The organism is Corynebacterium sp. HMSC070H05 (assembly GCF_001837615.1).
In the GTDB taxonomy this organism is placed as follows: Bacteria; Actinomycetota; Actinomycetes; order Mycobacteriales; family Mycobacteriaceae; genus Corynebacterium; species Corynebacterium coyleae.
Map to the genome: position 1 here is coordinate 1 of NZ_KV833273.1, position 114194 is coordinate 114194.

111 protein-coding genes and 2 tRNA genes (1 of these 113 running past the window's edge) are annotated in these 114194 nt (G+C 60.1%); 51 read left to right on the forward strand and 62 right to left on the reverse strand.

The window, feature by feature from the left end:
* Positions 1 to 535 precede the first annotated feature (535 nt).
* The 18 genes from HMPREF2617_RS00040 (at position 536) to HMPREF2617_RS00120 (ending at position 17253) form a co-directional block, all read left to right on the forward strand.
* Entirely contained in the window at positions 536 to 1516 is a 981-nt protein-coding gene (locus tag HMPREF2617_RS00040) for a hypothetical protein (protein WP_083292055.1), read from the forward strand.
* 3 nt (positions 1517 to 1519) lie between these two features.
* Positions 1520 to 2503: an HAD-IIA family hydrolase gene (locus tag HMPREF2617_RS00045; RefSeq protein ID WP_070423229.1), complete on the forward strand. Its 984-nt coding sequence runs from the start codon at positions 1520 to 1522 to the stop codon at positions 2501 to 2503.
* A 13-nt stretch (positions 2504 to 2516) separates the two neighbouring features.
* The gene (locus HMPREF2617_RS11970) at positions 2517 to 2678 is read left to right on the forward strand and encodes a hypothetical protein (protein WP_168168318.1); all 162 of its coding nucleotides are present in this window, start codon (positions 2517 to 2519) and stop codon (positions 2676 to 2678) included.
* A complete protein-coding gene (locus HMPREF2617_RS00050; protein ID WP_070423228.1) occupies positions 2678 to 3502 on the forward strand; it encodes a TlyA family RNA methyltransferase in 825 nt (274 codons plus the stop codon). Before HMPREF2617_RS11970 ends, HMPREF2617_RS00050 begins: the two co-directional genes overlap by 1 nt.
* Entirely contained in the window at positions 3499 to 4437 is a 939-nt protein-coding gene (locus tag HMPREF2617_RS00055) for an NAD kinase (protein WP_070451574.1), read from the forward strand. The genes HMPREF2617_RS00050 and HMPREF2617_RS00055 overlap by 4 nt, the downstream gene beginning before the upstream one ends.
* Positions 4438 to 4446: 9 nt before the next feature.
* Positions 4447 to 6177: a DNA repair protein RecN gene (gene recN, locus HMPREF2617_RS00060; protein ID WP_070838965.1), complete on the forward strand. Its 1731-nt coding sequence runs from the start codon at positions 4447 to 4449 to the stop codon at positions 6175 to 6177.
* A gap of 40 nt (positions 6178 to 6217) precedes the next feature.
* Positions 6218 to 7426 (forward strand): putative cytokinetic ring protein SteA, encoded by a 1209-nt coding sequence (gene steA, locus HMPREF2617_RS00065; protein WP_092102479.1) that lies wholly within the window; start codon positions 6218 to 6220, stop codon positions 7424 to 7426.
* Positions 7427 to 7429: 3 nt separating this feature from the next.
* Positions 7430 to 8284, forward strand: coding sequence for a copper transporter (locus HMPREF2617_RS00070; protein ID WP_083279531.1), 855 nt, complete (start codon positions 7430 to 7432; stop codon positions 8282 to 8284).
* Positions 8281 to 8928, forward strand: a complete 648-nt coding sequence (locus tag HMPREF2617_RS00075) for an NUDIX domain-containing protein (protein ID WP_070484760.1) — start codon at positions 8281 to 8283, stop codon at positions 8926 to 8928. The genes HMPREF2617_RS00070 and HMPREF2617_RS00075 overlap by 4 nt, the downstream gene beginning before the upstream one ends.
* The gene (xerD, locus tag HMPREF2617_RS00080) at positions 8929 to 9849 is read left to right on the forward strand and encodes a site-specific tyrosine recombinase XerD (protein WP_070423223.1); all 921 of its coding nucleotides are present in this window, start codon (positions 8929 to 8931) and stop codon (positions 9847 to 9849) included.
* A gap of 12 nt (positions 9850 to 9861) precedes the next feature.
* Positions 9862 to 10944 carry a hypothetical protein gene (locus HMPREF2617_RS00085; protein ID WP_246821664.1) on the forward strand — a complete coding sequence of 361 codons (1083 nt, stop codon included), beginning with the start codon at positions 9862 to 9864 and terminating at the stop codon, positions 10942 to 10944.
* Between the two features lie 61 nt (positions 10945 to 11005).
* Positions 11006 to 11875, forward strand: a complete 870-nt coding sequence (locus tag HMPREF2617_RS00090; RefSeq protein ID WP_070423222.1) for a ParA family protein — start codon at positions 11006 to 11008, stop codon at positions 11873 to 11875.
* Positions 11875 to 12693: a segregation and condensation protein A gene (locus tag HMPREF2617_RS00095; protein ID WP_070423221.1), complete on the forward strand. Its 819-nt coding sequence runs from the start codon at positions 11875 to 11877 to the stop codon at positions 12691 to 12693. The genes HMPREF2617_RS00090 and HMPREF2617_RS00095 overlap by 1 nt, the downstream gene beginning before the upstream one ends.
* A 36-nt stretch (positions 12694 to 12729) precedes the next feature.
* Positions 12730 to 13284: an SMC-Scp complex subunit ScpB gene (gene scpB / locus HMPREF2617_RS00100; RefSeq protein WP_070423220.1), complete on the forward strand. Its 555-nt coding sequence runs from the start codon at positions 12730 to 12732 to the stop codon at positions 13282 to 13284.
* Between the two features lie 45 nt (positions 13285 to 13329).
* Positions 13330 to 14259 (forward strand): pseudouridine synthase, encoded by a 930-nt coding sequence (locus tag HMPREF2617_RS00105; RefSeq protein WP_070423219.1) that lies wholly within the window; start codon positions 13330 to 13332, stop codon positions 14257 to 14259.
* Positions 14259 to 14963, forward strand: coding sequence for a (d)CMP kinase (gene cmk / locus HMPREF2617_RS00110; RefSeq protein WP_070484761.1), 705 nt, complete (start codon positions 14259 to 14261; stop codon positions 14961 to 14963). Before HMPREF2617_RS00105 ends, cmk begins: the two co-directional genes overlap by 1 nt.
* The gene (der, locus tag HMPREF2617_RS00115; RefSeq protein ID WP_070838967.1) at positions 14960 to 16558 is read left to right on the forward strand and encodes a ribosome biogenesis GTPase Der; all 1599 of its coding nucleotides are present in this window, start codon (positions 14960 to 14962) and stop codon (positions 16556 to 16558) included. Before cmk ends, der begins: the two co-directional genes overlap by 4 nt.
* Before the next feature lie 8 nt (positions 16559 to 16566).
* A complete protein-coding gene (locus HMPREF2617_RS00120) occupies positions 16567 to 17253 on the forward strand; it encodes a CE1 family esterase (RefSeq protein ID WP_070570258.1) in 687 nt (228 codons plus the stop codon).
* A gap of 9 nt (positions 17254 to 17262) precedes the next feature.
* Here the strand turns inward: HMPREF2617_RS00120 and HMPREF2617_RS00125 are convergent, their stop codons facing one another.
* Positions 17263 to 18045, reverse strand: a complete 783-nt coding sequence (locus HMPREF2617_RS00125; RefSeq protein ID WP_070838969.1) for a class I SAM-dependent methyltransferase — start codon at positions 18043 to 18045, stop codon at positions 17263 to 17265.
* Between the two features lie 46 nt (positions 18046 to 18091).
* Between HMPREF2617_RS00125 and HMPREF2617_RS00130 the strand changes: the two genes are divergently transcribed.
* The 3 genes from HMPREF2617_RS00130 to HMPREF2617_RS00140 all read left to right on the forward strand — a co-directional run bounded on the left by HMPREF2617_RS00130 (position 18092) and on the right by HMPREF2617_RS00140 (position 20597).
* A complete protein-coding gene (locus HMPREF2617_RS00130; RefSeq protein ID WP_083323141.1) occupies positions 18092 to 19036 on the forward strand; it encodes a CE1 family esterase in 945 nt (314 codons plus the stop codon).
* A gap of 87 nt (positions 19037 to 19123) precedes the next feature.
* Positions 19124 to 19660, forward strand: a complete 537-nt coding sequence (locus tag HMPREF2617_RS00135) for a gamma carbonic anhydrase family protein (protein ID WP_070451558.1) — start codon at positions 19124 to 19126, stop codon at positions 19658 to 19660.
* A gap of 55 nt (positions 19661 to 19715) precedes the next feature.
* Complete coding sequence (locus tag HMPREF2617_RS00140; protein ID WP_070828947.1) at positions 19716 to 20597, forward strand: 3-hydroxyacyl-CoA dehydrogenase; 882 nt, start codon at positions 19716 to 19718, stop codon at positions 20595 to 20597.
* Between the two features lie 61 nt (positions 20598 to 20658).
* On the opposite strand, the gene HMPREF2617_RS00145 is transcribed toward HMPREF2617_RS00140, so the two are convergent.
* The 3 genes from HMPREF2617_RS00145 to HMPREF2617_RS00155 all read right to left on the reverse strand — a co-directional run bounded on the left by HMPREF2617_RS00145 (position 20659) and on the right by HMPREF2617_RS00155 (position 22468).
* Positions 20659 to 20732, reverse strand: a tRNA-Pro gene (locus tag HMPREF2617_RS00145).
* Positions 20733 to 20813: 81 nt separating this feature from the next.
* The gene (locus HMPREF2617_RS00150; protein ID WP_070423212.1) at positions 20814 to 21155 is read right to left on the reverse strand and encodes a YchJ family protein; all 342 of its coding nucleotides are present in this window, start codon (positions 21153 to 21155) and stop codon (positions 20814 to 20816) included.
* Between the two features lie 86 nt (positions 21156 to 21241).
* Complete coding sequence (locus HMPREF2617_RS00155) at positions 21242 to 22468, reverse strand: bifunctional alpha/beta hydrolase/OsmC family protein (protein WP_083279529.1); 1227 nt, start codon at positions 22466 to 22468, stop codon at positions 21242 to 21244.
* A 116-nt stretch (positions 22469 to 22584) separates the two neighbouring features.
* Between HMPREF2617_RS00155 and secA2 the strand changes: the two genes are divergently transcribed.
* From secA2 to HMPREF2617_RS00180, 5 genes are all read left to right on the forward strand, one after another.
* Positions 22585 to 24876, forward strand: coding sequence for an accessory Sec system translocase SecA2 (gene secA2, locus HMPREF2617_RS00160; protein ID WP_070838971.1), 2292 nt, complete (start codon positions 22585 to 22587; stop codon positions 24874 to 24876).
* 83 nt (positions 24877 to 24959) lie between these two features.
* Positions 24960 to 25385 carry an oxoglutarate dehydrogenase inhibitor Odhl gene (gene odhI / locus HMPREF2617_RS00165; RefSeq protein WP_070423210.1) on the forward strand — a complete coding sequence of 142 codons (426 nt, stop codon included), beginning with the start codon at positions 24960 to 24962 and terminating at the stop codon, positions 25383 to 25385.
* Between the two features lie 52 nt (positions 25386 to 25437).
* A complete protein-coding gene (locus tag HMPREF2617_RS00170) occupies positions 25438 to 26190 on the forward strand; it encodes a transcriptional regulator FtsR (protein ID WP_070423209.1) in 753 nt (250 codons plus the stop codon).
* A gap of 5 nt (positions 26191 to 26195) precedes the next feature.
* Complete coding sequence (locus HMPREF2617_RS00175) at positions 26196 to 26777, forward strand: bifunctional nuclease domain-containing protein (RefSeq protein ID WP_070423208.1); 582 nt, start codon at positions 26196 to 26198, stop codon at positions 26775 to 26777.
* 128 nt (positions 26778 to 26905) lie between these two features.
* Positions 26906 to 27481, forward strand: coding sequence for a MerR family transcriptional regulator (locus HMPREF2617_RS00180; RefSeq protein WP_070423253.1), 576 nt, complete (start codon positions 26906 to 26908; stop codon positions 27479 to 27481).
* A 74-nt stretch (positions 27482 to 27555) separates the two neighbouring features.
* Here HMPREF2617_RS00180 and HMPREF2617_RS00185 read toward each other — a convergent pair whose 3' ends face one another.
* Genes HMPREF2617_RS00185 through gndA form a run of 6 tightly spaced genes read right to left on the reverse strand, consistent with a single transcriptional unit; the run spans position 27556 to position 35148 of the window.
* Entirely contained in the window at positions 27556 to 28938 is a 1383-nt protein-coding gene (locus HMPREF2617_RS00185) for a vWA domain-containing protein (RefSeq protein WP_070838973.1), read from the reverse strand.
* A gap of 51 nt (positions 28939 to 28989) precedes the next feature.
* On the reverse strand, positions 28990 to 29853 hold the full coding sequence (locus tag HMPREF2617_RS00190) for a 3-methyladenine DNA glycosylase (RefSeq protein ID WP_070838976.1): 864 nt from the start codon (positions 29851 to 29853) through the stop codon (positions 28990 to 28992).
* 11 nt (positions 29854 to 29864) lie between these two features.
* Positions 29865 to 30917: a hemolysin family protein gene (locus HMPREF2617_RS00195; protein ID WP_070838978.1), complete on the reverse strand. Its 1053-nt coding sequence runs from the start codon at positions 30915 to 30917 to the stop codon at positions 29865 to 29867.
* Positions 30914 to 32287 (reverse strand): hemolysin family protein, encoded by a 1374-nt coding sequence (locus HMPREF2617_RS00200; protein WP_070423204.1) that lies wholly within the window; start codon positions 32285 to 32287, stop codon positions 30914 to 30916. Before HMPREF2617_RS00200 ends, HMPREF2617_RS00195 begins: the two co-directional genes overlap by 4 nt.
* A 17-nt stretch (positions 32288 to 32304) precedes the next feature.
* Positions 32305 to 33654: a DEAD/DEAH box helicase gene (locus HMPREF2617_RS00205; protein ID WP_070771025.1), complete on the reverse strand. Its 1350-nt coding sequence runs from the start codon at positions 33652 to 33654 to the stop codon at positions 32305 to 32307.
* A 27-nt stretch (positions 33655 to 33681) separates the two neighbouring features.
* Positions 33682 to 35148, reverse strand: coding sequence for an NADP-dependent phosphogluconate dehydrogenase (gndA, locus tag HMPREF2617_RS00210; protein ID WP_070771024.1), 1467 nt, complete (start codon positions 35146 to 35148; stop codon positions 33682 to 33684).
* Positions 35149 to 35198: 50 nt separating this feature from the next.
* On the opposite strand from gndA, the gene HMPREF2617_RS00215 reads away from it, so the two are divergent.
* Complete coding sequence (locus HMPREF2617_RS00215) at positions 35199 to 35648, forward strand: PaaI family thioesterase (protein ID WP_070615113.1); 450 nt, start codon at positions 35199 to 35201, stop codon at positions 35646 to 35648.
* A gap of 7 nt (positions 35649 to 35655) precedes the next feature.
* Here HMPREF2617_RS00215 and HMPREF2617_RS00220 read toward each other — a convergent pair whose 3' ends face one another.
* The 5 genes from HMPREF2617_RS00220 to HMPREF2617_RS00240 form a co-directional block, all read right to left on the reverse strand.
* Positions 35656 to 36729 carry a magnesium and cobalt transport protein CorA gene (locus HMPREF2617_RS00220; protein WP_070423200.1) on the reverse strand — a complete coding sequence of 358 codons (1074 nt, stop codon included), beginning with the start codon at positions 36727 to 36729 and terminating at the stop codon, positions 35656 to 35658.
* A 143-nt stretch (positions 36730 to 36872) separates the two neighbouring features.
* Positions 36873 to 37748, reverse strand: a complete 876-nt coding sequence (pflA, locus tag HMPREF2617_RS00225) for a pyruvate formate-lyase-activating protein (protein WP_070771023.1) — start codon at positions 37746 to 37748, stop codon at positions 36873 to 36875.
* Between the two features lie 3 nt (positions 37749 to 37751).
* Positions 37752 to 38003, reverse strand: a complete 252-nt coding sequence (grcA2, locus tag HMPREF2617_RS12360; RefSeq protein WP_034999039.1) for an autonomous glycyl radical cofactor GrcA2 — start codon at positions 38001 to 38003, stop codon at positions 37752 to 37754.
* Positions 38004 to 38047: 44 nt separating this feature from the next.
* The gene (locus HMPREF2617_RS00235) at positions 38048 to 40165 is read right to left on the reverse strand and encodes a pyruvate formate lyase family protein (protein ID WP_070771022.1); all 2118 of its coding nucleotides are present in this window, start codon (positions 40163 to 40165) and stop codon (positions 38048 to 38050) included.
* Between the two features lie 244 nt (positions 40166 to 40409).
* The gene (locus HMPREF2617_RS00240) at positions 40410 to 41750 is read right to left on the reverse strand and encodes an NAD(P)/FAD-dependent oxidoreductase (RefSeq protein WP_070838980.1); all 1341 of its coding nucleotides are present in this window, start codon (positions 41748 to 41750) and stop codon (positions 40410 to 40412) included.
* Positions 41751 to 41866: 116 nt separating this feature from the next.
* On the opposite strand from HMPREF2617_RS00240, the gene HMPREF2617_RS00245 reads away from it, so the two are divergent.
* Positions 41867 to 43201, forward strand: a complete 1335-nt coding sequence (locus HMPREF2617_RS00245; protein ID WP_070838982.1) for a class I SAM-dependent methyltransferase — start codon at positions 41867 to 41869, stop codon at positions 43199 to 43201.
* Here HMPREF2617_RS00245 and HMPREF2617_RS00250 read toward each other — a convergent pair.
* The 3 genes from HMPREF2617_RS00250 to HMPREF2617_RS00260 all read right to left on the reverse strand — a co-directional run bounded on the left by HMPREF2617_RS00250 (position 43198) and on the right by HMPREF2617_RS00260 (position 47270).
* On the reverse strand, positions 43198 to 46119 hold the full coding sequence (locus HMPREF2617_RS00250; protein WP_070838984.1) for an FAD-binding and (Fe-S)-binding domain-containing protein: 2922 nt from the start codon (positions 46117 to 46119) through the stop codon (positions 43198 to 43200). The genes HMPREF2617_RS00245 and HMPREF2617_RS00250 overlap by 4 nt on opposite strands.
* Before the next feature lie 99 nt (positions 46120 to 46218).
* Positions 46219 to 46884: a YceI family protein gene (locus HMPREF2617_RS00255; protein ID WP_083308118.1), complete on the reverse strand. Its 666-nt coding sequence runs from the start codon at positions 46882 to 46884 to the stop codon at positions 46219 to 46221.
* Between the two features lie 38 nt (positions 46885 to 46922).
* Positions 46923 to 47270, reverse strand: coding sequence for a hypothetical protein (locus tag HMPREF2617_RS00260; RefSeq protein WP_224212718.1), 348 nt, complete (start codon positions 47268 to 47270; stop codon positions 46923 to 46925).
* A gap of 124 nt (positions 47271 to 47394) precedes the next feature.
* On the opposite strand from HMPREF2617_RS00260, the gene HMPREF2617_RS00265 reads away from it, so the two are divergent.
* Positions 47395 to 47772 carry an RNA polymerase-binding protein RbpA gene (locus HMPREF2617_RS00265; RefSeq protein ID WP_070615094.1) on the forward strand — a complete coding sequence of 126 codons (378 nt, stop codon included), beginning with the start codon at positions 47395 to 47397 and terminating at the stop codon, positions 47770 to 47772.
* Between the two features lie 4 nt (positions 47773 to 47776).
* On the opposite strand, the gene HMPREF2617_RS00270 is transcribed toward HMPREF2617_RS00265, so the two are convergent.
* From HMPREF2617_RS00270 to HMPREF2617_RS00295, 6 genes are all read right to left on the reverse strand, one after another.
* Positions 47777 to 48763 carry a polyprenol monophosphomannose synthase gene (locus HMPREF2617_RS00270; protein WP_070615090.1) on the reverse strand — a complete coding sequence of 329 codons (987 nt, stop codon included), beginning with the start codon at positions 48761 to 48763 and terminating at the stop codon, positions 47777 to 47779.
* A 26-nt stretch (positions 48764 to 48789) separates the two neighbouring features.
* Entirely contained in the window at positions 48790 to 50334 is a 1545-nt protein-coding gene (gene lnt / locus HMPREF2617_RS00275; protein ID WP_070838986.1) for an apolipoprotein N-acyltransferase, read from the reverse strand.
* The gene (locus HMPREF2617_RS00280) at positions 50335 to 50859 is read right to left on the reverse strand and encodes an FxsA family protein (protein ID WP_070451519.1); all 525 of its coding nucleotides are present in this window, start codon (positions 50857 to 50859) and stop codon (positions 50335 to 50337) included.
* 10 nt (positions 50860 to 50869) lie between these two features.
* On the reverse strand, positions 50870 to 51685 hold the full coding sequence (locus tag HMPREF2617_RS00285; RefSeq protein ID WP_224212716.1) for a lipase family protein: 816 nt from the start codon (positions 51683 to 51685) through the stop codon (positions 50870 to 50872).
* Between the two features lie 398 nt (positions 51686 to 52083).
* Entirely contained in the window at positions 52084 to 52809 is a 726-nt protein-coding gene (locus HMPREF2617_RS00290) for an SDR family oxidoreductase (RefSeq protein ID WP_371441275.1), read from the reverse strand.
* The gene (locus HMPREF2617_RS00295; protein ID WP_070838991.1) at positions 52802 to 53914 is read right to left on the reverse strand and encodes a M24 family metallopeptidase; all 1113 of its coding nucleotides are present in this window, start codon (positions 53912 to 53914) and stop codon (positions 52802 to 52804) included. The genes HMPREF2617_RS00290 and HMPREF2617_RS00295 overlap by 8 nt, the downstream gene beginning before the upstream one ends.
* A gap of 23 nt (positions 53915 to 53937) precedes the next feature.
* On the opposite strand from HMPREF2617_RS00295, the gene HMPREF2617_RS00300 reads away from it, so the two are divergent.
* Positions 53938 to 54489, forward strand: a complete 552-nt coding sequence (locus HMPREF2617_RS00300; protein ID WP_246815365.1) for a S1 family peptidase — start codon at positions 53938 to 53940, stop codon at positions 54487 to 54489.
* On the opposite strand, the gene HMPREF2617_RS00305 is transcribed toward HMPREF2617_RS00300, so the two are convergent.
* The 8 genes from HMPREF2617_RS00305 to dop are packed head-to-tail and all read right to left on the reverse strand — an operon-like array spanning position 54476 to position 63575.
* Positions 54476 to 57238, reverse strand: a complete 2763-nt coding sequence (locus HMPREF2617_RS00305; protein ID WP_070838993.1) for a DEAD/DEAH box helicase — start codon at positions 57236 to 57238, stop codon at positions 54476 to 54478. The two genes, HMPREF2617_RS00300 and HMPREF2617_RS00305, sit on opposite strands and share 14 nt — an antisense overlap.
* 5 nt (positions 57239 to 57243) lie before the next feature.
* Positions 57244 to 58230, reverse strand: coding sequence for a twin-arginine translocase subunit TatC (tatC, locus tag HMPREF2617_RS00310; protein WP_070838995.1), 987 nt, complete (start codon positions 58228 to 58230; stop codon positions 57244 to 57246).
* 51 nt (positions 58231 to 58281) lie between these two features.
* On the reverse strand, positions 58282 to 58548 hold the full coding sequence (gene tatA, locus HMPREF2617_RS00315; RefSeq protein WP_070838997.1) for a Sec-independent protein translocase subunit TatA: 267 nt from the start codon (positions 58546 to 58548) through the stop codon (positions 58282 to 58284).
* Between the two features lie 34 nt (positions 58549 to 58582).
* Entirely contained in the window at positions 58583 to 59515 is a 933-nt protein-coding gene (locus HMPREF2617_RS00320) for a helix-turn-helix transcriptional regulator (RefSeq protein ID WP_070838999.1), read from the reverse strand.
* Positions 59505 to 60440, reverse strand: coding sequence for a helix-turn-helix transcriptional regulator (locus HMPREF2617_RS00325; protein WP_070839001.1), 936 nt, complete (start codon positions 60438 to 60440; stop codon positions 59505 to 59507). Before HMPREF2617_RS00325 ends, HMPREF2617_RS00320 begins: the two co-directional genes overlap by 11 nt.
* A 3-nt stretch (positions 60441 to 60443) precedes the next feature.
* Positions 60444 to 61811: a Pup--protein ligase gene (gene pafA / locus HMPREF2617_RS00330; RefSeq protein WP_371441276.1), complete on the reverse strand. Its 1368-nt coding sequence runs from the start codon at positions 61809 to 61811 to the stop codon at positions 60444 to 60446.
* 32 nt (positions 61812 to 61843) lie between these two features.
* Positions 61844 to 62038 carry a ubiquitin-like protein Pup gene (locus HMPREF2617_RS00335; protein WP_070423179.1) on the reverse strand — a complete coding sequence of 65 codons (195 nt, stop codon included), beginning with the start codon at positions 62036 to 62038 and terminating at the stop codon, positions 61844 to 61846.
* A 16-nt stretch (positions 62039 to 62054) separates the two neighbouring features.
* Entirely contained in the window at positions 62055 to 63575 is a 1521-nt protein-coding gene (gene dop / locus HMPREF2617_RS00340; RefSeq protein ID WP_070839005.1) for a depupylase/deamidase Dop, read from the reverse strand.
* A 641-nt stretch (positions 63576 to 64216) separates the two neighbouring features.
* Here dop and HMPREF2617_RS11535 point away from each other — a divergent pair.
* The 3 genes from HMPREF2617_RS11535 (at position 64217) to HMPREF2617_RS11790 (ending at position 66985) form a co-directional block, all read left to right on the forward strand.
* Positions 64217 to 64966, forward strand: coding sequence for an ABC transporter ATP-binding protein (locus tag HMPREF2617_RS11535; protein WP_083279525.1), 750 nt, complete (start codon positions 64217 to 64219; stop codon positions 64964 to 64966).
* Between the two features lie 16 nt (positions 64967 to 64982).
* Positions 64983 to 66287: a hypothetical protein gene (locus HMPREF2617_RS00350; RefSeq protein ID WP_070839007.1), complete on the forward strand. Its 1305-nt coding sequence runs from the start codon at positions 64983 to 64985 to the stop codon at positions 66285 to 66287.
* A 113-nt stretch (positions 66288 to 66400) separates the two neighbouring features.
* Positions 66401 to 66985 carry a hypothetical protein gene (locus HMPREF2617_RS11790; RefSeq protein ID WP_141762967.1) on the forward strand — a complete coding sequence of 195 codons (585 nt, stop codon included), beginning with the start codon at positions 66401 to 66403 and terminating at the stop codon, positions 66983 to 66985.
* A gap of 162 nt (positions 66986 to 67147) precedes the next feature.
* Here HMPREF2617_RS11790 and pdxS read toward each other — a convergent pair whose 3' ends face one another.
* Positions 67148 to 68023, reverse strand: coding sequence for a pyridoxal 5'-phosphate synthase lyase subunit PdxS (gene pdxS / locus HMPREF2617_RS00355; protein ID WP_070839009.1), 876 nt, complete (start codon positions 68021 to 68023; stop codon positions 67148 to 67150).
* Between the two features lie 58 nt (positions 68024 to 68081).
* Between pdxS and HMPREF2617_RS00360 the strand changes: the two genes are divergently transcribed.
* Complete coding sequence (locus HMPREF2617_RS00360) at positions 68082 to 69449, forward strand: MocR-like pyridoxine biosynthesis transcription factor PdxR (protein ID WP_246821666.1); 1368 nt, start codon at positions 68082 to 68084, stop codon at positions 69447 to 69449.
* An 8-nt stretch (positions 69450 to 69457) separates the two neighbouring features.
* Positions 69458 to 69637, forward strand: a complete 180-nt coding sequence (locus tag HMPREF2617_RS00365; RefSeq protein ID WP_210384752.1) for a type II toxin-antitoxin system Phd/YefM family antitoxin — start codon at positions 69458 to 69460, stop codon at positions 69635 to 69637.
* 3 nt (positions 69638 to 69640) lie between these two features.
* On the opposite strand, the gene arc is transcribed toward HMPREF2617_RS00365, so the two are convergent.
* From arc to HMPREF2617_RS00380, 3 genes are read right to left on the reverse strand one after another with little or no spacing between them, the layout of a single operon-like run.
* Entirely contained in the window at positions 69641 to 71164 is a 1524-nt protein-coding gene (gene arc / locus HMPREF2617_RS00370; protein WP_070839013.1) for a proteasome ATPase, read from the reverse strand.
* Between the two features lie 38 nt (positions 71165 to 71202).
* Entirely contained in the window at positions 71203 to 72036 is an 834-nt protein-coding gene (locus HMPREF2617_RS00375) for a tRNA (adenine-N1)-methyltransferase (protein WP_070423170.1), read from the reverse strand.
* A 15-nt stretch (positions 72037 to 72051) separates the two neighbouring features.
* Positions 72052 to 73263, reverse strand: coding sequence for a M18 family aminopeptidase (locus tag HMPREF2617_RS00380; RefSeq protein ID WP_070828972.1), 1212 nt, complete (start codon positions 73261 to 73263; stop codon positions 72052 to 72054).
* A gap of 26 nt (positions 73264 to 73289) precedes the next feature.
* Between HMPREF2617_RS00380 and HMPREF2617_RS00385 the strand changes: the two genes are divergently transcribed.
* Positions 73290 to 74129, forward strand: coding sequence for a RecB family exonuclease (locus HMPREF2617_RS00385; protein ID WP_070839103.1), 840 nt, complete (start codon positions 73290 to 73292; stop codon positions 74127 to 74129).
* Here the strand turns inward: HMPREF2617_RS00385 and HMPREF2617_RS00390 are convergent.
* The 7 genes from HMPREF2617_RS00390 to HMPREF2617_RS00420 form a co-directional block, all read right to left on the reverse strand.
* Entirely contained in the window at positions 74126 to 75793 is a 1668-nt protein-coding gene (locus HMPREF2617_RS00390) for a formate--tetrahydrofolate ligase (RefSeq protein WP_070839015.1), read from the reverse strand. The two genes, HMPREF2617_RS00385 and HMPREF2617_RS00390, sit on opposite strands and share 4 nt — an antisense overlap.
* 5 nt (positions 75794 to 75798) lie before the next feature.
* The gene (locus HMPREF2617_RS00395; protein WP_070839017.1) at positions 75799 to 77109 is read right to left on the reverse strand and encodes an anaerobic C4-dicarboxylate transporter; all 1311 of its coding nucleotides are present in this window, start codon (positions 77107 to 77109) and stop codon (positions 75799 to 75801) included.
* A 146-nt stretch (positions 77110 to 77255) separates the two neighbouring features.
* The gene (aspA, locus tag HMPREF2617_RS00400) at positions 77256 to 78689 is read right to left on the reverse strand and encodes an aspartate ammonia-lyase (protein WP_070423166.1); all 1434 of its coding nucleotides are present in this window, start codon (positions 78687 to 78689) and stop codon (positions 77256 to 77258) included.
* Positions 78690 to 78744: 55 nt separating this feature from the next.
* The gene (locus tag HMPREF2617_RS00405; protein ID WP_256381225.1) at positions 78745 to 79419 is read right to left on the reverse strand and encodes an HAD family hydrolase; all 675 of its coding nucleotides are present in this window, start codon (positions 79417 to 79419) and stop codon (positions 78745 to 78747) included.
* Positions 79412 to 79807 (reverse strand): hypothetical protein, encoded by a 396-nt coding sequence (locus HMPREF2617_RS00410; RefSeq protein WP_070451478.1) that lies wholly within the window; start codon positions 79805 to 79807, stop codon positions 79412 to 79414. Before HMPREF2617_RS00410 ends, HMPREF2617_RS00405 begins: the two co-directional genes overlap by 8 nt.
* 24 nt (positions 79808 to 79831) lie before the next feature.
* Positions 79832 to 81046, reverse strand: a complete 1215-nt coding sequence (gene mshC, locus HMPREF2617_RS00415) for a cysteine--1-D-myo-inosityl 2-amino-2-deoxy-alpha-D-glucopyranoside ligase (RefSeq protein WP_070839021.1) — start codon at positions 81044 to 81046, stop codon at positions 79832 to 79834.
* Between the two features lie 10 nt (positions 81047 to 81056).
* Positions 81057 to 81884: an undecaprenyl-diphosphate phosphatase gene (locus HMPREF2617_RS00420; RefSeq protein ID WP_070423249.1), complete on the reverse strand. Its 828-nt coding sequence runs from the start codon at positions 81882 to 81884 to the stop codon at positions 81057 to 81059.
* A gap of 72 nt (positions 81885 to 81956) precedes the next feature.
* Here HMPREF2617_RS00420 and HMPREF2617_RS00425 point away from each other — a divergent pair, with 72 nt between their 5' ends.
* Together HMPREF2617_RS00425 and HMPREF2617_RS00430 are read left to right on the forward strand one after the other, a co-directional pair.
* Positions 81957 to 82994 carry a YncE family protein gene (locus HMPREF2617_RS00425; protein WP_246815433.1) on the forward strand — a complete coding sequence of 346 codons (1038 nt, stop codon included), beginning with the start codon at positions 81957 to 81959 and terminating at the stop codon, positions 82992 to 82994.
* A 9-nt stretch (positions 82995 to 83003) separates the two neighbouring features.
* Positions 83004 to 84083 (forward strand): quinone-dependent dihydroorotate dehydrogenase, encoded by a 1080-nt coding sequence (locus HMPREF2617_RS00430; protein ID WP_070423162.1) that lies wholly within the window; start codon positions 83004 to 83006, stop codon positions 84081 to 84083.
* On the opposite strand, the gene HMPREF2617_RS00435 is transcribed toward HMPREF2617_RS00430, so the two are convergent.
* Genes HMPREF2617_RS00435 through HMPREF2617_RS00450 form a run of 4 tightly spaced genes read right to left on the reverse strand, consistent with a single transcriptional unit; the run spans position 84080 to position 88247 of the window.
* Positions 84080 to 84436, reverse strand: coding sequence for a hypothetical protein (locus HMPREF2617_RS00435; RefSeq protein WP_070423161.1), 357 nt, complete (start codon positions 84434 to 84436; stop codon positions 84080 to 84082). The two genes, HMPREF2617_RS00430 and HMPREF2617_RS00435, sit on opposite strands and share 4 nt — an antisense overlap.
* Positions 84437 to 84446: 10 nt before the next feature.
* Positions 84447 to 84980: a YbhB/YbcL family Raf kinase inhibitor-like protein gene (locus tag HMPREF2617_RS00440; protein ID WP_070839023.1), complete on the reverse strand. Its 534-nt coding sequence runs from the start codon at positions 84978 to 84980 to the stop codon at positions 84447 to 84449.
* A gap of 21 nt (positions 84981 to 85001) precedes the next feature.
* A complete protein-coding gene (locus HMPREF2617_RS00445; RefSeq protein WP_070839025.1) occupies positions 85002 to 86807 on the reverse strand; it encodes an ABC transporter ATP-binding protein in 1806 nt (601 codons plus the stop codon).
* Positions 86808 to 88247 (reverse strand): ABC transporter transmembrane domain-containing protein, encoded by a 1440-nt coding sequence (locus HMPREF2617_RS00450; RefSeq protein WP_371441277.1) that lies wholly within the window; start codon positions 88245 to 88247, stop codon positions 86808 to 86810.
* Positions 88248 to 88478: 231 nt separating this feature from the next.
* Here HMPREF2617_RS00450 and HMPREF2617_RS00455 point away from each other — a divergent pair.
* The 3 genes from HMPREF2617_RS00455 to HMPREF2617_RS00465 all read left to right on the forward strand — a co-directional run bounded on the left by HMPREF2617_RS00455 (position 88479) and on the right by HMPREF2617_RS00465 (position 89885).
* Positions 88479 to 88564: transfer RNA gene (locus tag HMPREF2617_RS00455), tRNA-Leu, on the forward strand.
* Between the two features lie 77 nt (positions 88565 to 88641).
* On the forward strand, positions 88642 to 89289 hold the full coding sequence (locus HMPREF2617_RS00460; protein ID WP_070423157.1) for a TVP38/TMEM64 family protein: 648 nt from the start codon (positions 88642 to 88644) through the stop codon (positions 89287 to 89289).
* A 35-nt stretch (positions 89290 to 89324) separates the two neighbouring features.
* Positions 89325 to 89885, forward strand: coding sequence for a MarR family transcriptional regulator (locus HMPREF2617_RS00465; protein WP_070839029.1), 561 nt, complete (start codon positions 89325 to 89327; stop codon positions 89883 to 89885).
* Here HMPREF2617_RS00465 and HMPREF2617_RS00470 read toward each other — a convergent pair.
* The 3 genes from HMPREF2617_RS00470 to HMPREF2617_RS00480 are packed head-to-tail and all read right to left on the reverse strand — an operon-like array spanning position 89857 to position 92389.
* Positions 89857 to 91098, reverse strand: coding sequence for an SPFH domain-containing protein (locus HMPREF2617_RS00470; protein WP_083308122.1), 1242 nt, complete (start codon positions 91096 to 91098; stop codon positions 89857 to 89859). The two genes, HMPREF2617_RS00465 and HMPREF2617_RS00470, sit on opposite strands and share 29 nt — an antisense overlap.
* Entirely contained in the window at positions 91099 to 91527 is a 429-nt protein-coding gene (locus HMPREF2617_RS00475; protein ID WP_070423155.1) for an NfeD family protein, read from the reverse strand.
* A gap of 10 nt (positions 91528 to 91537) precedes the next feature.
* Positions 91538 to 92389, reverse strand: a complete 852-nt coding sequence (locus HMPREF2617_RS00480; RefSeq protein WP_070423154.1) for a DUF3097 domain-containing protein — start codon at positions 92387 to 92389, stop codon at positions 91538 to 91540.
* Between the two features lie 40 nt (positions 92390 to 92429).
* Between HMPREF2617_RS00480 and HMPREF2617_RS00485 the strand changes: the two genes are divergently transcribed.
* Entirely contained in the window at positions 92430 to 93185 is a 756-nt protein-coding gene (locus HMPREF2617_RS00485; protein WP_070820256.1) for a hypothetical protein, read from the forward strand.
* On the opposite strand, the gene HMPREF2617_RS00490 is transcribed toward HMPREF2617_RS00485, so the two are convergent.
* From HMPREF2617_RS00490 to HMPREF2617_RS00500, 3 genes are all read right to left on the reverse strand, one after another.
* A complete protein-coding gene (locus HMPREF2617_RS00490; protein WP_070839032.1) occupies positions 93182 to 94240 on the reverse strand; it encodes a ferrochelatase in 1059 nt (352 codons plus the stop codon). The two genes, HMPREF2617_RS00485 and HMPREF2617_RS00490, sit on opposite strands and share 4 nt — an antisense overlap.
* 31 nt (positions 94241 to 94271) lie before the next feature.
* Positions 94272 to 95930 (reverse strand): DIP1281 family NlpC/P60 protein, encoded by a 1659-nt coding sequence (locus tag HMPREF2617_RS00495; RefSeq protein ID WP_070839034.1) that lies wholly within the window; start codon positions 95928 to 95930, stop codon positions 94272 to 94274.
* A gap of 567 nt (positions 95931 to 96497) precedes the next feature.
* Entirely contained in the window at positions 96498 to 96971 is a 474-nt protein-coding gene (locus HMPREF2617_RS00500; protein WP_083323144.1) for an Rv1476 family membrane protein, read from the reverse strand.
* 193 nt (positions 96972 to 97164) lie between these two features.
* On the opposite strand from HMPREF2617_RS00500, the gene acnA reads away from it, so the two are divergent.
* From acnA to HMPREF2617_RS00515, 3 genes are all read left to right on the forward strand, one after another.
* Positions 97165 to 99942 carry an aconitate hydratase AcnA gene (acnA, locus tag HMPREF2617_RS00505; protein ID WP_210399442.1) on the forward strand — a complete coding sequence of 926 codons (2778 nt, stop codon included), beginning with the start codon at positions 97165 to 97167 and terminating at the stop codon, positions 99940 to 99942.
* A gap of 143 nt (positions 99943 to 100085) precedes the next feature.
* The gene (locus HMPREF2617_RS00510; protein ID WP_070423150.1) at positions 100086 to 100652 is read left to right on the forward strand and encodes a TetR/AcrR family transcriptional regulator; all 567 of its coding nucleotides are present in this window, start codon (positions 100086 to 100088) and stop codon (positions 100650 to 100652) included.
* 24 nt (positions 100653 to 100676) lie between these two features.
* Positions 100677 to 101417: a glutamine amidotransferase-related protein gene (locus HMPREF2617_RS00515; RefSeq protein WP_070423149.1), complete on the forward strand. Its 741-nt coding sequence runs from the start codon at positions 100677 to 100679 to the stop codon at positions 101415 to 101417.
* Here HMPREF2617_RS00515 and HMPREF2617_RS00520 read toward each other — a convergent pair.
* Complete coding sequence (locus HMPREF2617_RS00520) at positions 101414 to 102070, reverse strand: NAD(P)H-binding protein (RefSeq protein WP_070615040.1); 657 nt, start codon at positions 102068 to 102070, stop codon at positions 101414 to 101416. The two genes, HMPREF2617_RS00515 and HMPREF2617_RS00520, sit on opposite strands and share 4 nt — an antisense overlap.
* A gap of 41 nt (positions 102071 to 102111) precedes the next feature.
* Between HMPREF2617_RS00520 and HMPREF2617_RS00525 the strand changes: the two genes are divergently transcribed.
* Genes HMPREF2617_RS00525 through HMPREF2617_RS00540 form a run of 4 tightly spaced genes read left to right on the forward strand, consistent with a single transcriptional unit; the run spans position 102112 to position 105100 of the window.
* Positions 102112 to 102381 (forward strand): ACT domain-containing protein, encoded by a 270-nt coding sequence (locus HMPREF2617_RS00525; protein ID WP_070423148.1) that lies wholly within the window; start codon positions 102112 to 102114, stop codon positions 102379 to 102381.
* Positions 102382 to 102390: 9 nt separating this feature from the next.
* The gene (locus HMPREF2617_RS00530) at positions 102391 to 103755 is read left to right on the forward strand and encodes a PFL family protein (protein ID WP_083316637.1); all 1365 of its coding nucleotides are present in this window, start codon (positions 102391 to 102393) and stop codon (positions 103753 to 103755) included.
* Between the two features lie 54 nt (positions 103756 to 103809).
* A complete protein-coding gene (locus HMPREF2617_RS00535) occupies positions 103810 to 104499 on the forward strand; it encodes a MerR family transcriptional regulator (RefSeq protein WP_070839036.1) in 690 nt (229 codons plus the stop codon).
* The gene (locus tag HMPREF2617_RS00540; protein ID WP_070829172.1) at positions 104492 to 105100 is read left to right on the forward strand and encodes a hypothetical protein; all 609 of its coding nucleotides are present in this window, start codon (positions 104492 to 104494) and stop codon (positions 105098 to 105100) included. The genes HMPREF2617_RS00535 and HMPREF2617_RS00540 overlap by 8 nt, the downstream gene beginning before the upstream one ends.
* On the opposite strand, the gene HMPREF2617_RS00545 is transcribed toward HMPREF2617_RS00540, so the two are convergent.
* Entirely contained in the window at positions 105081 to 105326 is a 246-nt protein-coding gene (locus HMPREF2617_RS00545; protein WP_083308126.1) for a PLDc N-terminal domain-containing protein, read from the reverse strand. The two genes, HMPREF2617_RS00540 and HMPREF2617_RS00545, sit on opposite strands and share 20 nt — an antisense overlap.
* 181 nt (positions 105327 to 105507) lie before the next feature.
* Between HMPREF2617_RS00545 and HMPREF2617_RS00550 the strand changes: the two genes are divergently transcribed.
* Positions 105508 to 106374, forward strand: coding sequence for a hypothetical protein (locus HMPREF2617_RS00550; protein WP_070615036.1), 867 nt, complete (start codon positions 105508 to 105510; stop codon positions 106372 to 106374).
* A gap of 33 nt (positions 106375 to 106407) precedes the next feature.
* Positions 106408 to 107946: an HNH endonuclease signature motif containing protein gene (locus tag HMPREF2617_RS00555; RefSeq protein WP_070839038.1), complete on the forward strand. Its 1539-nt coding sequence runs from the start codon at positions 106408 to 106410 to the stop codon at positions 107944 to 107946.
* Between the two features lie 71 nt (positions 107947 to 108017).
* Here the strand turns inward: HMPREF2617_RS00555 and HMPREF2617_RS00560 are convergent, their stop codons facing one another.
* The 7 genes from HMPREF2617_RS00560 to sufB form a co-directional block, all read right to left on the reverse strand.
* Positions 108018 to 109646 carry an ABC-F family ATP-binding cassette domain-containing protein gene (locus HMPREF2617_RS00560; protein ID WP_070484812.1) on the reverse strand — a complete coding sequence of 543 codons (1629 nt, stop codon included), beginning with the start codon at positions 109644 to 109646 and terminating at the stop codon, positions 108018 to 108020.
* Between the two features lie 82 nt (positions 109647 to 109728).
* On the reverse strand, positions 109729 to 110103 hold the full coding sequence (locus tag HMPREF2617_RS00565) for a metal-sulfur cluster assembly factor (protein ID WP_083323145.1): 375 nt from the start codon (positions 110101 to 110103) through the stop codon (positions 109729 to 109731).
* A gap of 2 nt (positions 110104 to 110105) precedes the next feature.
* A complete protein-coding gene (sufU, locus tag HMPREF2617_RS00570) occupies positions 110106 to 110555 on the reverse strand; it encodes a Fe-S cluster assembly sulfur transfer protein SufU (RefSeq protein WP_070484813.1) in 450 nt (149 codons plus the stop codon).
* Positions 110552 to 111784: a cysteine desulfurase gene (locus HMPREF2617_RS00575; RefSeq protein ID WP_070839040.1), complete on the reverse strand. Its 1233-nt coding sequence runs from the start codon at positions 111782 to 111784 to the stop codon at positions 110552 to 110554. Before HMPREF2617_RS00575 ends, sufU begins: the two co-directional genes overlap by 4 nt.
* Complete coding sequence (gene sufC / locus HMPREF2617_RS00580; protein ID WP_070451435.1) at positions 111784 to 112539, reverse strand: Fe-S cluster assembly ATPase SufC; 756 nt, start codon at positions 112537 to 112539, stop codon at positions 111784 to 111786. Before sufC ends, HMPREF2617_RS00575 begins: the two co-directional genes overlap by 1 nt.
* Before the next feature lie 11 nt (positions 112540 to 112550).
* On the reverse strand, positions 112551 to 113714 hold the full coding sequence (sufD, locus tag HMPREF2617_RS00585; RefSeq protein WP_070451433.1) for a Fe-S cluster assembly protein SufD: 1164 nt from the start codon (positions 113712 to 113714) through the stop codon (positions 112551 to 112553).
* A protein-coding gene (gene sufB / locus HMPREF2617_RS00590; protein ID WP_070839042.1) for a Fe-S cluster assembly protein SufB crosses the window boundary here: on the reverse strand, positions 113715 to 114194 show its final stretch. Its footprint extends 966 nt past the window's final position; 480 of the gene's 1446 nt are visible here — the last part of the coding sequence; its start codon lies off the right edge, out of view; the stop codon is at positions 113715 to 113717.

Genomic DNA, 114194 nt, shown 5'->3' on the forward strand with positions numbered 1-114194 from the left:
TCCGGACACACATTTTGTCGCTTAACCCTCGCCGACAACAGCAACATTGGTGCACACCCACCAGACCGCAATACAGAGTCAGAAACATTGCGTGCCTGACTATGCCACTGCATAGTTGGCGTACACCCACTAGTCCGCAATGCGGAGCACGGAGTCGATGCCAGCGGCGGCGCTCTTGGAAAAGTAGCCCAGCCGATACAAGGAAATAGTTGGTGTCTACCCACTTGTCCGCAATGCGGAGCGAAGCGACTTCACGCCACCGAAGACTCGACTAAAGCCACCAGCACACAGTCGTAAATGCAAAATGAAGCTTCACGGCCGCAGCGTTTTACACTCTGCCCAAGTCAGCGAAAGATATGACGTCGGGTTTTGCATACAGCACAGCCAGGAGAGGGACGTAACCGCAATGCGGAGAACGAATCCTTGATAGCCCATTACGGAGTCGAATGCTCGCCAAGTCCGCTCGGCTGAGGGGGATCAGCATAACTGTGTTGAGCATCCCTATAATGGCTTGGATACGAATTGGAGGGATTCCATGGCAGAGGCCGGCAACGGAGATAACCAGGGACGTCAACGTTCTTATGGTGGTGGCGGAGACCGTCGCGGTAGGAATAACCGCGGGCAGTCTCGTGGTCGTCGTGAATTTGGCGACGGAGAGCGCGGACGTCGCGAGGATCGCTACGGTGGAGCACGCGGCGACAATAAACGCGGCGGTCACGGTGGTGGCCGCGGCCGTGGCAAGCCCCACGGTAAGGGCGGCCACCCGGGCCACGGCGGGCAGGACAACCGTGTCCGCCACGATCGCTCGAACCCATATCGTGAGGGATACCGCGAGGAACGGATGGCGCAGAAGGAGCGCGAACCTGACTTGCCGTCGGGCCTGGATATTAACGACCTTGACCCGTCTGTGCTGCAGGACCTCAAGGTGCTTTCCAAGGACAATGCGGAACGCGTTGCACAGCACATGCTGATGGCTACTGATCTCCTGGAAGACGATCCGAAGCTCGCACTTGAGCACGCCCGCGCCGCGAAGAACCGTGCTGGTCGTGTCGGCGTTGTCCGTGAGACTGCTGGCGTAGTTGCATATCGCGCTGGTGAGTGGAAGGAAGCGCTTTCAGAACTTCGTGCGGCGCGGCGGATGTCTGGTGGCCCGGGGCTGCTAGCTGTGATGGCTGATGCGGAGCGTGGCTTGGGCCGACCTCAGAAGGCGCTTGAACTTGGTCGTAGCCCTGAAGCTAATGAATTGGACGAAGCGGGGAAGATCGAATTGGCGATTGTGCTTGCCGGCGCACGCCATGATCTCGGTCAGCACGATTCTGCACTTGCGACGCTGCAGCGCATGAATCCTTCTTTGGATTCGCAGGGATTTGAGCAAGTGCGTCTTTCCTACGCATATGCTGATGCCCTTCTTGCGACTGGCCAGCGTGGTGAGGCCAAGACGTGGTTTGAACACGCTGCGAAGATTGATACGGATGGTTTCACGGATGCGGCGGAGCGCGCCGCAGAATTGGACTAGACAATGGCGCTGAAGGATAACTACGACGCTCTCCTGCTTGACCTCGACGGCACTGTGTGGAATGGCGGAGTGGCGATTCCAAACGCTGTAGAGGCCATTACGGCGTCGGGGATTCCGGCTATGTATGTGACGAACAATGCGTCGCGTAGCGCAGCGGATGTGGCTGCGATGCTGGGCAAGATTGGCCTCGATACGAAGACCGAAGACGTGATCACTTCAGCACAGGCTGCGTTGTCGATGGCTGAGGCGCACCTCGTCCCCGGAGATCCTGTTCTTGTGGTTGGCGCGCCGTCGTTTAAGCAGCTTGTCGACGATGCGGGTTACGTCGTCGTCGATAGTGCAGATGCGAATCCGAAGGCGGTGCTGCACGGCCACAACCCGGGGACCGGTTGGGTGCAGTTGTCGGAAGCTGCGTTGGCAATTCAGCGGGGCGCAATCTATCTTGCGTCAAACCTGGATACGTCTTTGCCAATGGAGCGTGGGTTGATGATCGGCAATGGTTCGATGGTTGCTGCGGTGACATCGGCGACAGGTGTGACTCCGGAAAGCGCGGGCAAGCCGGGGCCGGCGATGTTCATTCAGGCCGCTGAACGCATGAATGCGAAGCGTCCGCTTGCCGTGGGAGACAGGCTAGATACTGATATTGCAGGTGGCGTTGCGGCGGGGATTCCGTCGCTGCACGTGCTTACCGGTGTTTCTGGCCCGTTGGCGCTCATGGAGGCGCCCAAGGAGCAGCGACCGACGTTTATCGCGGAGGATATGCGCGGACTCAACGAGGACCCAGAGGTTTTGCGTCCGGGACCGCAGGGCGGTTTCGCTGCACGTATCGACGGCAACGACATCATTTTGAGCTACGGCAAGGATGGTGCGACACCGATTCAGGCCCTGCGCACGGTTTTGGAGGTCGCGTGGCATATGGAGACTCCACCGGAGTTTGTGCGGCCCAACTCAGAGGCTGCTGAAGCTGCTACAGCTCAGTGGTGGTGACATGAAGCCACCCATGCCCAGGGATCCGCGGGCGCCGCATACGACGCCTGAGGAGGTCACGTCACAGTTTGAAGCGATTCTCGCGGAAGATACTGAATCGCTTGCCGATGAGGTTGACGCACTGACGCGCGCGCATGCGGTACTGGGGCATGCGTTGCAAGAAAGGAACAGCTAATGCCACCCAAACGGAGGCGTTTGGATGCAGAGCTTGTGCGCCGCAAGATTGCACGTTCGCGCGAGCAGGCTCAAACGTGGATCAAGGAGGGCCGTGTCGAGGTCGGTGGGTTTGTGGCGTCGAAGCCGGCGACAGTGGTAGAGCCAGAGGCGTCGATACGCGTCAATGTCGAGGACATTGATGACTGGGCGTCTCGTGGCGCGCACAAGTTACTTGGAGCGTTGGAAGCCTTCGGGCCACGTGGCCTGAGCGTCGAAGGGCGTAGGGCGCTGGATGCTGGCGCGTCGACAGGTGGGTTTACAGACGTGTTGCTCAGAAACGGCGCACGTGAGGTTGTTGCCGTGGACGTTGGCTACGGTCAGCTCGTGTGGCGCTTGCAGAACGATCCGCGGGTGCGGGTGCTCGATCGGACGAATATCCGAAACCTGACGCCGGACATGATGGGTGGACTCGCGGACCTGATGGTCGGCGACCTGTCTTTCATCTCGTTGAAGCTGGTGTTGCCGGCACTGGTGGAATGTCTTGAGGATGGCGCTGACTTGTTGCCGATGGTCAAGCCTCAATTTGAGGTTGGCAAGGACCGTTTAGGCTCTGGTGGCGTTGTCCGTTCACAGGAGTTGCGCGAAGAAGTCACTGTGGATGTCGCCCAGTTCGCACAGGGGCTGGGGCTCAGCGTGCGTGGGGTGGCTGCGTCGCCTCTGCCAGGGCCGAGCGGTAACGTGGAGTACTTCCTGTGGCTTGTAAAGGATGGAGGCGAGGCAATGCTTGACGACGATTCCCTCGCCGCCGCAGTCCAAAAGGCCGTGAAGGAGGGGCCGCAATGACGGCTGAGCGTGAGATCTTGTTGGTTCCGCACTTGTTCCGCGAGTCGAATATCGCGTCCGCAGCGAGGGCTGCGGAGATGCTCCAGGAAGCCGGCATTACGGTGCGGTTGCTTGAACAGGAACAGATGGATGCGATTGAGACGCATCCGGTGCTCAGTGGGCTGACACGTGCCGCTGCTGACGACAATGCGGCGCTTGGCTGCGAGCTGGTGCTGGTGCTCGGCGGAGATGGAACATTTCTGCGCGCCGCAGAGCATGCCCGGGCGCAGGATATTCCGGTGTTGGGAGTCAACCTCGGACATGTCGGGTTCCTCGCAGAAGGTGACGCGGAGAGTCTTGAGGAGTCGGTGAGGCAGGTCGTCGATAAGACGTACCGCGTTGTCGACAGAATGACCATCGACGTGGCAGTCATCGACCAAGAGGGGCAGGTCGTCGGGACGGATTGGGCGCTGAATGAATGCAGCGTGGAGAATCTGGATCGTACACGGGTGCTTGATGCCACGTTGGAGGTTGATTTTCGGCCTGTGTCGTCGTTTGGCTGCGATGGCGTACTGGTGGCCACGCCGACCGGATCCACAGCCTATGCGTTTTCTGCTGGCGGTCCGGTGATGTGGCCAGAACTCGATGCGTTGCTGGTGGTGCCGAATAACGCACATGCGTTGTTTGCAAAGCCACTTGTTGTCTCGCCGCGCTCGACGGTTGCTGTGGAGTCAGAACACACGACGTCGAGTGCCATGGCGGTAATGGATGGGTTCCGTCGCATCCCGGTGCCTCCTGGTTCGAGGGTTGAAGTAAGTAGGGGGTCGCGTCCGGTGCGGTGGGTACGCTTGGACGACAAACCGTTCACCGACAGGCTGGTGGATAAGTTCCGGCTGCCGGTGTCCGGCTGGCGCGGCCCGCGGACGGGTCGTGGTGTACGCGGCGTTGATGCGTAAGGAGGCAGAGTGCTCGCAGAGATCGCGATTTCGAACTTGGGCGTGATCCGTCATGCCTCGGCGGAGCTTGCTCCTGGGTTGACGGTGCTCACCGGTGAAACCGGTGCAGGTAAGACCATGGTTGTAACTGGCTTGCGGCTGCTGACAGGAGGCCGCGCTGATGCCTCCCGAGTTCGAACCGGGGCGCAGGAAGCTGTGGTGGAAGGCGCGCTCAGCATCGCAGATCTGCCGGAATCGACATTGTCCGCCGTGCATGCGATTGCAGAGGGCGCTGGTGCAGGGCCTGATGAAAACGGCGAATACGTCGTCTCACGTGCTGTGAAAGCGACGGGGCGATCGAGCGCTCACCTAGGAGGCCGAAAGGTTCCGGCCGCGACACTGGGTGATCTTGCTGGGCATCTGCTCACGATTCATGGCCAGAACGACCAGTTGAGGCTTCTCGCGCCGGAACAGCAGCTGGCGGCGTTGGACCGGTTCGAACCGGCGATCGCTCAGAAGCTCTCCTCCTATCGCGATGTTTATGTCCAGTGGCGCGAGGCATCGAAAGATCTGAGGGACCGCACCGAGAAACGCCTTGAGTTGGCACAGGAGATGGACCGGCTGCGGTTTGCAATCGAGGAAATCGACGCAGTTGCACCCGTAGACGGCGAAGATGCCGATCTCGTTGCAACCATTAACCGTCTTCAGGATGTTGATGCGCTGCGTGAGGCCGCCCAGACCGCGCTGGTGGCAATTGATGGTGCTGAAGCCGTCGGCGGCTACAGCGCAGAGGCGGAAGAAGCTGCATCAGACCTTGTTGGCAGGGCGCAGGCGGCGTTGGTAGGAGCTAGTGACGAGGAGTTACGGGAGCTTGGTGTGCGCCTCGGGGAGGTCGCCGGTGTGCTTGCGGATGTGTCTGCGGAACTCGGTAGTTTCACCGCAGATCTTCCGACCGACCCGGATGAGCTAGAGCGCCTTCTGCAGCGCCAACAGGAACTCAAGGGGCTCACACGAAAATATGCTCCGGACATCGCGGGTGTGTTGGCGTGGCGAGAGAAGGCCGGGAAACGGCTGAGCAAGATTGATACGTCAGAAGAAGCTATCGACGAGCTGAAGCGCCGCGTTGCTGATCTTGAAGCCGAACTAAAAAAGCGAGCGGCAGCGTTGACCAAGGCACGCAACAAGGCTGCCAAAAACCTCGGGGAGGCGGTGACGGAAGAGCTTCACGGGCTTGCCATGCCGAAGGCGCAGCTGCGCGTCGAGCTGGCGGAGGCCAAGTTTGGCCGCGATGGTGCGGACGCTGTGGAGATCACGCTCGCACCGAACAGCGCGTTGGAGCCAAAGCCGTTGGCCACGAGCGCATCTGGTGGTGAGCTCTCACGAGTCATGCTGGCACTTGAGGTGATCCTTTCGGAGTCGTCGGCGGGCGGCACGCTGGTCTTTGATGAGGTGGACGCTGGTGTCGGTGGACGTGCTGCGGTGGAGATTGGGCGCCGTTTGGCGAGGTTGGCGTTGAGGCATCAGGTCATCGTCGTTACGCACCTGCCCCAGGTTGCGGCGTATGCGAACACGCACCTGCATGTGTCAAAGGACGTGGGCGACGAGGCGGTGACGTCGGGTGTGGGCAATCTGACTGACGAGCAGCGGATTGAGGAGCTCGCGCGCATGATGGCGGGCCTTGATGATTCGGATACAGGGCGTGCCCACGCGGCAGAATTGTTCAAGCGTGCGCAGCGCGAAGTGGAGGAAATGCGGGCGTAGCCCGCGCGCCTCCACAGTTCTGGCAGGTCAACGTTGCACAATGGTCGCTATGACTGTTGGAACTGGGGAAGCGCCCGCGCAGGAATTGCGCGGTACGCTGCGCGACTGCACACCGCGGGGCAAAGGCCTTGCTCGCCTGCATGAAGGCGATATTGCGATTGTGGATGCGCCGGACATGCAGCGTCGTTTAGCAGAGCAGCTCATTGCCCGCCGTCCTGCTGCGGTGATCAATCTTGCGCCGTACAGCACTGGATCCTTACCGACGTTCGGTCCGCATTTGCTTCTCGACGCCAACGTTCCGATCTTCGAAGTGGCCGACGCCGCTGTTCGCGAGAAGATCCGCGACGGCAAGAAGGTCACGGTCACGCCAGAGGGGACGATCACCGTCGGAAGGAAAGACGTCGGTGTTGCACAGCGTGTCACACGTGAGCAGGTGGACAACTCCTTCGCTGAGGCACAGCAAGGTCTCGTGGAGAACATGGAAGCCTATTTCGGCAACACCATCGAGTTCATCCACTCGGAAGCGCCGTTGCTTATCGACGGTGTCGGCGCACCCGAACTTGGCGACGCGATGGCGGACCGCAAGGTCGTTGTTGTCTCTCCAGGGGATGACACGCGGCGCCGTCTGACAGGCATCCGCAACTTTATGCGGGAGTACACCCCGGTCATCATTGGTGTGGGAAGCGCCGCGAACACGCTGGCAGAGATGGGTTATGCCGCTGATTTCATTGTCGGTGACCCCGCGGATGTCGCGTCGGAGAACTTGCGTTCTGAAGCACGGGTGATTCTGCCGGCTGACCCAGACGGTTATGCGCCTGGCTTGGAGCGTATCCAAGACTTGGGTGTGGGTGCGATGACGTTCCCAACAGCGACTGATTCGCCGACAGACCTCGCGATCTTGCTTGCTGCGTTCCATGATGCGGAGACGATTGTCACCGTAGGCGAGCCGGTGGAGTTGGACGGGATGCTCACGGACCCGGCGAATGCCGATCCGGCTGCGTTGCTTGCTCGCTTGAAGGCCGGCCGCAAGGTTGTTGATTCTACGGTTATTGAGAATCTTTACGCAGTCGAATCCACCAGCGGTGTCGCATGGGCCTGGGCGTTACTCGGCCTGCTGGTCGCTGCTGCCGCCGTCATTCTCGTCGTTGGGCTTGGCGGAAATGGGACGTTCGCCGACAACCTGGTCAATACCTGGGACACAGTTGCCAACACGGTGCGCGGCTGGATTCCGGCAGGGGAAGGGGAGTAAACCGTGGGAAAGCAAAAAGGGACGGGTGGGCTTGTCACTGCTGGTCTGTGTTGGGGGTTAGCTCTCGGCGTGGTGTTGGGGGCCTCGGTACTCGCGCCGGCTATTCCTGGCGGCCCGGATCTGTTCAATGGTGCGTTTCTCAGCGACATCGACCGGAACGCGAATGGTGATGGAGCCGAGGAGCCGACAAAGGAAAGCAGCGAAGCGCAGCAGCGGCTTGATGCTGCCGATGCTCTTCTGGGCAGTGAGTCGGTGTCCATCGTCTCTGGAGCGCTCAAAGAGGTGCCGGTCGCTATCGTGCGTACGCATACGGCCGCCGATATCGATGTTGATTCCGTGCGGTGGCTGCTCAACGCGGCGGGCGCTTCCGATGCTGGTGAGTTGAAACTGACAGAGAAGTTTACGTCGCAAAACTCTGCCGACGAGTTGTCCACGGTGATTGCGTCGACGTTGCCGTCCGGTGCGCAGTTGAGCGTGGAGAACCGTTCACCGGGCACCCATGCGGGTGAGTCGTTGGCGTCGATTATGTTGATCGACCCTGAGACGAAGGAAGCGCCAGCACAGGCTTCGGATCGCAAAATCGTAATTGACACGCTGCAACAATCCGGTTTCGTCGAGACGAAAGGTGAGATCGTGCCCGCGGAGGCTGTCGTGATTGTGGATGGCGCCTCCGGTGACGCCGGCGGAGACTTCGGTGCGAAGCTGGTGCAGGACCTTGCGGAAGCACTTGGCCATGCAGGCAAAACCGTGCTGACTAGTCAAGACATCGCGCCAAAGGAACTGCGCGGCGTGACAACGGTAGGCAACGTGAGCTACGAGTCCGGCAGGATTTCTTCAGTGCTGGCGGTGGCAGAGTGAGCCACGAATTTACCGTCGAGTCCTCCGAGGTACTGATCGACGCCCCAATCATCGCTGTGCGCCGCGACAGTGTGGTCATGCCGGGTGGCAAGCCAGTTAACCGTGAGATCGTCGAGCATTTCGGCGCAGTGGCAGTAGTTGCACTTGACGACGACGGGCGCATCGCGCTCGTCGAGCAGTACCGGCACAGCGTAGGCAAGCGGCTGCTTGAACTGCCTGCGGGGCTTCTGGACATGTACGAAGAAGACGAGTTGGTATGCGCGAAGCGCGAACTGGTTGAGGAAGCCGGTCTCGAGGCTGAGCAGTGGGGCGTGCTGGTGGATTTGGTGACGTCTCCGGGGTTTGCGGAAGAGGCGGTGCGGGTATTTGTCGCAAAGCAACTGCGCGAGGTGGAACGCCCGGACGCCGAGGACGAAGAAGCCGACATGGACTTTCGGTGGGTGCCACTGAGCGAGGCCGCACAAATGGTGCTTCGAGGCGAGATTGTGAACTCAATCGCCGTGGGCGGCATTTTGGCTGCTTGCCGTGTCGCAGAGGGTAAAGCGCAGTCACGTGATGTGTCGGAGCCATTCGAGTTGCGCCCGCAATCGCTGCCGAAGCGGCGAGCCGAGCGTGGCATCGTGCCGGATATGAAGCGCATCTAGATGGCGGTAAAAGCCGACGAACTAGCTGCGCGCTGGTTGCAGCATCTCGCTGTTGAGCGGGGAGTCTCCCCTCACACGTTGAGTAACTACACCCGCGACGTCAACCGGTACACACGATGGTTGGCAGCCGCCGGGAAAAGCGACTTGGCAACAGTCAGTGCCACCGATGTAGAGGCGTACGTTGCTGACTTGCGCCGCGGGGTGGACGGCGCACGCCCCCTCGCGGCATCTTCGGCTGCGCGTGCGCTGACTGTCGCCCGAGGCTTGCACCGTTTTGGCGTAGAAGAAGGCGTATTGCCGGCAGATACCGCTGCCGAAGTTTCCCCACCGTCAGCTGGCGAGAAGCTACCCGACACTTTGAGCATTGGGGAGGTGGCGACGCTTCTCGATGCCTGCCCGACCGAACAGCCCCTCGGCCTACGCGACAAGGCGCTGTTGGAAACGCTGTATGCCACAGGTGCGCGAGTTTCTGAGGTGCTTGATCTGAGCGTCGATGATGCGACAGCCGCAATAGATACTGAAGGCATTCTGACCGTGACTGGCAAGGGAAGTAAGCAGCGCCTCGTCCCGCTCGGCCGGCATGCACAAGATGCGATCGAGGCGTATCTCGTGCGAGGCAGACCCGTATTCGCCACCGGGAAGTCACACGCGTTGTTCTTGAATAGGCGCGGTGGAGCCTTAACTCGCCAGAGCGCCTGGACTGTAATCAAGCAGGCTGCGGAGCGTGCGGGGATAGACAAAGAGATCTCCCCGCACACGCTCCGGCACTCGTTTGCCACGCATCTGCTGGAAGGTGGCGCAGATGTGCGCTCCGTGCAGGAATTGTTGGGGCACGCTTCAGTGACGACTACGCAGATTTACACACATGTCACAGCAGATAGCCTGCGCGAGGTTTGGCGTAGTTCGCATCCACGTGCGTAAGCTTTTGCGCTTATGAGTGAGTACACATTTGCACGAGCACGTCGCGCAACACTTGCGGTGCCGGCAGCCCTGCTGCTTGCCGTGGGGCTTGGCGGAGGTGTGGGAGCACACCCTGCCTCGGCGCAGATCCCGGGCGGGCTAAGCCCGGATGCAATGGCGAACATGATTCCCTCGGAGATCACCGTGCCTGCGGGGCAGACGACGACGGTTGATGTGGGCGTGCCGGTGGATGTGAATTACTCCGCAGGCGGCTGGGTGGTCACATCCAATGGCACGTCGGTGTCGGTGACCGCTCCAGCGGAAGAGGGCGCGACCGCAGCAGTGCCTGCGAGCGCCGGCGGTTACACGGCGACAGTTAACCTCGTCGCTGTGGGCGGCGGACAGGCAACTGATGCAGACGAAATTGCGGGCGGTGGCGCTGGAGAAAACACCGAGCACCACGGTGGTGGAGGCCACGCCGAAGACAACGGTGGTGGCGCAAACGGCGGTGGCGACGCAAACGGTGAAGCCTCGAACGGCGGATCCGGTGCGGGTGCAGGCAGTGGCAGCGGCGCCGTCAATCGCCCTGAGCGTAAGCCAGCGGAAAAGGCGGACACCGCGGATGCGAAGCGGCTCGATTTCGAGGGAGAGATCCACGGCAACGAGATCGTGGTCAAGGTGCCGTTGAGTAAGGCGCGCGATTTGATGAAGTATGCCAACTACGACTCGTCGAATGCGAAGCTGCGTTACCTCGATGTCAACGGCAACATCATCGAAGGGGTCAAGCGTGACGTGAACGTCGCAGGGCGCACGTTGACGCTGACGTACCCGGAAGGCGAGACGCCTGACAACCCGTTCATTATGGAGGTCGTGGAGAACGGCGCGGCGACGTTTGTCGCGGTGATTACGTCGACGAATGCTCCGGTTGAGCAGGCTGCCGAAACGGATGAAGAAAACCCGTATGCGGGAGCAGACAACAAAGGTCAAGGCGATAGCGTTGACTCGGGTTCGTCGGTAGGTGATCTTGTCCCGCTCATCATTGGTGGTGGTGCGCTTATCGCGGCACTTGCGCTGCTGATTATCTTCCTTCGGAAGCGAAGCCGTGGGCAGGTCTAATCACAGCGTTGTAAGATGACTGCAGTCAAGGGTTTAGACGTGATCGAGGGAAGGATCGGCCATGGCGGACGAGGCGCTGTTTGACGCGGCTGACCAGAAGACGTTTTTGACGGGTCGGCCGTGGCGTGAGTTTGCCAAGCCGAAGGAGCTTGAGCGGCACGGTCCCGCAACCATCATCTCGATGGTGAACCAAAAGGGCGGCGTGGGTAAGACCACGTCCACTATCAATCTCGGTGCATGCTTGGCAGAGCAAGGGCGCAAGGTGCTACTGGTAGACCTCGACCCGCAGGGTGCACTCTCCGCTGGCCTTGGTGTGTCCTATGAGGAGGATCAGGTCACGGTCTACGACTTGCTGTTTGACAACACTGCCAGCATTCACGCGGCGATCAAGCGCTCAAACGTGTCCGGGCTTGATCTGGTACCCGCGAATATTGACCTGTCTGCGGCTGAAATCCAACTGGTCAACGAAGTCGGCCGCGAGCACACGCTAGCTCGTGCGCTGCGCCCGGTGCGCGGGGAGTACGACTTCATCATCCTGGACTGTGGCCCGTCGCTCGGTTTGCTCACTGTGAATGCGTTGGCGTGCTCGCAGGGCGTGATCATCCCCATGGAGTGTGAGTACTTCTCGCTCCGTGGTCTCGCGCTGCTCACCGATACCGTGGAAAAGGTGCGCGACCGCATCAACTTCGACCTGGACATCGTGGGCATCCTTGTCACTATGTTTGATCGTCGCACGACCCACGCCCGTGAGGTCATGGATCGTGTAGTTGAGGTGTTCGGCGACCGCGTCTTCGACACCGTGATTACCCGTACCGTGCGTTTCCCGGAGACATCGGTCGCGGGTGAGCCGATTATTACGTGGGCTCCCAACTCGCAAGGTGCGGAACAGTACCGCAATCTGGCCCTTGAGGTGTTGGAGCGCACTAGCTAGTGGCCCAGGCACCTGAGCAGTACCCCCAGCCGGAGATCACGGGCTTTACCCTCGCGCTGAATAACTTCGAGGGGCCGTTTGATCTGCTGCTCAGCTTGATTCAGGCGAAGAAACTCGACGTGACCGAGGTTGCGCTCGCCGAGGTGACCGACGAGTTCATTGCGTATACCCGTGCGTTGGGGCAGACGGAGTCGCTTGACGAGGTCACTGAGTTCCTCGTGGTCGCGGCCACCTTGTTGGACATGAAGACTGCGCGGCTGTTGCCACGTGGTGATCATGACCTGGAGGAAGACTACGACCTTCTGGAGGCCCGGGACCTCCTGTTCGCACGTCTTCTGCAGTACCGTGCATATCAGCAGGTTGCTGACCAGTTTGCTACGTGGCAAGCATCTGCTAATCGACGACACCCGCGTGCCGTATCCATGGAGCCCCGGTTCGTGGACCTTTTGCCTCCGGTGGAACTCGGCCATACAGCGGCGAGTTTCGCGGAACTGGCAGCCAGCGTATTTCGCCCGAAACCACCGGAGGAAGTACGCACCGACCACCTGCACGCCGTTGCTGTGTCCGTGCCTGAGCAGGCGGGCAAGATCCTGGACACACTCAAGCTCGCCGGCTCAGGTACCTGGATGACGTTCGCCGCACTGACACGCGATTGCACGAGGTCCATGGAGGTGGTCGGCCGGTTCCTCGCCCTGCTGGAGTTGTACAAGGCCCGAGCGGTGGAAACAGAGCAGCCCGAAGCGCTTGGCCAACTTGACGTGTCCTGGACCGGGCTTGAGGTCGATCCGGCGGTCGTTGCGGCGTCGAACTGGAACTAGGCGCCGATTCAGTACCGGCAGCTACACTTCGGCGGTATGGAAGACATGCCGATGGTTGCGCAGTTGCGTTCGCGGATTGAGTCGGTGCTGTTGGTCGTCGATACGCCGGTGTCCGTGGAGGACCTCGCGGGTGCGCTCGGAGCAACGACTGCGGAAGTGTCGGATCACCTTCGCGCGTGGTCGCGAGAACTCGACACCCGTGGCAGTGGCATTGATTTGCGTGAGACCGCAGAAGGCTGGCGGCTGTATACCCGGCCCGAAAATGCCGATGCGGTCGAGGCGTTCTTGCTCGACGGCACGCAGAAGAAACTCTCGCGCGCGGCAATGGAGACGCTCGCAGTGGTTGCTTACCGCCAGCCGGTGACGCGCTCGCAGGTTGCCGGAGTGCGCGGGGTCAATGTTGATGGCGTCATGCGCACCCTTGCGCTGCGCGGCTTGATTGCGGAGGTTGATCCTGAGCAAGAATCTGGCGCACACCGCTATGTGACGACGGAGCTGTTCCTCGAACTTCTGGGCATTGACTCGCTTGAGCGCCTTCCTGACCTTGCGCCACTGCTTCCGGACATCGATGCAATCGAAGATGCCTGGTAGGATCGGCCCAAAAACCGCATACGACTGAAAAGGAATTGAGGAAACATGACTCCTCCCGCTCGCCGAGACGGCACACCGGACAAGCCCGAGAAGGACGAAACGTTCTACATCTCGTACGCGAAGCCGGCAAAGAAGCAGAATGTCCGTTTGGACAAGCGACGCGCAAATGCCGCGAAGAATGAGCCCCACCCGCTGGATGACAACTGGTGGGACGACAACCCGCAGGATAAGACCCGCAAAACTGAGGGGATCCGCCTGCAGAAGGTGTTGGCGCAGGCAGGTGTGGCGTCTCGTCGTCACGCAGAGGCCATGATCGACCAGGGCCGCATTGAGGTCAACGGCAAGATCGTCAACGTGCAAGGCATGCGTGTTAACCCGAACGTGGACATCATTCGCGTGGACGGGGAGCGCATCAACGTCAACGAGGAGCACGAATACTTCGTGTTTAACAAGCCGCGTGGCGTGCACTCGACGATGAAGGATGAGCTTGACCGCACCTCGGTCGGCTCCTACCTTTCGGAGCGCACCGCCGCGGGTCAGCGTCTGTTCCACGTGGGACGCCTCGACGCCAACACGGAGGGCCTGTTGCTGTTGACCAACGACGGTGAACTGGCGAATCGTCTGATGCACCCGAAGTACGAGGTGTCGAAGACCTACATGGCCACTGTCCTGGGTGAGGCGAACAATGCGCTGGTCAAGCAGCTCAAGGAGGGCATTGAGCTTGACGACGGCCCCGCGAAGGCCGACTACGCCCAGATCGTGGATGTCCACAATGGGCAGTCGATCATCCGAGTGGAGCTCCACGAAGGCCGTAAGCACATTGTGCGCCGCATGCTGAAGGAAGCTGGCTTCCCGGTGCAACGACTGGTTCGCACCAAGTTCCACACGGTCCAGCTCGGCGAGATGAAGCCAGGCATGATGCGTGCGCTCAATTCCTCCGAGCTTGCGTCGCTGTACAAGGCGGTGGGGATGTAATGGCAGACCAGAAGATTTCCAACTTGGCTGACGGCGGGCTGATTCTCGCAGTGGACGGCCCGTCCGGCACCGGTAAATCTACGATGTGTCGCGCGTTAGCGAAGAAGCTCGACGCGAAGTATGTGGATACGGGTGCGATGTACCGCGTTGCCACCCTGGCCGTCTTGCGCGCTGGTGTCGACCCGGTTGATACGGATGCGGTGATCGAAGCGACCGCTGATCTGCCGCTTGAGGTATCCGACGATCCGGATTCCACCGCAGTGTTGTTTGCAGGTGAGGATGTTGCCCGCGAGATCCGAGGACCGGAAGTCACCCAGCACGTTTCTGCGGTCTCTGCGATCCCGCAGGTCCGCGTGAACCTTGTGGAACTGCAGCGCAAGTTGGCCCGCGAGGCCGGCCGCGCGATCGTGGAGGGCCGCGATATCGGCACTGTCGTGTTGCCGGATGCTCCGGCAAAGGTCTACATGACGGCAAGCGCTGAAGTACGTGCGAAGCGTCGCTTCGATCAGGATGTAGCCGCTGGCCGTGACGTGGACTTTGATGCAGTGTTGGCGGATGTGAAGCGGCGCGACGAGGCGGACTCGTCACGCAAGACCAGCCCGCTGCGTCCCGCTGACGACGCCGAGATCGTGGATACGTCTGAAATGACCCCGGATGAGGTGCTCGCTGCGCTGACTGCCGTGGTGGAAAGGAGCGCACGATGAGCGACAAGAAGAACATTGAAGACGGTCTCGAGCCGGAGACTCAATTCATCCAACCCGGCATCGATGCCTCTGGCTACGACGACCTTGAAGCCTATGAGGTCGATGCGGACGACGCTGAGTACTACGACGACCTCGAGGACTTCGATGAGTCGGAGTTCAGCGAGGCCGACTTCGGCGCCGATACCGATGCTGGCGACGAGACCGACGACTACACCGACGAAGAATGGGCCGAAATCGAAGCCGAATACGGCATCATCCGCCCGGACGTGGTCAAGGAAGCGTTGCCGACGGTGTCTATCGTGGGCCGCCCGAATGTGGGTAAGTCTTCGCTGGTAAACCGGTTCTTGGGTCGTCGTGAAGCAGTTGTGGAGGACCATCCCGGCGTGACCCGCGACCGTGTGAGCTACATGGCGGAGTGGAACGGACGTCGTTTCTGGGTGCAGGACACCGGTGGCTGGGACCCGGACGCAAAGGGCATCCACGCCTCGATCGCGCGCCAGTCCGAGGCAGCCATGGAGACCTCGGACGTCATCGTCATGGTTGTCGACGCAAAGACCACCGTGACCGAGACAGACATGGTGATGGCCCGCAACCTGCAGCGCGCTGAGGTGCCTGTCATCCTCGTTGCAAACAAGTTTGAGTCCGACAGTCAGTGGGGCGAGGTCGCCGAGTTCTATTCGCTGGGTCTTGGCGATCCGTGGCCGGTCTCTGCGCTGCACGGCCGCGGCGGTGCCGACGTGCTCGATGAGATCCTGCGCAACTTCCCCGAGGTTCCGCGTGCTGCCGCGTCGGTCACTCAGGGCCCGCGACGTGTTGCACTTGTGGGCCGCCCGAACGTGGGCAAGTCCAGCCTGCTGAACAAGCTGACCAAGTCCAATCGCTCTGTCGTGGACAACGTCGCCGGCACCACCGTCGACCCGGTCGACGAGTTGGTGCAGTTGGACGAGGACCTTTGGACGTTCATCGATACCGCCGGCCTGCGGAAGAAAGTTAAGAACGCCCAGGGCCACGAGTACTACGCATCACTGCGCACTCGCGGCACGATCGAGGCCGCTGAAGTGTGTGTGGTGCTCATCGACGCCTCCCAGGAGATCTCCGAGCAGGACCAGCGCGTGATCTCGATGGTGCTCGAAGCCGGTAAGGCCATGGTGATCTGCTTTAACAAGTGGGATCTGATGGACGAGGATCGTCGTTACGAGTTCGACCGCGAATTCGACCTGACCATGGGCCAGTTGAAGTGGGTAACCAAGCTCAACATTTCCGCGGACACCGGTCGTGGTCTGCACCGCCTGGAGCCAGCGATGAAGGAAGCGCTGGAGAACTGGGACAAGCGCATCTCTACCGGCCAGCTCAACAACTGGCTGCGTGAGGCGATTGCCGCGAACCCGCCTCCGATGAAGAACAACCGTCTGCCCAAGCTGCTCTTTGCCACCATGGCGACGACGCGCCCGCCGACAATCATTCTGTTCACCACGGGCTTCCTCGATGGCGGTTACCGCCGCTACCTTGAGCGCAAGTTCCGCGAGCAGTTCGGCTACCACGGCACTCCGGTGCGCATCGCGGTGCGTGTGCGTGAGCGTCGCGGAAAGAAGTAGGCAGGACTATGGACTCGACGGTCTATTCCGCGCCCTCAGATCCGAAGGGGCCGTTGCCCCTGATTGTTGCGCTGCACGGTCGTGGCGATAATGGGCGGAACTTCCTCGGCGGTACCGGCCTCGTGCAGGCCAACGCAGTGGTCGTTGCGCCGACGGGTGCCGGTCTGGCGTGGGCTCCTGCGCCGTATGCGCTGAACACGATTGAGCAGGACAAGGCGCGTATCGACGACATCATCGCCCAAACCAGCGAACACTTCGACATCGACCCCGAACGCATTTACGCCGTTGGTTTCTCCAATGGTGGCGGTCTCGCGGTCTACTTGTCGACGCTCAGCGATACCTTCGCGGGTGTTGCCTCTGTGTCTGCGGCTGTGCGCTGCACCGAGGCGCAGATCGAGGCAGCCGAGCCGGTGGACTACCTCAACATCCACGGCACCCACGACGACGTAGTGCCATATAACGGCGAGGTCCGGCCGGGATACGGCAGCCCCGCTGAGGACGGCATTCTCGGCGCTCCCGAAGTGGTTGCCGCGTTTGAGCGTCGCAATGGCGACAAGGCTCGTACCCTGCACCACCGAGTGGAGGGCATGGGCCACGAGTGGCCTACCGGACCGTGGGCTGCGCATCGTGGCATCGACGTGACCGAGGAGATCTTCCACTTCTTCGGGATTGAGAAGCGGACCGACTTGTTTTAGCAGCCCGCCCTATCGCCGGTACACAAACGCGTCCGTGCGGTAGGGCAGCGGGATGATTTGTCCCTCATCGAACCCGAGGCGCTCGTAGAGGTACCACGTCAGATTCGCCTCCATCTTTGCCCGGGTGCGCTCGGAGGCTTTCAGCCAGTACGAGCGTGTTGCCATGAGCTCGAAGCAGTGTTCCACCGGGATCTGGTCGACCCACTCGGTGCGAACCTCGCGCTCGAGTTGCCACGGGGCGTGCACGGTGGGGTAGAAGCCTTCGCGCTGCACATCACCCGAGTGCATGATGCGGCTGAGCCGCAGCACCCAAGGGTGATGTACCGCGAGCGTATTCCAACACAAAACGAGAGATCCGCCATCGCGAATGACGCGGTCTGCCTCAGCGCTGGCCTCTGCCGGGTCTACCCAGTGCCAGGTCTGTGCGCACGCGAACGCATCGACGGCATTGTCCGCGAGCCCCGTCGCTTCCGCCGTCGCCCGCCACACAGGCACCTCCGGCAACTGGTGATGGAGTACCCGCGTCATGTCGGGGGAGGGGTCGCATGCATAGACGGTGCGGTGGTCGTCGATAAGCAACTGCGTTAATTTCCCAGTGCCGGCGCCGACGTCGCACACGACATCGGCGCCGTCGAACAACTCGGCAACCTCACGAGGATACGACGGACGCGCATCGTGGTAGCGATCCGCATCGCGCACAAACGCACTCGCCGCGGTGTGTTGGTGAGCGCGGTCACGAAAGGTCGGCTGCGACTTCTTGCTCGGACCTGGCTGTGTTCCGCTTATTGGCATGATGCACTAATCTACCTGTCGTGTTTTATCCGGAGCAGCAGACGTAATGGGCAAAGTTTCAACCGTCACTGCGGCGGCGTTGTCCACAGTCCTGCTCGTACTCACCGGCTGCTCCGGAGGGGACGGAAGCGTCAAGGAACCCGGGGTAACAACCAAAGCACTGCCCGCTGCGGACGACGTGCGCGAGGTCGAACCATGGGGGCCACCAGGCAGCGAACATCGCAACATCACCGCAGGTGGGTTGAAGCGCGACTACATCGTCTCTACCCCTGCGGGAGCGCGTCAGCGTGACCGTCTGCCAGTGATCTTCGTGTTCCACGGCTATAAGGAAGACGCCGAAAAGATCCGGAAAAACTCCGGGCTCGATGCCGCAGACGCCATTGTGGCGTACCTCGACGGCAAAGATTCTGCCTGGGCGCCTGCACCGTACGCCTCGACTTCTGGGCAACAAGACCTTGCGTTTGTGGACGCCGTCCTCGCCGCGCTCGAAGGCGAATTTTCGGTCGACCACTCCCGTATTTTTGCGGCGGGGTTCTCAAACGGTGGGGGCTTCGCCGCGTTTGTGGGTTGCCAACGACCACAGGCATTCACAGGCATTGCCACGGTTGCAGGCGCCTATTATCAACGCGTTTCTGCAGGCTGTTCCCAGATACCGATGATGCACGTCGATTTCCACAGCACGGGCGACAATGTCATTGCCTACAACGGCGGGCAACGCCACGCCACGGCATACAACTCGGTGGAGGAAATGCTCAACGAGACCGCGTCGCGCAACCACTGCGACGCCCGCCACGAAGACATTGAGGTAGCCCCTGGCGTTATCCGCGAGGCGTGGACAGGTTGCGACGCCGAACTTGCCCACTACCGCATCGAAAATGGCCCTCACGTGTGGCCAGGCGGCGCCGGCGACTCATCTGGGACGGTGCCGAAAGGCTTCGCCACCGACGCCATGCTGAAGTTCTTCCGGCTCGGCCGGGCGACGCAGCAGTAGCGCACTGCTTGACGACGAGCACCCGAACAGGCGCGGTTACGCACTTTTCAGTGCCACGCGTTGGGCAATTCCGGCACACTGGAACGCATGATTTATAGCTTCGAGGGCAAAACCCCCAAGATTCATCCATCGGCGTACATCTCTGATGAGGCGACGATTATCGGCGATGTTGAGATAGGCGAGGATGCCAACATCTGGCCCGGCGTGGTCATCCGTGGCGATGTGGGCGCAATCCGTATCGGTGCACGTGTGAACGTGCAAGACGGCTCAGTCCTGCATGTGGATACGGATGGGGAGACAGTGCTCGAAGAGGACGTGACAATCGGCCACCTTGCGATGATCCACGGTTGCCACATCGAGCCAGGCTGCCTGATCGGGATGAATGCAACGGTGCTGTCACGCTCGCGCATCGGCAAGGGCAGCATCATCGCCGGCGGGGCAGTGGTACTGGAGGGGCAGCAGTTGCCGGAGTTCTCTCTTGCAGCAGGTGTGCCGGCAAAGGTCAAGCGCGCACTCGAGTCGGACACCTTTGAGGCGCGGTTGAGGCACGCGGCGTATTACGTGGAGCTGGGCCGGCGGGCAGCGACAGGTCTCATGGCGGTGGACCGGGCGTCGCTTGCGTAAAACTTCACACTAGAACTGCTGTGAAAGTCACATAAACAGGATTAACGTGACGGGCATGACATTCAATAACGTAACAGTACTTGGTGCAGGTGTCCTGGGCGCGCAGATCGCTTTTTGCTCTGCTTTCGCGGGCAAGAAGGTAGTGTCCTACGACATTAACGAGGAGGCCCTCGCGGCCGGCAAACAGCGTTTCGACGCCATCGGTGAGCAAATGAAGGCGGAGCTCGAGTCCGCTAACGACGAAACCATCGCGGCGGCGCACGAAAACCTCACCCAGACCTCGGACCTTAAGGAAGCGCTAGCGAACGCGGACCTGGTCATCGAGGCGATCCCGGAGAACCTCGAGCTCAAGCGCAAGGTGTGGGCCGAAGTGGGGCAGTACGCCCCGGCGACCACCGTCTTTGCCACCAACACGTCGACGCTCATGCCGAGCAAGTTCGCGGACGCGACGGGTGCGCCGGAGCGCTTCTTGGCACTGCACTTTGCCAACCACATCTGGATTCAGAACACCGCCGAGATCATGCCTCACGAGGGCACTGACCCGAAGTATGTGGACCAACTCGTGGAGTTTGCGGAGCAGATCAACATGGTACCGGTCCCGCTCAAGCGCGAGCAGCCCGGCTACGTGCTGAACACCCTGCTGGTGCCGCTGCTCAGTGCCGGCATGTACCTGCTGCACCACGACATCGCTGACCCCGTCGACATCGACCGCGACTGGTGCAACTCCACCGGCTCCCCGCGCGGGCCGATTGAGATCATGGACCTCGTCGGCGTGCGCACCTTGGTCGCCGTGATCGAGTCCAACGAGAATGCCCCGCAGTGGCAGAAGGATTTCGTTGAGACGACACTGAAGCCGATGGTCGCAGAAGGTAGGACCGGCCTGGAGGCTGGGCAGGGCTTCTACACCTACGACGCGAACGGCAAGATCGTGTCTTAACCTACAGTCGCAAATACCCCTGGGGCCTGGCGTTTATCGCAGCGGCCCCAGGGGTGTTTTGTCGGACTGACAGGATTTGAACCTGCGACCCCCACACCCCCAGTGTGGTGCGCTACCAAACTGCGCCACAGCCCGATCCGTTACTGCTCAGCGCGAGGCTGAAACCGTAACTCGCCCGATATTACAACACTGTCATACGCGCCCAAAACTGGCTGGTCACCGAACTACGCCGTCGACGTAAACCCAGGCGCCGTCGCGCCGTTCGAAGGTGGAGCGCTCGCGGAGGGAACCGCCGGGGTAGTGGGCTTCGAAGGTCACGACACCCTCGGCGTCGAAGGGGCCGCCGCCTTCAGTTTCCAGGACGATCAGGCGGGTAAACGGCTCGCCTTCAGGATTCACGTCGAGGCCGGCGGGCAACTTTTCCGGTGCCCAGGTGCGGGCGATGTAGTCACCGTCGCCGATGACAAAGGCGGTGTAGCGCGACCGCATGAGGGTCTCAGCGGTCGGGGCTTTCGCAGTACCGGAAATGTAGCGGCCGCAGCAGGCTTCATATGGCATGCCAAGCCCACATCGGCAAAGCCCGCGTACTTCGCTCCACAAGTCACCGGTGCCAGCAGTACCTTCAGCGTTTTCAGCGCCTGTCATTACTTGCCCAACCGTTCTGCGCGGTGCAGTTGGTTCTGGCGACGACGGCGCTCAAGCGAGGCGGTCTCCGCAGTTGTTTCGATCTCGCTCTTGGCCACGTAGCCGTCGACAGTGGACGCGGCACCGGCGGCGCGCAGGGTTTCCACCTGGTCGTCGGTCAGGTCGCCGTAGAGGGTGATCAGGCGGGTGAAGGTGCCGTCGCCGTTGTGGTTGACTTCCACGCGGACGTCGTCAAGCGACATGCCCTTGGCTGCCTCGCGCACTGCCTGGGAGCAGGACACGGCGAGCGCGGACATGTACAGGCCTGTGGAGGTGACACCCTGGCCCTTGCCTCCGGTGTTCTTCGAGCGGTCCGTGGTGATGGCGCGGTTAGAGGTGCGCACCACGTCGCCGTACTTCGTGCCGCGGGCAGAGTAGGACACCGCGTTGTCGTCGGTGGTCTTCGCTGGCACAAACAGTGGCTGGAGGTATTGCACGGCCCAGGACCCGATGATGTCTGCAGCGCGTTGTGCAGTGCCTTCGCGGGTGAGTAGGTGGTCTGCCTTGTCCAGCGTCATAAGCGACTTGGGGTAGCGGGCCTTGGTGAAAATATTCTGGGCGTTGTCGATACCGACGGTGACGTCGATAGGCGAGTGCACGATGAGCAACGGCTTGCGCAACTTCGGCAGATATTCCTCTGGGTTGGTCTCTGCGAGGTCTTCGAGGAATTCGCGCGAGATGATCAGTTCGCGCCCGCCGAGGGTGACAGGGACGGAGCCGTGCATGTCGGCGTCGCCGATGGAATGTGCGTAGTGCAGCACCGAGTGGGCGGGGTCGAACGGCGCGCCCACAGTGGCCACCGCCTTGAGCATCTTCTTCAGCTCAGGGCGGGTTGCTGCCTTCAGCGCAGCCGCGCCGCCGAGGGAGTGGCCCATCAGCAGCTGCGGGGCCTTGTAGTTCTCCTCCAGCCACTGCGCTGCAGCGACGATGTCGTCGACGTTCTGCGAAAACGACGTGTCTTTGAATTCGCCTTCAGACTGGCCGAGTCCCGGAAAGTCGAACCGAAGCGTGGCAATGCCGTGCTCGGTCAGGCGCTTAGAAATGCGCGATGCGCCCGGCGTGTGGCGGGACCCGGCGAAGCAGTGCGCGAAGATCGCGTATGCCTGGGCCGGCCCGTCCGGTCGGTCGATGGTGCCTGCCATCATTTTCCCCGTTGACGAGGGGACTTTCACGTTCATAGACAGCATGGTTTGGCTTCCCTCCTTAATTTTGACCATCAGCGTAATCGTGTCACCATCAATTTCGCACGTTGGCGCACCCCTTCAGCGGAACGTTGCGCCAAACCGCATTATCCTTAAGCCTTATGGGCAAATTCGACTGGTTCTGGAAAGCCATGGGCTCCACGGCGGAGCGCAACAATAAGAAGTCCAAGGCTGTCGTCGCCGACGCACATGGGCTCATTGAGGAGCTTTCGCTTCTCGACGACACCGCGCTCGCCGAAACCGTCCGCGCCGCCGTCACCGATGGGGAAGTCAAGGACAAGCCGCGTTTCCTCGCTGGGCTGTCCGTGGCTTCGCAGCGCACACTCGGCATGACGCCGTTTAACGTGCAGAACCAAGCGGTGCTTCGCCTGCTGGAAGGCGACGTGATCCAAATGGCCACCGGTGAGGGCAAGACCCTGGTTGGCGCGATGGCTGCCACGGGTTTTGCGCTGCAGGGCAAGCGCGTCCACCTGATCACTGTGAACAACTACCTTGCGGCCCGTGACGCGGAGTGGATGCGCCCGCTCGTGGAATTTTTTGGGTTGTCGGTTGCGGCGGTGACGGAGTCGTCGACACGCGAAGAGCGCATCGCGGCCTACCGCTGTGACGTCATTTATGCCCCGGTGACCGAGATCGGCTTCGATCACCTGCGTGACAACCAGATCACTTCCCGCGATCAGACGGTGCAAGCGCCGGCAGATGTTGCGCTCGTCGATGAGGCGGACAGTGTGCTTGTCGACGAAGCCCTGGTCCCACTCGTCCTCGCCGGCTCCGAAGGCGCCCAACAGGCCACCGGGCAGATCACTGAGGCCGTCTCGCACCTGGTGGAGGAGAAGGACTACACCATCGATTCCGACGGGCGCAACGCGTTTCTTACCGACGAAGGCGCACAGAAGATCGAGCAGTTGCTGGGCATCGACTCGCTGTACTCCGACGAAAACATCGGCACCACACTAGTTCGCGTGAACCTCGCGCTGCATGCGAAGGCCCTGCTGATCCGCGACGTCCACTACATCGTCGAAGACGGCAAGGTCGCGCTTGTGGACGCCTCACGTGGCCGCGTCGCTGAACTCCAACGCTGGCCGGACGGGCTGCAGGCTGCGGTCGAGGCAAAGGAAGGCCTTGACGTGTCCGAAGGTGGACGCATCCTCGATTCGATCACGCTGCAGGCACTCATGCGCCGTTACCCGCTCGTGTGCGGCATGACCGGCACCGCCGTGGAGGCGACCGACCAGCTGCGCAGCTTCTACGGTCTACACGTCTCTGTCATTGACCGTGCTAACGAACTGCAGCGTTTCGACGAAGCAGACCGCATCTACGCCACTATGGCGGATAAGAACGCGGCCATCGTCGAAGAGATTGCGCATATTCACAGCACAGGCCAGCCCGTGCTCGTCGGTACGCATGACGTCGCCGAATCGGAAGCGCTCGCGGAGGCGCTTGAAGCGCGTGGCATCGACGTCAACGTGCTCAACGCAAAAAATGATGCGGAGGAGGCCCGCATCATCGCCGAGGCAGGAGACATCGGCCGTGTCACCGTCTCAACCCAGATGGCAGGCCGCGGTACCGACATCCGTCTCGGTGGAGCTAACGAGAGTGACCAGGCTGAGGTTGCGGCACTCGGCGGGCTAGCGGTAATCGGTACCGCGCGTCACCGCACTGCACGCCTAGACAATCAGCTTCGTGGCCGTGCGGGTCGCCAGGGCGATCCAGGCTTGAGCTTGTTCTTCGTCTCCCTTGACGACGACATCATCACCACCGGAGGGGCCGACGAATCCTTCTCCGCGCAGCCTGAACCGGATGGGCGCCTCACCGGCAATCGAGCCCAGCAGTTCGTTGAGCACTGCCAGCGCGTCACCGAAGGCCAACTGTTGGAGATCCACTCCCAGACGTGGAAGTACAACAAGCTTCTCGCAGACCACCGCGACATTCTCGACGAGCGTCGCGCCACCATTTTGGATACTGACACAGCGTGGCGAGAACTCTCTAAGCGCTCCCCGCAGCGCGCCGCCGAACTGTCGCACCTACCGCAGCCGGCTCTCGACCAAGCAGCGCGCGAAATCATGCTGTTCCATCTCGACGCAGAGTGGTCCGAACACCTCGCGCTGATGGACGATGTCCGTGAATCTATTCACCTTCGCGCTATCGCACGCGAGACCCCGATCGATGAGTACCACCGTATTGCTGTGCGCGAGTTCAAAGACCTCGCCAACCGTGCGGTTGACCAAGCAGTAGAAACCTTTAACACCGTGGATATCGATGAATCCGGGGCGCATCTTGCTGATGCAGGATGGAAGCGTCCAAGCGCCACATGGACCTACATGGTTTCGGATAATCCGCTTGCCGGGTCAGGCAATTCGGTCATTAGTGGCATCGGCAATATTTTCCGTTAAGTCACTAAACACCACCCAATCCCGACTTGGGCGGTACTATTGCAGAAGTTCTCAATCTCGACTCGATAGTCAAGGAGTTAGTCATGAGCGACAACACGCCGCAGAACCAGGTCGAAACCACCTCGGTATTCCGAGCAGACCTGCTCAAGGAGATGGAATCTGGTGCCGCGGCATCTGTGGATTCCGCAGCAGGAACTGAAAACCTCCCCGAAGGTGCGGCGCTGCTCGTCGTCAAGCGTGGCCCGAACGCTGGTGCACGCTTCCTGCTCGACCAGGAGTCGACCACGGCAGGCCGCCACCCAGAGGCGGATATCTTCCTCGATGACGTGACCGTGTCTCGTCGTCACGCCGAGTTCCGCGCCAACGAGGATGGCTACGAGGTTGTCGACGTCGGATCGCTCAACGGCACCTACGTCAACCGCGAGCCGCGAAACACGCAGCAGCTGACCAATGGCGATGAAATCCAGATTGGCAAGTTCCGACTCGTATTCATCACCGCGGAAGCCTAAGCTTTCCGTTCATCCTTAGCCCGACGTCCCACGAGAAGAAGAGCACGATCACGTGAGCGCAATCCGCAAAACCGCACCGCAGCAGACGGCCGCGAAGCAAGCCAAGCCCAACAAACCGGCAAAGACCATGTCGATTGGTGTTGTGCTTGAGCGTTTGCGGACTGAGTTTCCGGACGTGACCGTCTCCAAGATCCGTTTCCTCGAATCCGAGGGACTGATCACACCGCAGCGCACGGCGTCGGGCTACCGCCGTTTTACTGATCAGGACGTGGAGCGCCTGCGCTACATTCTGGTCACCCAACGTGACAACTACCTCCCGCTGAAGGTGATCCGCGAACAGCTCGAGGCCATGGATTCCGGCCAGGTCACCGCGATCCTGACTGCAAACGATGCTGAGCCGATGATCTCTCCGGAGAACTTCCGGGCCCCGGCACCGACGCGCCTGACCGACGTGGATGTTGCGGAACAGGCTCAGGCTTCGCAGTCCACGGTTGAGGAATACATCAAGGTAGGCCTCATCACCCCAGACGCGGCAGGCCTGTTCAATGTCGACGATGTTCGAACTGTCACTACCGCAATGTCCCTGGCTGAGTTCGGCTTGGACTCGCGTCATCTGAAGACGCTGCGTACCGCTGCTGCTCGTCAGGCTGACATGATCGGTCAGGTCACCGAACCGGTTGCAAAGTCCGGCAAGGTCAATGCGCAGCAGCAAGCAGAAGAGATTGGCCAGCAGATGTCCGCTCTGGTGGTCTCGCTGCACGCTTCGCTGGTGAAGAACGAACTGCGCAAGCAGTCCGGCAACTAGTCGTCATGGAAGCAGTCGAGCTGGTCGGGGTGTACCCCGTCGGTCCCGAGCAATACCTTTGCGCATTGCTGCAGCGATCCTCTAACGGCCGCTGCATTCCTGTCTGGGTACCAACGCATGAGGGTGGGGAATTGGCTGCCCGGCTTTCAGGTTGGTCGCCAATCCGCCCCCGCACCATAGATGCCGTTGTGGATCTGATTCGCAACACCGGAAAAACAGTAGAAACCATTGAGCTGTCTTCGTACTTAGAGGGCATGTTTATGGCAACCGTGTCGTTTGCGGACGGCTCTGAACTGGACCTGCGGGCGAGTGACGCGCTTCTGCTTGCGCTTGAATTAGACCACGAACTCAGCGTTGATGACCTCGTAGCAAGCCAGGCATCGATCTACCTTTCGCCGGAAGACGCGCAGCGTTTTCTTGGTGCTGAACTCAAGGTCATTGATCCTCAGGAATCTGTTTCAGCAAGCGGCGACGCCCAGGCTGACGCTGATTTTGAAGAGCTCATGCGCAATCTTGGTGTGGATGACCTCGACACCGGTGATACTCCTGATACTGATGGGGACGATGGGGCAGACGAGGCGAAATAAAGTCTCAGTGTAAAGTTGAGGTTGAGAGTTCGGCGTGTTGCGCGTGAAACTCTTGACCCAGGTCCTATGCTTGGCATTTAATAGTCAGCAGGCCCTCATATAACTTTCATGGGAGTAATTACGTGAGTATCAACGATCTCAACCAGGTAGGCGAGCAGGAGACCACCTCGGCTGCGGTGCAGGAATCGCTTTTCGACGTCGGCCCGTCCGACGAAGTGGGCTACCGCGTACCGATCGCATGCCAGGTCGCAGGCATCACCTACCGTCAGCTGGATTACTGGGCACGCACTGGGCTCGTTCGCCCGTCGATCCGTGGCGCAAAGGGTTCTGGTTCCCAGCGTCTGTACTCCTTCAAGGACATCTTGGTACTCAAGATCGTCAAGGGTCTTTTGGACACCGGCATTTCCCTGCAGAACATTCGCCTCGCGGTGGACAAGCTGCGTGACCGCGGTGTCTCCGACATTGCGGAAATCACCCTGGTCTCCGACGGTGTAACCGTCTACGAGTGCCGCTCCAACGAAGAGATCATCGACCTCCTTGGCGGCGGCCAGGGCGTGTTCGGCATCGCGGTGCCGCAGATTATGAAGGAACTCACCGGCACCATCTCTGCGTTCCCGTCCGAGCGTGTCGAAGAAGAGATCGACGCTCCAAACGTCATTGGTTTCGACGAGCTGGCTGATCGCCGTCGTCGCAAGACTTCCTAAACAGGCCACACAACAACGGCCCGGGCTGGGTACTCCCTCCAGTCCGGGCCTTTGTTGCTTGCCGATGTTAGCCGTCAGAACCCTGCGGCCTGCTTCACCGCATCCGCGATGTTCTCTGCAGTCTTGGCATCGACCTGTTTTTTGGCGATCTGCTCGAGTGCCGCATCCGGATCGCCTTCTCCGACACGTACCACAGTCAGGTCCAGGTTGGTGCCCGCTGCCTGCCGGAAGCCGTCAATAAATGCTGCGTCATCTCCGGCATCAGCGGTGCCGGTGGTAACGAGCACAATTCGCATTGGCGCATTTGCGTTGCCGTATGCAGCAGCCGCAGCCTGGAGTGCTTCGCGGGTCTGGGGGACTCCGCCGACAAGGAAGCGACGCACCGCCACGTTGACCGACTCCGCATCAGGGGAGACGGAGATGTTTTGGCGGAAACCATTCACCACGCCAGGGGTCAGCGGTGAGGAGTAGTTCCACAGACCTACTTCCTTCCCTGCACCGGCAAGTTCAAGCGCGGTGTTGCCAATCGCGTCCTTGGCTGGCTCGATAAACGGCGCCATTGCCTCAGAAGTGTCAAGCAGGAACAACGTGTTGACCGGCTCGATCACCTTTGCAGCCTCAGCTTGATCGCCGAGCTTCTCTCCACCAGAAGGCAGGGCAGCAGCCCAGACCAGATCCGAAATCACCGGCTGATCTTTCTCGGAGCCATCGAACTTCTCGGCTGCGGCACGTGCGAAGTCCTGGCCAGCGCGCGCTTGATCCTCGTTTACTGTGTCGTTCTGGTTCAATGGGATCGCCGCGTAAACAATGTCTGCGCCGACTGAGGTAAATGAAAGACCTTCCGGAACACTGTCCTTCGCAGTCGCCACAAGCTTGCCGTCTGCTCCTGCGAAGTCCGCCAGCTTACCCAGACGCTGATCGGTGAGGGCCTTCACAGCATCATTGTCGTTGCCGGCGACCTTTGCCGCCACCAACGCGGAAGCCTCAGGCTCTTCCTCAACAGGGAACAGCACAGACTCGGTCTTCACGTCCTCCAACTTCACCTGTTCGGTGCCAGCGACTCCTACAGGTTCACTATGGACGGCTTGGGGGTCAGCAACCGCTGCAGTGCGCTCAGCCGACTTCAACGCAGTATGCGTAATCGAGGTATTCGGAGCGATATAGACTGCTGCTTCCTTGATCGAGTCAACATACTGCGGCTTGATGCAGTAGTCCCGGACAACGGGGTTGGCGGCTGCGTAGTCGTCGATAAGTGCACGGCCCACTTTCTCATCGGAAGCGGCGACCGGCAGAACCAGATCACCGGATACGCAATCAGGAGCTGCAGCGCTCGAGTCGGTGCCGTCGCGCTGCCACAAAACCACCGCAAGCACTGCAGCTACAGCGAGAGCGACAAGCAGGGCGATAAGCCAACCCGCTAGCCTGAAATTGTTTTTACCGCTTGCGTGCCTAGCCATTGTGGTCGTAGCCCCTTCAACGTCGAACGATTGAGAAAACCTGCTCCGAGCTTAGCTGTCCAACGCAGCTTCTACGGTCGCGACAAGCCTGGCGCGCAGTGGAGCAGCGGCTTGAGCCAATGCCCGTTGACGCGCAACGTATTCCGCTTTACCTTCAGCGGTTTCTACCGCGACAACATCAAAGCCCAACTCTCGGCAGTCGTATGGCGACGCTTCCATATCCAAGCGCCGAGCCCGTGCCGCAAGCTCAAAGCAATCCAGGAAAAGCTCGCCAGGTACCAGCGGTCCTAACTTCAACGCCCACTTGTACAGATCCATGCTGACATGTACACAGCCAGCCTGGTCGTGATCAGGCTGAGACTCGCGAGTAAGAACAGTCAGATTCAGCGGACGCGCTGCAGGGGTGAAGAAACGAAACGCGTCATAATGTGAGCACTTGATGTGGTGAGACTCAACCACGCCGTTGGTGCCCTCTGCTCCAAGGCGAAGTGGCAAATCGTGACGTGGGTGGCCGGTCTTATACACCATCGCCCACTCGTGCATGCCGAAGCAATCAAAGTGAGCAGGACGCGTATCGACGGCACGCAGCAGCCGGCCAACCATCTCCACATCATTGCGTCGATGCTGGAGGAAAAGGCCTAGATTCAAGGACACGGTTCCGTCAGGTGCTGTGACGTAGTCGCGCCAAGACGCTTGCGGTGTATCCGCAGCCTGCGCGAGAGCGATCCCAACCCCTGGATGCCAGCGCTTCAAATGCGATGGGCGAACGGGGTAGTACTCAAAGAGGAAGTCCCATACTGGGTGGTACTCGCCATGCGCACGCCGAGCCGCACGGGCGTCCGCCCAAGGAGCCGCACGCTGCTCGTGCTCGTGTATGCGTGCGAGATATTCCTCAGGTTGCAGGGTTGTGGTCATACGCACGCTAACTATTCGTTTTCGTGTGTCCAGTCCGACACCGTACCCACGTATTCCTCGATGAGGTCTTCGAGGGCGACGATCCCGACGAGGCGGCCGTTCTCATGCACTGCCGCCATGTGCGCTGAACGTCGGTGCAGCAAAGTAAGAGCGTCGTCCATTGACTCGTGGCCGTCGACTGTGATGAGCGGTCGAATGCGTGAAAGCGGCACGCGTGGATCCTTCTCATCTGTCTCCATCAAGTCCAGAATGTCCTTCACATGCAGGTAGCCCGCCAGGGATCCAGTGCTGATCAGTACCGGGAAGCGTGAAAAACCGGTGTCTTGCACTGCCTGCTCGATGATCGAAAGACGGATGCCGCGCGGGTCGTAGGGGATCGTCTTTACCTCTACAAGCGGGATGAGCACCTCGTTGAGGCTGCGGGAATCCTGACGCAACGCCTTTGCCAAACGGACAGTTTCCTCGGCATCCAGGAGCCCCTCTTTGCGAGACTCCTGAATCATTGTGGCTAACTGCTCCTGGTCGACAGTGGAATCCAACTCGTCGCGCTGTTGGATACCGAACGCAGCTAATGTCTTACGAGCCACCCAGTTAAGTGCTTCCAGCACGGGGCGGGTTAGCTTCATCCAAACCGTCATCGGTCTGGTCAGCCACATTGCGGATTGCTCAGGCCCCGCGATGGCAATACTCTTCGGCACCATCTCGCCGAACAAAATGTGCAGGAAAGAAATGAATGCAAGCGCAATAACGAACGAAATTGGATGCAGAATATCTGCCGGTACACCCAGCGCGAGGAACGGCTCCTCCAGATATTTTGCAATCGCCGGCTCGGCAACCTTGCCCAATATCAGCGAGGCCACAGTAATGCCGAACTGCGCACCAGCCAAGTAGATGGAAAGGTGCTCGGTTGCGTACATCACGTCCTGGGCTTTGGTTTTGCCTTGGGCCTGGAGTGACTCGAGACGGTCGCGGCGCGAGGATACGAGAGCGAACTCGGCTCCAACAAAGAATGCGTTAGCAGCGAGGAGGGCGACAATCAGGACAACAGCGAGCCAGATACTCATCGGTCGGCCTCCTCAGGGGTAATCGGGCGCAGCATCGCTTTATCCACACGGCGGCCGTCCATTGCGGTGACCTGGGCAAGCCATGATCCGGCGCCTGCCGATTGGAACTCCTCCTGCAGCGAACCGAACGTTTCGCGCAGGACGACCTCGTCGCCAACCTTCGGGATGCGACCGAGTGTTGCCATGATCAGACCGCCCAACGTCTCGTAGGGGCCGTCGGGTGCTGTGTAGGCGAGGCGCTCTTCGAGCTCGTCGAGACGCACGAGCCCGGAAACCTCCCATGAGGTGCCGTAACGGACAAAGTCCTTTTCGCTTTCGCGGTCATCGTATTCGTCGTACACCTCGCCAAGAATCTCCTCAACGAGGTCTTCGATGGTAACCAGGCCCATGGTGCCACCGTATTCATCGGCAACAAGCACGACCTGCGAACCAGCAGAGCGCACCCGGTTCAGCACGGAATCGCCGTCCAGCGTGCCCGGGACGATTGGGACACGCCGGGCAAGCGTGGCAAGTTGTGTGGTCGCACGCTCGTCGGGTGGCACGGAGAATGCGTCCTTGATGTGGACGACTCCGAGGGTGTCGTCGAGATCGCCACGCCGCACTGGGAAACGCGAACGCCCAGTTTCGCGAGCAAGTGCGATCAGGTCGACAACAGTATCCTCCGCGTCGAGGGAGTCGATGGTGGAACGGGGCGTCATCACCTCTTCAGCTGTGGTCTCGCCGAAGCGCAGTGATCGGTCGATCACTGCAGCGGTCTCAGCATCCAAACCACCAGCCTCTGCCGACGAACGCACCATGGCGCCAAGCTCCTGAGAAGAGCGGGCCGAGGCAAGCTCGTCGGCAGGCTCGATACCCATTTTGCGCACAATCCAGTTAGCGGAGGTATTGAGAAGGTTGATAAACGGCTTCATCGCCGTGTTAAACCAGTGCACTGGTGGCACGACCACGCGAGCTGTTGCCAGCGGGTCCGTAATAGCCATGTTTTTCGGTACAAGCTCGCCGAAAACCATCGACAAAAACGTTGCGATGACAAGGGCCAAAATAAGTGCGACAGTGGTTGAGGCCGACGCACTAAGTCCGACGGCCTCCAACGCAGGGGTGAAGAACTTACCGAGTACAGGCTCGGCAAGGAAACCTGCCGCCAGCGTCGTCACCGTAATGCCGAGCTGGGCGCCTGAGAGGACGAACGAAAGATTCGCGTGATCACGCGCGATAGCGCGGGCTGTAGCATCCCCGCGTTGTTTAACGTGGGCATCGATTGTGGAGCGCTCGAGCCCCGTCATGGCGAACTCGATTGCGACGAACAACCCGGTAGAGGCTGTCAGCAATACGAACGCCAGAAGAGAAAGTATGGATATGAATATGTCCATGTGTGTTGATCTGCGCCTTAGCGGCCGTTACTCCTTCGTTTGTTCTCTCCACGACGACCCTGCGAGTTGCCGCGTTGCCCACGTGTAGAACGGGAACGTCCAGCGCGGCTCGATCGTTGCGACGACCGACGCCCAGCGCGGGAACCTTGCCCGCCACCACCACGGGGAGCCTGCTTCGGAGCCCCCGGCGGAGGCAGTGGCTTTCCATCTGCGACACGTGCTCCTGTAATCGTAACCAACGACTCCGACATTGGAGCCACTCTGACCTCCGGAGCCTTCACGCCTGCCTTGCGCATCAGTTGCGCGACTTCCTTAGCTTGCTCGTCCATGACGAGCGTGACCACTGTGCCGGACGTGCCAGCACGGGCGGTGCGCCCTGCGCGGTGCAAATACGCCTTGTGCTCGGCTGGCGGATCGACGTGGACGACAAGCGAGACGTCGTCGACATCGATACCGCGTGCGGCAATATCAGTAGCGACGAGCACCGGGGTGGTGCCGTCGCTGAAGCCGTCTAAGGCACGCGTACGCGCCCCTTGGGTTTTATCGCCGTGCAACCCCTGGGCATTGATGCCGACACGTCGCAGCTTCTTCACCTGACGGTCAACACCGTGTTTCGTGCGCATAAACATGATGGTCTTGCCGTCACGTGCGGCGATCTGCATCGCGATCTCATTGCGTTGCTCACGGCCACCGACCAAAAGTCGGAAATGCTCCATGGTGTCCACAGCGGCCTCCACCGGCGCAGTGGAGTGCGTCACTGGGTTGTGCATGTAGCGGTCGATGAGCTTTTGCACGTCGCCATCCAGTGTGGCGGAAAACAGCAAACGCTGGCCGTTTTTGGGAGTGCGGTCGAGCAGCTTGCGAACTTGTGGCAAAAAACCCATGTCGGCCATCTGGTCGGCTTCGTCCAGAGCAGTGACCTCCACCTTATCCAGGAAGAGTTTCTTCTGGTTGATGAGATCCTCGGCGCGGCCTGGGGTAGCCACAAGGAGATCGACTGGGGAGGCCAACACACGAATGTGGTTATTGATGTTCACGCCACCGACAACATCGAGGACGCGTAGGCCGAGGGCGGCAGCGGAGTCGTCGAGACGCTCGCGAATCTGCGTTGCAAGTTCACGCGTCGGCGCAAGCACGAGCGCTCGCGGGTGACCCGGGCGTGATGGGGCTCCAACGAGACGGGCAAGCATAGGCAAACCGAACGTAAACGTTTTGCCCGAGCCTGTTGGACCCCGCCCGAGAACATCACGGCCCGCAAGGGCATCGGGGATAGCCGCCTCTTGGATAGGGAAGGGCTCCGTGATGCCCTGCTTTTTCAGCGTGGCGACGATTTCACGGGGTAGGCCGAGGTCGGCGAATGTAGTCATTCAGATCAGTGTACGCGCGTCGTTGTTTTAGTAGCTCAACTCTTCCCGCTCGCCGGACCAGGTGGTGTGGAACGTGCCTTCCATGTCCACGCGGCGGTAGGTGTGTGCACCAAAGAAGTCGCGCTGTCCCTGGATCAGTGCTGCTGGCAGCCGCTTGGCACGCAGCGAGTCGTAGTAGGACAACGAGGAAGCGAACACCGGCACTGGGAGTCCAAGCTGCGTAGCGACGACAACCACACGGCGCCATGCGTCTACCAGGCCCTTTTGCAGTTCTCCGGTGAAGTACGGATCGAGCAACAACGACGGGAGATTCGGATCGTTTTCGTAGGCCTCGGTAATGCGGTCGAGGAACTTCGCACGAATGATGCAGCCACCGCGCCAAATACGTGCGAGATCGCCCGGTTTGATATCCCAGTTGTGCTCGGCGGACCCAGCGTTAATCTCGTCGAAACCTTGCGCGTAGGCGACCAACTTGGAGGCGTACAGGGCTCGGCGGACATCGTCGATAAACGCAGTCTTCTCCACGCCAAGTGCTTCGAGGGTACTCAACTCGCCCGCCGGAAGTTCGGCTTCCGTCGCAGCCTCGCGCTGGGCAAGTGCCGACGACAGCGCGCGGGCAAACACTGCCTCACCGATAGCTGTGGTCGGTACACCAAGATCCAGTGCCTCCTTGACGGTCCACCGTCCGGTGCCTTTTTGGCCGGCAGCGTCCACGATGACGTCGATAAACGGTTTTCCGGTGCGGGCGTCGACCTGGCGAAGCACCTCCGCGGTGATTTCGATGAGGTAGGAATCCAGATCGCCCTTGTTCCATTCAGTGAAAATGTCGGCGATCTCCGCAGGCTCCAGGCCTGCTGCGTAACGCAGCAGGTGGTACGCCTCGCCGATGACCTGCATGTCGGCGTACTCGATGCCGTTGTGCACCATCTTGACAAAGTGGCCAGCGCCGTCCGGGCCAATGTGGGTCACGCACGGGGTGCCATCGACCTTTGCAGCAATGTCTTCGAGGAGTGGTCCAAGTGTCTCCCAGGATTCGACTGGGCCACCCGGCATAATCGACGGGCCACGCAATGCACCTTCTTCACCGCCGGAAATACCCGCGCCGACAAAATGGCGATTGCGCTTGGCCATCTCACGTTCACGGCGAATCGTGTCGGTGAACAGGGCATTGCCACCGTCGATGATGATGTCACCGTCTTCCATCGCATCAGCGAGCTGTTCGATGACCGCATCAGTTGCTGCACCGGCCTGCACCATGATCACTGCCTTGCGGGGGCGCTGCAGAGATGCGACAAAGTCCTCGATGGTCTCGGCGGCGATGAAGTTTCCCTCATGGCCATACTCGTTGATAACCGCCCGCGTCTTCTCTGGTGAGCGGTTGTAAATAGCGACGGTATGGCCCTTCGATGCAAAATTACGGGCAAGGTTTGAGCCCATTACTGCCATACCGACGACACCGATTTGAGCAAGAGGTTCTGAAGCATCTGCAGTCATAGTGCGAATTCTACGTGGCTGAGGACAGATCATCCGTATCATCGACGAGCATGAACCTAGAATTCGATTTTCGCCTGTACAACGAAGTGCTTGACACGCCGTTGAGCGAAGAAGAACTCGCTGTGATCAACAGCCTCAACGTTGATTTCGCCCAACGACTCGGGCTAGTGCTGGATTACTGCTCAAAAGACCGGATGGATGCACACCTCGTTGCAACTGAGGAGCATCTGCAGCCAACCGGCATCGTCAACGGCGGTGTCTACTGTGCAATCGGTGAAACCATGGGGTCAATTGCGGCGGTGGCAGCTAGCGCACAGCCTGCAGTGGGGATGAGCAACTCCACCGACCTTCTGGGCAGCGTGCGCGCGGGGCAGCGTATCGACGCCACCGCGGAGCCGGTCCACATCGGTGCCCGCACCCACCTGTGGCGCGTGAACATGTACTGCGAGGAGAAGTTGGTCGCTGTGACCAACCTCAAACTGATGATCCTGAGCAAATAGTGGCTGATTAAAGCCAGTGGTTCTTGCGGAACCACCACCACATCACCGAGATAGCAATGAACATTGCGAGAAGTGCAGCGGGGTAGCCGTAACGCCAGCCAAGCTCTGGCATGACTTCGAAGTTCATGCCGTAGATTCCGGCAACCAACGTCGGCACCGCCGCCATGCCCACAACGGCCGAAATCGTACGCATGTCAGAGTTCTGCTGCATCGTAATCTTCGCTACCGACGCGTCCAGCAGGGACGTGAGACGTTCGTCGAAGCCTGAAAGACGGTCGCTGACGATCGTGGAGTTATCTTGGACGTCGCGGAAGTAGGTACGCAGAGCCTTACGCATAAAGTCCTTGTTGTTCGTCAACCCGTTGCGAAGCGCTGGCGACAGTGGGTCGATCGCGTGACGCATCTCCAAAATCTCACGCTTGTAGGTGTAGATCTTGTCAATGTTGATCGTGCGACGTGGCGTAAACACTTCGTTTTCCAGCTCGTCGACGTCGCTTTCGAGGAAATCCGCGACCTTCAGGTAGTTGTCTACCAGATAGTCAGATACCGCCCACGCCACAGCAGAAGGCCCGAGCAGCGCTAGCTCTTCTTCGTCCTCGAGCTTGTTGGTGAGGTCAGGGAGACGGACATTATGGCGAATCGTGATGGCAAACTTCTCGCCGATAATCATCTGTACTTCGCCGGTGGAAATGATTTCACGGGCGTCCGACACCTCTTCGTCGTCACGATACGACACTGAACGCACAACCAGGAACAACTGCTCGTCGTGGCGTTCAACCTTCGGTCGCTGATGTGCTGCGACAACATCGTCCACAACCAGGTCCTCAATATCGAAGACCTCGGCGATGCGTTCCATTTGCTCCGTTGTGGGCTCTTTCAGAGACAGCCATACGAAAGCGTTGTCGTAGCGTTCTGCCACCTCAAGTGCGTGAGTCATGCGCACATTTCCCGGCTGGCGTTTGCCGTCGACAAAAACGCGGCAAAAGTCGATCTGACGCTCGACAGGCACCGGGATTTGGTTCACAGACGGGGGCTGCACCTTCTTAGGACGCTGTCCTGGAATTGAAATACGTGGCGGCATAGCTTTAGCCCCCTTTCACGCTTGTGGGGCTTGCCGTATGAGAGGTCGCCCTGTAATGAATAGGCACGCAAAAGGCGCGCACGAATACCGAAAGTGATATTACGCGTGCGCGCCTTAATGTCTAACGGGGGTGATACCCCGGGTTAAAACACCGTCAAACCACGCGAGCGGAAGATTGATCGCACATGCTCAACGGACTCTGCGGACGGGGGAGTGACGTCCTGCAACTCGTAGTCGAGGCCAATCTTGTCCCACTTGTCGGCACCCATGTTGTGGAAAGGAAGCACTTCCACACGCTCCACGGTGCCTTTCCAGCGTGCAACGATATCGGCAACCTTTTGCACATTTTCCTCGGCGTCAGTCAAGCCGGGGACAACGACAAAGCGAATCCAAACTGGTTTGCCTTTCTCATGCAGTCGGTCACCGAAATCGATTGTCGGCTGCAGCTGGCGCGCGGTGACATTTTCGTACGTGTCCGGATCGCCGGACTTAACGTCGAGGAGGAACAAATCAATATTGTCCAGGTCCTCGTCGGTCAAGCGTGCACCAAGGTAACCAGAAGTGTCGATTGTGGTGTGCACACCAGCGTCATGCACTGCCTTGAGCAGTCGTCGTGTAAACGCGATCTGAAACAGCGGTTCGCCGCCTGAAAGGGTCAGCCCGCCACCGGAAGCGTTAAAGACAGGCTTGTATCGCAGTACGCGGCGCACGACGTCGTCGATACGCTCGAGTGTGCCTTCCTTCATTTCCATCGTGTCCGGATTGTGGCAGTACTTGCACCGCAGTGGGCAGCCCGACAAGAAAATCGTCATACGGGTGCCCGGTCCGTCGACGGCAGTGACCAGTTCCCAAGAGTGGATGAGGCCGATCTCGCCAGTACGGCGAGCCTCAAACAACTCTGGGCGAGTGATCTCAAGGTCGTCGGTGGAAAGTCCGCCTAAACCGGCAGCGACGCCGCGCACGCGCTCGCCTGCTTCAGGCGATAGCGTGACGACGCCGCTCGTTCCGTCTTGGGCCATAAACTACGCGCCCTGGTGGAAGGTACGAGAGATGACGTCGCGCTGCTGCTCCTTGGTCAGCTTCACGAAGTTCACGGCGTAGCCAGAGACACGAACAGTGAGGTTCGGGTAGTTCTCTGGGTGCTCCATTGCATCCTCAAGCGTGGACTCGTCAAGCACGTTGATGTTGGCGTGGTACAGGCCAGAGTCCATGTTGTTTGCGGAACGGGAAGCCTTCATGGAAGCGAGGCGCTCGTCGAAAGTAGGGGTGGTCATGTTGTCGTCTCCTTCGGAGTGAATAGGTGAGTGGGAAAGTCTGATTAGGCGGGGTTAATGACCGCGTCGGCGTTGTCCATGATGAAGCCGGCGTCGAGAACACCAACCAGGTTGGTGATCTGCTCTTCCTTGTTACGGCCCAGACCCGACGGGGTGATCGTGTTGGTCAGCGAAATGCCGTCCAATGCGTCGTTGTAGTCGAGCTTGCCCACGGACAGCATCGAAGCGACCATGCCGTGATTGTCTGCACCGTTCTCCGGGTTAGCGCCTGGTGCGAACGGGGTGCCGGCCTTGTGACCGGACGGGAAGGAACCGGTTGCCTTGCCGTAGACGACATTCGAGGTAATCGTCAACACCGACTGGGTCGGAATAGCGTCGCGGTACATCGGGATCGCCTTGATCTTCTGCATCACGGTGTGAACAACGGTTGCAGCGATGTCGTCGGCGCGGTCGTCATCGTTGCCGTAGAACGGGAAATCGCCTTCCGTGATGTAGTCGACGATCAAACCGGTCTCATCACGAACCGGGGTGACCTTCGCGTACTTAATCGCGGACAGGGAGTCAGCGACGATGGACAGACCAGCAATGCCGCAGCCCATGGTGCGAACGATGTCAGAGTCGTGCAGCGCCATTTCGATGGACTCGTAGGCGTAGCGGTCGTGGCAGTAGTGGATGATGTTCAGAGCCTCGACGTAGGTACCGATAACCCAGTCGAGCATCTCCTCGTACTTCTGCCAGACCTCGTCGAAGTCGAGTGGGCCATCGCCCTCGATCGGCTTGTGGTCACCGTCAGTAATCTGCTTGCCGGTAACTTCGTCACGACCACCGTTCATGGCGTAGAGCAGTGCCTTCGCAGCGTTAACGCGTGCGCCGAAGAACTGCATCTGCTTGCCAACCTGCATCGGAGAGACACAGCACGCAATAGCGGCGTCGTCGCCCCACTGGTCACGGATCTGCTTGTCAGACTCGTATTGCAACGAAGAGGTCTCGATGGAGATCGCGGCGCAGAACTCCTTGTAGCCCTCCGGCAGCGCCGGATCCCAGAAGATGGTGATGTTCGGCTCCGGAGCAGGACCCAGGTTGCGCAGCGTCTGCAGCAGACGGAACGCGGTCTTGGTGACCTGGTGGCGGCCGTCCTCAGAGAAACCAGCGTCGGTCCAGGTTGCCCAGTACGGGTCACCAGAGAAGATCTGGTCGTAGTCCTCTGTACGGAGGAAGCGCACGATGCGCAGCTTGATGACGAGCGCGTCGATGATCTCCTGCGCCTCAACCTCGGTCAAGGTGCCGTTGGCTAGGTCACGCTCGAAGTATGCGTCCAAGAACGGGGAGAGGCGACCAATGGACATTGCGGCGCCGTCCTGGCTCTTTACGGAGGCAAGGTAGCCGAAGTAGGTCCACTGCACGGCTTCCTTGGCGTTGGTTGCCGGGCCGGAGATGTCGAAGCCGTAGTCTTCAGCCATCTTCTTGAGCTTCTTGAGCGCCTTGATCTGCTCGGCGTGTTCCTCGCGGTAGCGGGCCCAGTGCTCGGAGAAGCCCTTCTCCAAAGACGCATCCTTGGCCAGCTGCTTTTGCTCGATGAGGTAGTCAACGCCGTATAGCGCCACACGACGGTAATCACCGATGATGCGTCCACGGCCGTAGGCGTCCGGCAGGCCCGTGACGATGTGGGACGAGCGTGCTGCGCGGATACGAGGGGTGTAGATGTCGAAGACGGCATCGTTGTGGGTCTTGCGGTAGTGGGTGAAGATCTTCTTCACCTCCGGGTTGACCTCTTTGCCGGCCTCCTTGATGGCCTGCTCAACCATGCGCCAGCCACCGTTAGGCATCATGGCACGCTTGGTCGGGGTATCAGTCTGCAGACCGACGATCACGTCATCATCCTCGGAGATGTATCCGGGCTTGAAGGCGTCGATATCGGCCGGAGTGTCAGTGTCAACGTCATAGACGCGACGCTCGCGCTCAACGGCGAGGTAATTCTTATCCAGGTAGTCCCAGAGGCGCAGTGTCTTGTCGGTTGCGCCTTCGAGGAAGGATGCGTCCCCGTCGTACGGGGTGTAATTGCGCTGAACAAAGTCGCGGACATCGATGTGCTCGGTCCACGGTCCTGGCGTGAAACCTTCCCACGCCTTGTTCTGGATTTGCGGCTCTGTAGAAACAGTCACAGTTGCACGATCTTTCACATAGATAACTAGTGGTCTTCATGCGGCTGCGCTTACCCATTCCCAAACACAGTCTCTTTAAAGCGCTTGCCGCTTACCTATGAGTATAAAGAAGTTCTCCGACTATAGGTAATACGTTTGGCGTGGTGTTGGTCACACAAAGTCTTCGGGGGTGGAGAGTAGCAAAAACCCCGGTCCTGCGCTCGTTGAGAGCGAAGAACCGGGGAAGTTGGAGCGCTATGAACGCTTACTTTTCGCCGTTTTCCAGGTGGATGTTCTCCAGCTGGCCTTCGGTGACAGCCAGGTTGTGGCGGGTGCGGGAGAACGCGTTAATCGTCCACTCGTTGGCAGCCACAATGCGGTTACGGCGGCCGGTGAGGAAGGACATGTGGACGCCAAGCCACATCAGCCAGCCGATGAAGCCGGTGATCTCGACCTTGCCCATCTTCACCACAGCATTGAAGCGGTTGATGATCGCCATGGAGCCCTTGTCGAAGTACTCGAACGGAGCGCGATCCTCCGGAGCGATATCGTGCTCGACTTGGTTCTTGATGACCTTGCCGACATAAGCGCCGGACTGGATTGCAACCTGGGCCACACCTGGCAGACGGTCGCGATTCATCATGTCGCCAACGATGAAGACGTTGGGCTCGTCGCCGACGGAAAGGTCCGCGTTAACAGCAACCTTGCCGGCACGGTCCGCTTCAACACCGATCTGGTCTGCGATCTGCTTGCCCAGCGGGGAAGCCGCAACACCAGCGGACCAGATCTTGGTCGGAGTCTGGATCGTGGTTTCCTGTTCGGTCTTCATGTCCTTGTAGGTGACAGAGTCCGCATCAACGTTGGTCACCATGGCGTTGAGGATCACGGTGACGCCGGCCTTTTCAAGCTCACGCTGTGCCTTTTTGCCCAGGCGCTTGCCAAATGGAGGCAGCACCTGCGGTGCGCCATCAAGCAGGTAAATCTTCGACTGCTCGGTGCTGAAGGAGTATCGGCCCGAGGTGAAGGCACGGTGCGCCATCTCCGCAACCTGGCCAGCAAGCTCGACGCCGGTCGGGCCAGCACCAACGATGACGAAGGTCAGAGCGCGATCGCGCTCTTCTGCGGTTTCCGCAAGTTCTGCACGCTCGAATGCTGCAATGAGGCGTGCGCGGATCTCAAACGCGTGGTCCAGGGTCTTCAGGCCCGGCGCGAACTCGGCGAAGTGGTCGTTGCCAAAGTAGGACTGGCCAGCACCAGCGGCGACGATGAGGGAGTCGTAGCCGAAGGTGTACTCCTTGCCGCTTTCAACAGAGGTGACGGTCTTGCCCTTGACGTCGATGGTCTCAACAGTGCCACGAACGACGCGGACGTTCTGCTGGTTAGCAAACATCTGACGGATGTCACCGGTGATCTCGCCCGAGGACATCAGGCCGGTTGCCACCTGGTAGAGCAGTGGCGGGAAAAGGTGGTGGTTGGTGCTGTTGATCAGGGTCACATCGACATCAGCATCCGCAAGTTCCTTGGCTGCGTTGACGCCACCGAAGCCAGCGCCGATGATGACAACATGATGGCGGTTTCCGTCTGGGCGAATGACCGTAGAGGCCATAAATATCTCTCCTCGGTTGAATTTTTATATGTGCAACGCCTATATAGTACGCGCCGCATTTTATCTGAGCCGTGGCGTACCGCAGAAGCAGGTTCTTGGCCACTAGCATTTGTGAAATGGCCGATATCTCCCGCGCACGCAAAAGTTCCATCGACGCCGCGGCCTGGCCGGCTGTTGCTGCGGTACCCAGGGCCCGTGGAGGAGCGCTGCGCACGAAGATCGCTGAGGCGACATTTGCTCGTGCCTGTGCGAAAGCAGAACTTGCTCTAGAAGGAGACGATGCAGCGCTCACCGTGGAATCCGCGGACATGTTTGAGCGTATCGCTGCGCGTGGGTGGACTGGCCTTGCTGAAAGTTATATGGCAGGCGAGTGGGTGACCTCGACGTCCGAAGGGCTTGTAGATGCACTCCAGGCGCTGATCGGTGCGGGGTACAGGCCGTCACCAGCACGCGTGTCTGCTCCGAAGCACGGTCGCACACCCCTTGGGGTGATCGGGGAGCTACCTCCGGATCTGGTGCAGCATTTTGATGGTGGCACCGCAACGCATGCACAGGGACACTTTGGCACGGGTGTGCCGACGACTCAGCGCACGCGGATGAAGTCCCACACTCCGGGGGCAGGGCGAGGAAACGAGCCAGGGCACCACTTCGTCGACGTCACCGAAATCGGCGCTCCACTTGACGCTCATCGCGATGACCTAGCTGATGCGCAACGCAGGAGCATTTCGATGCTTCTCGACGCCGCCGCTGCCGGGCCCAGCACACATTTGCTTGAGATGCCGTGCAGTGGAGGAGCGGTGGCTGCGGAAGCACTTGATCGACGCTGCACCCTGGATGTGGTTACCTTTGACGCCCGCGTGAGAAAAAGTCATGAAGAACAGTTGATCCTCAGTGGCGCTGAAGGTGCTGCACGCATTGACGTGTTGGATTCCCCAGCCGAAATCGAAGCGTTGGCACGGCAGCGTCGCGGGGTGTACGACGCAGTAGTGAGCATGCAGGCGTTTGAGAACATGCCGCACCCGGAGCAGGTCGCGTATCTCGCATCTGCGGAACAGATGCTCGCACAGGGCGGCAAGGTAGTGCTGCAAACAATTGTCCGCACGAACAACTATTCCCGGAGTGCAGCGACAGCGTTGGCCTCAACCGCCGGTTATGCGTGGCCACGGATGAACGTTGTGAGTTGCGATGACGTTGCCCGGATCGTCGATAAGCACACTGCATTGCGCGTGACTGCGGTGACAACCGCACCTGAACACCTCGCAGCATCGCTGAGGCTGCAGCGAATGGCCTTCGACGCCCACTTACGCGACGCCGCAGCGGATGGCTACGACGTTGTATTCCGCAGAATGTGGACTTGGCAGCTAGCCCTGCGCGAAGCCCTTGCACGATTGGAAATGCTGGACCTCGCGCAGGTCACGATGGTGCAGCGCCACCGCGGAGGCCGTCGCTAGGCTAACGTGACCTCCGGTCGGGATGCACGCTCGACCAGTACTGCAATCGACTCAAATGGCTTTCCGGCCACCATCTGTAGGCCCATCTCGCAGGTGCGGTTTGCTGACACGAAGCGTGCATAATTGCCACGATTGAGCCCCTCGCGTTCCTCGCGAGTCGCCGACTCAACCAGCTCAGGGTGCAACATCACACGATCGCCAGCTGTGCCACAGCAGGCCGCCCCAGCGGGCACTTCCGCATCGCCACACGCAGCTGCGACACGCATGAGCGCTTCCGTGGTACCAAGGTGCTGACCGGAGCATGGCGGGTGGACAGCAATACGCCCCTGGTCCTGAGTGATGGGCAGGTGCTCCATGATCTCTTCGTCGAGCCACTGCACCAGGTCAAGAACGCGAATCGCCTCGAAACGTTCAAGATCAGCAGGGGAGAGTACCTCCGGCATGGAATCCACCACGGTATGGGTGCACGAGGCTGCATCGATGATCACAGGCAGTGCGCCTTGCTCTGACCACTGCCACATGCGCTCCAGCAGGTCGAGTGCCTTCGCACGGTATGCATCGTCGAATCCCTTCGAAGAAAACGGCATGCCACAGCAACCGCCGTCAACGTTTTCCGGGATCCACACAGGTGCTCCGCTTCGTCGGCCGAGTTCAACAACCGCCTGCGGCACAGCAATCTGATCAGCGGAACCAGCAGGTTGGCCGAAGATACGGTTTACACAGGCAGGGAAGTAGACAGCTGCGGCACCGCTGCGCGAGGTTTCCGGCATCTGTGGTGCCTTGTGCGGCATGGGCCCTGGCACAGAGGGGAGGCGCTCGGGCGAGATGAGTGCACGTCCAACCTGGGTGACAGCATTGGCTAGCGCAGGCCCGAGAATATTGACGCCAGATACCGCAGTACGGCCCAACGCCTCGACCGCGCCGTATCCCTTCGCGATCCCAGTTGCGACACGCTTCTCTGCAGGTGTTGCCTGAGCTGCGCGCAGTTGCTTCATTACCTTGCCGGTATCAATGCCAACAGGGCAGGGGATAGCGCAGGTTCCGTCGGCAGCGCACATGTCGATCGCGTCGTACTGGTATTGCTCGCGCAGCGCCCCCAAGACCTCTGAGCCTTCCGGCTGACGCGCCATCTCACGGCGCAGCACAATACGTTGACGTGGAGTCACAGTGACGTGGCGTGACGGGCATACCGGCTCGCAGAAGCCGCACTCGACGCACATATTGATCTCCTGCTCGACCTTGGGAAAGGACTTGAAGCGCTGCAGGTGGATGTCCGACTGGCGAGTCAACTTCACGTCCGGCGCGAGGATGATGTCCGGGTCAAGCATCTCCTTGACCTCCCAGAACAGGTTCCAGATTTCGTCGCCCCATTCATGGCGCACGAACGGCGCCATGTTGATACCGGTACCGTGCTCAGCCTTCATCGAGCCGTCGTACTTGTCGACGACCAACTCAACCAGCTCGTCAAGGAAGCGCGAGTACTTCCCGAGCTCCTCAGGGTTGGAGAAGTCCGGGGTGATAAAGAAGTGCAGGTTCCCGTAGGGTGCGTGTCCCATCACGCCTTCGGGGTAGCCGTAGCGCCGGAGCAACTCCATGAGTTCAGCAGCGCCTTCGCCGACCTGCGCAGGTGGGAAGCACACGTCCTCAGTAATCAGCGCGGCGCCTTGCGGGCGGTTTTGCCCGATCAGGCCAAACAGGCCGTTACGCAGCTGCCACATGGCGTTTTGCTTCTTTGGGTCGGTCTCAAAGTGCAGCGGTGCCAGCAGCTCCGCGCCCTCAAGCACGGCCTCGGCGGCGGCAATGGCCTGCTGAAGCTCGTCTTCGGTGGTGCCACCGACCTCGAGGAGTAGGGCAGCGGTGGACTGGTCAATATCTGCCCATTCAGCAGGAGCAGCACTAAATTGGCCAACTGAACCGCGCATGACATCGGAGACGAGCAGCTCGCAGGCTTCAGCCCCGGCGTCGACAAGCTGTGAAACACAGTTGGCAGCATCAGTGATGTCGGGGACAACCACCCAGGTCACAGCCTTTTTCTTTGGCAACTCGATGGTGCGAATTTCAGCCTCGGTAAACACGCCGAGGATGCCTTCGGAGCCGACGAGCAAGCGCATGAGGATACGGACCGGCTCGTCCTCGTCCAAGAATGCATCGATGCGCAAGCCGTTGGTGTTGCGGATGGAGAACTTTGCGCGCAGGCGAGCGACCAGCGTCTCGTTGGCACGCAATCGATCACGGAAATCAGAGAGTTGTTTGTGCAGTTCAGGGCACTGTTTGCGGAAGGCGTCGTCGCCTTTGCGCGTATCGACGATCTCGCCAGACGTTAATACAAACTCAGCCTGATCGATGGTGTGGAAGGAATCACGCTCAATCTTGCAGCGCATGCCGCCGGCATTGTCAGCGAGGACGCCACCGATACACGCAGATGCGGTCGAGCCGGGATCGGGTCCAAGCATGTAGCCGTGGCGTCGCAGGACCGCTTGAGCGTCGCCAAGCACAACGCCCGGCAACGTACGAAGGCGTTTGCCGCCGTCGAGGACCTCCATGCCGGCGAAGTGGGTCTTCACATCGACGAGGATGTCGTTCGTCATAGCCTGGCCGTTAAGCGACGTCCCGGCGGCGCGGAACGTCAGCGTCCGGCCTGCGCGGCGGGCATAGCGCATCAGAGCGGAAAGGTCTTGCGCGTTACGTGGCTGAACGACCACGGACGGGATGTCGCGGTACGGAGAGGCGTCTGACGCGTAACGCACGAGATCTGAGACGCGTGAGTGAACATTGTCCGAGCCGACGATTGCTGCGAGCGCCGCGACGAGTTCCGGGTCGGAGCCGCCAGTGAATTGCTCACTGACAGCGTCCGGGTAGGAATCGTCGTAAACCGGCTTGGGGATCCTGCGGGGATCGGGAGAGAGGAGCTTTGCCATGGGGACAGATTACGCCGTGGTGTCACCAAATGTTACTTGACATAATGTACATTATCGGACAAATATCCTTTACATAACGTCAGGTGACGTTATATAGGGCTACTTCCGCATATCCAGGCGGACGTTAATTTCGCCGTCCTCGGCGATCTTTGCGGCCACCAGCTCCGGAGTCTTCACTCCGTAGTCCTCGCGGTTGATCGGAATGTCTGCTGCGACGAGCAGCTGATCGCCCGAGCGCGCGACATTGAATGTCTGCGTGATCGTGTTCGTCTCGCCGTGGATCGTCATATCGCCCGTCAGGTCTACGGTGCCCATCGTCCCGTCCTCTGGCACGCTGCTGAGGTCCACTGGCTCGGCGACAACGAACTTTGCCTCCGGAAAATCGTCCGTATGGAAAATCTTGCGGCGGACGCTTTCATCGCGGACATCAGAGTCGGTACGAATGTTTGTCATGTCGACGACAATCTCGCCAGCCTTCAGCGTGCCCGCCTCGATAGTCACGCTACCGCGAACGCCTTGTGTCGAGCCTGACGTAGTCCGGCGATCACCTGGCAGCACCTCGGCGAATGTGAAGCCTGCAGACGTTTGGTTGGGTCCAGGCTTGTTTGTTACCTCCCAGACGCCGTCAATTTCCGTTGTGGCGGATTTCAGGCTGGACTCGTCGATACCCTCAGTTTTGACACCGTGACTAAAAAACAGCGTCCTTCCCAACGGGATGAACGCCACTGCAAGCGCCAGAATGGCAAAGGCTAAAACTGCGATCATAAGCAGCTTCGTATTACGGGAGCTGGTCTTCACGTACCTCACCTCAGTTTTTCGAGTTTCTGGACCAAGCCTACTAATTCGTCACACAACGAATGCAACTCGTCCGCCGTCGCGCCTTCGGCCGCTGCAGTTTGGATATCCTCAGCGGCACAGCGCAACTCGTAAAGTCGATCGCGGATCTCTGCGACGCGCTGACGGCTCAGAATCACAGCGTCAGGGTCCACGGTCGTACCTGCAAGGAGTGTGCGCTGCTCATACGCACGCTGCTTGCACGAAGAACTGCAATATTTCCGCTTGCGGCCACGCCCCTGGTTGATTTCAATCTCTTTACCGCACCACGCGCAAACGTTTGTAGTCTCGTTTATTCTCCGCTTCCTGATCTTCACGGCGGCAAGTCTATTACAGGTGTCAAGCCTGGGTGAGGTCAGGGAACAAAACGAATTAGTGGACCGTTATACTTGAGCGATTGCTGGGCAACCGGGCAATAACGACGACAAGGATGGAGACAACATGGCTGATCGAGTGCTACGCGGTAGCCGCATGGGTGCCGTGAGCTACGAAACTGACCGCGACCATGATCTCGCGCCGCGTCGCATGGCGAAGTACCAAACACCCAATGGTGAGGTGTTTGAGGTTCCGTTCGCCGATGAGGCTGAGATCCCCGAAGAGTGGATATGCAAGAACGGTCAGACCGGCACGCTCATGGAGGGCGAAGGTGTCGAGTCGAAGCCGACGAAGCCGCCGCGTACCCACTGGGACATGCTGCTGGAACGTCGCAGCATTGAGGAGCTTGACGTGCTGCTTGAGGAGCGCTTAGAGCAGCTCCGGAAGCGCCGTCGCACTGCGGCCCGGCTCGCTAAGGAGCAGGCCGCGCAGAAGGAAGGCTAATTCCCTACTTCGAACCGGAATTGAATACGTGAAGGACCTGACGCACGGTTTCCGTCGTCAGGTCTTTTGCCGTCTGGGCACCTTCAGCTACGCGACGGCCAACCCTATCCAGGTTCTTGCCGGAGAGCTCGTACTTGGTCAAGGAAGCAACCTCGTTAGCCAAGTCAGCTACCTGCGACGGAGCCTTGGCCGCACGATTTGGAAGATCTGCAAGCTTTGAGTTGGCGGCAGCGTACTCAATCTGTCGCCAGGTTTCGCTCGCCAGGTTGCCCACGAAGGAAGCCTTTTCCTTCGCTCCCCACTTGGTTACCTCCGCAAACGATGCGGCAGCGAAGCTTGCATCCAGCTTCGACTCGCCAAGCTTGCGGTCTTCAAAAGTGATGGGGACTTCAACAACCCCGAATCCAGCGTCTGCGACCTTGTGGGCAATCTCCACTTGGAAGATGTAGCCCTTGTTGGACAGCGCATCCAGGTCGAGATCTTCCAAGACTTCGCGGCGGAACGCGCGGTAGCCAGCGGTCATGTCCTTGACATCGTCGCCAAGCGCGATCGAGATGTACTCATTGCCCAGCTTGGACAGCAGGTAGCGGCTGCGCGGCCAGTTCTTTACTTCCCCACCGTCGACGTAGCGCGAACCGATTGCCAGATCTGCGCCGTTGGCTACTGCGTCGAGCAAACGCACGAGTTCCTCAGGGGCATGCGAGCCGTCTGCATCCATTTGAACGATGACCTCGTACTCGCGCTCAAGGGCCCATTCGAAGCCGGCACGGTACGCAGCCAGCAGGCCGTCTTTGCCGGTGCGGTGGAGCACGTGAACTTCATCATGAGTAGCTGCGAGCTCGTCAGCCTTTGCTCCGGTGCCGTCAGGCGAGTTGTCATCGACCACAAGGACGTCCACATCCTTGTTGGCATCCAGCACGCGTCCAACGATAAGCGGGATGTTTTCCACTTCGTTGTAGGTCGGGATAATCACCAGGGTTGTATTCGCCACGGTGCTACGTCTCCTCGTTGTCACACTTATTTATTCCTTGGTGCAGCATACCCGTGCGCCCGGGTACGTGCGGAAACGCCTGCCACAGCCATCAGCATGATCCCTGCCGCGACAAGCAACCACTCCAGAATCTTTCCAAATCGCACAGCCGGGGTGACAGAATCGCGCAGCGGCAGCTTTTCGACGAGATGATCTGCCGTGAAGATTTCCGTCTGCTGCGATACTGAGCCGTCGGGATGGACGATGGCGGAGACACCCGAGGTGGCTACAACAACCACTGCGCGATCGGTCTCCAGTGCACGCATGCGGCTCATCGCCAATTGTTGATACGTCATGCCGGTGAACCCAAACGTGGCGTTGTTCGTCGGTGTGCTGAGCAACTGGGCGCCGTTGCGAATCGCCATCCGGTAGGCCTCGTCCTCCGCCACCTCGTAGCAAGTCGCCACACCGACTGCGATGTTGCCGAGGTGCACCACGCCGTTGCCGTCACCAGGTTTGAAGTCGCCAGCCAGGTCAACCATGTCGGAGAACCTCCGGAAAAAGTCACGCATGGGCATGTACTCGCCGAACGGCTGGAGGAACCGCTTGTGGTGGAACTCCCCTGGCCCATCTTTTGGGTCGAAGACGACCATGGTGTTGCGGGAGCCAACGTCGTCTCGTGTGAGTGTGCCAACGAGCAACGGTGCGTCGATGCCGCGCACGGCGACGTCGATAAGCGCTCGTGCTTCCGAGTCGGTGAACGGATTGACGTCAGAGGAATTCTCTGGCCAGAAAACGGCGTCGACATCCATGTTTTGCGCGCGGAGGTCGTCGCGAAGCGCAAGAGTTTCGTTGACGTGGTTGGCCAGCACCGCGCGGCGCTGTGCGTTGAAATCAAGCCCCATGCGCGGGACGTTGCCCTGCACAGCAGCAACCGTCGCCTCCCCCACTGTCGAGGCAGGGGTATTGACCCCGATCTGCGCCACGGCGCCGAGACCGAGGGGCAGTACTGCGGCTACAAGGCCGGCCCAGCGTTGCGTCCCACGCTGCAGGATGGCCACGGTGAGACCTGCCCCTGCCAGCGCCACCGCAATTGAGATCAGCGCCGGACCACCCCAAGGTGCGAGAGCAGCTAGTGGACCATTGATTTGCCCCCACGCCAGGCGTACCCAGCTAAACCCGCCGAAAGGAAACGACGAGCGGCAAAACTCAACCGTAAGGTAGATCAGCGCAAACGCGAGGAAGCCAAAGCGCCAACGCGCGACGATCACACCAAACACACCTATAGCGATGCCGTAGAGCGCGAGGAAGATCGACAAAGCGACATACGGCATTGCGCCGACAAACTCCCCGATCCACGGCAGCAGGTAGAGGTAGCAAAACGCAGCCTGCGTAAAGCCCAGTAGGCCGCCGAAGGCTGCGGAAGGACGATCAGTACCCGGCCAGCGTTGCCATGGCATGAGCGCAAGATAAAACACGGATATGCCGACGATGGCGGAGAACCAGTGTCCGTGCGGTTCGTACGAGAAGAACACCAGCCAGCCAGAGCAGGCCGCGAGTACGAACCGGAGGAAGCGGGTAAGGGCCGTCACCTACTTCTCCCCCGGCTCATTGCCGCTGTTGCGGAACCATTCCTCCAACTCGTCGGCATCAATAACGACGTCGTCAGCATCCGCTCCTTTCTGCGGATAGGGCTGATTGGGATTGGTAAACGAACCGTAGGAGGTGGTGAACTGCGACATCGGGGTGGCCTCGTAGAGGCGCGCGCCGAGGTCTTCCATGCCGCGACGGGCGCGTTTGGTCATCGAACGACGCGCGATTGCTCGTGTCGGACCGAACACTAATAGCAGGCCGATGACCGAGCTCACGAAACCAGGGACGAGACTTAGCGCCCAACCCGCCATCAACAGCGCGGAGTCGCCAGCCAACTTGCCAAGGCTGGTTCGCCCACGAGCCATCTGCGTAAGTTCACTGCGAAGCGACATGCTGGCGGCAAAGCCGCCGAAGATCATCAGTGCGAAAATTGCCAACAGCGCCCATCCGACACCAATCCACTTGGCGACGAGAAAGAACGCGATCGCTTCAACAACGAAGTAGGACAACAGGAGCACAGGCATAGGCCAGAGACTACCCGTTGAGCCGATCGAGCAACCAACCCACGTCAGTTGCAGCGTAGAGAAAATATGGGCCGAAGTGGTTCGTGCCAGTCCTGCCACGGATACGCTTGGCCGTACGTGAGAGGAACTCCACTCCCCAACTCTCTGCCAAGGCTGAGACATCTGAGTGCGGGACAAGGTCGTCGTATGGCGAACTCCACAGACGAATCGGAATACCTAGCGGGCGTTTGGTGCCTAGGCGTGTTGCATCAAGGTGGCTGCTGGTCAACGGGAGGTCGTCGAGAAGCGATGCCATGCTCACTCCGGTCCTCGTCCAAGAGCGAGTATGCGACCACGGGCGATGCAGCACCGCCCCTAAAGCACACGTGCGCGCCCCGTTCGCAATGGCCGCAACACCTCTTGGGCTCAAGTGCGGAGCAATCTCGGCAGCAATTGCGTCGTCGCTGGCCATGAGGCCCGCGACCGCGTAGAGGATCACTACGGAGGCAAGCGCGCCATCGACGTGATGGAGCATGCTGACCATGTCCACTGGCGGAGCTGCGACCACAGCTGCCAGCAGTTGGAGATCGGGTGCGTACTCAGGTTCCTCGAGCCACGCTGCGGCGGCTCCCCCGCCCTGGGAGAAACCCCACAGACCGAGTTTGGCTGTTCCTACGCCGAGGTTGGTGCTGGCGCGCACGGCATCGGCGAGGGAGCGTGCTGCCGCAACGTGGTCGCAATAGAGCTCCACATCGTCCCCGGGGTCGCGTGGGTAGTCGGTGATGACTACGTCGGCGCCGGCTGCAAGGAACAAGTTGATTACGGGTTGTTCATACGCGGCGATCAAGTCTATGGGCTTGATACGTGGTCCGATGCCCACGGTGCAGGAATATGACGGGTCGCAACGCCGTGCAACGCCCTGCGTCGATGGCGCAAACGCGATCGTGGGCCGTTCACCTTTCCCCATCCACGGCGTACGAGAGCGAAACACTGCGCCTGTCGCGGACAAGATCCGGCCTTGAGTATCGCTCGTGGCGTATTCGATTCGCCAGGAGTCTGAGGGGTTCAACAGCCCGCTTGCCCCTACTGGTCGGATCTGTACGGCCTCGAGAAGGGACCCCGGCGTCACGCCCATAAGCCAGGTAGCTCGGCCGAAGTCTGGCCCGGTTCGTTGAGCAGGACGAACTAAGTCAAGGCCGAGCCCGACAAGTGAGCGCACACGAGGAAGGAGCAACGACGCCATGGCTACCTCGGCATGTGACGCCAGATTGGACGTGGAACCAAGCGCATAATCGTGGCCAAAACGGTAAGGCGACGCGGAATCCACACTGTCGTGCTCCGTCCCTTGACTGCGGCCTCAACGACAGCATCTGCAACGACATCCGGGGTCACAGACATGATCGCTGGTTTCATGCCCTCAGTCATTGCACCGATGACAAAGCCCGGGCGCGCCAGTATCAGGTTCAGGCCTGTCCCATGGAGTTTGTCGGAGAGTCCTTGGCAAAACGCGTCGAGGCCTGCCTTGGTCGAGCCATAGACATAATTCGCACGCCGTGCCCGCCAGCCCGCGATGGAAGAAAAGGCGAAGATCTCGCCGCGTGCCATTTCGTCGGCAAGGACGGTGAGCATGTTGACCTGTGCCACGTAGTCCACCGTGGCAATGCGAGCGGCCTCGCGTTCATCGCGCTCTGCTAGTTCCTGATCGCCCAAAATGCCGAAGGCCACGATGGCGGACGTGACCTCCCCCGCCTCGCGGACGATGCGGCGATGCGAGTCGAGGTTGGTAGCGTCAAAATTAACGGCTCGGACAACAGTCGCGCCCGCTGCAAGCAAACGACGTTTCACGTCATCGAGGCCGTCGCTACCACGCGCTGCGAGTATAACTTCACGACCACTGCAGATGCGCACAGCGATCTCGCCGCCGATGTCGCTGCGAGCACCGAGCAGGAGCACTGTTCCGGGGTTATCCACGCGCTGCATCCAGGTCGCGACGAGTGGTGTTGAAGGTCTTCATGCCGGTAGCCGTCAGCGTCACGATGTCTTCGATGCGCATGCCCCACTCACCTGGCTTATAGATGCCCGGCTCGATGGAAAAGGCCATTCCCTCGCGCAAGATGACGTCGCTACCTGCGATGATGAACGGCTGCTCATGGCCCGACAATCCGATACCGTGTCCAAGACGGTGGGTAAACCACTCGCCGTAGCCGGCCTCCTCCAGTACGCCTCGTGCGACGGCGTCGAGCTCCCCTGCGGTAATGCCGGGGCGGGCTGCGTCGCAGGCCGCCTGGAATGCGCGCTGAAGCTCGTCGTACGCCTCCAGGAAGTCTGGCTTCGCCTTGTTCCTACCACCCACGATGTGAGTACGGGTGCAGTCCGATTGGTAGCCAGATGGCAGCACACCGCCCAGGTCTACGACCACGGGGTCGCCCTCCTCGAGCACACGGTCTGAGAAGTCGTGATGCGGGTTCGAGCCGTTGGGACCAGAACCGACGATGACGAACGCCACCGTTTCGTGCTCTTCCAAAATGAGTGCGTTGAGTTCTTCGGCAATTTCTCGTTCGGTGCGACCCGGCTGTAGTAATTCCGCAGCACGCTCGTGAACGCGGTCGATCGCTCTACCTGCGGCCTCAAGCTGTTCGAGCTCAGCGTCATCTTTGATCATGAACAACTCTGCAACCGCGGTAGCAGCCAGATCTGTACGTGGCAGCAGGGCCTGCAGTACGAACACGTGGTCGGCGGTCAAAGAGGAGCCGAGACCGACCGGGCCATCCGGAAGCGAGTCAGCAACGAGGCGGTACGGGTTCTCACCATCGCGCCAGCCGATCACCTCGACGTCGTCCGCGCCGTCGAGCCCCAACGAAAGCAGGTCTGTCATCGGTGCGACGACACGCGCGCCATCGGCCGAGATGACGAGGGCGGTGAGGCGTTCGTGGGAGGACGCCCAGGAGCCGGTGAGGTAGGCAAACTCTGCACCAGTCCCGATCACCAATCCGCTCAAGCCACGTTGCTTTACCAAGTCGGCAGCCATTTGTCGGCGCTTCGCGTACACACTTGCATCAAACGTCATGCTGGCCATGGTAGATCGATACCATCGCTGCTGTGTCTGAATCCCTCGCACGATCAATCGCCCGCATCAGTATGCCTGGACGTAGTTACTGTTCAGGCGCGCTGATCACGCCCGATACGGTGCTCACGTGTGCGCATTTCTTTCGCGGTGTGGATGAATCGAAGGTGCGTGTGCGTATCGACGACACCACGTACCGCCTCAAATCCGCCGCACCGATTCCCGGTACTGATATTGCATTGGCAAGGCTCACCGAACGCTCATCGGCTCCGCTGCTTGAGATTGGGGCTCCTCCGAAGATCGGCGCATCGACGCTGACGGTTGGCTTCGGCGGACGTGCGAAAACTCCTCAGGGAAAGCCAGGCCTCTACCTGGGCAAGCTGCCGTTTTCCGCGTCACGGTCCTTTGCCACGCGTATCCGCCCCGCGGGCTTAGTCTACGCCTCTCCCCCGGCGATCAAAGGAGACTCTGGCGGGCCGGTCTTTGCACACGGCAAGCTGTTCGCAGTGCAGTCGCTCATCATGGATCCGATGAACCGTAACCTGCGAATCGCCACCGTGTCCCTGTTGCCTGCTAGTTACCGATAGCCACCACACCGCGTCGGATCGCATCGACTGCACGGTTGGCGTTGTCGCGGATCTGGTCCGAGTACCCAGTCTTCTTAATCTGCTCAAGCAGGTCAATGACTTGGCGGCACCAGCGCACAAAGTCGCCAGGTGTGAGTTCCGCACCGGATTCTGCCGCAGCTGCAAGGCAATAGCCTAAGGGTGCGCCTGCGGTCCACTGATGCATCGACAGGCTGAAGCCAGCGTCCGGCAGGCGGGTCACGGGGAGCTGGTGGCGTTGCTCATCAGCCACGAGTTCTCCGTATATGCGCATGGTGTCGTTCATAGCGTCAGCCATCGCGTCGGTTGCCGCCTCCGGCGAACCCTGGGTCGCACGGCGGTTCTCAAACACCACCATGGAAGCGACACCGGCGAGTTCCGCTGGATCTAACTCGTCCCAGATACCTCGCTTGAGGCACTGCGCGACCAGAAGGTCTGAGACGTTGTGGATGCGCGACAGACGCTCGCCCTCGTCGGTGACGTGGGGTTCGCCGTCGACAAGTTCGACGTAGTCCATCTCCGTGAGCAGCCCGATGATGCGCTCAAAGGTTCGGCCGAGGGAATCAGTCGACGAGTCGACCCGGCGTTCAAGTGAGGCAAGTTTGCGTTCGTCGCGCACGATGTCTTCGGCCGTTCTGGCAAGAAGCTCGCGGTCGTGGGTTGGCCAGTGATGAACCGGGTGGTTGCGTAGCGCCGCTTGCAGCGCCAGCACCTGCTTGTTCGGACGGGTTCTTGCCTTCTCACGCAGTCGCTTCGGCGCGTTGAAGTGGCCACGGTGCAGCATGTCAGCCACCTTGCGTGCGTGTTTTCGTGGCTGTTGCTGCATATGACGTGGCACCTTGATGCGGCCGACGACCATGGGTGGGTTGCGGAACGAGGCGGCGTCGATACGCGCCGACCAGCCGCGCTCCGTGGTCACCCAGGGACGCGGGTCGTGCTGCTTCGCCGCGGGTTGCACCACAGCGGCCAATTCCGGCTTCCGCTTGCCTGGCAGCGCGATCACCTCGCCGACTTGAAGGCGGGCAAGGATTTTCACCGTCTCCGCGTGACGGTTCTCGATGGCTTCGCGGCGCGCCTTCTTCTCTGCATCGTTGAGGTCTCGACGCAACCTCGAGTACTCCACAAGCTCTGCAGCCGGGTCTTCGGACGGCGGCGCGAACGCGGAGATGTCGCGCTCCAACTTCTCGCGCAACGTCCGCACTTTAGACTGCAGGCGCTCAATGTCACGGACCTCGCCCACCACGGAGCGGTCCGTTTGGAACTGGGCGAAGGACTGCTCGATAAGCCGAATCGAATCGTCGAACCCATTCATGGCCAGCATGTTGATGGCCATGTTGTAGCCAGGCTGAAATTGCGAAATCAGCGGGTATGTGCGGGTCGAGGCCAACCCGGCAACCGCATGGGGGTCCAGCGCCGGTGCCCATTGCACTACGGCGTTGCCAATGTGGTCGATGCCGCGTCGACCTGCACGCCCGGTCAGTTGTGTGTACTGACCGGGCGTGAGATCGACGTGTGCCTCGCCGTTGAACTTAACCATCTTCTCCAGCACCACGGTTCGCGCTGGCATGTTGATGCCCAACGCAAGCGTTTCGGTGGCAAAAACGACCTTGACCAGGCCGCGAACGAAAAGCTGCTCGACGATGTGCTTAAACGCTGGCAGCAGACCCGCGTGGTGGGAGGCAAAGCCTCGCATCCAGGCGGTGCGCAACTGTTTGAAGTTGAGCACTTCAAGGTCCTCGTCGGGGATGCCGTCCACGCCGTCGTCGATAATCTGCTCGATTACGGAGCGTTCCTCCGGAGTTGTCAGTTCCTTGCGGGAGCGCAGGCACTGGAACAGTGCGCCGTCGCAGCCGGCGCGGGAGAAGATGAACACGATAGCGGGCAGCATGTCCTGGCCCTGCAGTACGGAGACGACCTCCGGGCGCCCAACCGGACGCACTTTGTCCTGGCCGCGAGTACGGCCACTGCGGGAACGCGAACGGAACCCACGGCCCTCCTCGAAATCTCGGCGCCCCTCATTCGAGTGGCCGGCCTCGATACGCTCGATAGCGTGCTCGAGGGAGCGGTTCACCCGACCGTCCATGCCAGGTTCAAACAGCGGGAACATCTTGCGCCCCACCATCATGTACTGGCTCAGCGGAATCGGGCGGTGCTCCGAGACGATCACCTCGGTGTCACCGCGGACGGTAGACAGCCATTCGCCGAACTCCTCGGAGTTTGACACCGTAGCTGAAAGACCAATGAGGCTGACCGAGTCGCTCAAGTTGAGGATGATCTCCTCCCACACGGCACCACGGTCCCGATCTGCCAGAAAGTGGATCTCATCCATCACCACATGGGTCAGGCGATCCAACTGTGGTGACTCGGCGTAGAGCATGTTACGAAGCACCTCAGTGGTCATGACGACGATCTCAGCCGAGCCGTTGATGCTGGTGTCCCCGGTGAGCAGACCGACAGCCTCTTCGCCATGCTCGGCAACGAGGTCGTTGTACTTCTGGTTGCTCAGCGCCTTGATCGGCGTGGTGTAGAAACACTTCGTCCCACGGTGCAGGGCGAGGGACACGGCGAACTCGCCAACAATGGTTTTGCCCGAGCCGGTTGGCGCGCAAACCAGCACGCCACGATCTTCCTCGACGGCTTTGCAGGCCTCAATCTGGAAGTCGTCGAGATCGAAAGGCTTCGCTGCGGCGAATTCCTGCAGAAACGGCGTGGAGTTCTCGGGGGAAAGCATGCCCCCTACAGTACGTCCCCAAAGTCGATGTCGTTTTCGAAGCCCCGCTTCTGCGCGGTTTGCGGCGAACTGTTCTGCCGCGTCTCTGGCGCGCGGCGCACAGGTTGTGGTCGTTCGATCGGTGCAGCCTTGATGCTTGTCGACGACCCAATCCGGCTCGCAGCCCCAACCGGCGTCGGTGCTTCGATGGGACCGGATGCTTGTTCGTCGTCGAGGTCCATCCAGTCTGGGCGCTCACGCTTGCGCTTGCGGTCGTTGAAACGGCAGAACTGGAACGCGATCTCCACAAGCAGGTTGATCGAAATCGCCAGTGCCACCATCGAGAACGGATCCTGACCTGGCGTCATCACAGCCGCGAAGATGAAGATCAACACGATGATGAAGCGGCGCTTGTCCTTCACTTGCTCATAGCGCAGCACGCCGACGATGTTGAGCATGATGATGATCAGCGGCACCTCGAAACTCACGCCGAAGATCACGATGAGAGAAAGCAGGAAGTTGTAGTACCGCTCGCCTGTCAGAGCTGCGATCTGAAACTCGGACCCCATCGACATCAGGACGTACAGGCCCTCGTCGAGTACGAAGTACGCCAACAGGGCACCAAGCACGAACAAAAACACAGCCAGGGTGACAAACGTCATCGTGTATCGACGTTCATTCTTGTGCAGACCTGGTGTGATGAAGTTCCAGATCTGTGTCAGCCAGACCGGGGACGCCAGCACCAGGCCGGCAAGCGCGCCAACTTTCAGGCGCAACATAAACATCTCAAACGGGCTCGTAGCCAGCAGGCGACATTCGCCATCACCCGTGAAGGTGGCACGCAACTCCTGCGGAAGGTTGCAGTAAGGACCACGGATGATCTCACCCAACGGCATCAACCGCCAAGGTGCAACCTGGTACCAAATAAAGCCGACAACCGTACCGATAGTGATCGCGATGAGCGACACGATAACGCGGCGCCGAAGCTCCTGAAGGTGCTCAACCAGCGACATCTCGCCGGTCGGGTTTTTCCTTCTTTTTTCCAACTTCGCCATCAGACGCACCTAGGAGCGCGGCTGGTTCTCCGGGCGCTCCCAGAAATCGGCGTCCTGCGCGGCGCTGCGGGTCTCTTGGGCAGTCGCAGATTCAATCTCGTGCAGCTGCTTCGGTTGCTCTTCACCGTTCTCGTTCTTCATCTCCTTGACCTCGGATTTGAAGATGCGGGCGGAGCGGCCCATGGAGCGTGCGAGATCTGGCAGCTTGTTCGCGCCGAACAGCAGGAGCACGACAAAAAGACAGATGAGAATTTCTGCCCAACCGATGCTTGCCATTGCATTCCTTTCAACAACAGACGTGTAAGGGCTCTTAGTCTAACGCCTCGAGCGCAGAATTCACGCGCGCCTCGAGTTCAGCAGCCAGTTTCGCTGGCTCTTGGATGCGTACGCGGTCGGCTTGACCTAGGCAGAACCGGATCAGCCAGTCGCCGCTGCCGTAGTGCATGGTGGCCGGAATCCACCCCGTTTCGGAGTCAATTACGTCACTTTCGATATCGATGTCCCAGTAGTCCGCCAGCCACGTCGCGTCCGGATGAATTAACAGCCGAGCCTTCGCCTGCAGGGCCATCCCGAAGGGATCGGCGCTGTCGAAGTCGGTGTCCGTGGCGGTGGACGGCTCGTCGAGAAGCACTGCTTCCCGGATTCGGTCAAGCCTGAACGTCTTCATCTCGCCGGCATCTGCGGCGCGGAGGTACGTGTTGCCGTCTTCATGGAAGAGGCTCGCCGGCTCGATTGTTCGCTTACTCGTTGTGTCGGAGGTTGCCGAGTAATACGTCACCTCAAGTTGCTTCTTGGCAGAGAGTGCGTCGGCGACAGTGGACGCAACACTCGACGTCGTGGGGTGCTCCGCATCGCCGATGCCACTCGAGGTTGTCGCTGCGCGAATCTTGTCGGCTGCGGAGCGGACCGCGCGTGCGTCGACAAGCCCAGGCATCGTCTCTAACGAATCGAGCAGCACCAGCAGCGCGCTTGCCTCGACTGGGGTGAGGCGGAGCGGCTTGGTCAAACCTTGGTCGTCGATGATCCGCACGCCCTTCCAAGAGTGCTCAAGCTCGATCATCTCCCCCGGCCCGGTGCCAACTCCCGACATGTACAGCAAGTCGAGATCATCGCGCACCTGCTGTGGATCTGCGCCGAGGTCTCGCGCGATTTCCATCACCGTCAGATCCGCGTGGTTGGATGCGTAAGCAACGAGGTTGAGCAAACGCACCACGCGCTCTTGACGCTGCAGATCAGTGCTCATGAGGCTCCTTTCCCGTCACAGAGCGCAGAAGCTTGACGACGTCCTCCCGTACCCCAGCTGGCTCCACCGCAATAACGCTGCCCGCAATGCTGGCAATCGCGCGAACGACCCAATCGCGGTCGACGGAGGTGAGCGTGATGGTGTCGTCGATACGCTCGCCCCGCATCGCGAGTTCTTCACCGGCGCCATTGGTAACGGTGACGGTGGCATCGACCAGGTCACCTCGCAGCGATGCCTCCACAATGTTTTGGAGCTCGCCTTCTTGCTCGTGGAACGGCTCTGAAGCGTTGACACGTTTCACCTGGGAAATTTTCTTCACACGGAAAACGCGCTCGGCGCCGCGGTCGATGTCGTAGCCGACGAAGTAGGCGCGGTTGTTCAGCGACACCACGCCCCACGGGTCCACCACGCGACGCTCAGGATCCTTGCCTGGTGCGCGGACAAAGTCGAAGGACATGCGCTGTTTGTTGCGCACACACGCGACGATGGCGCGCAACGTCTCTGGGCGGAGTTGGAAAATATCGTTGGACACCGACACCAACGTCGGAGCGTCCAGGTTCCGCGTCGCACCGGACGCGGCGAGCTTCGTCCATCCCGAACGCGCGAAACTACCCAGCGAGCCTGGCTGGGAAAGATCAACTGCTAGCCCGACGACGGATGCTTCCTCGGCGGTGAGATCCACCGGGGGCAGCTCGTAGAGGTCTTTATCGACCCACACTTCCCCGTCCACAAAGTGGGCGGGAACCCAGAGTCGGCGCAGTTCTGCGACGTCACGCCGGATGAGATGACCTGCAGCGTCACGGCTGCGACCCCCGTAACCGTCGACGTGGCGCTGCACCCACGCGACGTCCCGCTTTTCGGGTGAGTTGAGCAGTGCAAAGGTGAGGCCGACCTGGCGGATGATCATGTCGGAATCGTCGGCCATGCGCTACTCCCCTTCCCCCGCGTGAGCGTTGACGTAGTCGATGAGGTCATCAGCTTCGGCGCTGGTGTTAGCAAACGGGTCGAGCAACTCAATCGTGCGCGGCTCCGGACGGTTGACCTTCAGGTGCACCCAATCGACGTTGTGTGGCGTCTCTGCCTCACGTACTGCCGCGAGGAACCTCCCGCGGATGGCGGCACGTGTGGTCTCAGGCGGGTTCGCCACAGCCTGTGCGATCGCGTCGTCGGTAATCCAGCGCTTGGCAAGACCTTTGCGCTCCAGCAGGTAGAACAGTCCGCGCTTGCGGTTGATGTCGTGATACGTCAAGTCGATCTGGGCGAGTTTTGGGTGGTCCCAGCCACAACCGAGCTTGGCGCGGAACTGCTCAAGCAGTTTGCGCTTAATCACCCAGTCGATCTCTGTATCTACCTGGGAGAAATCCTGTGTCGCAATCGCATTGAGGGTGCGCTCCCACAGGTCCACGACGCGGGCCATCTCCTCGTTCGGCGTACCCTCGTCTGGGCGTTGCGCCAACCAGCGCTTTGCAGCCTCAAGCGTTGTGCGCTGCACCTCCAGGGCGGACACGGTGCCACCCGCAGCTAGGTCGAGTGGCGTCGATCCGGTCGGGTCGGCTGCGATGTCTCGGATATGCGCAATCGGGTCTGTGAGCTCCATGTCGGGCAGGTCAAAGCCTGCCTCGAGCATCTCGATGACCAGCAGCATCGAGCCAACCTTCAGTGCAAAGGTGGGCTCGGCCATGTTGGAATCGCCGACGATGACGTGCATGCGACGGAAACGGTGCGAATCCCCATGCGGTTCGTCGCGGGTGTTGATGATCGGGCGGGTGCGCGTCGTCGCAGAGGACACACCCTCCCATACCTGGTCGGCGCGCTGCGAGATGACGAATGTGTCGCCTGCGATCTTGCCGGCGCCGCAGATGAGCTGGCGTGTGATTAGAAACGGCAGCAGTTGCTGACCGAAGGACTTCAGCGCGAGTTCGCGGCTGACCAGGTAGTTCTCGTGTGCACCATAGGAGTTGCCACGGGAGTCCACGTTGTTCTTAAACAAATAGGTCGACCCGCCGAGGCCGTCTGCCGCAAGGGCCTTGTCAGCCGTTTCTGCAAGATCCGCATAGATCCACTCGCCCGCCTTATCGTGCGCGAGGAGCTGGGACAGCGAGTCACACTCCGCCGTCGCGTATTCCGGGTGCGATCCGACATCCAGGTAGAGACGCGCAGCGTTGTCCACATACACGTTGGAACTGCGGTGCTGCGCTACTACCGGGCGGAAGAGGTACCTGGCGATCTCTTCCGGGGTGAGCACTTGGCGGGCACCGTCATAGGCAGCCACGCCGAATTCTGTTTCGACGCCCATGATGCGCCGCGGGTACCCAGCCACCATTGCGTTTACTGACCGCCCTTTTGCACGAAGGACTTCACAAACTCCTCCGCGTTGGTGTCCAGCAGCGCGTCGATCTCGTCCAGCAGATCATCCGTACCGGTTGTGTTGATCTGGGCTTGACCGGCGCCTTGCGATGCGTCGAAGTTGTCACCGTTATCTTCACCGCCGCCACCTGCGGCGTGCATCTGTTGCGTAGCCATGGCTATCAGCCTACCTTTACCTATTCGTTTTCAAGCCCAGTCCGGCCAGCAAGTCGGACACCGTGTTGGATTGGGCGATGAGTTCTTCGGTGTCGGCTGCGGTGTGCTCCCCAAGCAGGTCGAGCGGGACCCGGTAGAGCTGCTCGTCGACAGAAAACAGCATGGACTGCCAGCTAGAGGCGACCAGGTTTTCGCCGAACTTTTGGCCGGCAGTGCCGCGGAAGTACGCTCGCGTGTCGCGTGGCGGTTCTGCGGCGGCGCGTTTGATCGTTTCCGCATCAACCATCGTGTGCATCGCACCCTTGCGGACAAGCGCGTGATACAGCGAATGCGACGGGTCAATGTCCGAGTACTGCAGGTCAATCGCCTGCAGCTTCGCCATCGTCGCGCCGCGCTGCTCGAAACGCTGGATCAGCGACCACTTTGCGGTCCAGTCCAGCCGGTCAGCCGTCGAGAGTGGATCGCGCTCCAAGTCGTCGAGAATCTCGCCCCACATTTCGAGCACTTGCTTATCGACGACCCCAAGTCCCTCAAGGCCTGCACACCGCTCACGGATGGTCCGCAGGATGGAGATTGCGGTGCGCGTGGTGTCGTCGACAAGCGAAAGCTCGTGCGTCAGTGCCGGATCGTGGCTAACCGCATGGATCTCCGCGACGGGGTCCTTCAGTCGCAGGTCTGAGAAGTCCACGTCCTGCTCAATGGCGTCGAGCACCAACTTCGTCATACCGAGTTTGAGGAAGTTCGAGTACTGACTCATATTCGCATCGCCCACGATGACGTGGAGGCGACGGAAGTCCTCCTCCGGTGCATGTGGCTCGTCGCGGGTATTCACAATGCCGCGGTTAAGCGTCGTCTCGAGCGAGATCTCCTGCTCGAAGTAGTCTGCGCGCTGCGAGATCTGGAAACCAGGCTTCTCCGATGCCTGGCCGATTCCGACGCGTCCCGCGCCGATGATCACCTGGCGAGTGACGAAGAACGGAATCAACGCCTGCGTGAGCCGCTCAAAATTGGTGTGGCGCGAGTACAGGTAATTCTCGTGACTGCCGTACGAGCGACCCTTGCCATCGACATTGTTCTTGTAGAACTTCAGCGGCGGGCACGGATCGTGATTAGCCAGGACGGAGACTTGCTCTTCCCACAGGTGGCGGATGTCAGCTGCGGCGTCATTAAGAATGTGATCGCCGGCTGCGTCGTAAATCATGGCGTCCATGGCGTTCGAGCACTCCGGGCTGGAGTACTCCGGGTGGCCGTGGTCAACGTAATAACGCGCGCCATTAGCAACAACAACGTTTGCCACCCCGATCGCATTCGCATCCACTACCGGCACACTGCGGTAGCGCTGCAGATCGAACCCACGGGCGTCTTTCAGCGGGGCTTCTTCGGCATAGTCCCATCGCGTACGCGCTTTTGTGCGCAACGCCGCGTACGCCACCACCGCGTGAGTGGAGGTAACTAGCGGGCTGATCAGCGGATTATCGGGGCAAGTGATGCCGTATTCGGTCTCGGTACCCATGTAGCGCAATTGGTTATTACTCATCACTTCAACAGACTACAGGCTGGGGGAAAGTGTGATGATTGTCGCTATTGTCGCACAGTAGTGATCCATGCTATATTCCGTACACCTGTAAGTTTCTGATGGAGGTGCTTCACCTCCGAACTTTTTAGGAGTAACGAACATGCAAGCTTCAAGGCGCCACATCTTCGCCATACTGACAGCAACCGCAATTGGTATGTCATTCCTCTCGCCCATATCAGACGCATCGCCAAGCAGTGGCGTCTCCTTGGAACCTTCTCAGTGGTCCGATTCGCCCACCACATCGATGACTGACGATGTTTCAGAGATTGTTCCGTACGATTTCCGCGAAAGTGGAGCGCCGGGAACCTGCCGTTTGGTTGTCTGGGATGTCGGTTGGGACAAGTCCACAAATTGGCTGGGCATCCAAGGCGGTCGGGAAAACTGCGCGAACAATGCTGAATTTTTCTTAGAGCTGCGCAAGGATATTCCTCGGGCACCGGACCCACTCATTGGTTCTGTCAGGGGCGTAAACAATCAAATAGTTCGAGCTTTTGGGGCATGCAAGGGACCTGGAAGCTACTACGGCCGGGTGGCCAGCAGCACAGGAAACTCGTTGCGTGGAGATAACTCCGGGGCCTGCCGATAAATAGGAAGGAAGCTCCTTGATCCGCACCAATTCCTTAAGCAAGACTTTCAAGTCACGCACTGGCACTACGGAAGCAGTCAAAGACGTGTCTGTAACGTTCCCGCCGGGTCTCTCGGTCCTGATAGGCGGCAACGGCAGTGGAAAGTCTACGTTGATACGTCTCCTGTGCACCATAGAAAAGCCGACACGAGGTGGATTTTCGGTCGATGGAACGGAGATCGCAGGAAGAGCGTTAGTTAACTATCGGCGTCGTATTGGCTATGTACCCCAAGATGTACGTTTCGCCTCGACTATGACATGCCGTGACGCCCTTGCATACGCAGGCTGGGTTGCAGGGCTTGATAGACGCGCCTATTTGCGACGAATCCCGGAAGTATTGGAGATGATCGAGCTCCCAGAGATTGAGAATTCCCGAGTCAGCAACCTGTCTGGAGGACAAACTCGGCGCGTTGGAATTGCAGCTTCCCTGATCCATTCGCCCGATATTCTATTTTTGGATGAACCTACCGCAGGTCTTGACCCGCAGGCGAGGATTGAGGTGCGACATCTCCTAAATCGTCTCAAAGATAGCGCAACAATCATTCTCTCCACGCATCTGCAGGATGATCTCGAGCATGTGGCTGACAACGTGGTTGCGCTCCACAACGGTCGCATCGCGTACGAGGGAGAATGGAATCGGTTAAAAGCTGTTTCGGCAGACAATTTTTCCTCGGTGTCAACCGATCCCCTAGAACGCGCCCTCGCTTACGTGGCATCGAAACATTAATTCAGGACTTCAGCTTATGATCACTAGAAAATTTGGCTCACCAGTGCTCATGGTGCTCGGTGTCCTTCAGGTGGTATTCGGTGTTGGGGTTTCCTTTTGGGTGACCTCTAAACAAATGCAATTTGCGTATCCGCGAACTGCGGATATCGCTGAGGCATTTCGAGATGCAACTGCTTTATCCTGCTTTGGACTAGCAGTCATCGTCTCCTACAACGTGGCAGCGTTAGCTTCTCCTCGCGTGGGAACTGCCAACTCACTTGGCCGATACCCGCTAAAACTGCAGGTTCTATTCTTGACCCTCGCCCCAGCATTAATTACAGCCGCGTCAATATCACTTGGGGCTATTCCTGCTTTTACCGATGCTATCGCTAAAAGTGCAGATGGATCCGTCTGGATTCTGCTGGTAGTCGCTGTCAGCACTGTTTTTCTCTCCACGGTTGCTGCGCTGTCCGCTTTCGTTGCGCTTGCCTTTCGCAAGTTTCATCCCGCTGTCTCGCCATTGATTGCAGTTATTGTCACCTACTTTGTTGTCGCGTTCGGTGCTAACAGTGCCAAAACTTGGGCAGTCGCTCCAATTGTTTTGCAGGCGGTTGATCCGACTGATCTCACTGAGCCTCGAAACCTGGTAGTTGCCTTGGGTGTAAGCGTTTGCCTCGCACTGGTAGCTGGTGGACTTCTTTTGTTGGCTGCTGGTGCTTCGAAAAACATTAGTCTTAGCGGAGTAATTGCTATTACGGCGATTGTCGGTGTTGCAGGTCTGTTGCAGGCAGCTGCAGGTCCCGTCGCGATCGTCGATCGAGACTCTTGCGCATTCTCGTCGGGCGGGTCAGAGATATGTGTGGATTCGGCCGATGAGCCCGGGCTTGAGCAAATGACTCGTGATATCTCCGCCCTCGAAGAATATTTACCGGACGGCGTAAGACCGAGGAAACTCGCCAGCAATTCGGCTTACCGGATCAAGTCCGGGGACCACGGTTACCAAAACTTTACGACCGCCGGCGAGGATCGGCGCCTAGACATCAGTGGGCTTCTTCTCGATGAGCTAGGAATCGGGTCATGTACAGATCCGACGTCCGAAGGAGCCTTTGTGATCGACCGAGTTGGGGTCTATATCACTAAGCGCACTGGTGTTTATTCCAAGAGCGTTGAGAAAAATGGTGCTTTCTACCAAAGCATTTCCGACAGCGGTGAGACGGATCCAGCACCGGAGGACGTGCTATCTTCCCTTGACCACAGCGTGGTTGACAAAAACATAGCGAAGAACTGGAGAGCAATTGTGTCTTGTCAAGCTACATGGGAAATGTTGACGGAGGAGTCCTAGGTCAACCATTGACCATCGTTTAGTTACTCAGAGGTAGCCCGATGCCGATCCGTAGTATTCTCTTGTCCACCCCGTGGCACATCATTTGCCTTTTGGGGGCATTTTGCGGAGTAATGATTCGTTTAGTTCGTGGGATAACGTTTGAGGTCGGAGGTAGTCCCACTGAGACCTTTGGTATTACAGCTGTTGAGCTAGTTTCGCTTCTTTTCGCTTTGACCACGGTTGTGCTTGTAACACCTTCGATGCCTCACATTGATCTGCGGAGACGACGGGCTCAGTGGTTATCAGTATTTAGACAAACCTTTGGTGCGATGGTCGTCGTGATTGTCGCCTATTTCGCCTCGATCCAGAGCAATGTTGCTTATCATCTTGAGCCGGGGACCGATCCCGCCGTCAGCCCGGAGAGCGAACTGATTATCAACAACAGTGTGTTGATATTCGCTGTAGGTGGAATAATGATCACACAATGGGGAAAATCACTGGGGGTGGCTGCCACATTTGTGCTGTGGGCTACATGTAATGCACCGTTGGTATTCTTCACCAACTTCACCCCATGGCCTTTTGCGGTACTTCTAGATGCTGGACCGTGGTTCTCTCCGGAGCACCTATGCACTACAGGGCTAGTACTGATTGCGAGCTTTCTGGTGCAGTTCCGCACTGCCGGTGCTAGTGCTTTCGCAATTCGAAGAGACACATAGATTCGACCGCCCAATTCGAGTGGTTATGAGGAAATAGTCTTCGCCCCCAAGTATCACGCATGACCTGGGGGCGATGTGTTTGACAGGTTCGAGTCGCAGAGAACTTAGGGTCGTACAACTATGGCCATTCTCAACCGGTTAGTCGATGCACGAATAAATGCGTTACCAGCCGCGCTCAGCCAGGCGGTGCGGTGCTGGCAGGTCAGAGACGTTGATGCCCACCATCGCTTCGCCCAGGCCCCGGGACACCTCGGTGACTACTGCGATGTCGTTCCAGTCCTGCGTCGCTTTGACCACAGCCTTTGCGCGGGCCTCAGGGTTGCCGGACTTGAAGATGCCGGAGCCGACAAACACGCCGTCCGCGCCGAGCTCCATCATGAAGGCCGCATCAGCCGGAGTGGACACGCCACCGGCGACAAGCAACGGCACTGGTAACTTGCCGTTCTCGGCAACCCACGCTACAAGGTCGTACGGAGCCTGCAGCTCCTTGGCGGCCACGTAGAGCTCGTCGCGGTTGTTCTCCCAGATCGCCTGCAGGCCAGCGATCTCGCTGGTGATCTTGCGGATGTGCTTGGTGGCCTCCGAGACGTCACCCGTGCCAGCCTCGCCCTTGGACCGGATCATGGAAGCACCTTCGTTGATGCGACGCAGTGCTTCGCCGAGGTTGGTCGCGCCACAGACGAACGGCGTCTTGAAACCGCGCTTGTCAATGTGGTTGACGTAGTCCGCCGGGCTGAGCACCTCGGACTCGTCGATGTAGTCCACGCCCAGGTGCTCGAGGATCTTCGCCTCAACTGCGTGGCCGATGCGGGCCTTGGCCATGACCGGGATATCGACGGTGTTGATAATGCCTTCGATCAGGTCCGGATCCGACATGCGAGCCACACCACCCTGGGCGCGAATATCCGCAGGCACGCGCTCGAGGGCCATCACAGCGACCGCGCCGGCGTCTTCGGCGATCTTCGCCTGCTCTGGGGTGACGACGTCCATAATCACGCCGCCAAGAAACTTCTGGTTCAACTGTTCTACATCAGACATACCGCTCAGTCTGCACGGCTAACTGGTAGATTCCAAGAGCCAGTTATATTTAGATTCTTTGGACCAGTTGATGCTTCTCGACGTCTCACGCGACCACCCCACACCCATTCCCGCTCAAATCGCGGCGGGAATCCGCGACGCCGTCGCCACCGGTGCGCTTGCGCCTAACGACGCAATCCCGTCTACCCGCGCCCTAGCCGAGCAACTCGGGGTATCGCGCGGCAGCGTCGTCACTGCATATGACCAGCTCGAGGGCGAGGGGTACCTCCTCTCCCGGCAAGGCGCGCCGACCCGGGTCCACCCCGAACTAGCGGTTGCGCCGGTGCACGAAAATGACCTGACAACCGGCATCTCGCCCAAGATCCCCCGCACCCGGATCTCGCTGAAGCCCTCCCCCGGCAGCGCCGGGACGATCAAACCCACGGCGTGGCGTAAGGCCTGGCGGGAGGCCGCAGCGGAACCCGGTGGCGGGGTGGATAAATCCGGCGAGCCGGAACTACGCCACGCGGTGGCTGAACACCTCCGTCTTGCACGCAGCATGCACGTTTCTCCGGATCAGATCGTGGTCACCGGCGGCTCACGCGAAGGGCTGATGTGCATCCTCTACGCGCTAGGTGCCGCACTGCGCGTCGGCGTGGAGGACCCCGGACACCCAGGCCTGAGGCGAGTGATCCCGCTCGGCGGCCACGAGGTCGTGGAATGCTCAACCGACCACGAGGGCATTGTGGTCAGCGAACTCCCTGACACTCTGGACGCTCTGCTGGTAACCCCCTCCCACCTCTACCCGTTCGGCGGCGCCATGCCCGCCGCCCGCCGCGTAGAGCTCCTGAAATGGGCGGCTCGCACCGAAACCGTGGTGATCGAAGACGACTTCAATACCGAACTGCGCTACCGCATCTCCCCACAGCCTGCGCTGTCCTCGCTGGCCACACGCGCGGACGTGCTCACCCTCGGCACGTTTTCCACGCTGCTCTCCCGGGAACTCGCGGCCGGCTACGTCGTCGCCTCACCAGCAACCGCAGAAGTGCTGCGCGAGGTACGCAGCGTCCTCGGCATGCCAGTTTCTTCGGTCACCCAGCGTGCCATCGCATACTTGCTTAACGACGGCGTCGCTCGCCGCTCATCTCGCGCCGTGCATCGTGGGCTGGCACAGCGACGCAAAGTACTCAACGAGCGACTGGTTCCGTTAATCAACGGTGCCGAACTCGCGCCCGGCGATGGCGCAGACCTCACGGTGCGTTTTGACACACGAAACGAACGGGATGCGTTTGAACAACGCCTGCTCGAGGCAGGCGTCGAGTCCGGCCATGAATCTGCATTGTGGACAAATGGTGGCGACGGGCTGTTGCTGAGCTTTGCTCACTTGAGCGCGTCTGACTTCGACCATGCCGTTGAGATCGTCGTCCAAACTGTCGGACGCATATGATGAAAGTCATGACTTACTCAGAGTCTCGCAAGGGGGCCGACTTTGTCTCGAGCACGGAATACGAGTCAATGAACGAGACCTCTTTTCTACTTCAATCACCCGCGAATGCCCGCGTACTCAAAGAGCGAATCGACCGATTAGAAAAAGGGTTATCGGTGCAGAATGCACTCATCGAGGAAAATGAATAACTACTACCCGATGACTTCTGCGGCGACGACGCGCTTGCCGTGGCGGCCGGTAATGCGCGCCCACTCGTCCGGGTTCGCAGTGTTTGGCATGTCTTCGCTTTCGTCCTGCTCGTCGCGTACTGCTTCGCGCAGGTGATCAGCGGTGACACCCGCGGTAGACACACCTGAGAGGTGGTCCTTGATCGCAAGCTTCTTCGCGCGATCCACCACGTTGGCAATCAAAGCGCCAGAGACGAAGTCGGAGTAGTGCAAAACCTCGGCGGTGCCGTCGACAAGTTCGAGGCGCACGAAGGGGCGCGGGGCGAACATAGCGGCAGCGGCTGCGTCGATAAGTTCTTTGCGAGGAGCCGCGAGTGGGATCTTCTTAGTGAGGTAGCGCGCGAGGATGTCCTTCGACTCCTCCTTGTTCGGCCGCGACACGCGGACCTTGATGTCGAGGCGACCCGGGCGCAGGATTGCGGGGTCGATGAGTTCCTCGCGGTTCGTCGCGCCGATGACGATAACGTTCGCGGTGTCCTCTACGCCATCGATCTCAGTCAGCAATTGCGGCACCACGGTGGTTTCCATGTCGGAAGAAACACCGGAACCGCGGGTGCGGAAGATCGATTCCATCTCGTCGAAGAAGACGATGACGGGGTTGCCCTCAGAAGCGAGCTCGCGAGCGCGCTCGAAGATAAGGCGAATGCGACGCTCGGTCTCGCCGACGAACTTGTTCAGCAGCTCGGGGCCTTTGACGTTGATGAAGTGCGCCTGTCCCCCGTCGCCAATACGCTGCGACAACGAGTTCGCCACAGCCTTTGCAATCAGCGTCTTGCCGCAACCCGGAGGGCCGTACAGCAACAAGCCCTTCGGCGGGGTGAGGTCGTACGCGGCGTAAAGCTCGGGGTGGGAAAACGGCAGCTCGACGGAGTCCTGGATCGTCTCAATCTGGGAAGACAGCCCGCCGATATCTTCGTAGGTCACATCCGGGACCTCTTCGAGCGAGAGTTGGTTGACCTCGGTTTTCTGGATGCGCTCAAACGCGTAACCAGCGGATGAGTTCACCAGCACCGTATCGCCTGCACGCGTGGTTTTGAGTAGCGGTTCGGCGAGCATGACCAGCGACTCCGCGCCCTGCTGATCGGCGACCACGGCGCGATCTGTGCCGATGCGTTCCACCATTGTGGCAATCTGGCCAGTTGGGGTAAACCCGCAGGCTTCCACTACAACGGTCCCCTCGCCGAGGCGCACAAGCGTGCCCGGTACAAGGGCTTGTGGCTCGACCAGCGGCGAGATTTTCAGACGCATCCGCCGACCGGACGTGTGTACCTCCGCTTCCCCATCGCGAGTACCCGGGGCGAGGTAGATGCCGTAGGTGGACGCGGGCTCGCCGAGCTCCTCGACCTTGACGTAGAGGTCATTGAGCTTGTCGCGGCTGGACTTCAGAAGCTCCGCAAGCCGCTTGTTGCGCGCCCCCAAATCTTGATTCTCGCGCTTGAGGTTGCGCAATTCCGGCCCGAAAGCATCGTCTTCAATGTGTCCAACCATGGATCCGAGCCTACCTATCGTCGATAGGACGCAAGTGCTTATCGACGAGCCTTACGCTGCGGGCGCGGCGGCGTCACACCATCAGCGAGCCTGCGGGTCCAGACAAGAAACGCGGTGTGTGCGTTCATGCGGTGCTCAGGGCGCGTGGCCAGGCCGTCGACCTTCCACTCACGCAGCAGGGTCTCCCAGGCGCGTGGCTCAGTGAAGCACTTCGCCTCGCGGATAGCCTCCATAATGTTCATCAGCTGTGGCACGGTGGCCACGTACGTCATGAACACACCACCTGGGATGAGCACGTTCTTCACGGTGTCGATGAAGTGCCACGGCTCGACCATGTCCAAGATGACGCGGTCTACCTGGCCGTCGAGGTCTTCCGGGGTGACCTCGCCGAAGTCGCCGAGGCGAGGCGTCCACCATTCTGGTTCGCCGCCGAAGTATTCAGCGACGTTGTCTTTGGCGAACGCCAGGTGGTCGTCGCGAATCTCGTAGGAGTACACGTGCCCCTCGGGTCCGACCGCGCGCAGCAGCGACATGGTCAACGCGCCGGAGCCGGCACCCGCCTCCAGCACGCGTGCGCCCATGAAGATGTCACCCTCAACGAGGATCTGGGCCGCATCCTTCGGGTAGATCACCGCGGCGCCGCGGGGCATGGACAGCACGTGATCCACCAGCAGGTGGCGGAAGCAGAGGTAGTCCGAACCCAGCGTGGACTTGACCACCGTGCCCTCGTCGGCACCGATGATGTCGTCGTGACTGACGATGCCCTTGTGGGAGTGGAACTGACCACCCTCCTTGAGCTCGATGGTGAAGTGGCGGCGCTTCGCGTCAGTGAGCTGCACCTTGTCGCCTGGCTGGAACGGTCCCGAATACATGCCGGTAAGTATGCCCTACTGTGCGCCGGTGTAAAAAGCCGACAGTGCGCGCACGAAGTAATCCATGTCGTCCACTCCGCACAGCTCGCGCGCGGAGTGCATGGACAAAAGCGGCACACCCACATCGACCGTCGGAAGGCCCAGACGCGTCGAGGAAATCGGGCCAATCGTCGACCCGCACGGCACAGCGTTATTGCCCACAAAGGTTTGGTGCGGCACGCCGGCAGCGCGGCACGCCAGGATCCACTCGGCCTCCGTGGCGGCATTGGACGCGTAGCGCTGGTTGGCGTTGATCTTCAGCACGGGGCCCTTGTTGATCAGCGGGTGGTGCGTCGGATCGTGCTTGCCCGGATAGTTCGGGTGCACCGCGTGTGCCGCGTCGGCGGAAACCTGGATGGAGTTCGCGATGATTTCAGACGGATCGCCGAATGCCGCCGCAACCTTGGTCAGGACGCGCTCCAGCATTGGGCCGCCGGCTCCGGCGGTGGATGCAGAGCCCACCTCCTCATGGTTAAACGCCGCAAGCACCAGGATGTCCTGGGCGTCGTCCTTGGCTGCGAGCATCGCTTCGAGCGACGCCCACACACTGGTCAGGTTGTCTAGGCGGCCAGCGGCCAGAAGATCACCGATGACCTCGCCGCGCTGTGCGTCTGCGGTGATGAGTTCGTGCGCGACGATCTCGTCTGCAGCAATGCCCGCCGACTCCGCCGCCAACTCGAGCAACGGTCGGTCCACACCCAGAATCGGCTGAGTATGCACCTGGCGGTCGATCTCTGGCATGTCACCCCGGTAGAGGTGGATAGCCAAGTTGGGAACGCGCGCAACCGCACCCGTGTTCACCAGGTGTTCCTTGCGGTCGGTGGTCACTACTCGCCCCGCAAAGGTGAGGTCACGATCAAACCAGCTCGCCAGAATCGGCCCGCCGTAGACCTCGACGGCAACCTGGCGGAAGCCTTCGCGCACCACATCCGGGTCCGGCTTGGCCATCAAGCCAGGTGAGTCCGTGTGCGAGCCGACAACACGGAACCGCGGGTTGGGGTTGTCCGGGACCCACCACGCAATCACGGCGCCATCGCTGATGATGAGGTGGCCGCCGGGGCGTGTGGCGTCGTCGTCAAGCACTGCCCGGCGAGTAAACCCTGCTGCCTCGAGGCTTGTGGCGACGTTTTCCGCCGCGTGATAAGCGGATGGACTCTGGCTGATGAAATCGATGAACGGCTGTGTCATACCCCCACTCTAAGATGTTGGGCACCATGACTCCTAGCAATACGCCACGACCACTCGCCCTGTCCCCCTCCCGCGCGTCCGATTACAAGCGCTGCCCGCTGCAATACAGGTTCCGCGCGATCGACCGCCTGCCGGAACCATCCACGGAAGCGCAGGTGAAAGGCACGCTCGTACACGCCGTGCTGGAAGAGATGTTTTCCTGGCCCCGCGAGGAGCGCACCTACCCCGCCGCCGTGAAGCGGCTCAAGCCGACGTGGGAGCAAATGCGTATCGACGACCCCACCTGCGCCGAACCCGTCGAAGACGACTACCAGCTGCTCGTGGATGCCCGCACGCTCCTGCGTGGCTACTTCACCATGGAAAACCCGCTCGGTTTCGACGCGCACGCACAAGAAATGCCGGTCGATTTCACACTGCCCAACGGGGTTCCTGTGCGCGGCTTCATCGACCGAGTGGACATTGCGCAGACCGGCGAGGTACGTGTTGTCGACTATAAGACCGGCAAGAAGCCACTACCCCGCTACTCCCAGGACGCGCAGTTTCAGATGCGCTTCTACGCGCTGGTCTATTGGCGCCTGTTCGGCGTCGTTCCGACCCAGCTGAAACTGATGTACCTCAAGGTGATGGACTCAATGATCCTCACCCCTTCACGCGAGGAGCTGGAGTACTTCGAGCGCGACCTCGCGGAGTTGTGGTGGAAGATCGAGGCCGACGGCAAAGCTGGCTCGTTCCGCCCGCAGCAGTCGAAGCTTTGCGGGTGGTGCGCCTTCCAGTCGCTGTGTCCAGCGTTTGGTGGCACACCACCCGAGTATCCCGGTTGGCCCGGCTCCCGCGCAGAGGAAGAGCCGGCCCCAGAGAAGGACTAGAACAGTCCGCTGACTACGCCGTTCTCGTCGACGTCGATGTTGTTGGCAGCCGGCTTCTTCGGCAGGCCTGGCATGGTCATCACATCGCCAGTCAGTGCGAGGACAAAACCTGCGCCGGTACGCGGGATGAGGTTACGCACGTGCAGGGTGTGGCCCTCAGGTGCGCCAAGCTCCGTCGGGTCGTCGGAGAAGGAGTACTGCGTCTTGGACACGCAGACCGGCAGGGTGTCAAAGCCGTTGTCCTTCAGCATCTTTAGATCCTTCAGCGCTGCTGCGGAGTACTGCACCTCGCCGGCCCGGTAGATCTCCTTGGCGATGGTCTCGATGGACTTCTCCACGCCCTCAGCCGGGTCATACAGCGGGTGCGATGCGCCCTCGGTGAGGTTTGCCAACAGGGTCTCGGCGAGCTTGGTGGCGCCGGCGCCGCCTTCGGCCCACACGTTGGCGTCGGCAAGCGCGATGCCCTTGGACTCTGCCCAGTTACGCAAGAAGTCGAGCTCGGCTTCGGTGTCGGTGACAAAACGGTTGAGCGCAACCACCGGGGTGACACCGAACTTGCGCACGTTTTCCACGTGGCGCTCCAGGTTCACGATGCCCTCTGCAAGCGCATCGACGTTTTCGGCCTTGAGGTCTTCCTTGGCAATGCCGGCGTGGTGCTTGATCGAGCGGATCGTAGAGACGATCACCGCACCTGCGACATCCAGATCACCGTAGCGTGCCTTGATGTCGAAGAACTTCTCCGCACCGAGGTCAGAACCGAAGCCGGCTTCCGTGAGCACGATGTCGGCGTAATCGAGTGCCGTGCGGGTTGCGATGAGCGTGTTGCAGCCGTGTGCGATGTTGGCAAACGGTCCGCCGTGGATAAACGCCGGAGTGCCGCCGAGCGTCTGCACCAGGTTCGGGTTCACAGCGTCCTTCAGCAGAGCGGCCATCGCGCCCTGTGCTCCGATCTCACCGGCAGTGACCGGCTTGCCGTCGTAGGTCAGACCGATAGTGATCGCTGCGAGGCGACGCTTCAGGTCCTCCAGGTCAGTGGCCAGGCCAAGGATCGCCATGATCTCGGACGCAGCCGTGATGGTGAAGCCGGTTTCTGCCGGAACACCCGAGGTCGGGCCGCCGAGACCGGTGATCACGTTGCGCAGCACGCGGTCATTCACGTCCACACAGCGCTGCCAGGTCACACGACGCGGGTCGATGTTGAGCTCATTGCCCTGATGGATGTGGTTGTCAATCAGCGCAGCCAAGGTGTTGTTGGCGCTGGTGATCGCGTGGAAGTCGCCGGTGAAGTGCAGGTTGATCTGCTCCATCGGGACGACCTGGGAGTAACCACCACCGGCTGCACCACCCTTGACACCCATGACCGGGCCAAGCGAAGGCTCACGAAGCGCCACCATCGCCTTGTGCCCAAGCTTGGCAAGGGCATCGGTCAAACCGATCAGCATGGTGGACTTGCCCTCGCCAGCCGGGGTTGGGGAAACACCGGTCACCAGGACGAGCTTGCCCGGCTTGCCCTTCGGGGTTTTGTTGATGTCCACCTTGGCCATGTACTTGCCGTACGGGATGAGCGCATCCTCATCCACGCCGGCGCGAGCGGCAATGTCGGTGATGGGTTCGAGTTCGTGTGCTTGAGCGATTTCGACGTCAGTCAACGGTTGTGCAGTCATGCATCTCACACTACCGCTGCACCGATGAGGTATCCCAGGATTACGCTGACTAAAATGCAGACCACTCCGGGGACGAGGAATGGGTGGTCAAACACGTACTTGCCAATGCGGGTCGAACCGGTGTCGTCCATCTCCACCGCCGCAAGCAGCGTTGGGTACGTGGGCAGGACGAATAGTGCGGAGACCGCCGGGAAAGCGGCAAGTGCCGTGAGTGGACTCACCCCGATTGCCAACGCGGCGGGGATGAGCGCTTTCGCTGTTGCGGCTTGTGAATACAACAGTGATGCGGCGATAAAGAGCACGACCGCGAGCAGCCAAGGTTTTGAGGTCAGCACGTTACCGGCGATGTTTTGGATGTCGTCGATGTAGTAGTTGATATACGTCGTACCCAGCCACGCCACGCCGAGCACGCAGACACATGCGGACATGCCGGATCGAAAGACTTGGGTGTTCAGAATCTCCGCGGCAGCAGCGCGGGTGCTCATAATGATGACGACAGCGGCACTGAGCATGATGGCCATGATTGCCTCGTTACGTGGCACTGTTGGCTCCGCAATCAGGCCAATCTGATCCGAAATCAGCGTTGCATAGACCATCACAATGACGATCGCAGCCAGAAAGATAGCGACCGAACGCTTCGCACCTGGTGCGGGAACGTAATCATCGTGACCTTGATGCGTTGCGACGAGCCCAGCGGCCTTGCGTTTGCGGTACACGGGGTCGTCGTCAAGCTCACTGCCCATATGATTGGCAACCCACGCCGTCGGGAAAATTGCCAGGAACGTCGCGGGAAGCATCACCGCAAGAATCTGGAGATACCCCACCCCAAGTGGTTCCAGCGCTGACGCCATGAACACAACTGCTGCAGAGATTGGTGAAGCGACGATCGCCATCTGCGAAGCGATCACGGCCGCTGACAGCGGACGCGAAGGACGAACGTTTCCTTCCTTCGCCACCTCTGTGATGACCGGCATCGTGGAAAATGCCGTATGTCCAGTTCCAGCGAAGACTGTCATCAACCACGTCACCATCGGGGCGTAAACCGTAATGCGCTTCGGGTTTCTGCGTAAGAGTCGCTCCGCAAGATCCACAAGGTATTGCATGCCACCGGCGAGCTGCATTGCAGAGATGGCTGCGATAACGCACATGATGATGCCGATGACATCAAACGGAATTGCATCTGCGGTGACCGGCATACCGGTTGCGCCGAGAAGCAGCACCCCCAATCCCCCGGCGAAACCGATCGCGATCGAGCCAATGCGTGCACCCAACACGATTGCCCCAAAAAGAATGAGGGTGTGCAAGGGAACCAACATGGTGTGCGCTCCTTCATTACGGGCTAGTAAGAACTTCCGCCATTATCCCGTATTGATCACACCAAAAGGAAACGGGGCAGGTGTGAGATTGGCTACCACCCTGCCCCGGTTCACCGCTGACACGGAAGGAAATGCGGTTTTAAAACCTAATTAGCGTCGTCCTCATCAACGTAGAGCTTGCCGCGGAATTCCGGGTGCATGAGGTTTTCCTTGCTCAGCAACCGCTTCAAATCCTCTTCCTCAATAAGGCCCTTCTCCAGCACCAGGTCATAGACGCTCTTACCGGTGGAAGCAGCCTCACGGCCAATGATGTCGCCGTTATGGTGACCAATCACCGGGTTGAGATAGGTGACGATGCCGATCGAGTTAGTCACGTAAGCCTCGCACACGTCCTTGTTCGCAGTGATGCCCACAACGCACTTCTCGCGCAGCGTACGTGCCGCATTGGCCAGCAGACGGATCGACTCAAACAAGGACTGAGCAATGACCGGCTCCATGACGTTGAGCTGGAGCTGACCTGCCTCAGCAGCCATGGAGACCGTCACGTCGTTGCCGAAGACCTTGAAGCACACCTGGTTAACAACCTCCGGGATAACCGGGTTGACCTTGGCCGGCATGATCGAGGAACCAGCCTGGCGCTCCGGAAGGTTGATCTCGTTCAGACCAGCGCGAGGACCGGACGACAGCAGACGCAGGTCGTTACACATCTTGGAGAGCTTCATTGCCGCACGCTTGATAGCCCCGTGCATCATGACGTAGTCGCCGGTATCCGAAGTAGCCTCAATCAGATCCGGAGAGGCCTGGATGTCCAGGCCGGTGACCTCGCGAAGTGCCGTGACAACCTGATCTTTGTAGCCGTTCGGAGTGTTAATTCCCGTACCGATTGCGGTTGCGCCAAGGTTGACTTCCAGCAGGGACGTCGCAGCGTTGCTGATGGTGCGCTGCTCTTCATTGAGGTTTGCGCCAAACGCAGTGAATTCCTGACCCAGCGTCATCGGAACCGCGTCCTGCAACTGAGTACGACCCATTTTGATGATGTCGGAAAACTCGTCGCCTTTCGCGCGCAGTGCCTTCTGCAGCTCGTCGAGCTCCTCAAGCAAGCCCTGCACCGCGTAGTACACACCGAGACGCAGACCAGTCGGGTACGCATCGTTGGTGGACTGGGACATATTCACATCATCGTTCGGATTGATGATGTCGTAGGAGCCCTTCTCAGCACCAACGTATTCCAGTGCGAGGTTAGCCACCACCTCGTTCGTGTTCATGTTTGCCGAGGTACCCGCGCCACCCTGGAACAGGTCGATCGGGAACTGATCCATGCAGCGTCCCTCTTCCAGAATCTGGTCGCAGGCCCACGCAATTGCTTCGGCTTTCTCGCGCGGCAACACATGCAGGCGACGGTTCGCAATAGCGGTAGCCTTCTTCACTTGGGCCATGCCACGGATGAACTCCGGCAAATCGTTCAGGGTGCTGGCCGACAACTTGAAGTTGTCTACTGCTCGCTGCGTATGCACTCCGTAGTACACATCAGCGGGGACTTCAGCCTTGCCAAGCAGGTCTTCTTCAATACGAGTGCTCATGGCACACCACTATACGTAGTGAAGCGAAGCCTCTCGACGATTGTGCGTGTGACACCTACGCCCCGCAGGCTGCAGCAAACCAGCGGTACACGTCGTCGGCACTGGCCCCCATAAACAGGTGGGGATCAAACCGATACACACCGGCAGGTACATGATCCGCGAGCCCCAACACTGCACATCCCGCTGCAGCCGCAGCTGACATGCCACTGAACGAGTCCTCGACCACGAGACAGTCTTGCGGAGCGGCGCCGACGCGCTGGGCTGCTTCGAGGTACATGTCGGGGGCAGGTTTCGGGTGGATTACTTCGTCGCCAGTAATGGTGCCGGTGAAGAACGCACGCCCAATCGCATCAATGCACGGATCTGCCAGGACGCGTTCAGTATTCGTCGTCACGAACATGGGCATGTGGTCTTCCTTCAGCGACTGCAGCACTTCAAGAATCCCTGGGTTGCATTCGATACCTGCAGAAAACAGCTCAGCCATCCGACCGAACATCCAATCCTTATATCGCTGTTCGTCGCCGTCAGTCAGTGTGTGCTCCGCCCACTGCGCCACAATGCGAAGCGTGTTCGGGAAACTCCCGCCAATGGTGCGCTCGCGAACCTCTGGGGTCAGCGGCCGACCAAGCAACTCCCCTAACTCGTAGGTCGCCTGTCCCCAGAGCGGCTCTGTGTCTATCAGCGTGCCGTCCATATCCCAGAAGACAGCCGCCGGACGCTGCCTACTCAAATTCCGGCAGCGCTTCTAGCGCCTCATCGGTCGCGCCCGCCGCGGTGCACACCCGAATCACGAGCGTCTCAATATCTGCTTTTTCTTCTGGCTCAAGCACCGCGTCCGCATGACGGACATTGAACGCCTCCAAGCGCTCGTAGAACGGGCCAACTAGCCCCACCAGTTGCTGGTCCTCTGGCTGGGAACCGAGTGCGTCGACCTCGTCGAGGTACTGCTCGAGCATTTTCCGCAACTCAGGCAACACGGACGGGTCGAATGGCTCGTCCCACAACTCCTTGTCTTCCTCAGAAAGGTAGGAGCCTGAGGCGAACATCGTCAGGTCATCGATAAACTCGTCGACCTCAGGCTGGAACTGGGCACGAATCGTGTGTGCTGCTGCGCTCATGACCACCATTGTGCTGGATGAGGCCTAGAGATGCACACCAAGCAGTCCATCAAGTGCTGTTGCAATCACACCGTCGTAGTCGCCCCGTGCTTCATCGACCACACGAAGAGCTGTGGGCGTGTCAAGGTCGTCTGCCAGCGCAGCGCGCAATTTATCGACGACACCGAGCGCCTCGTCTTCAGACACCTCGTTCGCCAGAGCCTCACGCCACCGGTCGAGTCGCTCCTCAGCAGTGTGAAGAATCGCGTCGGAGAAATCACGGTCTTCCCGGTAGTGCTGGGAAAACACCGCCAGCCGGATCGCGGAAGCCTCGTGGCCTTGCTCGGTGAGCTTGTGAACAAAGACGAGGTTACCTAGTGACTTCGACATCTTCACACCATCAAGTGCGATCATGCCCGCGTGCACATAGTGGCCGGCCATCCGGTCCACGTGCAGCGCGGCCTCTGCGTGCGCGGCTGAGAACTCGTGGTGCGGAAACGCCAGGTCCGAACCGCCACCTTGGATCGCGAAACTTGCCCCTAAGCGGTTCGTCGCAATCGCGGAGCACTCCACGTGCCATCCCGGACGACCTGGGCCGAACGGCGAGTCCCAGGCTGGCTCGCCCTCACGGTGACCACGCCAGATCAGCGCGTCAAGCTTGTCGCGCTTGCCTTCACGCTCCGGGTCGCCACCGCGTTCAGCGAAGTACTCCTCCATCGTTGCTCGGTCGAGGTTCGACTCGTAGCCAAACTGCTCGGTTGCATCGATCGAGGCATACACATCGCCCTGGTCAAGTGTGTAAGCCACGCCTTCGTCGAGAAGCTTCTGCACCATCTCGATGACCTCATCGACAGACTCCATCGCGCCGATGTAATCGCGCGGCGGGATGACGGAGAGAATCTCCATGTCACTGCGGAACAGATCGATCTGGCTTGAGCCGAGTTCGCGCCAATCCACACCGTCACGCTCGGCTCGCTCGAACAGAGGGTCATCAACATCGGTGATGTTCTGTACATAGTGCACCTTGTGACCGTTAGCGATCAGCTGACGCTGCACAAGGTCGAATGTGAGATAGGTGGCAGCGTGTCCCAGGTGGGTCGAGTCGTATGGAGTGATACCGCAGACATACAACCCCACTTCGCCCTTCGCATCCGGCGTGGTATCCACAGGTTTCACCTGCTGATCAGCGGTGTCGTAGAGCTTCAGCGGCACCGAAGTGCCGGCAACGTGAGGAACAATTGGGTTCGGCCAAGCTTGCATGCGCCCAACCCTACACAGGCTGCATGACACCAGTGCCAAGCAGAATCATCACAATGACACCGAGTGGGATGCGGTAGGCAGCGAACCAGGCAAACGAGTGGTTAGAAACGAACTTCAGCAACCACGCAATGGAGATGTAACCGACGATAAAGCCAATTCCGGAGCCGACAAGCAGCTGCATTCCGGAGGCAGCCTGTCCCGCTTGCGGGTCAAACGCATCGGGCAAGGAGAACAGACCAGACGCGAGTACCGCGGGGATAGCCAGAAGGAAGCTAAACCGGGTAGCAACCTCGCGGTCGAGGTTGAGGAACAAACCACCCGAGATCGTTCCGCCGGAACGCGACACACCAGGAATCAGCGCTAGGCACTGCCACAGGCCCATGAGAACGGCGTCCTTCATGGTCAGCTCCTCAAACCCACGAGACTTCTTGCCGCGGCGTTCCGCAAGAATGAACACCAGAGAGAACAAAATGAGCACGGTCGCGGTGATCCACAAGTTGCGGAAGTTTTCGCGAATCAGGTCCTTCAGCAACACACCTGCCAACCCGACTGGGATCGTGCCGGCGATGACCATCCAGCCCATGCGGTAATCAAACCCTCGCTTGGCCTTGTCGAACAGTCCAGCGAACCACGCGGTGAGAATCCGCCAAATGTCCTTGGCAAAGTACACAAGTACGGCAAGCTCGGTACCGAGCTGGATCACAGCGGTAAAGCTTGCGCCAGCGTCCTCCCCCCAAAACAACTCTGAGACGATACGGAGGTGACCCGACGAGGACACCGGGAGAAACTCCGTCAAGCCCTGCACGATGGAGAGGACGATCACCTGTAGCCACGACATCATGGCTGCACACCCTACTCCGCACCGCGCTTGATCACTGAACGCAGCAGGCTGATTGCTAGGCTTACGTGCGTGATTGTTCGACGTACTGCTTCCCGTTTTACTGCCGCACTCTGCCTTAGCGCGGTGTTACCGCTCGCGCTGGCAGCATGCAGCGCCACCCCGAACGCAAAAATCGAGGAGGCGGGTGGCGACGCCGCAGCCAACATGGGCAGCGCCGAACCCGCCCAGTCCCCTGCGAGCAACAACCCGGCTGGGCGTGTAGTGCAGTTTGAGGCTGTGCGCGACCTCGACACGACAAACGGTGTTGTCGGGGTGCGCACAGAAAACGCTCTACTGATTGGGTCGATCGACGACATTGCCAACGGCAAGGCTGAAGAGCATCCACTCGACGCGTCGTGCGGGGATGTATCTGCCAGCGATGGGTCGTTCGCAGTGGCGTGTGATGGGGCTGTCAACGTCTTCGGCCAAGTCGCGCAAACTATTAGCACCGACCTTCCGGTGACTTCGGCGACTGTTGTTTCCAGCGGTGAAGTGCTCGCTGCAAGCGATACGGAGCGCAAAGTGTGGGTGTTTAAGGACGGGGAACTGTCGGACACGATCGATGTTGCCCGCGAGACCGACCAGCTGCAGGCGGTTGCTCTTGACGGCCAAGATGACGCGGTAGTTCGCATCAGCAGCTTCGACACCACCATCCAGGACATCGACTGGCAGGGCTCCCGCCAGGGCGGCACGCTGCGTGTTGGCCTCGGCGTGGGCAAGGTTGCCGCAGGCGAGCACGGGCTTGTGCTCGCTGCCGACTCCACCGGCAACCAGATCCACGTCTACACCACCGACGACATCATTCGTCTCCAGCAGAGCGCACCTGTGCCGGAAGGCCCGTGGGACGTCGCGTGGGATTCGTCGCAACGCCTTGCTTGGGTAAGTTCCTTGGCTGAAAACACCGCAACCGGATACGACATCTCCCAGGGTGTGCCGGTTGAGAAGAAGAGTTTCGCCACTGTCGCGAACGCTCAGAGCATCATTTCGCTTGACGACGGCACCGTCGTCCTCGCATCCGCCACCGGCGATGGCATCCAAATCGTCGCACCCGACGAGCAGATTAACTAGGAGACCAACATGAGTCTTTACGACCGCGCCCTGCAACTGATGTTCCGCATCCCGCCGGAGCGCATCCACGGCATCATCAGCGGTGGCCTGCGTGTGCTGGATGCCGCGAGTCCCATCAACCGCGCACTCGAGAAGGTTGTACGCGTCCACGACCCCGTGCTGCGCCAGACAGTGTTCGGCGTTGACTTCCCTGCCCCGCTCGGACTTGCGGCTGGGTTTGATAAAAACGCTGAAGCTATCGACGCCTGGGGCGCCGTTGGCTTCGGCTACGCAGAGATGGGCACGGTGACCCCGAAGCCGCAGCCGGGTAATCCCGCCCCACGCCTGTTCCGCCTTCCCGCGGACAAGGCAATTTTGAACCGTATGGGGTTCAACAACAAGGGTGCACTCGTTGTCGCAGATAACCTGCGCAGCAGGAAGTCCGACGACATCGTCGGGATTAACATCGGCAAGAACAAGACCGCCGAAGACGCTGTCGCCGACTACCGCGCAACCGCTACCGCCCTTGGCCCGCTGGCCGACTATCTCGTGGTCAACGTGTCCTCCCCGAACACGCCGGGTCTTCGCGACCTGCAGGCGGTGGAGGAGCTTCGCCCCATCCTTTCCGTGGTGAAAGAGTCGACCACCACCCCGGTGCTGGTCAAGATCGCGCCAGATCTTTCGGACGAGGACATCGACGCTGTTGCAGACCTCGCTGTCGAACTTGGACTCGACGGCATCGTGGCGACCAACACCACGATCTCCCGCGACGGGCTGCACACCAATGCAGACGAGGTTGCAGCCATGGGTGCGGGTGGCATCTCTGGTGCACCTGTTGCGGCACGCTCACTCGAGGTGCTCAAGCGCCTCTACGACCGCATCGGCGGCCAATTGGCGATCATCAGTGTTGGCGGTATCTCCACACCCCAACAGGCGTGGGAACGCATCACTTCAGGTGCCAATCTGTTGCAGGGCTACACGCCATTCATCTACGGCGGCCCGGGTTGGATCCGGGATATCCACCGGGGCATTGCTGCACAGATTAAGGCCCACGGTCTGAACTCTATTGAGCAGGCCGTGGGCAGTGGGCTTGAGTGGAAAGCGCTCTAGGCCTTCGGTTGCACGCTGCGCCGTAGAATCACGGCGCAGAAGCCCGCGGCGATAGCCCAAGCGACAAGCCACACCGGCGTCGTCGTGAATAATGCGGTGTTCGGCAAAATTACCCCAAGGCCGATCAAGACGATCGCGATGAAAAGGGCGATAACCTGCGTGCGCGAGCCTTGCTGCTCTTTGTTCGTGGTCGCAAACGCACCGACGAGAGCGACAGCCACAAGCACCGTGAGCACCTGAGGGGTGATCACAAACCCCTCATCACCACGGGTAAATCCGACGACTGCATAGAGGACGAGTGCGGCGGCAAGACCTAAAAAGGCGCCGCCGACGCGAAGCTGCACAGGTACCATTCGCCGAATACTACTGGTTCTCGTACCAACCCCAGATGATTGCCCGGCCCAACGAGTGAAAGTTCAGGTTGAACCCGAGCTGCGTTGGGTTCGCGATCTGATCTGCCGGAAATTCCGTGTCCACCGCGTGGACTACGAACAGGTAGCGGTGCGGCCCGTGGCCTGCCGGCGGGTTTGCACCGTAGAACCCTTTAACTCCGGAATCACCGGTGAGCACAACCGCGCCGACGCCCAGGTCCTCCTTGGCGCCTGCGCCAGCAGGCAGCTCGGTAATATCTGCCGGGATGTTGAACGCGGACCAGTGCCAAAAACCCGACGCGGTTGGTGCGTCCGGGTCGAAGCACGTCACTGCGTAGGTCTTCGTCCCCTCAGGCGCACCTTCCCACGCAAGCTGCGGGCTGGTGGCGTTATCGCCGGCAAGTGTGTCGTTGAGACGCTCGCCGTCAACAATGTCATCCGAGGTCACCGTGAACGAAGGCACGTCCGCCAGGGGCGCATACGGGTCGGGGCCGGGGAAACGGTCTGAAACATAGGAAGCAGTCATAGACCCATTCCTACCCGAAAATCAGTGACCCTCGCCACTCCACGCCTCAAAGAGTTGTGCGTATCTCCCGCCGGCAGCAAGAAGCTCGGCATGGGTGCCGTCTTCGATAATGCGTCCTGCTTCCATCACCAGGATGCGATCAGCGGTTGCAGCTTGATCGAGGCGATGCGCGACAACCAACGCCGTCGTTCCTTCAGTAATCCTTGCAGCAGCATCTTCGAGCGTGTTTGTGGCATCACTGCCCGCCTCTGCTGTCGCTTCGTCCAGGATGAGGATCTTCGGACCTGCCAACGCCACACGCGCGAGCGCGACCTGTTGCTTCACCTCGGGTGGGAGGTCATCTGCGCCTGCCCCCACAGCGGTGTCGAGCCCATTGGGGAAGAGTCGGGCAAACTGCGTGCTGTTCGGATCCAACCCGACACTGGCGAGCGCATTGAGCAAAACAGTGTCGTCACTTTCCGGAGCAGCCATAGACAGGTCTTCGCGCAGCGTGCCCGCGAAGATATGCACGTCCTGGGTGAGCAGGGTGACGTTCTTCGCAGTCCAGACGTCGCTGACTTGGGAGGTATCTACCCTACCAACTCGGATGCTCCCCGAAGTCGGCTCCACCAAGCCTGCGATAAGCGCTGCCAGCGTGGATTTGCCCGCGCCAGAAGTGCCGACGAGCGCCGTCGTCGTGCCCGCTGCGAGCGTCACCGAAAGGTCCTCAAGAACGTTAGCTCCGCCGGGGTAGGCAAAGGACACGTGGTTGATCTCAACGTCTTCAGGCGCATCGAGGTCATCGGGTACCACGGTGGCCGCTCGGCCGTCCGCCAGTTTGGCCAAACTCACCGCGCGCCCAACAGACGTGGCGGCGCTTTGGAGCTCTCCGATGAAAAACAGCGCATTAAACACGACGACCTCAGCACGGATCACCATGAACACAGCAGCGCTGGCCTCCCCAGGTGTCACAGCGCCTGTAGACACCAACCAGGCACCCACACCAAGAGTGAGCAGCACCCATGCTGCGAAGGCGAACTGTCCGATGCCCATGAGACGAATGAACCAGGGCACACGATCCATCGTCGCCTCCACCGCACCCCAGGAGGTGCGACGCATGCGCCCAAGCGCCCAACGTTCTAGTCCGAACGCGCGAAGCGTCGGCAGGCCACGCACCGTATCAAGCAGCACTGCGTTTCTACGAGCCTCCGCCACACTCACTGCGTTCGACGCAGCAGGGATTGCACGCACAACGGCTCGCGCGAACGGGTACGTGCAGATACCGACTATGACGAGGATGAGGGCAAAGCGGACGTCGATAAGCAAAAGCCCGAGAAAGGTAATCGGAAACACGAAGGCTGTGGTGAGGACCCTGGATCCGATCGCGGTGATCGTTTGCACCACATCATCGATGTCCTTCGTCATGCGCGTAATCACGTTGCCGGTGCCCAACTCCATCACCCGCGGCACAGGCGCGCGCAAGATAGCGTCGAGGCAACGACGGCGCAGATCGATCGACGCACGGGCGACCTTCTGGCCCACCACATAGTTGCCCAGACCACGGAGGGACAGCTCGATCAGCATGCACAACATTGCCAATGCGATGGCCCAAATAAAAGCACTGCTGCCAGAGCCGAGCCCGGGTATCGAGCCACCGATCAACGGGTCAACGCTGCGCCCAAACAGGTTCGACTGTGTAGTGTTCACAGCAACGATCACAGCCTGGATACTCAACAGCATTACCCACCACCGACGATCCAGTGCGTTCGGCAGTTCCGCAAGGTACGCGAAGGTCTCCTTCACCCCAGCGGGGGCAACGGCATCGACGCGCTCGTATTCACGCTTCATTTACTGCACCTCCAATGCGTTACCTGCAGAGCGCCACGCGGCATTTCCAGTGATCACTATGGTTGTTTTGTCCGCGCGTAGCGTCTTAACCGCCGCAACGACGTCAGCTTGGGTGACAGAGTCCAGCCCTGTTGTTGGGTCGTCCAAAATGAGCACGTCCGGATCCGCTGCGAGTGCGCGTGCAAGTGCCACACGTTGCCGCTGCCCGCCCGACAAATTCAGCCCCGCCTCCCCCAGCGGCGCATCAGGCAATTCACCGTTCTCTCGGACACCTCCGAGGCGACGCAGAATGTCCTGACAATGCGCCGCAGCGAGCGCCTGCTTGACGACGACTGCCGGCAAATCACCGCGCGGATTCACGTTATCCGCGATCGTGCCCTCAAATACGTTGACGGTGTGCGGTGGGAACAGCACCCCCTCACGCTCCGCCCATGCCTCAACGACCGCAAACGATCGCTCATCCGGAGCGAGGATCCACAGCCCTGGACCGGGGATCGCGTTGGCGGTTGGCTGCGGCTCAGACGCCTGTTCGACTGCATGGTGTAACTCCACGATGCGCTTGCCACTGGCAACCGCCCTTCCCCACCCACTAGCTAGGTCACCGAAGGCAAATCCCGCCATATTCAGCGCAGGCGGCACTAGCAGCGCAACCGATGTCATCTGCCCAGGCGTGATCTCTCCGCGAAGCGTCAACCAGGCAGCAAGTGCCACGATCGCCAGATTGCACAGCCAAGCCACCACAAGACGAACAAAGCCCAGCCCGACTTCAACCTTCAGGTGCTTCAAGATCAATGTCCTGGCGTTGGCCGTCTCAACTGCAAAACGTTGTGCAACAGATGCACCCGCGCCAAGGCCCTTCACAGCACGAATGCCTTGAGAGACATCCGTGGCCAAGCCCGCGACATCCGCTTCCGCAGCGCGACGCTTCAACGAGATCCGTGTCACTGGTCCTGCGGTCCACGCCGCAAAAAGCCCAATGATCATCGCGCTAACCGGAATGGCAAGTGCCACCCACGGGGACACAGACCACATCGCCACCACTGCACCCGCGGCATAACCGATCGCCATAAGCGGAAACGACAGCAGTTCGCGGTACCGTCCGACCGTGCTTGCGTCTGCATCGATCGTGTTGAGCACCGTACCCGGGCTCATCGCGCCTGCACCATCGCGCAGCACTCCGGAGGATAAGTGTAACCGGGCGTTGTGGGTAACCCGGCCAACCGACGCTGCCGCAAGGCCGTCGCCGGTTGCCTCACCAATGAACGACAAAACAAAAATGCCCACCAGTACCGCAAACAGCCACCACGCGTTAAACGTTTCTTCGCCAAGGAGACCGTCCACGATCATGCCGACCACCACCGGCACGAACGCCGCGATACCGGAGCCAAAAAGGTAGCTCAGAATATGCAGCGCGAGCACACCCGGATACGCGGAAACCATGTCCCGAACGACCCGGTTACCTTCCTCCCATCGCGCCGGGTGGAGCCGGGCGGGGTCATGAGCAGGCGGAACTTGTGGGACGAACCAGCGGTACGTCAGCATTCTGCGCGGTGGAGCTATCACCCCGCAAAATTTAGCAGAATCTGCGCGTTATGCTGGCGATTTGGTACCTGCAAGAACCGACCCTATAGTAGTGCAGGTGCCCAGCCGAGAGGCTGAACAAACACCCTAGCCCGGGTGGCGGAATGGCAGACGCGCTAGCTTGAGGTGCTAGTGTCCTATTAACGGACGTGGGGGTTCAAGTCCCCCTCCGGGCACAGATAAGTCCCGCTCAGCAGTCAATAGAACTGCGGAGCGGGACATTTATATTTACAGACATGGTCGAGGAGTGCGTATGCCCAAGATATCGGGTTCCGCCCGCAACAAGCTCGTACTCGCAGCGCTTATCGTCGTGTTCATAGCGGGCTGGGTGTTTCTCGACGTCCCACCGCTCTCCACACTTCGCACCTGGGCTGACACACTCGGCCCCTGGTTCCCAGTAGCGTTCTGGCTGCTCTATATCTTGATTACCCAATTCCCTATCCCGCGCACCGTGATGACCGTCTCTGCCGGCATTCTTTTCGGTTCGGTACAAGGGATCTTGATCGCGATTACCGCGACGACAGTCAGCGCAGTTATCTCACTGTTGATCGTGCGCACTCTGCTGCGGGATTGGGTAGAACCGCGGCTGACACATCCTGCTGTTGAGCAGATCAACCGGCGCCTCGAAGAACGCGGCTGGCTCGCGATTTTCAGCCTGCGCCTCATTGCAGCCGTTCCATTTTCCGTCCTCAACTACGCAGCAGCGCTCACGCGCGTTCCGGTGTTGCCGTTTGCCATCGCAACGTTTGCGGGTTCACTTCCAGGAACCGTGTTGGTCACTATCTTTGGCGACACCCTCACGGGTGAGGCAAACCCTGTGGTCATCGCAGTGATGGCTGTATTGGCAGTGATTGGCCTTAGCGGGTTGATTCTCGACGCACGACTTCCGGCGCGTAAGTAAAGGCTCACGGATAGACCCGCGTAGTATTGGCAGGCATGATTGCCGTGCATGCGAAGTACAGAGGCCGTGAAAAAGGTCGCGCTGCCGTCGTCGAGCGTTCCGCGGAGGCGCTTGGCACTCTCCCAGGCATCAGCCCGTTTGAAGTGCTCGGTGTTGAAGATATTCGCACCCTGGTGGATGACGCTGAGGCTTCGCTAAACCTGATCATGGCGCTGCTCTCCGACGGCAATTGGGCCATCGGCCTAGGGGTCGCTGTAAGCAACAGCGATGCATTGAAAGCTGCCTCAAAGGCGGTTGGGGTGAAAGCAGGCCAGGTGCGTGTGGTCGTCGACAAGCAAGGCGCAACTACTGAGGCTGCGGATATCGCTGCCGCATTCGCCCTGCTAGCCCACGTGCTGCACAAGCGGACATTCGAGGGACGAGAAGCGACCTCGCTCGTGCGCCGCGGGCTGAATCAGAATGAAGCAGCAGCCGAGCTCGGCATATCCAAGCAGGCAATCAGCCAGAGGCTCCAGGCAGCGGGATGGCCAGCCGAACAAGCCGGCTGGCAACTGGCCCTCAACCTGATTACTCGGGCTGCTGATCTGGCTGATTAAGCGGGTTCGACACCTGGTCATTGAACCCGAAATCGGTCGGCTCGTTCGCAGGGGCACTGATCTCTCGCAACCCCGAGTCGCTGGAAGCCGTGTCAGCGGTAGGTTGGGTCGGATCTGGATCGTCTACGTGTTTGTTCGCCACCGCGCGGGCCTCTGCAAGCGCCTTGGCTAGCTCCGGGTCGGTCGAGGTGTCGAACCAACGCTCCGGATTGCCCTCATCGGCCATCTCAAGATCGCGCTCGTCAACCTGCGCCGCCTCGTAGCGGAACACTCCGTCGTCGTCCTTGTTGGCAAACGCCTTGGCAAACTGCTGCAACGAATCGCCGAACTGGGACGGAATCATCCACATCGTGGCCGCCTCGTTGTTGGCAATCTTCGGCAACTGGTCCAGGTACTGGTATGCCAGGAGTTCCGGCGTCACTCCAGAGGACTTAATCGCGGCGTTCACCTTTTGGATCGCACGCGCCTCACCCTGCGCAGCGAGGTACTTCGCGGCACGCTCACCTTCGGCGCGCAGCATCATTGCTTGACGCTCAGCCTCAGCGGCGAGAATCGCTGCGTGCTTCTCACCCTCGGCAGAAAGAATGCGAGCCTGCTTTTCACCCTCAGCGGTTTTGATGTCGGACTCGCGCTTACCTTCAGCGGTGAGGATCATCGCGCGCTTTTCGCGGTCCGCCTTCATCTGCATCTCCATGGACTGCTGAATCGACGGTGGCGGATCAATCGCCTTGAGCTCCACGCGGCTAATGCGCAGGCCCCACTTTGCGGTCGCAGCATCTAGCTCACCGCGCAGGCGGCGGTTAATGGTTTCGCGAGAGGTCAGCGTCTCCTCAAGCGTCATGCCACCAACGACGTCACGCAGCGTTGCCGTCGAAATCTGCTCCACACCGACGAGGTAGTTGTCCACGCCGTAGATGGCCTTCGCAGGCTCGTTGATCTGGAACGTCACCACCGTGTCAATCGCCACGGTCAGGTTGTCCTGGGTAATTACTGCCTGGGGCGGGAACGACACCACGCGCTCACGCGTGTCTACGCGCGCACGGATGCGGTCGATATACGGCACCAGGAACGTCAACCCACCGGACGCAGTGCGCGTGTAGCGTCCCAGACGCTCAATAACCGCAGCTTCTCCCTGCGGAATCAGTTTGATCGACGCTGTAAGCAGCGCGATAAACAGAATAAGTATGACGGCGAAGGTAACTAACCCACCCATTTAGGACTCCTTCCAAACGACGGCTACGGGTCCGTCGATATCGTAAACGGTCACGTGGGAACCTGCAGGAATAGTTTTTGCCGGATCCAGGGCGCGTGCCGACCACAGGCTGCCGTCGAAACGCACTTGCCCACCCCCGGGGCCGATGTCCTCGACAACCTCTGCACGACTTCCGACGAGCGCGCGTGGCGTCTCATCGAGCACCAGCGGCTTATCCATCCGCTTGCGCAGACGTGGCCTTAGGAAGAACCAGAACAGCAACGAGGAAGCGATAAACACCGCGACTTCAGCTGCAAGTGGAACGTCGAATAAGGCGACCCCCGATGTTGTCAACGCACCCGCAGCGAGCATGAGCAGCGTCAATTCGCCCACGCCAAGCTCGAGTAGCGCGAAACCTGCCGCGACAATAAACCAAATCAATGCTCCCACGGCGCAAATCTTACATGTGTGTGAGATCTTCCTTCGTGAGCTCGGGATTAGTGACGAAGTCCACCAGTCTCTCAACTGCACCGATAAGTGTTGAATCCAAGTCGCGGAAAGTGCGCACGGACGATGAAACGCGGCGCCAGCCTTCCTTTGGATCAGACCAACCCAAGCGACGGCACACGCCCGTCTTCCAGTCTTCGCCGTACGGAACCTCCGGCCAGGCGGCGATGCCGACGCTCTTCGGTTTCACCGCAGCCCAGATATCGATGTAGGGGTGCCCCGTCACCAACACATGAGGTCCTACATTTTCGACGAGCCGAGCCTCCTTAGTCCCCCTAATGAGGTGATCGGCGAGCACACCGACGCGACGGTCCGGTCCAGGCTGGAACTCGTCGAGACGCATCTGCAGGTTGTCTAGCCCTTCCAGATACTCGACGACAACCCCCTCAACACGCAGGTCGTGCCCCCACACCTGCTCAACGATTGCAGCATCGTGAATGCCCTCCACCCAGATGCGTGACGGCATTGCAACCTTCGCCTGCACGTTAGCAACCTTGCGTGAGCCCGAGTTGGAGCGCTTTGGTTCGTCGTTACGCGGTGCAACATATCGGGTGAGGGTGACACGCTGCCCTTCGACCATGAATGCCCCCGGCAGCATTTTGAACAGCCGCTGAGTTCCATAGCGATCCTCCAGGCGGACGAAGTCGCCGTCGTAGGTTCGCTCGAATCCAACCACTGCGCCGACAAAGTCGTTGCCGACGATCTCCACGATGATGCCTGGCTCTGCAGGCATCTCTGGATACGTTGGTCTCCTCTTGCGCGCGTGGCCCTGAAAAATATCTCCGCTATACCGGCTATCTCCCATAGTGGCTCCGTATTCTATCCCCCTAGCTAGACTCAACTGGATGCACACGCGCGCTCAGGTCTACTCGCCTCTCCAAAACACTGCAGTCTGGCTTGCCGCCTGGCTGTACAACGTCGAGTCCACGGACGACACCCTCGACGCGTTGACAGACCTCGGTGGCACCCACACCTATTGCGACGCGCCGATGGTGCAATTGCTTAGCGACGTCCGCGCCGCCGCCGACCTTGAGTCTCCGGATCCAGTTGTCCGCTTGATTTTGTGGGGACCAGGACAGGCACCGCGCCTCCGAGCTGGATCCCCCGCAATGGACGCCCTCTCCCAGGCTGGTGCGTTGGTTGTCCGGGGAGATGGGATCAGCCACATCCTTGTCCCCGACTACTCGGGGGCGGAAGTGCGCTGGCGTTGGTTTGAAGAAACTGAGCGGCTGCCGGAACCGGATTGGCTAACTCCGGGTGAGGCAGATCAACTGCTGTCGCGCGCAACCGATGAGGCCGCCGTTTTGATTGAGGCGGCTGGTGGCACCTCGAAGGAATTGCCGAATCCCCGGCTTACCGTCGGCACGCTCGCTGATTTCTACGACACCCCTGGGCTGCCGGCTGGGGTGACTGCGCGAGCGGCAAAGCTTTTTGCCAGGGCTGACCGTGTTGCCGCGACGATCGAGACGGTAACGGAGCGCCTCGACGACCACTCCTTCGACCCTCACCTGTTTGCACTGTGGCGGCACGTCCGCACCGCCCGCATGGCGGGGGTCGCAGACGCAGTGATCGATTACCGGCGCGAATATCTAGCGAATTAGTTTGCGCTACCCGTTCGGCCCGGGTGCTTCAACGGCTCGCAGCAATGCGGCTTACACGGCGCGCCGTTGACGGTACAACCCTGAACAGTAACGTTAGACAAGGTTTCAGGCTTGTCACCATCGGCGATAGCTTGCGCGATATCGACGACCATGCCAGCGAAATCGGGCTCGAGCCCCACCGTCGCAACGCGATCTAGCGTGATGTTGCGTGCCTCGCAGGCCTGTCGCAGCTCGGTGTCGAGGTCCCAGATCACCTCCATGTGGTCGGTGATGAAGCCGAGTGGCACACAGATCAAGTGCGTAAAGGTGCTGTCTTGATCATGAAGCTCCTCGGTGCGATCTACGATGTCCGGCTCCAACCACGGCGTTGCCGGATTGCCGGAGCGAGACTGCCAGACAACCTCGTACTCTTCGACGCCGGCCTCTGCAGCGACCAGCCGGGCCGCCTCATGCACCTGCCGTGAGTACAGGTTGGCATCCTCCGGGCCACCTGAGACATCATCCGCAGCATTCGGAACACTGTGAGCAGTGAACAGTACTTTTGCACCAGCCGGCGCTGCATCGACGGCGCTACGCGACACGTTCGCCATAAGCCGCACGAACGTCGGGTGGGCGTAGAACTGCCAAAGCTTGGTGTATTCAAGCTGCGGTGTCACTTCGCGGATCCTCTGGATGTCTTCGTCGTACTGTCGGCAGGCCGAGTACCCACCCCATGCCGAGGTCGCGAACACCAGCACGCGCTTATGCCCGTCAGCCTCCAGCTGCTTCGCAGTATCTTCCGCAAAGGGGTGCCAGTTCCGGTTGCCGAAGTACACCGGAAGTTCAATCCCCCGAGCCTCCAACTGCTTTTCGATGTTGCTAATCAGCACTCGGTTCTGTTCATTGATCGGGCTAACACCACCGAAGTGGAAGTAGTGTTCCCCTACCTTGGCGAGCCGCTCACGCGGAATCCCGCGGCCACGGGTGACATTCTCTAGAAAAGGAATAACCTCGTCCTTTCCTTCGGGTCCACCGAAGGAAAGGACGAGGAGTGCGTCGTAGTCGTTGAGAGCCATAGCCTTGAGCCTAGACTGTGGCCCCGAAAAATTAGAGCAGGCGGACCGCGTTAGGCGCCATGCCGGACCAACGGACCGGAGAAATCTGCACGTTCATGCCAGACTGGGGTGCCTCGATCATGGTGCCGTCGCCGAGGTAGATAGCAACGTGCTGGTTGCCGCCCGGACCCCAGAACAGCAAGTCGCCGCGCTGCGCTTCGCTCGCCGGCACATGCGTGCCGCGCTGGTACTGGTAGCCCGTGTAGTGGGGCAATGCAATGCCAGCGCCGGCGAATGCGTAAAGCACGAGGCCGGAACAGTCGAAGCCAGCTTGACCGCCACCTTCCAAGCCCGTGGTTGGACCGTTTGCATCGCCACCGCCCCAGACATACGGCGTGCCGATCATCGACTGAGCGCGTGCGATAACCGTCTCAACCTGAGAGGCGTCGGATACGGCCGCAGAGGCAGCACGAGCCTTCTCAGTAAGATCTGCCGCAGTCTGCACCTGCGGCAATACGTCAGCCACAGTGCCTGAGGTGCTATCGACATTGCCCAAGGCACCAGTGAGCCCTTCTGCGAACGCAGTCACAAGTTGGCCTGCGTCACCGCTATTCACCGCATCAGAGAAGGAGCCGTGGTTCGCAGCAACGCCGCCAACCAGGGCCACGCCGACGGCGATGGCACCAGCCTTCGCGATAGCGTCGTCGTCAAGCTGTGGCAAGCCTGCTGCCGAAGAAAGCGCAGCAACCTGGGACACGTCGTCGGACGTCGTATCTGAAGAAGAAGTCTGGGCAACAACACGCACGGCATCCACGATGGCCTCACGGCTCGGCTCGCCGGCTTCAGGGGAGGTACCAGAGATGCGCTCCCGAACACGGTCCACGACCTCTTCTGGGACCTCATAGGTGGCATCGCCGCGCGAAATGGTCAGGGTTGAAGCGTACGGGCTGGCCACAGGGCCCTCCGTTGACTCATCGGATGCTTCCTGCTGCTCAGGCGCACGCTGCTCCTGGAGATCAGATTGTGCTGCTTCGAGCTCGCGTTGCGCGGCGTCGCGCTCAGCCGTGCTTGCCTCGAGCGCTGCGCGGTTGTCGTCGAGAAGCTGACGCGCTTGCGCCTCCGCAGCCTCGGCTTCTTGAGCAGCCGAGTCGGCAAGCTCACGCGTCTGACGCAGCGTCGACTCTTCGTTCGCCGCCTCCGCACGGGCCTGCTCCGCTTCCTGCAGCTTCGCACGCTTTTCTTCAGAACGCTGGCGCAGGAACAGCGAGCGATCCAGCACGTCGCGCTGCGTGTCCCTACCGCTAATCGACGTGAGCACATCGCTTGTCGACGCCCCGCGATACTGGGAACGGCTTAACTCATCAAGCTCGGTGCGCAGCTTTTCGACGCGAGCCTGAGCCTCGTCCAGGCGACGCTTAGCTTCCTCTTCGCCGAGGCGGGCCTGCTGGGCCTTTGCATGAGCGTCGTGCAAATCGACGAGCGACTGGTTAACCGCCTCTTGCAGTTCGCCGAGGTTCAAGTTTCGGGCGTCCACGTCCGCTTGAGCGCGGGTGACTGCGGAAACGAGTTCGCTGACGGTAGACGTCGAGCTCTGACCAGAGGCAGCCGGGCTGACGAGGCCCACCGCCAACGACACGGTAACGACACACGCGGCAGTACCGAACACATTACGTGCACGTCCAAACCGGGTGCCCCTAAGTGGATTTGCCACGAAGGTGCTCCTTCACGCCGCACGCGCATACCGTGGCTGGCCTGCAGGTGATCAAGAAACCTGCAGGCGCGCCAAGGCACACATAAACCCTGACTAGGGGTAAGAACGTGCGGCCTCGATGTTGACTACTAACGCGGCAGCGCGAAGAAGTAGCCATCACAAGGATCTGTGTTGCTTCGACAATGTTCCGGGATCTCGGCGTGCTTCCCCACAAGCCCGATCCATCAGTCGAACGCTTGACTAGAGCGCTCAATGAAGCTTCACGCGAAAGGTGTGACAACTATCGACCCGCGAGCCGATAGGAGCACCATACGTCAAGCCAACCGACTTGTATCCCTTTCGTTACATAAAGTTGATCAAGTCAAGTCTTGTCACATGATTCACACGCGTCTCACCTGCATGTATTGACACGCTTATTTGATGTGTGAGTTTGCTCACATCCAAGGTTACCGAACCGTTACTTATACGTTTTGACGTGGGAAAATGGCGAAAAAGAGCCGCGGAGCAGGTACCCTTTAGCAACCCGAGATACTCCTGACATGAACTCCGTCAAGTCTTGCAACTTGTCTAGCGTGACGGCTTTGGGCGCCGCGCAGCGATCGCGAGGAGGGCAAACGCGACTAGCACCACCCCAACAACTACCGGCCACATTGGAGAGAAGGAACTCGCCTCCCCTGTAAACGCTTTCAGCCCTTCGACATAATCCGCATGCGACATCATCGCGAGCTCCCCTGTCTCTATTTGCGCACGACTCAACTCTTCGCTTACCCCCACTGCGGTGTGGGGTGTGCGGATCAGCACCGTTGAATATTCCGTAGCGTTTGCAATGTCCTGGGCAAGATCTCGGAGCTGGGCAACCTTTTCTGGAGTGCGCTCTAAAACGACTACTGCGGCAGGGTCAATCGATTCCGAATGCGGCGAGCTCAGCACGCCTTCAATGCCATTTCGCAGGTCATCGTTTACCGGATTCTCCGTACCAAAAGCCACGGCAGAGGTTTCAAGCTGGCCGATTAGCTCGTCCAATGTCGTCTCCGGCTCCACGATTACTCCTTCATGCCAAACTGCTGGGCCGATTCTAATCTGAGTGATTTTGCTGTAGTCGATAAGCAAAATATGAAAACATAACGAACGTACTGTTATCATCAGTACGGATCTATGGCGGGTCGCTTAGTATGGGACTTGACCATAGGGTCATCATCCCTGTTTTTGATTACGACGAGGAATGGAGCTCACCGTGGCAGAAAGCAAGAATTCCTTCGGTGCCAAGAAGACGCTCGAGGTTGGCGGTAAGTCTTACGACTACTTCGCTCTCGATGCTGTTGAAGGCATGGAGAAACTCCCCTACTCCCTTAAGGTATTGGGCGAGAACCTCCTGCGCACCGAGGACGGCAAGAACGTCACCGAAGACCACATCAAGGCCATTGCAAACTGGGACCCGTCGGCAGAGCCGAGCGTTGAGATCCAGTTCACCCCAGCACGTGTGCTGATGCAGGACTTCACGGGCGTGCCGTGTGTCGTCGACCTTGCCACCATGCGTGAGGCCGTATCGTCGCTCGGCGGCAACCCGGATCAGGTCAACCCCCTGAACCCGGCAGAGATGGTTATTGACCACTCTGTGATCATCGAGGCCTTTGGTTCCACCGATGCCATCGAGAAGAACGTAGAGATTGAGTACCAGCGCAACGAGGAGCGCTACCAGTTCCTGCGCTGGGGTGCAGAGAACTTCTCTAACTTCCGCGTTGTCCCGCCGGGAACCGGCATCGTCCACCAGGTCAACATCGAGTACCTCTCCCGCGTTGTCTTTGACAACGACGGCGTTGCATACCCGGACACCTGCATTGGTACCGACTCCCACACCACCATGGAAAACGGCCTGGGCATCCTTGGCTGGGGCGTCGGCGGTATCGAGGCTGAGGCAGCGATGCTTGGCCAGCCGGTCTCCATGCTCATCCCGCGCGTTGTCGGCTTCAAGCTCACCGGCGAGATTCCGACCGGCGTGACCGCAACCGACGTGGTGCTGACCATCACCGAGATGCTGCGTGAGCACGGCGTGGTCCAGAAGTTCGTCGAGTTCTACGGCAACGGTGTCAAGCAGATCCCGCTGGCAAACCGCGCCACCATCGGCAACATGTCCCCAGAGTTCGGCTCCACCTGCGCGATCTTCCCGATCGACGAGGAGACCATCAACTACCTGCACCTGACCGGTCGTAACCAGGAGGACATCGACCGCGTCGAGGCATACGCCAAGGCACAGGGCATGTGGCTTGAGCAGGACGCTGCGGAAGCTGAGTACTCCGAGTACCTCGAGCTCGACCTCTCCACCGTCAAGCCGTCTATCGCTGGCCCGAAGCGCCCGCAGGACCGGATCCTGCTCGCGGAGTCCAAGGAGACCTTCCGCAAGCAGCTGCCGGACTACAACACCGCTGGCGAGGGCACGTCCGAGCCGGTTCGTGCAGCAAAGGTCGACAGCGTCTCCTACAACGAGTCTTGGCCGGCAAACGGCGAGTCCGCTGCTGTGGGTGCTGAGGGCCGCGCTTCCAAGCCGGTCATCGTCGAGTCCCCGCAGGGTGGCGAGTACACCCTCGACCACGGCTTCGTCGCAATTGCTGCAGTCACCTCCTGCACCAACACCTCCAACCCGTCCGTCATGGTTGGCGCTGCCCTGCTCGCACGCAAGGCTGCTGAGAAGGGCCTGAAGGCTAAGCCGTGGGTCAAGACCATCATGGCTCCGGGCTCCCAGGTTGTCGACGGCTACTACGAGCGCGCAGACCTCTGGAAGGACCTCGAGGCTGTTGGCTTCTACCTGTCCGGCTTCGGCTGCGCATCCTGCATCGGCAACTCTGGCCCGCTGCCGGCTGAGGTCTCCGAGGCTGTCAACGAGTTCGACCTCACCGCGACCGCCGTACTTTCCGGTAACCGCAACTTCGAGGGTCGTATCTCCCCGGACGTGAAGATGAACTACCTCGCGTCCCCGCTGCTGGTCATCGCTTACGCCATCGCCGGCACGATGGACTTCGACTTCGAAACCCAGCCGCTCGGCCAGGACGCAGACGGCAACGACGTCTTCCTCAAGGACGTTTGGCCGTCCACCGAGGAGATCGAGGAGACCATCGCTGGCACCATCTCCCGTGAGATGTACGAGTCTGACTACGCCGACGTCTTCAAGGGCGACGCACAGTGGCAGGGTCTCGACATCCCGACCGGCAAGACCTTCGAGTGGAACGAAGACTCCACCTACATCCGCAAGGCACCGTACTTTGACGGCATGCCGGAGGAGCCGGAGGATGTCAAGGACATCGAGGGTGCTCGCGTTCTGGCGAAGCTGGGCGACTCGGTCACCACGGACCACATCTCCCCTGCTTCCTCCATTAAGCCGGGCACCCCGGCTGCGAACTACCTCGATTCCCACGGTGTTGAGCGCCAGGACTACAACTCCTTCGGCTCCCGTCGTGGCAACCACGAGGTCATGGTTCGCGGTACCTTCGCAAACATCCGTCTGCGCAACCAGCTGGTTGATGAGCAGGGTGGATTCACCCGCGACTTCACCCAGGAGGGTGCACCGCAGGCATACATCTACGATGCTGCGATGAACTACGCCGAGAAGAACATTCCGCTCGTCGTCCTTGCTGGTAAGGAATACGGCACCGGTTCTTCCCGTGACTGGGCTGCTAAGGGCACCAACCTGCTTGGTGTGAAGGCAGTTATCGCCGAGTCCTTTGAGCGCATCCACCGTTCCAACCTGATCGGTATGGGTGTTCTGCCGCTGCAGTTCCCGGAGGGCCAGTCCCACGAGTCCCTCGGCCTCGACGGCACCGAGACCTTCACCCTGTCCGGTATCACCGACTTCAACAAGGGTGACATCCCGGCAACGGTTCACGTCAAGGCTGAGAAGGACGGCGCTGACGCTGTCGAGTTCGACGCTGTTGTCCGCGTGGACACCCCAGGTGAGGCTGAGTACTACCGCCACGGCGGCATTCTGCAGTACGTGCTTCGCCAGATGGTCAAGAGCTAGTCAGCTCTCCTGACGCCATCGCCGCGAAGGGGCCACCGCACTACGCGGGGCCCCTTCCGTATTTTTACCCCCTAATCCTTTGTTTCCGCACTCCGCTAGTCTTCGACCACGTTTGACCTAGAACTACGCCAAGGAGCACTGACATGCCTATCGTGAGCGAGGCCGAGCTCGCACGCCGCCGTAGCGAGATTATCGATACCGCACGCAAATGCTTCGCCCATTACGGCTACGAGGGCGCCACTGTTGCACGGCTCGAGGAAGCCACCGGTAAAACCCGTGGCGCGATCTTCCATCACTTCGGCGACAAGGAATCACTGTTCCTTGCTATTGCGAAAGCGGACGCGGAGCGCCAGGCACAAGTGGTCAGTGAGCAGGGTTTGGTTGAGGTCATGCGTGGGATGCTCCACGACACTGAAGCAAACGATTGGTTCACCACTCGTGCGGAAATCCTGCGGAGACTGCGAACTGACCCGAAGTTCGAAGCACGCTGGCGGGAACATCAAGAGGTGCTCGACCAGGCGGTGCGCACGCGCTTGGAATCGAACAAGCATATGCGCGACGACGTCCCCGTGGAGGTCGTGCAGACCTACCTGGAGACCGTTCTCGAAGGGTTTATCACCAAACTCGCTGCTGGTGAGCCTGTGGAGCGGCTCGAATCGATGCTAGATATCGTGGAGCAAGCTGTTCGACACCCAATGAATCAGGACTAGACCGAGCGGTATAGAGTAGCCGGCATGGCTAAGCTCCTTTTCCTTTCACTTCGCAACGGCGAGATCGGCCCAGATGTCGCGCACGCCGAGTATCACGACACGCTGCGCGCAACTGGCCTGAGCGAATTGGATATGGAGCTTCGCATCATCAATTCGCCTGACGCTGAATTAGGCCCGCTCGACACGGTCAGCGGGATTATCGTCGGCGGATGCTCGCTGAACGTCACCAATGAAGAACGTGGTGCCTGGCACCTGCATATCGACGACGTGCTATCCACCGTGGTTGCATCTGGCAAGCCTGTCTTTTTCGTCTGCTTCGGCATCTCCTGGCTCGTCGACCACCTCGGCGGCACCGTTGGGTGCACCTCGCCTGAGCCTTCTGGACCTACCATCGTTGACGTGACAGCCGAAGGGGAGCTTGACCCCGTAGTCAGTGGCTCCGGCACGTTTACCGCGCTGACGGGACATACAGAGAACCCTGTAGAGTTGCCCAATTCGTTGACCGTGCTCGCTACAGGTCCCTCCTGCCCAGTGCAGATGGTGCGTTACGACGACCACGTGTGGGCCACACAGTTTCACGCCGAAATGGACGCCGACGCCATGCGTACACGCATGGATTTCTTCCACGACTACGGCTACTTCCCTGCCGAGGAGTACGCCCGCATCGTCGCAGATCTGCCCAATCACGACGTCAGCCGGGCGAACATGCTTCTTCGCAACTTCGCCCGGCTGTGCCGCGAGGACTACTTTTCCCTCGACAATTAGAGGCCTGCGACTGACCCGCTGCCACCCTCAAAGTCCAGCGGGTTACGTGCAAACGGCTCGCCACGGCCAACCGATTCGACGATCACATCTGCTACGAGCTCTCGAGGGGTTTCGGATTCGGTGCCACGTGGTTCGTCGAGAAGCGCGATGCCCTCTGCTGGGTCATCGGTCAGCAGCGTTGGGCCGACGATCTGGTGTGGCAGGCTCGAATCAAGCAGGCGCCGATCAACGGCTTTCTTTGACTCAACGTAGGCGTACCACGAACCGCCATCATCCTCAGTGGAGGCCTCGGTGGCACCTGCATAGGACACCATGACGAGAAATGGGGCGAACTCGTCTAGCTCTTCGAGCGCGTCGATCATCGTCATCGCAGCGTCGCGATCCACCGCCCAGCTCCGCTCCGCAGATCCCCCGCCTGCGCCCGCGGACCAGACAACCACATCGAATGGTGTAAGGAGGCGTGCCCATCCCTCCTGGTCGAGAGTGGTGAGATCGCGAACGATGACGGTGGCGCCATCGTCGACAAGCTGCTTGGCGTGGTCAGGATTCCGGACAAGAGCACTAACGTTGTGGCCATTGCCCACTAGTTTGGGCACAGTGAAGCGCGAGACGTTTCCACCCGCACCGAGAACAAGTACATGCTGAGTTTTCATAAATGCGACCTTAACGCACATTTCCCGCCTATACTTTTCGCATGCATGCAATTATTACAACCACAGGTAAGGATCGCCCGGGCGTGATTGCGGCCGTGTCAAAGACCGCTGCTGACCAGGGCTTGAACATTGTCGATGTCTCGCAGACCATCATGGATGACTTCTTCACCATGATCATGCGCGTCGAACTCCCCGAAGGCAACGTTGACATGGGCGTTCTCCAGGACGCCTTCGACGCATGTGGCAAGCCACTCGGCATGGTGGTCCGGATCCAATCCGAAGCACTGTTCAGCGCCATCAACGACATCTAAGGGACGACCGTGAAACTCGAGTTTTCTGACGCACGATTCCTCGACGTCATCCGGATGATCGAGGACTATCGTCTGGACATCCGCACCGTAACCATGGGTATCTCGCTCATCGGCTGCACCCGCGCCACGATGGAAGCGACCGCACAGGCCGTGTACGACCGCGTCACCGAGCGCGCACGCAACCTTGTCCCCGTCTGCGAGGGCATCGAACGCGAGCTTGGCATCCCCATTGTGAACAAGCGCATCTCAGTCTCCCCGGTCGCACTCGTCGCTGCAGGTGTCGAGGGCAACCCTGTTGAGATCGCTCGTGCACTTGATCGCGCAGCGGCCGAACTTGGTGTGAACTTTGTCGGTGGCTACTCGGCGCTCGTAGAAAAGGGCGGCACGCGTGCCGACAAGAACCTGATCTACTCCATCCCGGAAGCTCTGGCGGAGACCAACAACGTCTGCAGCTCCGTCAACATCGCATCCTCGCGCGCTGGCATCAACATGAACGCCGTGGCCAAGATGGGCGAGATTGTGAAGGAAGCGGCGGAACTGACCAAGGACCGCTCCTCCATCGCCTGTGCGAAACTCGTCGTTTTCGCCAACGCAGTCGGAGACAACCCGTTCATGGCCGGTGCCTTCCACGGCATCGAAGAGCCTGACACGGTTATCTCCGTTGGTGTGTCGGGCCCAGGTGTCGTTGACAATGCGATCGCTCCGCTCAAGGGCGCGACGCTCAACGAAGTCGCCGAGGAGATCAAGAAAGCCGCGTTCAAGATCACCCGTGCGGGCCAGCTCGTCGGCACTCTTGCTGCTGAGCGCCTCGGCGTCCCGTTTGGCATTGTCGACCTCTCGCTTGCACCGACTGCAGAAATGGGCGACTCAGTTGCGCACGTCCTCGAACGCATGGGCCTCGACCAAGTGGGCACTCACGGCACCACCGCAGCACTTGCCCTGCTCAACGATGCGGTAAAGAAGGGCGGCATGATGGCTTGCTCCCGCGTCGGTGGTCTTTCCGGCTCTTTCATCCCAGTCTCAGAGGACAAGGGCATGATCGACGCCGTCAACTCCGGTGCGATCTCCATGGACAAACTAGAGGCCATGACCTCGATCTGCTCCGTCGGCTTCGACATGATCGCGATCCCAGGCGACACCTCCGCCGAGCTCATCGCCGGCATGATCGCCGACGAAGCAGCAATCGGTGTCATGAACCATAAGACCACCGCAGCACGCCTCATCCCAGTCCCGGGCACCAAGCCTGGCGACGAGGTCAACTTCGGTGGTCTACTCGGCTACGCACCGGTCATCCCCGTAAACAAGGTAGGCAACGACGAATTCATTCACCGTGGCGGCTTCATCCCCGCACCGGTACACGGGTTTAGGAACTAATTAGTTTCACGGGCATCTTGACCCTGACACAGTGTCAGGGTTGAGAATGGTCGTGTGAAGATTTCAGAAGTCGCTGCAGTTGCAGGCTGCTCCGTGCGGGCCGTGCGTCACCTGCATACGAGTGGCGCAGTTCCCGAACCTGCTCGGACCAGTGGTAACTACCGCAACTATTCCGTATCCGATCTCGCGGCGGTCCTTCGCGCCAGAGCACTTATCGACGCCGGCGTTCCGGTATCTGAAGTCCAGAGCCCGAATGCTGTTGAGAAATCGCTCGTCCTTCTCGACGAACGCATCACACAGCTCCAGCGCCAGAAACGGCGCCTTCTCGCTCTGTCTACATCGCCACATGGGACCCCGGACGACATCCGTTTTTCGCTCGGCTCCTTAATCGATGATTCGTCACTTTTGCGGATCGAACTGGATTCATGGGACCTCATGGCCCTTACCGGCGTTGCTACGCCGGGCACTTGGGAGCAGCTCCGGAAGAATCTTCAAGATCCCAGCTGTCTCGCCGCAGCTCGAAAGGCTGCGGACCTCTGGCTAAAACTCGGTGAATTGCGGCCTGGAGACCCTTCCGTCGAAGTAATCGTCGATAGGCTTCGCCCGCTGGCGCAAGCCGGACTGATGCGAGACATTTTCCCCACCCTCAGCCCCGGAGACGTGCCACTTGCGTCGTCGGATGTACCTACGAAGGGCGCACAGGGATTAGTGCTTCAAGTGCTGGCAGGTGATCCCCTTGCGTAGCTTCCTCCGCTTGTTCCGAAAACACCCCGGCTTCCGCCTGGCCAAGTATGAACTCGGTCTATACCGAGATCTCTTGCGTTGGATCCGCCGGGAGACACTCATCCCCGAAGAGGCTACGGCGCTGCCCCATCAACCTGGTCGATTGCAATTGCTTGGGATGGTCACAGCGGTGCTTGCCGTCGAGGCAGTCGTTGTCCACCTTGTACTGCCTGCAGGTACCATTCGCGTCGTTGCGTTGCTGCTGTCGCTGTGGGCCGTGGTGTACGTGTGGGGCTTGATCGCCGCGGAGCGAATTCGTCCTAGCTATTACGACGAGAACGTCTTCGTTTTCAGGCGCGGCCGGACACTCTTCGCGGAATTCCCAACGGCTTCAGTGCAAAGCATGTCGGACGAACCTTCTTACTCATCGGCGGTCGAGATCGTCGACGGAGTGCTTACTCTGGGCGGTCCTGCTGGAACAGACACACTCATGCGCCTGAGCGAAGAGGTACGGGCCTACCCCGACCGCTATCCCTGGCAGCGGCCCGACCCCCAAAACATCAGCAAGATCCGCTTTTACCGCGGATCCTCTGCCGTGGGACCTAGCGCTTCTTCCCAATGATGAAGTAGCCGACCCAGCCCAACGTGTTCACCGCTCCGATGATCGGTGTCCATAGCCACTTTGGACCACGGATCTTGTTGGAGTTGGTGCGGGCAAGGTCACGCAACGCGAAGGCCTTGCCTGCCGTATCGATCGTGGCCAAGACGCCAGCGATGGTCTTCTGGTCAGAGGACAAGCTGTTCCATGCGTCCTTGATGGTGTCGATGAACTCATTGTTTTTAGCCATGGCTTGAAGTTTAGCCGGTTGGGTTGATCGTCGATAAGCGTGTTGCTATTCTCGCAAAATTTCGAATATTTCTTTTATCTAGGGTCCAATGCACAATATAGTGATCAAACACTTGTGCGATCAATGTTTAGCTCATTACGGTCACTGGTAACGCAATTTTTACGATCTAAGGAGCGCAGAAATGTTCCCAGAACCGCTACTACATGTCATAACCGAACGCAATGAATGCGAGCCGGTCGGCGCAACATTTCATCTTCACGGGGATGGATTCGCATTCATACTCGAATCTATTTACGCATATCGGATCGACGCAAAAAATCCGACACGGGGACTCGGCGACATCGCAAATCTTCTCGGCCAACTTCCAGAGCCTTTATCCACACAATATGTGGACACGCCTTACCTCGATGAGCTCTGCGAAAAATACCTAATCCTCGACTACGCCCGGCGCGAAGTGACGCTCAGGATCGACAATTATAAGCCGGACCGTTGCACGTTTGACCATGAGAACGTTAAGCCACTTTACGAATTGGCTCGTGCTCACAACACGGACATGTATATGCAGCCGCCGCCACTTCTTGAACGCAAAGTCATACGCGTTATCTCAAAGCGCAACGGCGAGTACTGCTCTGGCCTGGATATCCTGCTTCCGACCGATGGGAACAGGATCCTGACCAATCTGCTTTCACTCCGGGATGATGGATCCGTTACTGCGGAGATTTTGGCGCAAACCCTATTCCACTGGGAGCCACCACACGTCCAGATTCGCCCATTCCAAGATGCATTGCTTGGCGACGAATACGAGAACGAAGTGAAACCACACTTCCCGAGCGACCATCCCTTCCTCACCATTGATTCGCCGGAAAATTCATTGCGCCTGAGCGATAGCTCCGGCCGGTTGATCATGGTGGTCGATGTCAACGAAGACTCGATGAACCGCATACATGAACGGCTGATACAACCACGCCGAGAATCCATCGCATCTAGCTTTCTTGCCGCTGTGCCCTGGACCGACTCCATCCCTACATCTGTTAAAGGTCCGTTCTAACACTGATTCCGATTGCGAGAAAGGAGAGAAACCATGTCAACGGATCTTTCGCGCCACGTCGACACCATCTCCCATGCCCTTTTCGCAATCAAGGACCTCTTTCACGACCCGGCAACGTTGCACTTCGACGACATCCACGAAGAAATGGAACGCTTTGAGGCAGCCTTCAACGTCAAGGCAAGCCTCGACGCCTTTTTCGCCTTCCTCTGCGAACGCGACGAAGCTGGCCGCACCGTCGGCGCGAAACATCCGACCCAGTATTTGCAGAAGAAGCTTGGTCTTGACCCCAAGGAAGCCTACGACCGCCTCGCCCGTGGCCGCGACTACTACGGCGAGCCCGACTGCGAGCAGACCACACAGGACACTGCTGATGGAGACCTCTTCGACTCCGATGCTGAATCCATAGTCGACGATGCCGCACACGCGGCGGCGAAAGCAGCTGCACAGCAAGCGGCACGCGAACAGGCGCGCCGCGAGCAGGAAACGGCACGCCGAAACGCCGAGCGCGTTAACGCCGAGAAACAGCGCGTGATCCGCCTCGAACTGGATCGCCTCGTTGAGGCTGCTAAAGGTGCTCGTGCTCGCCTCCAGGCTAAGGCGCTCGAGGAGGCTCCGCGCCGTACCGTCAAAGACCTCCGCGCAACCGTACGACGCTGGGTCGAAGAAGCCAACCGCGAACACCTCGACCCGGCGAATCCGAACGCAGGGATGGAAAAGCGCGGACTCCATATCGGGCCGCAGCGTGCCGACGGCACCCACAAGATCACCATCGACGCAACCGCCAGCGACACCGCATTGTTCAAGGCGCTCACCGATAAGGGGCTAGCGCCAAACTCAAACATGCCAAAGGATGTCGACGACTACCGGTCCCCAGCACAACGGGCCTACGACCAGTTCGCAAAAATGCTGAAGCACTACGACACGTGCCAGAAGCCAACGGGTGGCGGCTGCGCATCTGTCGTCGTCTCCGTGACGCTCGACGAGATCGCCGATGCCTCCCCAACCACAAGGTTTCAAACCAATACCGGCATCGACCTCACCGCGTTCGACCTCGTCCGCCTCGGCATGGACGGTACCGCTGATTTCATCCTGACCGTTGATGGCGCCACCGCACTGCCGTTGAACCTCTACCGCACAAACCGCCTTGCATCACTGGCGCAGAGGATCACACTGCTCGCGGTGCAGGGCGTATGTGCCTGGACGGGGTGCACCGCCCCGCTGACCCAGGCCGAGATCCACCACATCACCTCGTGGCTTCGGGGCGGCGATACCAACATCGACAACCTCGCCGCACTTTGTAGAACCCATCACCGATGTAACAACGACTTCAAAGACCACAGAGGCAACACGAGTCACATCGAACGGGACCACGCAACTGGCCGCGTGGGTGTGAAGCAACCCGGATCCACCAAGATTAGGTTCAATCATGCAGATGCGGCAGAAAACTCAGCCGTCAATCGGATCCGTAAACGAAACCACCGACTGAACACAGCCACAGCGAAACCACCACCGCGCGAGCCTGCCGAGCCGCCATCATGGGCTAAACACCAATCCCCTTACCCGCCGTTTTAGGCTGCCACCGGAAACTCGCCTGCCTCGAACGTTGGTGGGCGCTAGCCTGCCCAAGCCCCAATGGCGAATTGCTAAGCCAGCTCGACGATCTCCATGTACTCGTCGCTCCACATATCTTCATCGCCCTCCGGCATGATGATGACCCGCTCTGGCTCGAGCGCCCGCACCGCACCCGGATCGTGGGTGACCAGCACCACCGCTCCCGTGTACGTCTTCAGCGCATCGAGGACCTGTTCGCGGGATTGTGGGTCGAGGTTGTTGGTGGGCTCGTCGAGAAGCAACACGTTCGCACGCGAGGAAACCAGCGTCGCCAGCGCTAGGCGAGTCTTCTCGCCGCCAGAAAGGGTGCCCGCCGGCTGATCGAGCTTGTCGCCGGAGAACATGAAGGCACCAAGCAGCCCACGCAGGTCCTGTTGGCCAGCGTCGGGGCAAGCCTCGATCGTGTTTTCCCACACCGACTTGGAGCCGTCGATCGTGTCGTGCTCCTGGGCAAAGTAGCCAATCTTGAGGCCATGGCCGGAGACGACGCCACCCTCCCCGTCGGTGCGCTCCACCCCGGCGAGCAGCTTGAGCAAAGTAGTCTTGCCCGCACCATTCGTGCCGAGAACGACCACCCGGGATCCCTTGTCCACCGCAAGATCGACGCCCGCGAAGACTTCGAGCGAGCCGTACATCTTTGTCAACCCCTTGCCGAAGAGCGGGGTCTTGCCGCACGGCGCCGGCTCAGGGAACGAGATGGAGGCGACCTTGTCGGCGACGCGGACCTCGTCGAGCTCCCCCATCATGCGCTCGGCACGCGCCAGCATCTGCTTCGCCGCGGCCGCCTTAGTGGCTTTCGCGCCGAGCTTGGCGGCCTGCTTCTGCAGGGCCGAGGCCTTCTTCTCCGCGTTGGCGCGCTCGCGGCGCCGCCGGGCCTCGTCGAGGGCGCGTGCGTCCTTGTACTTGGAAAAGCCCATGTTGTACACGTCGGCCTCCGCGCGGACGGCGTCGAGGAACCAGACCTTGTTGCAGACGGCGTCGAGAAGCTCAACGTCGTGCGAGATCATGATCAACCCGCCCTCGTGCTTGGACAGGAAGTTACGCAGCCAGGTGATGGAGTCGGCGTCGAGGTGGTTAGTGGGCTCGTCGAGAAGAAGCGTCGTCTTCGACTTACCCGAACCCTGGCGAGAAGCAAAGAGAATTTGGGCCAGTTCGACGCGGCGACGCTGACCACCCGAAAGCGTCTTAAGTTTCTGATCAAGCACCCTGGCCGGAAGCCCCAAATTGTCACAGATCTGCGCCGCTTCAGCGTTGGCCTCGTAACCGCCAAGGGCCTGGTAGCGCTCCTCCAGGCGGGAGAACTTCGCAATCGCCTTGTCGCGCTCCGCCCCGTCGGTCTCCTCCATGATCTTCTGCTGCTTTGCCATGGAGCGCTGGATCTGATCCAGCCCGCGCGCGGAGAGCACACGGTCGCGGGCGGTCTGCTCGATATCGCCCTCCTTGGAGTCCTGCGGGAGGTAACCGATCTCGCCAGCCCGAGTCACCGAGCCACCGTAGGGTTCGGTCTCCCCCGCCAGGATGCGCATCGTCGTCGTTTTGCCGGCGCCGTTGCGGCCGACTAGGCCGATGCGATCGCCGGGTTGGACGCGAAGGTGCTGGCCTGGTGCGTCGAGAAGCGTGCGTGCCCCGACGCGGACCTCGAGATCATTCGTAACAATCACGGGGCACCACTCTATCAACCACCCCTAAACGAAAATTCCCCGCCACAGTCAATCCGTGACGGGGAAAGATCAAGATAGATGTCTAGACAGCGAAGCCAAGCGCACGCAGCTGCTCGCGGCCCTCTTCCGTGATGAACTGCGGGCCCCACGGCGGCATCCATACCCAGTTGAGCTCAAGCTCGTCGACCGCGGTATTCGACACCACCGCATTGGTGGCCTGCTCCTCGATCACGTCGGTGAGCGGGCACGCCGGCGAGGTGAGCGTCATGTTGAGCACCGCGACGGTCTTGCCCTCGCGCTCCTCGATCCAGATGTCGTAGACCAGGCCGAGGTCAACAACGTTGATACCCAGCTCCGGGTCGATGACGTCGTGGAGGTACTCCTCTACTTCACCGACCAACTTGAGTTGCTCTTCGGTTTGCTGTGGTCGCTCGGACTGCTTGTTCGATTCGGTCACAGTTACTCCTTTTCTTCCAATGCATCCGACGTTGCCGCCTGGAATGCCTTCCAGCCGAGCAGCGCGCACTTGACGCGAGCCGGAAACTTCGACACACCCGAGAAGGCGACGCCGTCGCCGATCATTTCCGCGTCGCCTTCGAGGGTGCCGCGGGAGGTGATCATCTCGTCGAAAGCTTCGAGCTTCTTCATTGCTTCAGCAACCGGCAGCCCGATGACCTCCTCAGCCATCACGGAGGTCGAAGCCTGCGAGATGGAACACCCAACTGCTTCATAGGAAACGTCCTCGACGGTGGAGCCGTCTTCGGACAGGTGAACACGCAGCGTCAGTTCGTCGCCACAGGACGGGTTGACGTGGTGCACCTCCGCCTCATAAGGCTCGCGGAGCCCGGCGTGCTGCGGGTTTTTGTAGTGGTCCAGGATGACTTCCTGGTACATGGATTCGAGGTTCATCGTGCGAAAAACTCCTTCGCCTTGGCAATAGAGGCCACCAGGGTGTCTACCTCGTCGAGAGTGTTGTACAGGTAGAAGCTGGCCCGCGAGGTCGACTGCAGGTCGAGGCCCCGGTGGGCCGGCCACGCACAGTGGTGGCCGGTGCGAATCGCAACGCCTTCAGAGTCGAGCACCTGACCCAAGTCATGCGGGTGGACAACGTCGACAGTGAACGAGATCGCGCCACCGCGATTCTCAGCCGTCAGCGGGCCAGCGATGCGCAGCCCATCAATTGCCTGCATCTGCTCCAGTGCATAGGCCGTGAGCTCGTGTTCGTGAGCCTGGATCTCCTCCATACCCACCTCGGTGAGGAAACGCACTGCCTCGCCGAGCCCGACAACCTGCGAGGTCATTTGGGTCCCCGCCTCGAAGCGCTGCGGTGCGGGAGCGAAGGTGGATTCCTCCATGCGCACGACCTCGATCATGGAGCCACCGGTCAAGAACGGCGGCAGCTCGTTGAGGTGCTTGGAGTACACCGCGCCCACACCACTGGGGCCGCACATCTTGTGCCCGGAGAAGGCAGCGAAGTCAACGTCCAAGGCGTGGAAATCGACCGGCATGTGCGGCACGGATTGGCAAGCGTCGAGCACGGTGAGAGCCCCGACAGCCTTTGCGCGGCGCACCATCTCCTCGACATCTGCAACCGCACCGGTGACGTTTGACTGGTGGGTAAAGGCGACCACCTTGACGGAGTTGTCGAGCTCGAGCGAGTCGAGGTCGATGCGCCCGTCCGGGGTCATCTTGTACCACTTCAACGTCGCGCCTGTGCGACGGGCGAGCTCCTGCCATGGCACCAAGTTTGCGTGGTGTTCGAGCTCGGTGATCACGATCGTGTCCTCGGGCCCGACCGCGAGCGAGCCCGCCCGCGAGTCACCCAGGACGTACGCAACCAAGTTCAGGGCTTCGGTGGCGTTTTTGGTGAACGCGATCTCGTCGTTACGCGCGCCTACGAACGCCGCGATCGCCTCGCGGGCTGATTCGTAGGCGTCGGTCGCCTCCTCTGCGAGAAGGTATGAACCGCGGTGCACGGGAGCGTTGTAGCCGAGCACGAAGTCGCGCTCAGCGTCCCACACCCGCTGCGGGCGTTGCGACGTCGCCCCCGAATCCAGGTACACCAACGGCTTTCCGCCGCGCACGGTGCGCCCCAGGATCGGGAACTCTTGCCGGATTGCAGTTACGTCGAGCGTCATTAGATGAACTTCTCGTAGCCTTCGGCCTCGAGCTGATCAGCGAGGGAAGCATCGCCGGTCTTGACGATCTTGCCGTCCGCGAAGACGTGGATGAAGTCCGGCTTGACGTAGTTCAGGATGCGCTTGTAGTGCGTAATCATGAGCACTCCACCACCGGTTTCGTCCTGGTAGCGGTTGATGCCCTCGGAGACGATGCGAAGCGCGTCGACGTCGAGGCCGGAGTCGGTCTCATCCATGACGGCGAACTTCGGCTTCATCAGGGAAAGCTGCATGACCTCGTGGCGCTTCTTCTCGCCACCGGAGAAGCCTTCGTTGACGGAACGCTCGGAGAAGGAAGCATCCATCTGGAGTGCCTCGCGCGCTGCGTTGAGCTCGGAAACCCACTCGCGCAGCTTCGGAGCCTCACCGCGCACTGCGGTGACAGCGGAGCGCATGAAGTTCGAGGAGGACACGCCTGGGACCTCGACCGGGTACTGCATGGCGAGGAAGAGGCCTGCGCGTGCGCGCTCGTCGATATCCATCTCCAGGATGTTCTCGCCGTCGAGGAGAACCTCGCCTTCGGTTACCTCGTACTTCGGGTGGCCGGCCAAGGTGTAGGCAAGGGTGGACTTGCCAGAGCCGTTGGGGCCCATGATGGCGTGGGTTTCGCCGCCCTTAATGGTCAGGTTGACGCCCTTGAGGATCGGCGTCGGCTCCTGGCCTTCCTCGGACGGAAGGACGTTGGCGTGCAGGTTCTTAATTTCGAGGGTGGACATAGAAGCTCCTTTTAGTTTTCGTTGCGCTCGAGTTCGCCGGCGACGCGGGCGATGAGGTCTTCACGGACCGACTCGATTGGGATCTGGTTGAGGACCTCGTTAAAGAAGCCACGGATGATCAGACGGGTGGCGTCTTCCTCGCGGATACCGCGGGAGCGCAGGTAGAACAGCTGGTCGTCGTCGAAGCGGCCGACGGTTGCTGCGTGGCCTGCACCAGCGATTTCGCCGGTTTCGATTTCCAGGTTCGGGATCGCGTCGGCGCGTGCACCGTCAGTAAGCACCAGGTTGCGGTTGGTTTCGTAGGTGTCAGTGCCTTGCGCCTCCGCGCGGATGAGCACGTCGCCGACCCAGCAGGTGCGTGCCTCGGGCAAGCCGGAGGCCTTGTCGCCTTGGAGGGCGCCCTTGTAGAGCACATTGGAGCGGCAGTTCGGTACACCGTGATCGACGAGCAGGCGGTTTTCGATGTACTGGCCAGCGTCGGCGAAGTACACGCCGGTCAGTTCGGCGTCGCCGCCCGGTGCTTCGAAGGACACGCGTGGGGAGATTCGCACGACCTCGCCGCCGAAGGTGGCGACATGGTGGCGCAGGGTTGCATCTCGCTTGACGACGATCGCCTGCTGGCCAACGTGCACCGCATCAAGATCCCAATTGGCGTCGATGACGGCGTTCACACGGGAGCCCTCGCCGATGACCCAGTTGACGTTGTCGGCGTGAGTACCGGATCCCTCGTAGCGCACCAGCACGGTTGCGCCGGAGTTTGCGCCGGTCTCGACAACGATGGTGCCAAACGTCGTGACGTCTGCGCCTGCACCGGTCACAGTGATGGTGATTGTGTCGTTGAGCTCGACGTTTGCTGGCACCGATACCAGGGTGGCGTTTTCGGAGGAGGTCCACGCCTGGGCGGCGATGCGGTCGACGGGGGCTCCGGCGGCGGTCACGCGGTCGTCGTCAAGCGCAACTTGCTCAACGGTGACCTCAGACGGAGCGTCAACTGTGATCTGGGCGGGAGCCTGCGGCGCGAACTGGCCGTTGTGCAGGCCGCGCAGGCGACGTAGGGAGACGAAGCGCCAGACTTCGTCGCGGCCGCCTGGGACCTCGAAATCCTCGACATTGAAGGAGGAGTACAGGTCGCCCTTGTTGTTGTGTGTGGTGGCGTTCTTGACGGTTTCAGCCATTTAGCCCACCGATCCTTCCATTTGCAGCTCGATGAGACGGTTCAGCTCGAGGGCGTACTCCATTGGCAGCTCCTTGGCGATCGGCTCGACGAAGCCGCGCACGATCATTGCCATTGCCTCTTCCTCGGCGATGCCGCGGGACATGAGGTAGAACAGCTGGTCCTCGGAAACCTTGGACACCTTCGCCTCGTGGCCGAGCGTGACACGATCGTTACGAATGTCGTTGTATGGGTACGTGTCCGAGCGGGAAATGTTGTCGACCAGAAGCGCGTCGCATTCAACGTTGGATGCGGAGTCGTTCGCATTGGCGTTGACCTGGACCAAGCCACGGTATGCGGCACGGCCACCGCCGCGGGCGACGGACTTGGACACGATCGACGACGACGTGTGCGGAGCCATGTGCGTCATCTTCGCACCGGTGTCCTGGAACTGGCCCTCACCTGCGAAGGCGACGGAGAGCACCTCGCCACGGGCGTGCTC

Bases quoted from the DNA above. Each gene is read 5' to 3' on its own strand.
- HMPREF2617_RS00040 (WP_083292055.1), top strand. From the start codon at position 536: ATGGCAGAGGCCGGCAACGGAGATAACCAGGGACGTCAACGTTCTTAT.
- HMPREF2617_RS00045 (WP_070423229.1), top strand. From the start codon at position 1,520: ATGGCGCTGAAGGATAACTACGACGCTCTCCTGCTTGACCTCGACGGC.
- HMPREF2617_RS11970 (WP_168168318.1), top strand. From the start codon at position 2,517: ATGCCCAGGGATCCGCGGGCGCCGCATACGACGCCTGAGGAGGTCACG.
- HMPREF2617_RS00050 (WP_070423228.1), top strand. From the start codon at position 2,678: ATGCCACCCAAACGGAGGCGTTTGGATGCAGAGCTTGTGCGCCGCAAG.
- HMPREF2617_RS00055 (WP_070451574.1), top strand. From the start codon at position 3,499: ATGACGGCTGAGCGTGAGATCTTGTTGGTTCCGCACTTGTTCCGCGAG.
- steA (WP_092102479.1), top strand. From the start codon at position 6,218: ATGGTCGCTATGACTGTTGGAACTGGGGAAGCGCCCGCGCAGGAATTG.
- xerD (WP_070423223.1), top strand. From the start codon at position 8,929: ATGGCGGTAAAAGCCGACGAACTAGCTGCGCGCTGGTTGCAGCATCTC.
- HMPREF2617_RS00085 (WP_246821664.1), top strand. From the start codon at position 9,862: ATGAGTGAGTACACATTTGCACGAGCACGTCGCGCAACACTTGCGGTG.
- HMPREF2617_RS00090 (WP_070423222.1), top strand. From the start codon at position 11,006: ATGGCGGACGAGGCGCTGTTTGACGCGGCTGACCAGAAGACGTTTTTG.
- scpB (WP_070423220.1), top strand. From the start codon at position 12,730: ATGGAAGACATGCCGATGGTTGCGCAGTTGCGTTCGCGGATTGAGTCG.
- HMPREF2617_RS00105 (WP_070423219.1), top strand. From the start codon at position 13,330: ATGACTCCTCCCGCTCGCCGAGACGGCACACCGGACAAGCCCGAGAAG.
- cmk (WP_070484761.1), top strand. From the start codon at position 14,259: ATGGCAGACCAGAAGATTTCCAACTTGGCTGACGGCGGGCTGATTCTC.
- der (WP_070838967.1), top strand. From the start codon at position 14,960: ATGAGCGACAAGAAGAACATTGAAGACGGTCTCGAGCCGGAGACTCAA.
- HMPREF2617_RS00120 (WP_070570258.1), top strand. From the start codon at position 16,567: ATGGACTCGACGGTCTATTCCGCGCCCTCAGATCCGAAGGGGCCGTTG.
- HMPREF2617_RS00125 (WP_070838969.1), bottom strand. From the start codon at position 18,045: ATGCCAATAAGCGGAACACAGCCAGGTCCGAGCAAGAAGTCGCAGCCG.
- HMPREF2617_RS00130 (WP_083323141.1), top strand. From the start codon at position 18,092: ATGGGCAAAGTTTCAACCGTCACTGCGGCGGCGTTGTCCACAGTCCTG.
- HMPREF2617_RS00135 (WP_070451558.1), top strand. From the start codon at position 19,124: ATGATTTATAGCTTCGAGGGCAAAACCCCCAAGATTCATCCATCGGCG.
- HMPREF2617_RS00140 (WP_070828947.1), top strand. From the start codon at position 19,716: ATGACATTCAATAACGTAACAGTACTTGGTGCAGGTGTCCTGGGCGCG.
- HMPREF2617_RS00150 (WP_070423212.1), bottom strand. From the start codon at position 21,155: ATGCCATATGAAGCCTGCTGCGGCCGCTACATTTCCGGTACTGCGAAA.
- HMPREF2617_RS00155 (WP_083279529.1), bottom strand. From the start codon at position 22,468: ATGCTGTCTATGAACGTGAAAGTCCCCTCGTCAACGGGGAAAATGATG.
- secA2 (WP_070838971.1), top strand. From the start codon at position 22,585: ATGGGCAAATTCGACTGGTTCTGGAAAGCCATGGGCTCCACGGCGGAG.
- odhI (WP_070423210.1), top strand. From the start codon at position 24,960: ATGAGCGACAACACGCCGCAGAACCAGGTCGAAACCACCTCGGTATTC.
- HMPREF2617_RS00175 (WP_070423208.1), top strand. From the start codon at position 26,196: ATGGAAGCAGTCGAGCTGGTCGGGGTGTACCCCGTCGGTCCCGAGCAA.
- HMPREF2617_RS00185 (WP_070838973.1), bottom strand. From the start codon at position 28,938: ATGGCTAGGCACGCAAGCGGTAAAAACAATTTCAGGCTAGCGGGTTGG.
- HMPREF2617_RS00190 (WP_070838976.1), bottom strand. From the start codon at position 29,853: ATGACCACAACCCTGCAACCTGAGGAATATCTCGCACGCATACACGAG.
- HMPREF2617_RS00195 (WP_070838978.1), bottom strand. From the start codon at position 30,917: ATGAGTATCTGGCTCGCTGTTGTCCTGATTGTCGCCCTCCTCGCTGCT.
- HMPREF2617_RS00200 (WP_070423204.1), bottom strand. From the start codon at position 32,287: ATGGACATATTCATATCCATACTTTCTCTTCTGGCGTTCGTATTGCTG.
- HMPREF2617_RS00205 (WP_070771025.1), bottom strand. From the start codon at position 33,654: ATGACTACATTCGCCGACCTCGGCCTACCCCGTGAAATCGTCGCCACG.
- gndA (WP_070771024.1), bottom strand. From the start codon at position 35,148: ATGACTGCAGATGCTTCAGAACCTCTTGCTCAAATCGGTGTCGTCGGT.
- HMPREF2617_RS00215 (WP_070615113.1), top strand. From the start codon at position 35,199: ATGAACCTAGAATTCGATTTTCGCCTGTACAACGAAGTGCTTGACACG.
- HMPREF2617_RS00220 (WP_070423200.1), bottom strand. From the start codon at position 36,729: ATGCCGCCACGTATTTCAATTCCAGGACAGCGTCCTAAGAAGGTGCAG.
- pflA (WP_070771023.1), bottom strand. From the start codon at position 37,748: ATGGCCCAAGACGGAACGAGCGGCGTCGTCACGCTATCGCCTGAAGCA.
- grcA2 (WP_034999039.1), bottom strand. From the start codon at position 38,003: ATGACCACCCCTACTTTCGACGAGCGCCTCGCTTCCATGAAGGCTTCC.
- HMPREF2617_RS00240 (WP_070838980.1), bottom strand. From the start codon at position 41,750: ATGGCCTCTACGGTCATTCGCCCAGACGGAAACCGCCATCATGTTGTC.
- HMPREF2617_RS00245 (WP_070838982.1), top strand. From the start codon at position 41,867: ATGGCCGATATCTCCCGCGCACGCAAAAGTTCCATCGACGCCGCGGCC.
- HMPREF2617_RS00250 (WP_070838984.1), bottom strand. From the start codon at position 46,119: ATGGCAAAGCTCCTCTCTCCCGATCCCCGCAGGATCCCCAAGCCGGTT.
- HMPREF2617_RS00255 (WP_083308118.1), bottom strand. From the start codon at position 46,884: ATGATCGCAGTTTTAGCCTTTGCCATTCTGGCGCTTGCAGTGGCGTTC.
- HMPREF2617_RS00265 (WP_070615094.1), top strand. From the start codon at position 47,395: ATGGCTGATCGAGTGCTACGCGGTAGCCGCATGGGTGCCGTGAGCTAC.
- HMPREF2617_RS00280 (WP_070451519.1), bottom strand. From the start codon at position 50,859: ATGCCTGTGCTCCTGTTGTCCTACTTCGTTGTTGAAGCGATCGCGTTC.
- HMPREF2617_RS00295 (WP_070838991.1), bottom strand. From the start codon at position 53,914: ATGGCCAGCATGACGTTTGATGCAAGTGTGTACGCGAAGCGCCGACAA.
- HMPREF2617_RS00305 (WP_070838993.1), bottom strand. From the start codon at position 57,238: ATGCTTTCCCCCGAGAACTCCACGCCGTTTCTGCAGGAATTCGCCGCA.
- tatC (WP_070838995.1), bottom strand. From the start codon at position 58,230: ATGTCGCTGGTTGAGCACCTTCAGGAGCTTCGGCGCCGCGTTATCGTG.
- tatA (WP_070838997.1), bottom strand. From the start codon at position 58,548: ATGGCAAGCATCGGTTGGGCAGAAATTCTCATCTGTCTTTTTGTCGTG.
- HMPREF2617_RS00320 (WP_070838999.1), bottom strand. From the start codon at position 59,515: ATGAGCACTGATCTGCAGCGTCAAGAGCGCGTGGTGCGTTTGCTCAAC.
- HMPREF2617_RS00325 (WP_070839001.1), bottom strand. From the start codon at position 60,440: ATGGCCGACGATTCCGACATGATCATCCGCCAGGTCGGCCTCACCTTT.
- pafA (WP_371441276.1), bottom strand. From the start codon at position 61,811: ATGGGCGTCGAAACAGAATTCGGCGTGGCTGCCTATGACGGTGCCCGC.
- HMPREF2617_RS00335 (WP_070423179.1), bottom strand. From the start codon at position 62,038: ATGGCTACGCAACAGATGCACGCCGCAGGTGGCGGCGGTGAAGATAAC.
- dop (WP_070839005.1), bottom strand. From the start codon at position 63,575: ATGAGTAATAACCAATTGCGCTACATGGGTACCGAGACCGAATACGGC.
- HMPREF2617_RS00350 (WP_070839007.1), top strand. From the start codon at position 64,983: ATGATCACTAGAAAATTTGGCTCACCAGTGCTCATGGTGCTCGGTGTC.
- HMPREF2617_RS11790 (WP_141762967.1), top strand. From the start codon at position 66,401: ATGATTCGTTTAGTTCGTGGGATAACGTTTGAGGTCGGAGGTAGTCCC.
- pdxS (WP_070839009.1), bottom strand. From the start codon at position 68,023: ATGTCTGATGTAGAACAGTTGAACCAGAAGTTTCTTGGCGGCGTGATT.
- HMPREF2617_RS00365 (WP_210384752.1), top strand. From the start codon at position 69,458: ATGACTTACTCAGAGTCTCGCAAGGGGGCCGACTTTGTCTCGAGCACG.
- arc (WP_070839013.1), bottom strand. From the start codon at position 71,164: ATGGTTGGACACATTGAAGACGATGCTTTCGGGCCGGAATTGCGCAAC.
- HMPREF2617_RS00375 (WP_070423170.1), bottom strand. From the start codon at position 72,036: ATGTATTCGGGACCGTTCCAGCCAGGCGACAAGGTGCAGCTCACTGAC.
- HMPREF2617_RS00380 (WP_070828972.1), bottom strand. From the start codon at position 73,263: ATGACACAGCCGTTCATCGATTTCATCAGCCAGAGTCCATCCGCTTAT.
- HMPREF2617_RS00385 (WP_070839103.1), top strand. From the start codon at position 73,290: ATGACTCCTAGCAATACGCCACGACCACTCGCCCTGTCCCCCTCCCGC.
- HMPREF2617_RS00390 (WP_070839015.1), bottom strand. From the start codon at position 75,793: ATGACTGCACAACCGTTGACTGACGTCGAAATCGCTCAAGCACACGAA.
- HMPREF2617_RS00395 (WP_070839017.1), bottom strand. From the start codon at position 77,109: ATGTTGGTTCCCTTGCACACCCTCATTCTTTTTGGGGCAATCGTGTTG.
- aspA (WP_070423166.1), bottom strand. From the start codon at position 78,689: ATGAGCACTCGTATTGAAGAAGACCTGCTTGGCAAGGCTGAAGTCCCC.
- HMPREF2617_RS00410 (WP_070451478.1), bottom strand. From the start codon at position 79,807: ATGAGCGCAGCAGCACACACGATTCGTGCCCAGTTCCAGCCTGAGGTC.
- mshC (WP_070839021.1), bottom strand. From the start codon at position 81,046: ATGCAAGCTTGGCCGAACCCAATTGTTCCTCACGTTGCCGGCACTTCG.
- HMPREF2617_RS00420 (WP_070423249.1), bottom strand. From the start codon at position 81,884: ATGTCGTGGCTACAGGTGATCGTCCTCTCCATCGTGCAGGGCTTGACG.
- HMPREF2617_RS00430 (WP_070423162.1), top strand. From the start codon at position 83,004: ATGAGTCTTTACGACCGCGCCCTGCAACTGATGTTCCGCATCCCGCCG.
- HMPREF2617_RS00435 (WP_070423161.1), bottom strand. From the start codon at position 84,436: ATGGTACCTGTGCAGCTTCGCGTCGGCGGCGCCTTTTTAGGTCTTGCC.
- HMPREF2617_RS00440 (WP_070839023.1), bottom strand. From the start codon at position 84,980: ATGACTGCTTCCTATGTTTCAGACCGTTTCCCCGGCCCCGACCCGTAT.
- HMPREF2617_RS00445 (WP_070839025.1), bottom strand. From the start codon at position 86,807: ATGAAGCGTGAATACGAGCGCGTCGATGCCGTTGCCCCCGCTGGGGTG.
- HMPREF2617_RS00450 (WP_371441277.1), bottom strand. From the start codon at position 88,247: ATGGTTTCCGCGTATCCGGGTGTGCTCGCGCTGCATATTCTGAGCTAC.
- HMPREF2617_RS00460 (WP_070423157.1), top strand. From the start codon at position 88,642: ATGCCCAAGATATCGGGTTCCGCCCGCAACAAGCTCGTACTCGCAGCG.
- HMPREF2617_RS00465 (WP_070839029.1), top strand. From the start codon at position 89,325: ATGATTGCCGTGCATGCGAAGTACAGAGGCCGTGAAAAAGGTCGCGCT.
- HMPREF2617_RS00470 (WP_083308122.1), bottom strand. From the start codon at position 91,098: ATGGGTGGGTTAGTTACCTTCGCCGTCATACTTATTCTGTTTATCGCG.
- HMPREF2617_RS00480 (WP_070423154.1), bottom strand. From the start codon at position 92,389: ATGGGAGATAGCCGGTATAGCGGAGATATTTTTCAGGGCCACGCGCGC.
- HMPREF2617_RS00485 (WP_070820256.1), top strand. From the start codon at position 92,430: ATGCACACGCGCGCTCAGGTCTACTCGCCTCTCCAAAACACTGCAGTC.
- HMPREF2617_RS00490 (WP_070839032.1), bottom strand. From the start codon at position 94,240: ATGGCTCTCAACGACTACGACGCACTCCTCGTCCTTTCCTTCGGTGGA.
- HMPREF2617_RS00510 (WP_070423150.1), top strand. From the start codon at position 100,086: ATGCCTATCGTGAGCGAGGCCGAGCTCGCACGCCGCCGTAGCGAGATT.
- HMPREF2617_RS00515 (WP_070423149.1), top strand. From the start codon at position 100,677: ATGGCTAAGCTCCTTTTCCTTTCACTTCGCAACGGCGAGATCGGCCCA.
- HMPREF2617_RS00520 (WP_070615040.1), bottom strand. From the start codon at position 102,070: ATGAAAACTCAGCATGTACTTGTTCTCGGTGCGGGTGGAAACGTCTCG.
- HMPREF2617_RS00525 (WP_070423148.1), top strand. From the start codon at position 102,112: ATGCATGCAATTATTACAACCACAGGTAAGGATCGCCCGGGCGTGATT.
- HMPREF2617_RS00545 (WP_083308126.1), bottom strand. From the start codon at position 105,326: ATGGCTAAAAACAATGAGTTCATCGACACCATCAAGGACGCATGGAAC.
- HMPREF2617_RS00550 (WP_070615036.1), top strand. From the start codon at position 105,508: ATGTTCCCAGAACCGCTACTACATGTCATAACCGAACGCAATGAATGC.
- HMPREF2617_RS00555 (WP_070839038.1), top strand. From the start codon at position 106,408: ATGTCAACGGATCTTTCGCGCCACGTCGACACCATCTCCCATGCCCTT.
- sufU (WP_070484813.1), bottom strand. From the start codon at position 110,555: ATGAACCTCGAATCCATGTACCAGGAAGTCATCCTGGACCACTACAAA.
- HMPREF2617_RS00575 (WP_070839040.1), bottom strand. From the start codon at position 111,784: ATGACGCTCGACGTAACTGCAATCCGGCAAGAGTTCCCGATCCTGGGG.
- sufC (WP_070451435.1), bottom strand. From the start codon at position 112,539: ATGTCCACCCTCGAAATTAAGAACCTGCACGCCAACGTCCTTCCGTCC.
- sufD (WP_070451433.1), bottom strand. From the start codon at position 113,714: ATGGCTGAAACCGTCAAGAACGCCACCACACACAACAACAAGGGCGAC.